This window comes from Pseudomonas arcuscaelestis (genome assembly GCF_016881005.1).
Lineage (GTDB): Bacteria > Pseudomonadota > Gammaproteobacteria > Pseudomonadales > Pseudomonadaceae > Aquipseudomonas > Aquipseudomonas arcuscaelestis.
In genome coordinates this window covers 57,672-173,014 of record NZ_JACOPV010000012.1, presented here as the reverse complement: position 1 = coordinate 173,014, position 115,343 = coordinate 57,672, and the positions used below count along the sequence as shown (strand labels likewise).

Sequence of the window (115,343 nt, the reverse complement as noted above, 5' to 3'; positions counted from 1 at the left end):
TGCCGCTGCTGTCCTACCTGGCCGCACGTACAACCACGATTCACCTGGGCGCAGGCACAATCATTGCGCCGTTCTGGCACCCCCTGCGAGTGGCCGGCGAATGCGCCCTGCTGGATGTGATCAGCAACGGGCGAATGGAAGTGGGCCTGGCCCGCGGCGCCTATCAGTTCGAGTTCGATCGCATGGCTGCCGGCATGCCGGCCTCCGAGGGTGGACAGGCACTGCGCGAGATGGTGCCAGTGGTGCGTGCCTTGTGGCAGGGTGACTATACCCACGACGGTGACATCTGGAAGTTCCCGACCTCAACCTGTGTACCCAAGCCGATCCAGAAACCCATGCCGCCGATGTGGATTGCCGCCCGCGACCCGGACTCGCACAACTTTGCGGTCAAAAACGGCTGCAATGTGATGGTCACACCGCTGATGAAGGGTGACGAAGAAGTACTGGATCTGAAAAACAAATTTCAAGCAGCACTGGCCAATAACCCCGATGTACCGCGTCCGCAGTTGATGGTGCTACGTCACACTCACGTCCACAGTGCAGACGACAGCGATGGCTGGAAAGTCGGCGCCCAGGCAATTTCCCGCTTCTACCGCACCTTCGATGCCTGGTTTGGCAACAAACAAGTGCCGGTCAACGGCTTCCTGGCGCCGAGCCCTGAAGATAAATTCAAGGAGCGCCCAGAATTCGAGCTGGAGAACATTCGCAAGAACACCATGATCGGCACACCCGAGGAAATCATTGCGCGCATTCGCTACTACCAGGAACTCGGCGTGGATGAGTTCAGTTTCTGGTGCGACAACAGCCTGCCGCATGCCGAGAAGAAAAAGTCTCTGGCGCTGTTCATCAACGAAGTAGTACCGGCTTTTCGCTGAAGCCCTACGTTCGTCGGCCCAGGTCAGGCTGGGCCGCTGCTGTGGTATACCCGAAAGAGCAGCCTAGCCTGCATCTTGAACGAGGAGCGTTTAATCACCACGAGCTAACGATACCCAGCAGCGAGGTCAGGACGATGAAAACCCTTCAATGCGTGCACCGCAATCACACCATTACCGCCAGTGTCGAAACCCACGACGGCATTCCTACGCCGTTCGCGGGCGGTTGCCTGATTACCGACCCTGAAGGCCACACCAGTCGGCGTCTACCGCTTCCGATAAAAATGGCCTATCTGGCAGACCTGGAAAATGCCCAACACGCCTCACTTGCCCATGGCAAGTGGTTGGTCGACCAGCAGTTGGACCGGCGTCAGCAGGTGTTCTGAGCACCATTTTCGGGAGCGCGATGTGTCACCCACCCATCAATGCCCCTGCAACACCAGCGGTTTGCCTGGCGATTGCGCAGCATCGCTGTCACTGTCAGGCAAGCCCAAGCCAAAATCCCCCTGCTCGTTCCAGTCTTCGCCAAACATCTCGACCGGATGCATGGTCCGGTCAGCGCCGTTGCCGCAGGCCAGGGCGCTGGCCGCGCAGTAACGATCACAGCCCCAGCAGATACGTTCGGGATGCTTAGGACTGACAGGAAAGGGCTTGGCCATGTGATTCCCCAGACAGGCTATGGGCGAGCTTCTACGTTATGACTCATCGGCGGTTTTGCCCTTGATATGGATCAAGTCTGATCAGCCATTTCGCGAAAAATTGATAATAATCATTATTATTCACGCGCAAGCTTCCTAGACTGGCTTCCTCTTTTATCAGTACCCAGGAAGTCGTCATGCGCACCCCTTTCTCGCTGTCACTCGCCTTGCTTCTGATCGCCCCCCTGGCCCAGGCCAAGGAATACCCAATCGGGGAACCACAGATGTGCCCTGGCCTGGAGGTCGGCGCGGTGTATCTGCAGCCTATCGAAATGGCCCCGGCGGGCATGATGCGCCCTACCGCCGAATCCGATGTGCACCTGGAAGCCGACATCCGTGCTACTGCCGATAACCGCCAAGGCTTTCAGGAAGGCAGTTTCGTGCCTTACCTGAACGTCTCCTTCAGTTTGAAAAAGCAAGGCAGCGACACCCCTATCAGCGGTGACTTCCATGCCATGGTCGCCAATGACGGCCCGCACTACGGCGATAACGTCAAATTGCAGGGGCCGGGCAAGTACGAACTGACCTTTACCGTATTACCACCCAGCGGCCATGCCTCGCTCGGTCGCCATACCGACAAGGAAACCGGGGTCGAGCCGTGGTTCGAGCGCTGTGAGCTGCACTACACCTTTGTTTACGCCGGCATAGGCAAGAAAGGTGGCTATTGAATGAACACCCTACCCTCAGACCACTCTGCACCCAGTAGGTTGGCCCGCGTCCACCGGCGTCTGGCCTGCTTGATTCTGGCCGGTGCGACCACTTCGCTGGCGGCGGCGCCGCTGCCTACCTATGAGCTGATATTGCGTGACGGCTACTTCACCCCTGCGGTGCTGGAGGTGCCGGCCGGACAGCGATTCAAGATTATCCTGAAAAACCAGGGTGAAGGTCCGGCCGAATTTGAAAGCACACCCCTGCGGGTAGAGAAAGTCCTGTCGCCCGGGGTGACAACTTTTGTCGTCATTCACCCATTGAGGCCCGGTCGCTACCCCTTCTTCGATGAATTCAATCCGCAACTGCCCGAGGGCGCAATCCAGGCGCAATAGCCTGGGTGCAGGGAGTCATCATGAATCAAGCACTGTTTATTGTCTGGCGCGAAAGCGTGGAGGCGCTGCTGGTGATCGGCATCCTCCAGGCCTGGGTCAGCCAGCAGGAACGCGGCCAGCGTCTGCTCAAGTTTCTCTGGGCCGGTGTCGCACTGGGCCTGTTGCTCTCGGGCATGCTGGCGCTGTTGATCCTGTTTGCCGGTGATGCCATGAGCGGCGCCGCCAGTGAGTGGTTCCAGGCCGGTCTGGCGCTGTTTGCCAGTGTGCTGATGGTACAAATGGTCGCCTGGATGCGCCGCAACGCACGCTCTCTCAACAACAATTTGCGACGCCATGCCGACCAGCAACTGGCCCGCCAGGGCGGTATCGGACTCTTGCTGCTCGCCATGTTGGCAGTGAGCCGCGAAGGCAGTGAGACGGTGGTGTTTCTCTACGGCGCCGCCGCCCGCCTGCAAGGCGCACAGTTGGGCCAGTTTGCCCTCGGCGGTATGGCCGGGCTGGTGCTGTCGGGGTTGACCGTCGTGCTGTTGCACAGCAGTCGCAGGATTATTTCCTGGCGGCGCTTCTTTGGCGTGAGCGAGGCTGTGTTGCTGTTGCTCGCTGCAGCCTTGCTGGTCAGCGCAGTCGAGCGTATCAGCGGTCAATTGCTGGCCATGGACTTACCTGAAATGGCTTACACCCTGGTTGGCGATGCGCTTTGGGACACCAGTAGGATTCTTAGCGATAGCCAGGGCTTTGGCGCATTCCTCGCAGGCTTTGCCGGCTACCGCGCAAGCCCGAGCGCCCTGACCTTGCTGGTAATGGCAGGTTATTGGTTGTCTGTGGGTTGCTGGCTGGTACAGCGCAGAACAGGCGCCAGCCCATGTCTAGCCTGAGGTTACGCAATCGCTGGTTGCAACAACTGGGTGACGGCATGCGCCGGCATGCCGGGGTGATTCGGGTCATGCAATGGGCGGTGGTGCTGTTTTACGCATTGTTGCTGGTACTGCCGGCGCTGCTGCCCTTGCCAGGCAGCCAGGCACGAATGCTCGACAACCTCACCCTGTTCGCCCAGTTCCTGTTCTGGGGCATCTGGTGGCCTTTCGTGCTGCTGTCGATTGTGCTCTTCGGACGCCTGTGGTGCGGTGTGCTGTGCCCGGAAGGCTCCTTGAGCGAATGGGCCAGCCAGTATGGCAAGGGCATGGGTGTGCCACGCTGGGTGCGCTGGGGCGGTTGGCCCGCCCTGGCCTTCTGCCTGACCACCGTATATGGCCAGCTCATCAGTGTTTACGATTACGCCCAGGCAGCCCTGTTGATACTCGGAGGATCGACCGTAGCCGCCGTTGTCGTCGGCTTGCTGTTTGCCCGCGGCAAGCGGGTGTGGTGCCGCTACTTGTGCCCGGTCAGTGGTGTCTTTGCCCTGCTCGCCCGCCTGGCGCCCGTACACTTTCACGTCGATGAACAACGCTGGAAAGAGAACACCGCCGCACGCCTGCCCCCGCCCAACTGTGCCCCGCTCCTGGATATTCGCCGGATGCAGGGCGCCAGCGACTGCCACGCCTGTGGCCGATGCAGCGGGCAACGCGGTGCGGTGCAACTGATTGCCCGCTCCAGCAACGAAGAAATTCTTCATTCCATCACACACACGCCGTCTCCCTGGGACAGCCGCTTGTTGCTGTTCGGCGTCATTGGCCTGGCCATGGGTGCATTCCAGTGGACCGTCAGCCCGTGGTTCATCGCTCTCAAGCAATACCTGGCACAGTGGCTGGTGGAGCACGATATTCTCTGGCCCCTGCACGACAACGCGCCTTGGTGGCTGCTGACCCATTACCCACAACTCAACGACAGCTTCAGTTGGCTCGATGGCTTCAGCATTCTTCTGTACCTGAGCGCCAGTGCGCTGATACTGGGCACGGGCCTATGGCTCTTGCTGCGCCTGGCGGCCCGACTTGTCGGCCAAGCTGAAATGTTTGGCCCCCTGAGCCTGGCACTCACGCCGCTCGGCGGCGCCGGGCTGTTTCTCGGCCTGTCGGCAACCACGGTAAAGCTGCTGCGCTATGAAGGCTTGTTGCTGGAGTGGGTGCAACCTGCCAGGGCCGCGCTGTTGATTGCGGCCATGCTCTGGAGTGCCTGGTTGGGAGGGAAGCTTCTGGCAGGCCAGAAAACCTCCCTGTTCCGACGTGGTGTAGCAGGCGCCTGTTTACTGGCAGCCATTAGCGTCGTCGGTTATGGCTGGTGGCTGCAATTCTGGGGTTGGCTCTAAGCCCTAGCCGCGCACCTCGAACTGTGCAAACAACTCGCCGAGGGTGTCCCATAACGCAGGCAATGCGGCTTGCATGGATACCTTCGGCAGGCTCATATCGAGCATCTGCGCGGTGCGTACCTGCTGAACAACGAAGTGTTCTACCCCGCGCTCTTTCAAGCGCTGGGCCAGGGTCAACAGCCGAGCCGGATCGATCAGATCCCAATGCACCGTCGTCCGGCATTCGTAATCCACGCCACTGTCCAGCAGCATATCCAGGCTGCGCCAGTTGGCCACACCACTGCCGCGCACGCGGGTTATCAATGCGCACTCTTCGGCCAAGGCCTTGACGTCGAAACCAACCCAATCGGCCCCCGACAGCGCCCGGGCAAAGGCCTGCGGCTTGATACCTGCACTGTGCAGGCCAACCCCAAAGCCCATTTGCCGCACCTGCGCCATTGCCTCCGGCAGGCTGTCCTGCAACGTTGCCTCGCCACCACTGAAGACCACCGCATCGAGCAGGCCCTGCCGGCGCTGCAAGAACGCCAATACCTGGTGCCAAGGGACTTCCTCGGCGCCACGCGGCCCAATCAGTTGAGGATTATGGCAGTAACGACAACGCCAGGCGCAACCCTGGCAGAACAAGACGCAGGACAACTTGCCCGGATAATCGAGGGTGGTCAGGGGCACCATGCCCCCGACCCGTAACGCTCGGGTCATTGACGCCCGGCCGATGCCGAGCACTCGGTAAAGTGCTGGCGTTCGCGATGCTCGGACTGTTTACCTGGATTGAAGGCCGACACCGGGCGGTGATAGCCCATCACGCGGGTCCAGACTTCGCAGCGTTGACGTTGTGCCACAGGTAGGGTTTGCAGTGCAGTCATGATGAAGCTCCTTGCGTTGAATTGATCGGATCAGTGAACAGTGCCGTCCTGCTGCGCGAGCAACAGTGCCTCGTCACACTTGGGGCAAAATTCGTGTTCGCCATCAAGGTAGCCATGCACCGGGCAGATGGAGAACGTCGGGGTAATGGTCAGGTATGGCAAGCGGAAGCGTCCCAGTGCATTGCGAACCAATTGCTTGCAGGCCTGGGCTGATGAAATACGTTCGGCCATGTACAAGTGCAGCACCGTGCCGCCGGTGTACTTGCACTGCAGCTCGTCCTGCAATTCAAGCGCCTCGAACGGATCGTCGGTATAGCCCACCGGCAGTTGCGAGGAGTTGGTGTAGTACGGCGCCTGTGGGCTGCCGGCCTGGAGAATGCCGGGAAAACGCTTGAAGTCTTCCTTGGCGAAGCGATAAGTCGTGCCTTCAGCCGGGGTCGCTTCAAGGTTGTAGAGGTGGCCACTCTCCTCCTGGAACCGCACGAGCGTGGCGCGCACGTGGTCCAGCAGATTGAGGGCAAAACGCCGACCTTGCTCGGTATGCAGGCCCATCTGGTCATCGCTGTAGTTGCGCAGCATTTCGTGCAGGCCGTTAACGCCGATGGTAGAGAAGTGGTTGCGCAACGTGCCCAGGTAACGCTTGGTATAGGGGTATAGACCTGCGTCCATGTGGTGCTGGATCACCTTGCGCTTGACCTCCAGGCTTTCCATGGCCAATTCCATCAAGGTATCGAGACGCTCCAGCAGCCCGCTGATATCCCCCTTGAACAAGTAACCCAGGCGCGCGCAATTTATCGTCACCACCCCCAACGAACCGGTCTGCTCCGCCGACCCGAACAACCCCCCACCGCGCTTGAGCAACTCGCGCACATCCAGTTGCAGGCGGCAGCACATCGAACGCACCTGGTTTGGCAGCATGTCGGAATTGAGGAAGTTCTGGAAATATGGCAAACCGTAGCGCGCAGTCATCTCGAACAAGCGCTCGGCGTTCTCGCTGTCCCAGGGAAAATCATGGGTAATGTTGTAGGTCGGAATAGGAAAGGTGAACACCCGGCCCTTGGCATCACCGGCCTGCATCACTTCGATATAGGCGCGGTTGAGCAGGTCCATTTCGGCTTGTAGCTCACCGTAGGCGAACGGCATTTCCTCACCGCCAATCACCGGAATCTGCTCGCGCAAATCTTCCGGGCAAACCCAGTCGAACGTCAGGTTGGTAAACGGTGTTTGCGTGCCCCAACGCGATGGCACGTTGAGGTTGTAGATGAACTCCTGAATGGCCTGGCGGATCTCTTCGTAGCCGAGTCGATCCTTGCGCACGTAGGGTGCCAGGTAAGTATCGAAGGAACTGAACGCCTGCGCCCCGGCCCACTCGTTCTGCAAGGTACCGAGAAAATTGACCATCTGTCCCAGGGCGCTGCTCAAGTGCTTGGGCGGACCAGCCTCGACGCGCCCGGGCACACCATTGAGGCCTTCGTGCAACAGCGTACGCAGCGACCAGCCCGCGCAATAACCGGCGAGCATATCCAGGTCGTGCACATGCAAGTCAGCTTCACGGTGTGCGCGGCCGATGGCTTCGCTGTAGACCTCATCGAGCCAGTAATTGGCCGTGACCTTGCCGGACACATTAAGTACCAGCCCGCCAAGGGAATAGCCCTGATTGGCATTGGCCTGCACCCGCCAGTCCTCGCGGTTGAGGTACTCGTTCATCGATGTTGCGACTTCGACCAGCGTCTTGCGATCACGACGCAAACGCCCGTGCTGTTCGCGATAAACGATGTACGCGCGCAACGACAGAAAATAACCGGCGTCCATCAACACCCGCTCGACCCGATCCTGTACTTGCTCGACATGCAACTGCGCAAAATTTTCAAGATGCGCCAGCACCGCCGCCAACAACCCATCAACCTCAACCTCAGCGTACTCACCGGTAGCCTTCCCGGCAGCAATCAGAGCCTGACGAATCTTATCGGCATCAAAAGCAACCAAACTGCCGTCGCGCTTATACAGCTGGTTATTCCCCACCCTGATCAGCGTGCTGTGCATCTACCCTCCAAACACTACATATAGATGTTTATAAACCAAGAAACACAATATGCAGTGGAGGTTACGTGCAAACGCACCGCGCAAAATTGACCGACGTCAAGACCAGGGGAAAGCAAAAAACCATTCCCCACGCACACAAAAAAAAAGAGCACAGTCAGTTGTGCTCTTGATCTCAATCTGCAGCGAGGGGACCCGAAGCGCAGCGCAGGGCCCCTGGTGGGGGCAGGTCCTTCACCCCGGCCAAGCGCACGCCCTCACCCGCCACTCATATTCATGAACCGCAAAATCTGCACCTCCCCATCAGGATTGAAATCATGCCGTAACGGCTTCCCACGCAACGCCTGCTGCACCGCACTCACAATCGGCTGATCATCCAACGGATAGCGCCGCAACAGCCCACGCAGATCCAACGAATCCTCCTGACCCAGGCACAACAACAACCGCCCTTCCACCGTCATCCGCACCCGATTGCAACTGGCGCAGAAATTATGACTGTTAGGCGAAATAAACCCGATACGCGTATCCGAATGCTCAACCAACCGTACATAACGCGCCGGCCCGCCACTGTTCTCGGCACTGTCGAGCAAGGCATAACGACTGGCAACCAGCCCGCGAACCTCCTCACTGGAGCAGAACGACTCACCCCGTGAACGACCCACCTCGCCCAAAGGCATCTCTTCGATAAAGGTAATATCGATACCCTGATCAATGGCGAACTGCACCAACGGCAGCACCTCATCGAAATTGCGTCCCTTCATCACCACGCAATTGAGCTTGACCCGTTCGAACCCGGCGCGACTGGCAGTCTCGATACCGCGCAGCACCTGATCAAGATCACCGTTTCGGGTAATCGCCCGAAACCGCTCGGCATCCAGACTGTCGAGACTGATGTTCATGCGTTTGACCCCGGCCTCGACCAGCGACCGCGACAAACGCTGCAACTGTGAACCATTGCTGGTCATCACCAACTCACGCAAACCCGGCAAAGCGGCAATGTGACGGCACAGATCAACGATGCCCGGACGAATCAACGGCTCCCCTCCGGTCAGGCGAATCTTGCGAACCCCCTGGCCGACAAACAGCGTTGCCAGACGCTGCAACTCCTCCAGGGTCAACACCTGCTGACGCGGCAAGAAAGTCATGTTCTTGGCCATGCAGTACACACAGCGAAAATCACAACGATCGGTCACCGACATCCGCAGATAATCGATCTGCCGCCCGAATCCATCCTGCATCACAGTGCTCATCACATTCCCCTTGTCGAACCGGTTACTGCACCAGCGGCGAATCGGCACCCTGCAACTGAATACCGCGGATATCCGCAGCACCAATCAGCGTTTGCAGGTATTGCACCACTGCTTTTTGCCAGACACCTTGCTGCAACTGAGTACGGATGGCTGTTGCTACCGCCTCATAGGGCAACTGCTGTCCTTCGATACGCTGGTCGACGCTGAGCACGTGCCAGCCATAGCGACTTTCCAACGGTTTGTCAGCCAGCCCCTGGGCCAGGGTGAACAACTGACGTTCCAGCTCAGGCACGGTCTGGCCCTTGCTGATCTGCCCCAACTCACCACCCTGAGCCTTGGACGGGCAGGCAGAGTATTTGAGTGCAAGTTCACCAAACTGCTCGGGAAACTGCGCCAGGCGTTGCTGAAGGATTTCAGCCTGAGTCAGTGCCTCGCTGCGTCCCTCGGCATCGTCCGGCGCACACTCGAGCAGAATGTGCCGCACCGCCAGCAACGGTGCGCTGTGGAAGCGCCCGCGGTTGCTTTCGTAGTAACGCTGACAGGTCGCCTCGTCACACTCGGGCACCTGCACCTCACGCTCCAACAGCAAACGCGTGGCCGCTTCTTCTTCGTTATCGCCAGGGCCAACCTGCAAGGTCAAGCCCAGCTCGGCGATCCGCTGTTGCAACAGCTCGCGGATCACCAGTGCGCGGGCGGCCATGAACACCGCTTCCTCGCGATCGGCTGCCGGGTGATACTGCAGTTCCTGGGCCATGGCCTGGGCACTGACCGGCACTTCATTGACGCTGATGATCGGCCATTCCTGCTCGCTGCTGGCGATCAGTTGGGCCGCAGACTCGGCCTCAACGACCACCGGCTCCACGCTCGGCACATGTTCCTGCACCGATGAAGAGGCGCAACCACCGCCACCACCACTACCGCCGCCACATCCACATCCGCTTGACATGACTGTCTCCTCAGATTTTCTGCCGAACGATTTGATAGCGCCGTCCCAGGTACCAGATCGGTGCGCTGACGATGTGCACCAGACGGGTGAAGGGGAACAGCACGAACAGGGTCAGGCCCAGGAACACATGCAGCTTGTACACCAGGCTGACCGGGGCAATGGCTGCCGCCGCTTCCACTGGACGCAACAGCACGGTGTTCTGTGCCCAATCAGCCAGCATCACCATGACCGAGCCGTCCATGTGGCCGGTAGAGGCAACAATGGTCAGCAGGCCAAGTACCAGCTGCGCCAGCAACACCACCAGGATCAGAATGTCCGAGGTGTTGGAGGTGGCGCGAACCCGTGGGTTGGTCAGGCGCCGGTGAATCAGCATGATCAGGCCGATCAGGCACAGCAGGCCGAAAAAGCCACCGGAGACCATTGCCAGCAGTTGCTTGTTCTCAGTGCTGATCACATGGTGATAAACCGAAGCCGGGGTCAACAGACCAACAAAGTGCCCCGCCAGTACAAACAGCACACCGACATGGAAAAGGTTGCTGGCCGCACGCATGCCACCGCTCGACAGCATCTGGCTCGAGCTGGCTTTCCAGGTGTACTGGGACAGGTCGAAACGCGCCCAACTGCCCAGCAGGCAGATAGCCAGTGCTACATAGGGATAGACCCCGAACGCCAACAGATTCCATTTAGACATTGTTCACCTCCCCGGCCGGCGCGCTGGCCTGCCCTTGTTGCTGAAAATCGACCCAATGCAGCGGTACCGCACTTTCTTCCCGCGCCTTGCCAGGGGCGCTTGGCAGCGAGCTGCAGCGCTCCTGCTGCTCGGCCTTGAGGAAGTCCACTGCCTCTTCTTCCCAGATTTTGTCCAGGGCTTCGAGCGAGTCATCACGTTGCTCGGCCGCTACTTGTTCGCGCAGATCAGCCACCGCTTGATGCGGCTCGGAACCGGCGATTTGCAGCAGCGCACGGAAGCAACTGGCATATCCGCTCTCGCGCTCTTCCAGGCGTGCAGCGAGCAGCGCCAGCAGATGGGCGATATCTGCGAGGCCCTCGCGGGCCTCCAGATCGTCGCGGGTCGAGAGGTACTCCAGGTACAGCGGAATGTAGTCCGGCAGCTCCTTGACGCCGATGGCAAAGCCGGCGTCTTCATACTGGGCGAGCATGTCGACCATGGCCTGGCCACGGTCGCGCGATTCGCCATGCACGTGCTCGAACAACAGCAGCGACAGTGAGCGACCACGACCGAACAGTGCGCCGTAGTGCTCCTGGCCATCCATCAGGTCGTTGTTACAGATCAGTTCGAGCAGCTCGAACAGCGCGCCGCGCTGGTTCGGGCTGATTTCCCGCGACTGATGTATGGCCAGTTCCAGCTCATCGCGTCCGGCCACCAGACTTTCGGTTGGATAATCGAGCAGCAACGAAATCACTTTAAGAATGCGCATACTCAGTCCTCCCACAACTGCACGGTTTTGAGGATGTCGCGGCGGTTGGCTTTCTTGGCACCGAACATGTTGGTGTCGGAGCTACCACTGCAACCACTGCCGAAGCTGAAGCCACAACCGGAACGCTCGGCAAACGCATCGCTCATTGCTTCTTCACGGTGAGCGCTAGGTACTACATAGCGGTCTTCGTAGTTGGCGATGGCCAGGTAGCGGTACATCTCCTCGACCTGGTTCACGCTCAAACCAACGTCTTTGAGCACTTGCAGGTCCTGCACACCTTCAACCTGCTCGGAACGCTTGTAGGCACGCATGGCCAGCAAACGCTTGAGGGCACGTTTCACCGGCTTCTCGTCACCGGCGGTGAGTAGGTTGGCCAGGTAGCGCAGTGGAATACGCAGGCTGTCGACATCCGGGATAATCCCGTTCATGCCCACGGTGCCAGCGGCGGCGGCGTTCTGGATTGGCGACAGTGGCGGTACGTACCACACCATCGGCAGGGTGCGGTACTCAGGGTGCAGTGGCAGGGCCAGCTTCCAGTCAACCGCCATTTTGTACACTGGCGAGCGCTGCGCAGCGTCGATCACCGACTGCGGCACGCCATCCTTCAGGGCCTGGCGAATGACTGCCGGGTCGTTGGGGTCGAGGAAAATCTCCAGCTGTTTCTCGTACAGGTCATGCTCGTTGGCTGTGCTGGCCACTTCGCTGATGCGGTCGGCGTCGTACAGCAGCACACCCAGGTAGCGAATACGGCCAACGCAGGTTTCGGCGCAAACAGTCGGCATCCCGGCTTCGATCCGTGGGTAGCAGAAAATGCACTTCTCGGATTTGCCGCTCTTCCAGTTGAAGTAGATTTTCTTGTACGGGCAGCCGCTGATGCACATCCGCCAGCCGCGGCATTTTTCCTGGTCAATCAGGACAATGCCATCTTCCTCACGCTTGTAGATCGCACCGCTCGGGCACGAAGCTGCGCACGCTGGGTTCAGGCAGTGCTCGCACAGACGCGGCAGGTACATCATGAAGGTGTTTTCGTACTCTCCGTAGATGTCTGCCTGGATCTTGTCGAAGTTCTTGTCCTTGCGGCGCTTGGCAAACTCGGTGCCGAGGATTTCTTCCCAGTTCGGGCCCCATTCGATTTTTTCCATGCGCTTGCCAGACACCACCGAGCGCGGCCGCGCAGTAGGTTGGTGATCGCCCAGCGGTGCGGTGTGCAGGTGCTGGTAGTCGAAGTCGAACGGCTCGTAGTAGTCGTCAAGACCAGGCAGGTCCGGGTTGGCGAAAATGTTCGCCAGCACGCGGAACTTGCCACCGATGCGCGGGGTGATCGAGCCATTGCTGTTGCGTACCCAGCCGCCCTTCCATTTGTCCTGGTTTTCCCACTCTTTCGGGTAGCCGATACCAGGCTTGGTCTCAACGTTGTTGAACCAGGCGTATTCCATGCCTTCACGGCTGGTCCAGACGTTTTTGCAGGTAATTGAACAGGTGTGGCAGCCGATGCATTTGTCCAGGTTCAGGACCATGCCAACTTGTGAACGAATCTTCATGACAGCACTCCTTATTCAATATCGGTTGGCAGAGGACGTGGCAGCTCATCGCCGCGCGAACCGTCGAGCCAATCGACCTTGGCCATTTTGCGCACCACGACGAATTCATCGCGGTTGCAACCGACCGTGCCGTAGTAGTTGAACCCATAGGCCTGCTGGGCATAGCCGCCGATCATATGAGTGGGCTTGAGCACCACACGGGTAACCGAGTTGTGGTGGCCGCCGCGGGTCTTGGTGGTTTCCGAACCAGGCACGTTCACGATCCGTTCCTGGGCGTGGTACATCATCACCATGCCCTCCTTGACGCGCTGACTGACCACCGCACGGGCGGTCAAGGCGCCGTTGACGTTGAAGCATTCGACCCAGTCGTTGTCTTCGATACCGGCGCGTTTGGCGTCGATCTCGGACAGCCAGATAATCGGGCCGCCGCGGCTCAGGGTAAGCATCAGCAAGTTGTCGGTGTACGTACTATGGATGCCCCACTTCTGGTGCGGAGTGATCCAGTTCAGGACGATCTCGGTTTCACCGTTGCTACGTTTGCCTTTCACACCGGCGATGGTGCGGGTGTTGACCGGCGGACGGTAGCTCATCAACTGCTCGCCGAAAGCCTGCATCCACGGGTGATCCTGATAGAACTGCTGGCGACCGGTAATGGTGCGCCATGGGATATTCTCGTGAACGTTGGTGTAGCCGGCGTTGTAGCTGACATGTTCGTCTTCAAGACCCGACCAGGTTGGGCTGGAGATGATCTTGCGTGGCTGCGCCTGAATGTCGCGGAAGCGGATGGCCTCGTGAGCCTTTGGCAATGCCAGGTGGCTGTGGTCGATACCGGTGAACTCGGACAATGCTGCCCAGGCCTTGACCGCGACATGACCGTTGGTTTCCGGCGCCAACGAAAGGATGACTTCAGCAGCATCGATCGCTGTATCGATTTTCGGCCGACCCTGGCTGATACCTTCTTCTTTCTCGCGGTAGTTCAGTTCGCCGAGGAAATCGACTTCTTCCTGGGTTTCCCAGTTGATGCCTTTACCACCGTTGCCAAGCTTGTCCAGCAGTGGGCCGAGGGAGGTGAACTGCTTGTAGATGTTCGGGTAGTTGCGCTCGACCACTTGCAGGTTCGGCGCGTTCTTGCCCGGCTCAGGTGCAACACCGGCGGTTTTCCAGTCAGTGCCACCGAACGGCTGGGCCAGCTCGCCAACACTGTCGTGCATCAGCGGTACGCTGACCACGTCCTGTTCGATGCCCAGATGCCCTTCGGCCATACGCGAGAAGGCTTTGGCGATACCTTTGTAGATCTCCCAGTCCGAACGTGATTCCCAGGCCGGATCAATGGCAGCCGACAGCGGGTGAATGAAGGGGTGCATGTCCGAGGTGTTCATGTCGTCCTTCTCGTACCAGGTAGCGGTCGGCAGAACGATGTCGGAATACACGCAAGTGGAGGACATGCGGAAGTCCAGGGTAGTCACCAGGTCGAGCTTGCCGATGGCACCATCGTCGACCCATTCAGCTTCCATCGGCTTGCAGTCGCCGACCTGGCCGATGTCTTCGTTCATCACACCGTTGCGAGTACCCAGCAGGTACTTGAGCATGTACTCGTGGCCCTTGCCGGACGAACCGAGCAGGTTGGAACGCCAGACGAACATGTTGCGCGGGAAGTTGACCGGGTTGTCCGGCTGTTCGCAGGCAAAGCGCACGCTACCGTCCTGCCAGCCCTTGACTACATAGTCCTTGGGCGTCATGCCGGCGGCGGCCGCGTCGCGAGCGATTTTCAGCGGGTTGGTATTGAACTGTGGCGAGCTAGGCAGCCAGCCGGCACGTTCGGCGCGGATGTTGTAGTCCAGCGCATGCTCTGGGAACTGGCTCTTGTCAGCCAGGGGCGAGAGCACGTCGTGCATGTTCATTTTTTCATGGCGCCACTGCGAGCTGTGGGCATAGAAGAAGCTGGTGCCGTTCATCTGCCGAGGCGGACGGCTCCAGTCCAGGCCAAAGGCCAATGGCAGCCAACCGCATTGTGGGCGCAGTTTTTCCTGGCCTACATAGTGAGCCCAGCCACCACCGGTCTGACCGACGCAACCGCAGAGCATGAGCATGTTGATCAGCCCGCGGTAGTTCATGTCCATGTGGTACCAGTGGTTCATCGCCGCACCGACGATGATCATCGAGCGTCCACGGGTCTTGTCGGCGTTGTCGGCAAATTCGCGCGCAATCTGGATAGCCTTCTCACGGCTCACGCCAGTGATCTGCTCTTGCCAGGCGGGAGTGCCCGGTACATTGGCGTCGTCGTAGTCACGCGCAACGTTGGCGCCACCCAGGCCACGGTCGATTGCCAGGTTAGCCGCCGACAGGTCGAACACGGTGGCTACCTTGACCTGGCTGCCATCGGCCAGGGTCAGGCTGCGCACCGGTACACGGCGGTACTGCACGGCATCACCGGCCACATGCTGGAAGTGCTCGTGGGATTCACCGGCGAAATACGGGAAGGCTACTTCGGCGACGTCGCCACCGATCAGGCTCAGGGTCAGGTCGATTTCGCGACCGGCGCCGCCTTCACGGGCGAGGATGTTCCACTTGCCCTGCTCGCCCCAGCGATAGCCGATCGAGCCTTGCGGTGAAACCAACTCACCGTCAGCATTCTGCGCGATGGTTTTCCACTCTGGATTGTTTTCCTGACCCAGATTGTCAGCCAGGTCCGAGGCGCGCAGGAAGCGGTCAGGCTGGTAGCCCGCGCCCGGTGCGGTGCCAAGCATCGGCTTGAGCAGCACCAGTACTGGCAAGTCGGTGTAGCGCTTGGCGTACTCGGTGAAGTAGGCGCTTGGCTTGTCGAGGTGGAACTCTTTGAAAATGACGTGGTTGAACGCTTGGGCCAGGGCCGCATCGGTACCCTGTTTCGGGTTCAGCCACAGGTCGGTGAGCTTGGCCACCTCCGAGTAGTCGGGAGTGATTGCCACAGTCTTGGTGCCCTTGTAGCGAACTTCGGTGAAGAAGTGCGCATCCGGGGTACGGGTCTGCGGAACGTTGGAGCCCCAGGCGATGATGTAGTTGGAGTTGTACCAGTCGGCCGATTCCGGCACGTCGGTCTGCTCGCCCCAGACCATCGGCGATGCTGGAGGCAGGTCGCAGTACCAGTCATAGAAACTCAGGCAGGTGCCACCGATCAGCGACAGGTAGCGGGCGCCGGCAGCGTAGCTGACCATCGACATCGCCGGGATCGGCGAGAAGCCCACTACCCGGTCAGGACCGTACTGCTTGACGGTGTAGACGTTGGCCGCAGCGATGATCTCGGTGACTTCGTCCCAGCTGGAGCGGATAAAACCACCCATGCCGCGTTTGCTCTTGTACGAATCAGCCTTGGCCTTGTTCTCGACGATGCTCGCCCAGGCCTCGACCGGTGCCATGCTCTGACGCGCTTCGCGCCACAGCTTGAGCAGAGGCTTGCGGATTTTCGGGTATTTCAGACGGTTGGCACTGTAGATGTACCAGCTGTAGCTGGCACCCCGTGGGCAGCCGCGTGGTTCGTGGTTGGGCAGATCGTTACGGGTGCGCGGGTAGTCGGTCTGCTGGGTTTCCCAGGTGATCAGGCCGTTTTTCACGTAGATCTTCCACGAGCAGGAGCCGGTGCAGTTCACCCCATGGGTGGAACGCACGATCTTGTCGTACTGCCAACGCGAACGGTAGACGTTCTCCCAGTCGCGCGACTCTTTGCGAGTTTCCCCGTGACCTTCGGAGAACTCGCCTTGCTTGCGGTTGAAGAACCGCAGTTGATCGAGCAGATGGCTCATGATGCTTTCCTCTCAGGCTTGCTGTGGGGTCTATGCCCCACCCACGCAAAGGTTGAATTCAGATCGTGTCAGCAGGGGGTTGCGGCGCCTTTACGGGCGTACCACCACCAGGTCACGACAATGCAACTCAGGTAAAAACCGACGAACATGTAGAACGCCATCGCCGGACTACCGGTCATGGCCATCGACGAGCCGAAGGTCTTGGGAATGAAGAAGGCACCGAAGGCGCCAATCGCCGAGCTGAAACCGAGCACCGCAGCCGATTCCTTGCCCGCATCTTTCAATGCCTGTTCGTGCGCCTTGGCACCTTTGCCGGCAGCGGCTTTTTCATGCTGGGTGCGGAAAATCACCGGGATCATGCGGAAGGTCGAACCGTTGCCAATGCCGGTGGTGAAGAACAGCAGCATGAACATGCCCAGGAAGCCGTAGAAATTGCCGGCAACTCCTGGTTGCGGGACGAAGTGCAGCACGCCGAAGACCATCACGATCATCAGCACGAAGTTCCACAGCGTTACCCGTGCGCCGCCAAGCTTGTCCGCCAACCAGCCGCCCAGCGGACGCACCAGGGCGCCAACCAGCGGGCCAAGGAACGCGAAAGCCAAGGCGTTGACTTCCGGGAACGAGGTTTTGATCAGCATCGGGAATGCAGCGGAGAAGCCAATGAACGAGCCAAAGGTGGCCAGGTACAACCAGCACATCAGCCAGTTGTGCTTGCGCTTGAAAATCACCGCCTGCTCGCTGAACGAGGCTTTGGCGCTGGACAGGTCATTCATGCAGAACCAGGCCAGCAGCGTCACCGCGACAATGAACGGCACCCACAGGAAGCCTGCGTTCTGCAGCCACAACTGAGTACCATCGGCGAGCACCTGCGGTTGGCCGCCGAGCACACCGAACACGCCGAAGGTAATCACCATAGGCACGGCGAACTGCATGACCGAAACACCCAGGTTCCCCAGGCCGGCGTTCAAACCCAGGGCAGTGCCCTGCTGCGACTTTGGATAGAAGAAGCTGATGTTGGACATGCTCGAGGCGAAGTTGCCGCCACCGAACCCGCACAGCAAGGCGATGATCACGAACACGTGGTAAGGGGTGCTTGGGTCCTGTACGGCAAAGCCCATCCACAGGGTTGGCACCAGCAACGAAGCGGTACTGATTGCAGTCCAGCGACGGCCACCGAAAATCGGCACCATGAACGAGTAGAACACCCGCAAGGTTGCGCCAGACAAGCCCGGCAAGGCTGCCAACCAGAACAACTGGTCAGTGGTGAAGGTAAAGCCGATAGCGTTGAGGCGCACGATCACCGTGCTCCAGACCATCCACACGGCAAAGGCCAACAGCAGCGCGGGAATGGAAATCCACAGGTTGCGGGTTGCAGTCTTTTTGCCGCTACGCCCCCAGAATGCGGGGTCCTCAGGACGCCAGTCATGTATGACCGGGCCTGAGTCAGGCTTCTTAAGAACCGACATGGTCTTCTCCTTGGGCAATGCTTGAAAACGAATTCGAAGTCGTCTGCGGCTGTTTACCGAGCAGCGGGCGTTTGCGGATTTCGCTGAAGTACATCCAGATCAGCGACACCCAGACCACGCCGTACAGCAGCATGAAAGCCGAGGAGCGCACGCCGGTCAGATCGACCAGGGCGCCAAACATGATGGGCAGAACAAAGCCACCCAGGCCGCCAGCGAGACCGACGATGCCCGAGACCGCACCCATGTTCTGTGGGTAGTCATTGGCGATGTACTTGAATACCGAGGCTTTGCCGAAGGCGAAGGCAATGCCGATGATGAACAGCAGTACGGTGAACAGCACAGGATTCAGGCCGATATGAAAATCCAGCGGGCCGTTGAGGGTCTGCACTTGCAACTGAGTCTGTGGGTAGGAAAGCAGGAACAAGCAGATCCAACTGACCCACAGCACCCACCAGGTCACGCTCTGAGCGCCCCAGCGATCCGACATCCAGCCGCCGACCGCACGCAGCACGCCACCTGGCAGTGAAAAGCAGGCAGCCAGCAGTGCTGCGCTTTGCAGGGTGAAGCCGTATTCCTCGACGTAGTACTTGGTCATCCACAGTGCCAGCGCTACATAGCCGCCGAAGACAATCGAGTAGTACTGGCAGTAGCGCCACACCGCAGGGTCTTTCAGCGACTTGAGTTGCTCAGCGAGGGTCGCGCCGTTGGCACTGCGGTGTGCTTTGTTGTCAGAAGTAAGGAACCAGAACAACAGCGCGGTAATGAACAGGATGGCGCTGAAGACTTTCGGTACCAGCTGCCAGCTACCCGCTGCAATCAACGCGGGAGCGAGAAACTTGGTCAGCGCCGAACCGGCGTTACCAGCACCGAACACGCCCATGGCGAAGCCCTGGTTTTCCTTTTCAAACCATTTGGCGACGTAAGCAATACCCACCGAGAAGGAGCCACCGGCAAGGCCAACAAACAGCCCCAGTGCCAGGAACTGCCAGTAGGCTGTAGCGTGGCTGATCAAGTACAGCGGCAATACACAGGACAACATCAGCAGGAAGAACACAATGCGACCACCAAAACGGTCGGTCAGTATCCCCAGTGGCAAGCGCACCAATGAACCTGTCAGTACGGGAGTAGCGGCCAGCAAACCAAACTGGGTCTCATTGAGCTGAAGCAGTTCCTTGATCGGCACGCCCAGCACGGCAAACATCATCCAGACCATGAAGCAGACGGTGAAGGCCAGCGTGCTCATGCCTAAAACCAGGCCTTGTCTTACACGCGGTGGGTTCATGTTGGGTCTCCCGATTAAAAGCAATGGCGGCAGACTAGAGAGGCGAACCCGGTAAAAACTTGATACGGATCAACGAACCCAAAAGCGAATCAGGTCTATGCTTTACCCATCTACCTCCAACGAGGTAGACAGTAAAAACCTCAAAACCCGTTGTTTATCAGTGTTTTGGCGTTTTTCACCGATGGATTCGGGCTGGTTCGAAGGATAGAAACTCTTTAGAGGTAGAACGCCAGGGACGGGCTGCAGAAACATCGGCAGTCATAACAACGGAGCCCTGCATGCGTGTTTTCCATCATTTTTTCGTCGGCCTGCGGACATGATCCGCTGGCTGCGTAGCTCGTTGCCCGCCCGAGCCGGTCTCGCCGTTATCCTGATCGCCGTGCTGGCGCTGGCGAGTTCCTTGAGCGCTGGTCTGATCGCCTGGTTCAGCCAGGGTGATGCGGCGGCGATCAACACCGCAGGCTCGGTGCGCATGGAAACATACCGCCTGAGCTGGAAACTGGCCTCCGGCGCCAACGCCGATGAAATCGCCCACGTCAGCCAAAGCCTGCAACAGCGCCTCAATAGCCAGACCTTGAAGGCCGTACTGGAAGACGGCAGCAACAAGGCCGTCGACGCCAGCTACCAACAACTGCTGGCGTACTGGCGCGACACCTTGAATCCGGCGCTGGAACGCGGCGATGCCATGGCATTCCAGGCCAACGCCCTACCCTTCATCGAACAACTCAACCATTTCGTCAACTTGCTGCAGCGCCAGAGCGAACATAAACAGACCTGGCAACAGATGATCCAGGGCGCGGCCCTGTTCATCACCATGATCGTCCTGCTCATTGGCCTGTACGAACTGCAGAGCAGCGTTATCAGCCCGCTGCAGGAATTGGTGGATGCGACCCAGCGCTTTCGCCGTGGCGAGTTCCAGGCTCGGGTCAATCACCAATCCGAAGATGAGTTGGGTCAACTGGCCACCAGCTTCAACGCCATGGCCGAAACCATCGAGCAGTCCCATCGCACGCTGGAATCCCAGGTCCAGCAAAAAACCTTGAACCTGCAACAAGCCAACGCCGCGCTGGAGTTGCTGTACCAGAGCAGCGCTAGCCTGGCCACGCGCCTGGCCAACGCCGAAGGTCTGGATGAACTGATCCGGCGCTTCCAGCAGCGCCTGCCCGGCCTGCGCCTGTCGCTTTGCCTGCAGGGCCAATTACAAGCGCCGGCCCAGCAATTACTCGCCCTGCATGGCGCCGACAGCCGCAGAATCTGCGCCAGCACCGACTGCGCAACGTGCCAGCGCCATGTGCAACTCAAACCGCATGTCTACAGCATCAGCAACCAGGGCAGCACCCTGGGTGAGCTCAAGGCACACTTTATCGATGGCCACGCTCCGCAGGCCTGGGAGACTCAACTTATCCAGGCCTTGGCCAACCTGATCGGCACCTCGCTGTCACTCAAACGCCAGCGCGAGCAAGACCACCGCCTGCTGTTGCTCGAAGAGCGCGCCATTATTGCCCGCGAGCTGCATGACTCGCTGGCCCAGGCCCTTTCGTACATGAAACTGCAGGTCAGCCGCATGCAAACCCTGATGCGCCGTGGCGAATCGGTAGAGACCCTGGAGAGCGTGACTGCCGAGCTGCGCGAAGGCCTGAACAATGCCTACCGCCAGTTGCGCGAGCTGCTGACCACCTTCCGCCTGCAGATCCAGGACGCAGGCTTGGTCCAGGGCCTCAAGGACACCACCCAGGAATTCAGCCGTCGCGGCGATTTCCAGGTTCACCTGAAAGTCGACAACCTGGCCTTCGAGCTGTCAGCCAGCGAGCAGATCCACATCCTGCAGATCACCCGTGAGGCGCTGTCCAATTGCCTGCGCCACGCCCACGCCCAGAACGCCTGGCTGGAGTTGCGTCAGGAGGGAGAAATCGTACGCCTGTCCATCGAAGACGACGGCCGCGGCTTCGTCGGCAGTCGTGATCCGCGTGAGCACCATGGCCTGCACATCATGGATGAACGCGCTCGCAGCCTGCACGGCCACCTGCAAATACTCTCCAGGGACCCGCAAGGTACCCTCGTCCAGATGGAGTTCCGACCGGAATTTCTCGGGCAACCCTTACAAGGAAACATCTCATGAACATGCCCGTGCGCTGCCGTATTCTCCTGGTCGATGACCACCCCATGATGCGTCGCGGCATCCGCCAGATGCTCGAACTTGAAGACGACTTCGACATCGTTGGCGAAGCCAATCATGGTGAAGAAGCGCTGGCCATGATCGAGCCGCTGCAACCGGATCTGGTCCTGCTGGACAACAACATGCCGCAGATGAACGGCATCGAGACCCTGCGCCACCTGCGCGCCCAGGCCTATACCGGCAAGGTCCTGCTGTTCACCGTCTCCGATGCCGAAGACGACATCCGTGACGCCCTGCGCCTGGACGCCGACGGCTACTTGCTCAAGGACATGGAGCCGGAACTGCTGATCCAGTACATCCGTGATGCCATGAACGGGTCCCTGGTGATCAGCCCGGGACTTACCCAAGTCATGGCCCAGGCGCTGCGTTCACCGCCACGCCAACCGGAGGTAGAACTCACCGAGCGCGAGCGCCAGGTGCTCAAGACCATCGCCAGCGGCTACAGCAACAAAGTCATTGGCCACAAACTGGGGATCACCGAAGGCACGGTCAAAGTTCATGTGAAGAATCTGCTGCACAAGCTGGGCCTGCGCTCGCGGGTCGAGGCCGCAGTATGGGCCATGGAGCACCTGCGCCAGGGCTGACTGCCCCTTTGGAGGTAGGCCGGCGGAGGCATAGGCCGCAAGTCCCCGCAGGTCTACCATACCGGCAGGAGGTACTCCATGCTGACCAACCCTTCCCTTGTACTGTTTTTGCGCCGCCACCACCTATTCAGCAACCTGCCCGAACGCGTTTTCGAACAGGTCTGTGGTTTGGCCTTGCAGCGTCGCCTGAGTTGCCACGACACCCTCATGCACCAGGGTGACCCGGCCAAACGTTTCTTTCTTCTGGTCAGTGGCCAGATCAAGCTGTATCGCATCACCGCCCAGGGCCAGGAGAATCTCGTCGAGATCATCCAGCCCGGGCAATCCTTTGCCGAAGCCCTGCTGTTCAGCCAGACCCGCTATTACCCGGTCAGCGCCACTGCGCTCAAGGACAGCGTGGTGGTCAGCATCGAAGGCAGCCACTACCGCAATGCCCTGGAAGATCAGCCACAAGTGTGCCTGGCAATCCTGGCCAGTATGAGCATCCACCTGCATCAACGGCTCAAGGACATCGACACCTTGACCCTGGCCAGCGCCAGCCAACGGGTTATCAACTTCTTGCTGCAGGAACAGGACCCGGAGGATGGCCGCGTGCTGCTGCAGGTGTCTAAACGCCTGGTTGCCTCGAAACTGGGCATCCAGCCGGAAACCTTTTCACGCATCCTCCATCGCCTGGTGGAGAACGGCCTGATTGCCATGGAGCGTCGCGACATCCGCATCTTGGCAAACGATGCGCTGGCCGACTATCAGGTCTGATCGGCCTACCACTGGAGAGCCTTCATGTCTCGCACTACCCTGCCCCTGGTGTACTCCTGCTCCGGCTGTTCCAACGTTGCGCAACTGGCCAATGACGTGGCACTGCGCCTGGACCGCGAGGGTCTGGCACAGATGTCCTGCATTGTCGGGGTGGGTGGGCAGGTGCCGGCGCTGGTCAATCTGGCCCGTTCAGGACGGCCGATTCTGGCGCTCGATGGTTGCCCACTGGAGTGCGTCGCCAGTTGCCTGCACCTGCACGGCCTGCAGGCGGACCAGCATCTGATCCTCAGCCAAATGGGCCTGCGCAAGCGTTACGGGGAGGATTGCAGCCCGGCGCAGGCCGATGAGGTGTTCGCCGAGATCCGCCAGTTGCTGGCGGATCACATGGTCTGAGCGCGAGCGGCTTAGCCTGTGGCCAAGCCCTTGCCCGCCCGCTCCAGATTGCGCCACAGCCAAACTGGCAACACGTCAGGGTCGAGGCTGTCGATCAGGTTTTTCAGGGTTAGCCCCAGCTCGGTGTCCCCTTCAATCACCAAACGCCGCCTGAAGAACAGCGTATCAGGATCTTCCTGACGGCTGGCCAGCAGCAGAAATTCACGCCAGTTGCCGCGAATGGTCACATCGGCCTTGGCTTGCGCGGCTATCTGCAAACCATAAATGGTGCGGGTCACGTACCAGCTCAAATCCAGATCGGGAATACGCAGGCACAACCAGCGCCCACGCAGCAAATCGAAATCTCCGTTCTTCAGTGGCTCGGCCAGGCAACGATTAAGCGCCTGCTGCAATGCTACGCGCTGCAGCACAAATGGCACCCGACGGATCAGTGGAAGCACCCGGTCGGCGCCACGCAGTAGCCATTCCTTTCGATTCAACACAGGCCCACCTCCTCTACTCGCAGCATTCCTGCCTGTCCATGCCAGTAACCATTGCAGCCCTCTACGTGCAGCGGCGGCATTTCACCCTGGCGCACACGATCGAAGGCTTCGACCACCTCGACCATACCCTCGGCGCGCGGGCTCAAACGCAACATGTCCGCGCCGCTGGCCGTGAGCCCGGCGTAGTCGGCCAACAGGTTAGTGACCTCGGCCGACATGGTCTGGATGCCGTTGAGGGTGAACAGTGGCTGACCCTCCTGGCTACTCAGGGCCAGGCCATCGGGATAGTTCAGGCAGCAGAACTGGCAGTCGTCCTTGGGCCGATTCTCGGCACGCGCAGTGAAGCAGCGCGCCGAATACGCCAGCGGCAAGTGCCCATAGGCAAAGACTTCGACCTCCGGCAAATCGCGTCCCAGCCCCTTGAGCTGATCGAGTATCGAGCGAATCAGTGCTGCCGAACATTCCACTGGCGGCACCCAACGAATCAGGCCGCAGGACTGCATCTGCGCCAGGGCATGACCGTTATACAGGTTGAGCGCCGGGCCGCCGACGAAGGACAATTTGCGCTCGGCCAGAAACTGCACCGCGCCCATGTCGTTGGCTTCCACCAGCAACTGGCCGTTGTCGCACAAGCGCCGCAGGCTGGAGAGTTCCGAGGCGGCCTCGACCAGGGTCAGGCTCGACAGGACAATCTGCGCCTGACTGACGCTTTGCAGTTCACGCGCCAGGCCCAACCAATGATCCAGGCCCATGGCCCGGCGTTTTGAACAGACGGTTTCACCCAGGTAGATGACATCCAGCGGTAAGCCGGCCATCTCGGAATAGAAACGTCCCAATTGCTCTTTGTCCCAGTAGTACAGGACAGGTCCCAGGCTGAGTTTCATGTCCAGTCCCTCATTGCCATGATCGATGGTAGGCACCCAGGGTGGTCTGGCTGCCTTCGGACAGACCAGCCAGCACTTTGCGCCACTGATCTTTGACTGCGAAGCGCTCGGGCGCCTGGCGATGAGAATCAAGCGCCGCACGCCACACCTGAGTGACCTGTTCGACGTAGGCGGGGCTGCGCTGGCGGCCCTCGATCTTGACCGCCTCTACCCCCATGGCCACCAACTCCGGCAGCAGATCAAGGGTATCCAGACTGGTGGGCTCTTCAAGGGCATGGAAGCGCTTGCCCCCCACCAGGAAACGGCCCTTGCACAAGGTCGGATAACCGGCAGGTTCCTGCGGGCTGTAACGATCGATGAGCACTTCGCTCAGGCGGGCGCTCAAACCATCGCTGTCCTCACTCCAGCGCACGGCCTTGGCCGGCGAGCACACCCCGCACAGGTTCGGTGACTCACCGGTGATATACGACGATAAGTGGCAACGGCCTTCGGCCATGATGCACAAACTGCCAAACGCAAAAACTTCAATGGGTACTGTGCTGTTGGCGGCGACCTGACGCACCTGCGCCAGCGACAGTACGCGCGGCAACACCGCCCGGCGGATGTTGTAGTGCTGGGCATAGAACGCCAGGGCACTGGCGTTGGTGGCCGAGCCCTGTACCGACAGGTGCAGGTTCAGGTTGGGATGGCGCTGGCTGGCATAGCCCAGAACGCCGGGGTCGGCGGCAATCAGCGCATCAACGCCATAGTCGGCGGCGCGATCCACTGCCCGTTGCCATCGTTCCCAGCCTTGGGGTTGCGGGTAGGTATTGACCGCGACATAGAGTTTGCGTTGGTGTTGGCGGATATGGGCGACGGCGGCGTCAAACTGCTTGTCGTCCATGTTCAGTCCGGCAAAGTGCCGGGCGTTGGTGTCATCGCGAAAGCCGACGTAGACAGCATCGGCGCCTTGGCGCACCGCCGCTTTGAGCGCAGGCAGATTCCCTGCCGGGCAGACCAGTTGCATGGGTACTCCTCATCAAAGAACTTGTCTCGACCCCGCCTCCGATGCGTAACGCGAGCAGGCCCGGTGCAATCGAAAATGCGCCGCCAGTCTAGCCAGACCGACGGCGCAGGCCTTGACGGCAATCAAGGCTCATTACTGCATGAGTTCAGCGAAAGACAGGAAGGTCACACTGTCGTGCTCGTGGACCAATTGCTCGCACTCCACCACCGCCAGGCCATCGGCCCAACAGGCTGCCGCGAGCATCGCCGAGCTTTGCTGCGGGTGCAGTTGGATACTCGGCTGGCCATTTTCCTGCAGCGTCAAACGGGCGCGCAGGTACTGCCGGCGCTTATTGCGCTGCAACCAGTCGAAGCCTGCCGGCATGGCCATCGGCCGCGGCGATACATCACGTACACCCTGGGCTCTGAGCAAAAACGGACGAACAACTATCAGGGCGGTGATCAATGCCGCGGCAGGGTTGCCAGGCATACCGATCCAGGGCTTGCCCGCCACTTGCCCAAAGGCCAGCGGCTTGCCCGGTTGAATCGCCAGGCGCCAGAGATCCAGCCTGCCCAAGGTCTCGATGGCGTGTTTGAGGTGGTCTTCCTCGCCAACCGAGACACCGCCGGAGCTGAGCATCAGATCGCACTCAGAGGCGGCCAGGCTCAAGGCGTGACAGCTGGCGGAAAGATCATCGGCCATTACCCCATAGTCATGGACCTCGACACCCCAGCCTTGCAAGAGCGCCGACAGGCAATAGCGATTGCTGTTGTAGATTTGCCCCGGCGCCAGGGGTTGACCGGGTTCACGCAGCTCATCGCCGCTACTGAGCAGGCACACACGCAAGGGACGATAGACGTCCACCCAACGCACCCCGGCAGCAGCCAGCAGGCCCAACTCCTGGGCACGCAGGCGTTTACCGGCCTGGAGCAGCAGGTAGCCCTTGCGCATTTCCTCGCCCGCCTTGCGCACGTGATCGCCGAGGCTTGCCGCCGGCAGCCAGACCTGATCGTCTTCGACCCGACAAAGCTCCTGCGGCACGACGGTGTCGGCGCCCGGTGGCAACGGCGCCCCGGTAAAAATGCGCACGGCCTGCCCCTCCAGCAGCGGCGTAGTAGCCGCCTGCCCCGCGGCGATGCGCCCGGCCAGCTTCAGGCAACCACCCGCAGCAGGAAGATCAACTGCGCGAAAGGCGAAGCCATCCATCGCGCTGTTGTCCCAACCTGGAAGGTCGAGCGGTGAGTGGATATCCACTGCCAGTACCCGGCCCAAAGCTTTCTCCAACAACACGCTTTGCGCTGCCGGAGGGGGCGGCACCTGTTCGAGCAAGTGAGCGATTGCCTGATCGACCGGCATCAACTTGCCGCTGTCACATACTTTATGGCTCATGGGCGGCCCCCACAGGCCTCGATTACCTGGTCAGCCTGGACCTTCAGATGCGGGGCGAAATTGCACGGCCCGGTGCGGCTGTCGAGTTGTCCAAGCAGGATCTGGTTCCAGGCGGTGCGACAGGCTCCAGGCGAACCTGGAACACAGCACACCAGCACACCGTTGCTCATTCCGGCCAGCGCCCGCGACTGCAGGCTGGACATGCCGATTTCCGCCAGCGAAACCTGACGGAACAACTCACCAAAGCCTTCCACGTGTTTATCGAGCAGTGGCTCGACCGCTTGCGGCGTGTTGTCGCGTGCGGTAAATCCGGTGCCGCCGGTGGTCAGCACAACCTGCACCTTGGGGTCGGCAATCCAGCGCGAAATCGTGGCCCGAATCTGGTAGATATCGTCCTTGACCAAGTCGCGATCAACCAACTGATGCCCGGCTGTCTGCAACAAATCGCACAGCGTCTGGCCCGAGGTGTCGTTGTCAAAGCTGCGTGTATCGCTGATGGTCAGTACCGCAATGTTCAGCGGCTGAAAGGTGTGTTGCGCCAGATGGGCCATGTGCGGACCCTCCCTTAGTGTGAATGCGCCAAAGCCTGAACCGAAACCGCCAGCGAACCTATTCCTCCAAGGAGGTACCTCTAGCGGAAGTGGCGTTCAAGGGGCCAGGCGGCTGCGCTGCCACACCCCGCCCTGCAGGCGGTAGTCCAGGCGGTCATGCAGACGATCGGCGCGGCCCTGCCAGAACTCCATGCGTTCAGGCCGCAGGCAGTAGCCGCCCCAGTGCTGCGGACGCTGCAGCGGTTGGTCGACGAAGCGGCGAATGGTTTGCGCCAGCAATTCCTCCAGCGCCGCCCGGTTGGTGAGTACCTGGCTTTGTGGCGACGCCCAGGCGCCGAGGCGACTGGCAACAGGGCGGGAGTCGAAATACTCATCGCTGAGCTGGGTTGAAAGCCGTTCGACCTGCCCCTCAATGCGCACCTGGCGCTCAAGGCCCGGCCAGAAGAAGGTCATGGCCGCCCAAGGGTTGGCATCCAGTTCCTGGCCCTTGGCGCTCTGGTAATTGCCGAAGAAGGTAAAGCCCTCCGCGCTCAAGCCCTTGAGCAACAGCACGCGGCCATGAGGCCGGCCCTGACTGTCGACAGTCGCCAGGTGCATACTGTTGGCCTCCACCGGAGCGCACTCGGTTTCCCGTGCCTGTATCAGCCATTGCTCGAACATCTGTAAAGGATCGTGCGCCGCGGCGTCTTCCTGCAGGCCTCCAAGGGTGTAGTTGCGACGCATCTGTGCCAGGGACAGGGGCAAGGGCATGACGGTGATCTCCGGTGGATGGAGTGCGCAGTCTGTTGGCTTGCCCCGCTTCCCACCTTGACCGCCATCAACGTCGCACGCTTACTTCAAGCGCAGCCGCTTGGCCAGTTTATGCAGGTTGCTCGGATCGACGTGGAGTAACCGTGCGGCGCTGGCCCAATTGTTCTCGCTCAGTTCCAGCGCCTGAATGATGGTACGGCGCTGGCAGGCATCGACCGCCTCGCTCAGCGATGGTGGCGGCATACCCGGCACATGGCCTTGCTCTGGCAGCTCGGTATCGGCTGCAGCGGGCACGCTGGTGTCGAGATCGAGCACTTCTGGCTCCAGGGTAATGATCAGGCTGCGGCTGCCACCGCGACTGAGCTGCTTGAGGGCGGCTCGGCTGATAACGTGCTCAAGCTCGCGTACGTTACCTGGCCAATGGTAGGCCAAGAGCGCCCGCTCGGCGGCCGGCGACAGGCGCAAGCCGCGCAGGCCCAGGCGGGTACGATTGAGTTCGAGAAACTGGCCGGCAAGTATCAAGACATCGTTGTCACGCTCGCGCAACGGCGGAATCGGCACCGGGTAAACCGACAGGCGATGGTAGAGATCGGCGCGGAACAGGCCATCGCGAATACTGTCCGGCAGATGCCGATTGGTGGCGGCAATGATGCGCACATTCACATGCAGCGGTTTATCGGCGCCCAGACGCTGAATCTCACCGTTCTGCAACGTGCGCAGCAGCTTGGCTTGCACACTTAGCGGCAACTCGCCGACTTCATCGAGAAACAGCGTGCCGCCATTGGCCGCATCGAAGCGCCCGGCGCGGTCACTGTTGGCACCTGAAAACGCGCCTTTAACGTGACCGAACAGCTCGCTTTCAGCCAGCGACTCTGGCAAAGCGGCGCAATTGACCTGCACCAGCGGCTTATGGCTACGCCGGGAAATACGGTGCAGGCGCCGGGCGAATAGCTCCTTGCCCACACCGGTTTCACCCAGCAGCAATACCGGCAACTCCGAGTCAGCCAGCACGTCCAGCTCATTGAGCAACTGATGCATGACTTGGCTCTGACCAAGAATCTCGCCCTCCTGCACGGGCATGCGCAGGTCGGCAGGCTCGCTTCGTGACAGGCGCAGGCTGCGGTTTTCCTGTTCCAGCCGGGTAACCCTCAATGCCGCCTCGATCTGCAGCGTGCAGCATTTGAGCTCAATGCGCGAAGCATCATCGAAGGTCCCGGCCTGAAGCGCATCCAGGGTAATCGCGCCCCAGATCTGCCCCTCCACATACAGGCTTACACCCATGCAGTCATGTACCGCCAGGGGCTCATGAAGCGCCGTGTCGAGCAACCCGTCGTAAGGGTCGGGCAAGCGGCTGTCCGGCTCGAACCAGGTTGGCTCACGCGAGGCCATGATCGCGGCCAGGCGCGGATGCTGGGCAATGACAAAGCGCCGCCCAAGCGCCTCGTGCGCCAGACCGACGGTGGCCACGGGGCGCAAGCTGTCGTCATCGAGGCGCAACAGGCCCACTGCGCCGCATTTGAAGTACTCGCGCAGTGTCTGTACCAGCCGTTGCAGGCGCACAGCATTGGGCAACTCGACAACCAGATCGGCGGTTAAGCTTTCACGTTGCATGGTGTTAATGACCTCATGTGGTTGTATATACCCTGGCTCACTAGGGTGATTTTCACCACTGAAAAAAATAAACGCCATGATTTCAATCAGTTAAAAATGGCACAGGCAATGCAATCAGCAAGGTGACCTTTGCAATCCCTACCAAGGAACCCTGATGAGCCAGATACTTCTCGAAAAAAGCCTCGGTCAACTGGCCTGCGACATCCCCGGCGCGACTCGAATTTTTCACAGCTTCAACCTGGATTTTTGTTGCGGCGGGCAGAAAACCCTGCGCGAAGCGGCCTTGGGCAAACAACTGGACCCGACGCTGATCGCCGAAGCCCTGAGTAAGTTGCAAGACAGCGGTGCCAGCGCACAAGACTGGCGCCAATTGCCGGAAGCCGAGTTGATCGCGCACATTCTCTCGCGCTACCACGACCGTCACCGTCAACAATTGCCGGAGCTGATCCGCCTGGCACGCCGTGTAGAGCAGGTACATGGCGCACGCAGCTCCTGCCCCAACGGCTTGGCCAACCATCTTCAGGACATGCAGCAGGAACTAGAAGGCCACATGCTCAAGGAAGAACAAATTCTCTTCCCCCTGCTGCAACAAGGCGTAGGTGAGCGCGCCGCACCACCCATCAGAGTGTTGCGCCTGGAGCACGACCAGCACGGTGAAGCCCTGGACATCCTGTTGACGCTGACCAACAACATCAACCCACCTGCAGACGCCTGCAACACCTGGCGCGCCTTGTACCGTGGCCTGCTGGAGTTTCGCGATGACCTGATGCAGCACATTCACCTGGAAAACAATGTGCTGTTCATCAAAGCGCTCGATTCAGTGCACTGATTCAAGCCACTGTTCAACAGTGCGGGGAGGCGCTCAGGCGCAGCGGCTGAAGCGATAAGTCGTTACCCCGCACAACAACAAACCGATCAGCGCAAGCGATCCACCGACCAGGCCAATATTGGCCAAGCTCATGTGCACGCTGACCAGGCTACCGATCAAGGCTCCGGCGCCAATCCCGATATTGTAAATGCCGGAAAACATCGCCATGGCCACGTCGGTAGCATCCGACGCCAGCAGCAACACCTTGGACTGCAACGCCAAGCTGAAGCACATGATCGACACGCCCCAGAACATGCTCAAGGTGCCGAGCAGGCCGAAGTCCCCCGACAGGGGCAGCAACAGCAGCAAGCAGGTCGCCAGAATGCCAATAGCGGCCAGCAGGAAGCCGCTGGGGAAGCGTTCACTGTAACGGCTGAACAGCACCGACCCGAACACGCCTGCGCCACCAAACAGCAATAAAAGCAACGTAGTGCATTCGCCACTAACCTGCGCCACGTTCAAGGCGAACGGCTCGATATAGCTGTAAGCGGTGAATTGCGCGGCAATCACCAGGGCCACCAACACATACACGGTCACCAGTGCCGGGCGCTTGAACAGAACCGGCACACTGCGCAGAGAGCCCGAGTTCTGGCTCGGCAACAGCGGCAGCGACTTGACCAGGCAAATCAAGGTCGCCAACGCGACCCCGGCAATCACCAGGAAAGTGATGCGCCAGCCCAAGGCCTCGCCGACTACCCGACCCAGCGGAATGCCCATCACCATCGCCAGCGTCGTGCCGGTTGCCAGCAAGCCCAGTGCCTTGGCCTGTTGCCCCGGTGGCGCGACCCGTACCGCAAGGGATGCGGTAATAGCCCAGAACACGGCATGCGCCAACGCAATGCCAATACGACTGAGCAACAGAATGGCGAAGCTCTGCGCCAACCACGACAGCAAATGGCTGACGATAAACAGTACAAAGACAATGATCAGCAGCTTGCGCCGTTCGATATTGCGCGTCAGCAACATCATCGGCAGTGACGCCAGCGCTACCACCCAGGCGTAGATCGTCAGCATCAAGCCGACCTGGGCGGTGGACATCTGAAAACTTGCACCAATGTCGCTGAGCAGCGCCACCGGCACAAACTCGGTGGTATTGAAAATAAACGCCGCCAGGGCCAGGGCTATCACACTGAGCCAGCTGCCGGCTCGCGCATCCACGGGTGTATTCATCGTTGGGGGTGTTACTCCAGATCGATTGCAGATGCCGAACGCGAAATTGCGCCCAGCCTGAAGCACCCAGGCCCATCGGGCATGAGTGGAAGCGTGTGCGCTGAGGAATTGGTTATAAGTATGCGGAGTATCGCTTGCTGGCAAGGATAGTACGCCAGGACCCGGCCTGTCACAACCGCGCTGCTGGTCTGAACGACCAGGGCAGTTTCCATGGCCGCTGCTACACTGAACGCCGTGATAGGAGGAATGAATCATGTCCGAAAAAGACATCACCACTCTGTTGACCTTGATCGATCATCGGCAAGCCACATTGGCCTCGGCCTGCAAGGAAATTGCCGACTGGATAGACCGCCAAGGTGACGTACCGGTCGCCGGCAGAATCCGCGCCAGCCTCAAGGCAGTGGAAGCTGACGAAGCACTGGTCAAAAAAACCCTGACCTCGCTGAGGGTCGACCGACCCCTTCCGCGTTTTCGCTGAACTGACGCCGTTACCGAGGCAGGCCCCATAGCTGTGCTGCCACGTGTTTTCATCATCACGAGGGCTTCTCATGCGTACTCTTCTGCTCGTTGCACTGCTGTTGTCCAGCCCGCTGGCGCTGGCCAAGACCGAGTGTTCCAAAGCTGACAAGGTCCAGTGGCAAGACCCGGACAACTTCCAGCAAGAGCTGAAAAAGCAGGGCTACGAGATCAAGAAGTTCAAGATCACCGATGGCAACTGTTACGAGATCTACGGCTGGAACAAAGACAAGCGCAAAGTCGAAATCTACTTCGATCCGGTCACTGGCAAAAAGGTGAAAGAAGAGATCGACTGAAGTGCACGACGAAACCCTGCGCCTATGGGACCCGCTGGTCAGATTCTGCCACTGGTCGCTGGTGCTGGCTTTCGTGGGCGGCTACTTCTTCACCGAAGAGGGTGACGGCTGGCACCGATGGCTGGGCTATTACGCGGTGGCCATCGTGCTGATGCGCACGATCTGGGGGTTTATCGGCACACCGGCCGCGCGCTGGCGGGACTTCTGGCCGACCCCGGCACGACTCAAATGGCACATGCATGCGCTGCTCAGCGGCGAAGACTACCATCGCCTGGGCCATTCACCGCTCGGTGCCCTGGTCATGGTGTTGATGCTGGCATTGATGCTGGGCTTGGGCGTTAGCGGCTTTCTGATGGAAGAAGTGGACTACTTCTGGGGCGAAGAACTGCCGCGCGATATCCACGAGTACATGGCCAACACCTTATTGGCGCTGGTGGGTGTGCATATCGCCGCTGCCGTGTTCGAAAGCCTGCGCATGAAGGAAAACCTGCCGCTGTCGATGATCACCGGCAGACGCCGCAAGTTGTAACCCTGCTTGCAAGTGAATGACGACCCATACAGCCAGGTGCAGCACCCGACTACGCAATACCTATACTCAGCCTACTGAAGGGACGATCCAGGGTGTCTGGGCGGGCGATGTACGAAGCGCCAGATCAACATCAAAAGCTGCACACCAGCGCCTCGCTGTTGCCGTTGCGGTGTTTCTACCTACACAAATCGTGCAGACGCCACAAATCGTCCCTTCAGCAGGCCGAATGGAGCCCTTGTGGAGTGGGGCGACGGCCCTTCGGCGCGGTCCCCGCGGGAGCAAGGGTGGAATGAGGGAACCCGGAGCGCAGCGTAGGGCCGGATGCAGGGACAAGGGGGTTTTGCCCACTTTTGCCCCGACAAAAGTGGGTCGCCGTAAAGGCGAAACCAGCCAGTAGCGCCACTGCATCAAATGGATATGCCCATCAACACACGAGCCACATTCCGGTACTCACTCGCGGTCGGCCAACTGTGTAGTGGGTGACCCATACAGCCAGGTGCTGATCCCTTGGCGTGGGCGGTTTCAAGTCACCTTTGCGCCATTACGGCGCATTCCTTTTGTCTTGGCAAAAGGAATCAAAACCGTCTGTCCCTGTATCCGGCCCTGCGCTGCGCTCCGGGTCCCTTCGCTCCGGCATTGCTCCCGTCGGGACCGCACCGAAGGGCCGTCCTGGCCCTACGGTGCTCGCAGGCCATCCATGGCCTGCACCCGACTACGCAATACCTACACTCTGCCTACTGAAGGGACGATCCAGGGTGTCTGAACTGGCGATGTACGAAAAACTAGATCAACATCAAAAGCGCCACACCAGCGCCTCGCTGTTGCCGTTGCCGTTGCCGTTGCCGTTGCCGTTGCCGTTGCTGTGCTTCTCCCTACACAAATCGTGCAGACGCCACAAATCGTCCCTTCAGCAGGCCGAATGGAACCCTTGCGTAGTGGGGCGACGGCCATGGATAGCCGGCGATAATGTGTCAACTATGTCTCCGTACACGTGTCCACCATGTGTCCAGTCCATACACCCCGACAAAAGTGGGTCGCCGTAAAGGCGAAACCAGCCAGTAGTGCCACCCCATCAAACGGATATGCCCATCGGAAACTTGAGCCACATTCCGGTACGTAGTCGCTGGCACAAAAAAGCCAGGCTACCGTCCTTGACAGCAGCCTGGCTTTCATAAGCCCCGTCGGCAGGCAATCAATGCATGTGGTCGTGACCGCCATGCATAGCTTCGGCGTTCAACGCACGAACCGGCGCCTGAATTTGGAGTGTCTGCTTCTGGCCCTTGGCATCTTCGACCACAAGCGTCAGCGGCACCTGCTCGCCTTCCTTGATCTGCTGCTTAAGCTTGATAAGCATGACGTGATAACCGTTCGGGTCCAGGCTCACAGCCTTGCCCGCCGGTAGATGGACGCTGTGCACCTGTTTCATGCCCATGACGTCGTTGTGCATGGTCATTTCGTGCACCTGAACAATTTCGGCCACTGGCGACTGCACATCCACCAGTTTGCTGTCGGTGCTGGCGGTCAACACCATGAAAGCACCGGTCGATTGCTGGTGCGCCACGGTTGCGCGAACCCAGGCGTCGGTGACGCTGGTTTCGGCCATGGCCGGCATTGCCAGGCCAATCAGGGCCAGGGCGGCCAAGGTGCGTTTGAAAGGTTGGGCTGGATAACGCATCAACATACCTCCATTACCGTGAGCAAATCTTCCGTACACTCTTTGGCGGTCAGTGAATGAGACAGTCCCAGGCGCAGTTGGCCACGGGAATCGAAGACGTAGCTGGTAGAGGTGTGCGAGATGGTGTAGGTGTCGCCACTGGGCACCTTCTCGTAGAACACACCGAATTCCTTGGCGGCGGCGGCAGTCTCTTCGAGCGTACCGGTCAGTGCCACGAAGGAAGGATCGAAAGCCTTGACGTAGGCATCGAGCACCTCTGGCGTGTCGCGCTCAGGGTCAAGGCTGATGAACACCACCTGCAGGAAACCGCCATCGCGGCCCATCATCTTCTTGATTTGCGCAGCACGCGCCAGCGTGGTGGGACACACGGCCGGACACTGGGTAAAGCCGAAGAACACCATTGGCATGGAGCCCCAGAAGCTCGACAACGTGCGCGGGTTACCTTGGGTGTCCTTGAGTTTGAACGAGCGACCAAGGATCTTGTTGCTCATGTCCTTGCCATATTTGAAGTCGAGCGCACCACCGGAGCGGGGGTCGCAACCTGCCAGAACACCAAGGCTCAGCAGGCTGATCCCGGCCATGACCTGGCGCCGGGTCAGTAAATCAGTCATGTAACCATCCTTTTGGGAGGGTGTTGTGCCTCATGGTCGAGGCCTGTCGAGATAGCGCGACATTTTGTCATGTTGGCCAGTCGGGGTTCCAGCCTCTATTGCCCCGTACGTCTGTATCCCTTTATTTTCGGGGTGCGGCCGGTTGTCGCAGAAGGTGGCAGGATCTGATTCCCTGACAGGCAGCCCCGATCTCCTTTAACATGCCGACCGTCAGGCGCAGCTCCTTCTGTGCCCAACCGATTAAGCCCATGCCATGCCTTTCGAACTTAGCGTAGATCTGACCACCCTCGCCATTCTCGCCGCCGTTGCCTTCGTTGCCGGATTCATCGATGCCATCGCCGGTGGCGGCGGTCTGCTGACCACCCCTGCCCTGCTCACCGCTGGTATGCCGCCGCATCTGGTGCTGGGCACCAACAAATTGAGCTCGACTTTCGGCTCGGCCACCGCCGGATTCACCTATTACCGCCGCAAGCTGTTTCACCCGGCGCAGTGGCGCCATGCATTGGCCGGCACCTTCGTCGGTGCATTGATCGGCGCTGTCGTTGCGCATTACCTTCCAGCCGAGTGGCTGAACAAGATGCTGCCGGTCATCGTGTTTCTCTGCGGGGTGTACCTGCTGTTCGGCGGCACGCCAAAAGCGCCGCTGGACGCCGATGTACCCGTGAAGAAGAAATGGCAGCTGCCCCAGGGGCTGACCCTGGGCTTCTATGATGGCGTTGCAGGTCCTGGCACCGGGGCGTTCTGGACCGTCAGCACGCTGCTGCTCTACCCCATCGACCTGGTGAAAGCCAGTGGCGTGGCGCGCAGCATGAACTTCGTCAGTAACGCTGCGGCCTTGTCGGTGTTCATCTTTTCCGGTCAGGTCGACTGGCTGGTGGGCTTGTCGATGGGCTCGGCGCTGATGGTCGGGGCTTTCTTCGGCGCGCGTACCGCCATCAGCGGCGGCAGCAAGTTCATTCGCCCGGTATTCATTACCGTGGTACTGGCCCTGACCGTGCGCCTAGCGTGGCAACACTGGTTCGGGCAGGCCTAAGCGGCGCGCCACATACAGATCGATCAGGTAACGGGCAATCGAGCGCCCCGCTGGCAACGGCGGTAGCGCATCGACCCGGAACCACTGCGCATCTTCAATCTCGTCCGCCTGCATGACGATCTCGCCGCCAGCATATTCGGCATGAAAGCCGAGCATCATCGAGTGCGGGAACGGCCAGCATTGGCTGCCCACGTACTCAATGTTCTGCACCTCGATGGCCACTTCTTCGCGCACCTCGCGCACCAGGCAGTCCTCGGCCGACTCGCCGGGTTCGGCAAAACCTGCCAGGGTGCTGTAGACCCCGGTGACAAATCGTGGTGAACGGGCCAGGAGAATTTCGTCGCCAAGGGTGATGAGCACGATCATGCTCGGCGAGATACGCGGATAGCTGCGCAGGTCGCAAGGCTGGCAATACATTGCCCGCTCCAGATGAACCTGGGTCATGGCTTGACCACAGCTGCCGCAAAAGCGATGTTCACGGGCCCAGGTGCCGATCTGCGCGGCATAACCGAGGATTTTATAGGTGTCGAAGTCACCCTCGAGCATGAACTGGCGCAGCCCGCGCCAACTGCAGCCGGCGACCGTCTGGGCGCTGTTGAGTTCGAGCAGGTAAACCGGTTGGCCATCGAAATGGCCGATACCGTGCTCGAACGCTACATCGAGTTCTTGACGCTTGAGCCAGTCGCGCGCAAACAGCGCACCGTTGTCATCAACCAGGAAACCCTCGCGACAGCGAGCGACTGCCCAGCCGCCTGCGAGGTTCGTATCCAGTACTGCGGTGGTCCAACGCACAGCCATGTTCCGGTTCCTTGCGCGGGCCCGCCGCTGCAATCAGTCGGCGAACTCGGGTTTCTGTTTGCTCATATGGGCAGCCATGGCTACCCGCAGATCGGCGGATTGCAACATGGCAGCGTTCCAGGTGGCAATGTACTCCAGGCCATCGTCGATGCGGTGGTCGCGCATATAGCTGAGCATTTCCTTGGTGCCGGCCACGGCAATCGGTGATTTTCCCGCAATTTCAGCGGCAATGGCAAAGACTCCTTCAAGCAGCGTCGCATGATCATCGTAGACGCGATTGACCAGGCCGATACGCATGGCTTCGTCGGCCTCGACCGTGCGGCCGGTATAGGCCAGCTCACGCATGATGCCATCGCCAATGATGCGCGGCAGACGCTGCAAGGTGCCGACGTCGGCAGCCATACCCATATCGATTTCCTTGATCGAGAACTGCGCGTCCTGGCTGCAGTAACGCATATCGCAGGCCGAAACCAGATCGATGGCGCCACCAATGCAGTAACCCTGGATCGCTGCCAACACGGGCTTGCGGCAGTTGTCCACGGCGTTGAACGAGGCCTGCATGCGCAGGATCGTGCGGCGCAGCAATCGGGCATTGCGCCCCACGTCCTTGCCCAGCTCATTGGCCACCGACGCCAGCATCATCAGGTCGATGCCAGAAGAGAAGTGCTTGCCTGCCCCGCTGATCACCACCGCACGCACCGCGTCGGTTTCATCGATCCACTTGAAAACTTCGACGATCTCACTCCAGAACGCCGCGTTCATGGCGTTGTACTTTTCCGGGCGGTTGATCTGCACGTGGGCGATGCTGTTCCTTAGCTCGACCTTGAATGCCTGAAATTCGGTCAGTTCTACTTCGAGTGCCTGGTAGTCGCTCACAATTGCATTCCTTGAGAGGGGCTGGATCAATTTGCCGACTATATCAAGGCTGGCAACGGGACCGAGGCAGCGCTTGTGCCAAAACCGGGACTTTTACCTTGATCTGGCGGCCTGTATCCGGCACTTTGCGCTCCTGTAGAATTATTAGGATACATTTTCATGTCCCGCTCTCTGGCCGGCGCCCTGGCCCACAACTTCCTTGGGCAGTCGCCCCGCTGGTACAAAGCCACCTTGTGCCTGTTCCTGATCCTTAACCCGCTGCTGCTATTTACCCTGGGGCCAGTCGTCACCGGCTGGGCGCTGGTGATCGAGTTCATCTTCACCCTGGGTATGGCGCTCAAGTGCTATCCACTGATGCCCGGCGGTTTGCTGGTGATAGAAGCGTTGATACTGGGCATGAGTACGCCCGAGGCGCTCTACAACGAGTTACTGCACAACTTTCCGGTGATCCTGCTGTTGATGTTCATGGTCGCCGGTATCTACTTCATGAAGGATCTGCTGCTGTTTCTGTTCTCGCGGATTCTGCTTGGGGTGCGCTCCAAAGCAGTCCTGGCCTTACTGTTCTGCTTTCTCTCGGCCTTCCTGTCGGCCTTCCTCGATGCGCTGACCGTTACCGCAGTGATCATCAGCGCAGCTGTCGGCTTCTACTCGGTCTATCACCGGGTGGCCTCGGGGTTCAATCCGCGGGAAGAGTCGAACCTGGACAGCGACCATGACATCGCCCAAATACAACGCGACGACCTCCAGCAGTTTCGCGCCTTCCTGCGCAGCCTGCTGATGCATGGTGCAGTTGGCACCGCCCTGGGTGGGGTTTGCACGCTGGTGGGCGAGCCGCAGAACCTGCTGATCGGCCATGAAATGGGCTGGCACTTTGCGGACTTCTTCCTCAAGGTCGCGCCGGTGTCGCTGCCGGTGCTGGTCGCGGGCCTGGTGACCTGCGTATTGCTGGAAAAGCTGCGTTGGTTCGGCTACGGCACCCTGCTGCCCGATAGCGTGCGCCAGGTGTTAGCCCGCTACGCGGCCGAAGACGACGCCCAGCGCACCACACAACAACGCGCAGCCCTGTGGGTGCAAGGCCTGGCTGCGCTGATCCTGATTGTCGGCCTGGGTTTGCACATCGCTGAAGTGGGCTTGATTGGCTTGTTGGTGATCGTCTTGATCACGGCGTTCACCGGCATCACCGATGAACATCGACTGGGCCGTGCCTTCCAGGACGCCATGCCGTTTACCGCGTTGCTGGTGGTGTTCTTTGCCGTGGTTGCGGTGATTCATGATCAGCAGTTGTTTACACCGCTGATCCAGTGGGTGCTGGCGCTACCGACCGAACAGCAACCGGGCATGCTGTTCATTGCCAATGGCCTGCTGTCGGCAATCAGCGACAACGTGTTCGTCGCGACCATTTACATCACCGAAGTCAAACAGGCGTTTCTTGACGGTCACATGACCCGCGAGCACTTCGAAACCCTGGCGGTGGCCATTAACACCGGCACCAACCTGCCAAGCGTCGCCACGCCCAATGGCCAGGCCGCCTTCCTGTTCCTCTTGACCTCAGCGATTGCTCCCCTGATTCGCCTGTCGTACGGGCGGATGGTGTGGATGGCACTGCCGTACACCGTGGTCATGGGTGGCCTGGGTTGGTGGGCAGTCACTTACTGGCTGTAACAGCCCCACCGCAACGCTCAGGCCGATGGGAGCGAGATTCAACCGATCGGATGCCATACCCGTCGATCCCGACTCAGCAGTTCGTCAGCTGCAGCCGGGCCATCCTCGCCAGCCGCATAGGGCTGCACCTCGCCACCCTGCTTCCAGGCATCGAGAAACGGCTGCACCGCACGCCAGCCGTTCTCGATGTTGTCGGCACGTTGAAACAGGGTTTGATCCCCGGTCAGGCAGTCGTAGATCAAGGTTTCATAGCCTGTGGAAGGCTGCATCTTGAAGAAGTCCTTGTAGGCAAACCCCAGCTCGATGTTCTCCATCGCCAGTGCCGGCCCCGGACGCTTGGCCTGCAAGTCGAACCACATGCCTTCGTTGGGCTGGATCTGTATACGCAGATAATTGGGCTGCAGGCGCTCGACCTCGGTGTCGCGAAACTGAGCGTAAGGCGCCGGCTTGAAGCAAATGGCGATTTCCGTATCGCGCACGCTCATGCGCTTGCCTGTACGCAGGTAGAACGGCACGCCGACCCAGCGCCAGTTGTCGATCATCACCTTCAAGGCCACGAAGGTTTCTGTCTCACTCTGCGCATCGACCCGCGGCTCTTCGCGGTAACCGGGAACCTTTTTGCGCCCTTGCTTGCCTGCGGTGTATTGGCCACGCACTGAGTTCTTCAGTGCCATGGTCTTCGACCAGGGCCGGATAGCCCCTATCACCTTGGCTTTTTCGCTGCGCACTGCATCTGCACCGAAAGCCGCTGGTGGTTCCATGGCAACCATGGCCAGGAGTTGAAACAGATGGTTGGGGACCATGTCGCGCAAGGCCCCGGTGCTGTCGTAAAAGCCGCCACGGCTTTCCACACCAACGGTTTCGGCAGCGGTAATCTGTACGTGATCGATGTAATGATTGTTCCAGAAGGCTTCGAAAATACCGTTGGAGAAGCGGCTGACAAGGATGTTCTGCACTGTCTCCTTACCCAGGTAATGGTCAATGCGGTAGATCTGCTTTTCACTCATGACCTTGAGCAAACACGCATTGAGCGCCTCAGCGCTGGCCAGGTCCGAGCCGAAAGGTTTTTCCACCACCACCCGGCGAAAGCCCTCGCTTTCATCAAGCAGCCCAGCGGCGCCAAGACGCTGCACCACCTCGCTGAAAAAGCGTGGGGACGTCGCGAGGTAAAACACCGCATTGGCACTGGGGTTGTTTTCGATACGGCGGGCGATGGCCTGATAGGTCGCCTCGTCGAGAAAGTCGCCTGTCTGGTAGCCAATACGCTTGGCCAGACGGCTCCAGAGCTTTTCATCCAGGCAGGGGGCATCCGGGCTGGCCTTGTCGCGTTCCAGCATGAAGGCTTGCAGGCGCTGGGCGAATTCCGTGTCGCTGGCAGCATTGTGATCAACCCCGACGATTCGCAGGTTTTTATCCAGCAAGCCATCGCGACTGAGGTTGTAGAGCGCCGGCATGAGCAAACGCTTTACCAGGTCGCCATTGGCGCCAAACAGGAACAAGGTGCACGGCGGTGCCGCGTCGATAGGTGTATTGCTCATTCGACTTTTTTCTCGACGTGACCACCGAATCCGAAACGCATCGCCGACAGCATGCGGTCGGCGTAGGTGCCTTGTTGCTGGCGCGAGCGAAAGCGTGCAAACAGGGCACTGGACAACACCGGCACAGGCACCGCCTGCTCGACGGCCGCATCAATGGTCCAGCGTCCCTCGCCACTGTCGGCGACAGCGCCGCTGTAGCCACCCAACTGCGGATCGGCCACCAGCGCATCGGCGGTCAGGTCCAGCAACCATGAGGTCACCACGCTGCCGCGTCGCCATACTTCAGCGATTTCGGCCACATCCAGGTCAAAGCGCTGTTCGACCGGCAAGGCCTCGCTGGCTTTACTCTTGAGAATATCGAAACCCTCGGCATAGGCCTGCATCAGACCGTACTCAATGCCGTTATGGATCATCTTCACATAATGCCCGGCGCCTGCCGGACCTGCATGGATATAACCCTGTTCAGCACGCCCGGCCGGACCGCTGCGACCCCGCGTGCGGGGTATGCTGCCAACGCCGGGGGCCAGTGTGGCGAACAGCGGATCAAGGCGTTCGAGCACCGCTTTCTCACCACCGATCATCATGCAATAGCCCCGCTCCAGCCCCCAGACCCCGCCCGAGGTGCCAACATCGACATAATGCAGCTGACGCTTGGCCAGCTCCGTGGCGCGGCGGATGTCATCCTTGTAGAACGTGTTGCCACCATCGATGATCACATCGTCGGCATCGAGGATGTCCGCCAGTTGGCTGATGGTCTGCTCGGTCGCCTCGCCAGCGGGGAGCATCACCCACACCGCGCGGGGTTTTTCCAGCTTCGCGACCAGTGCGCCCAGGTCATGCGCGCCGTTCGCGCCTTCGCCCACCAAGGTCTTGACCGCGCTGTGATCGCGGTCATGCACCACCATACGGTGGCCCTCACGCATCAAGCGCCGTGCAATGTTACCGCCCATGCGGCCCAGCCCCACGATTCCCAGTTGCATGTGCCGATGCTCCATATTGATGAAAACGAACGTTCAAGCCTTGAAGATTAGTCCAGCCTTGGGCTGCTGGGTTCAGCGACGAACGGCAAGACAGCGCCGAACAAAAAAGTTCCCATGACAGCAAAAAGAATTCAGAATCCCGCCCCGTCGAGCGGCTACGCTTGTAACAGTAATCAGCCATTCGCGAGGTGTGTAATGGGAACCCTTCTACCGAAAATGCCGCCGCAAACCCTCTATGTGACCGTTCACAGAGATGAATTGCGCCGTTTGCGCGAAGAACGCGACCAGTTGCTGCAGCAAGTTGCGCAACTGAATCAGAAATTACAGCAAACCCAGGCAGATCACCCCGCTACACATGCTTGAGCCGCTTGTGATCGGCCTGTTCCATAGCCTTTGACAGGCCCAATTGCAGGAACAACTGTGCTGCGTGGGAGTTGGTATTGCCGGCTCCCACTAACGACAATGGCCCCCACCAAACATTAAGTAACACTCCCCTCCCATCCCGAAATTGCAACACAAAAGGCTTACGCCTGCGCGTCAGACGCACAAAGGCTAGCAAAGTGACCAGCGGGTCACATTATCCGCGTTATCTCTCCTACACTCAGTATTCGGCCACGAGATTGTCCGGAAAAGTCGATTAAAAAAAGTAGAACTTTCCGATTTGGCCGTAGGTCAGCAATAGAAGTAGGCCATCGTTTCTGGAAAACCAGACGCAGCCCAGCCACCCCTGATAGTCACCACGTTGTCGGCATGACTGCCACTACGCGTTGCGCTTGTGCGCACGATTTCGGGCGAAGGACCGCATTCAGCAATACCACACACAGAGAGAGCGTTAGCAAACACAACAACGGGTGACCACACCCGCACATAGGGACGGAAAGAAGTATGATCAGTGCCGCTGTCGAACCTCATGTAGAACATTTCACTCCGGATAACCGTGCGTCGCTGACCACGGACTTCAACACGACAGCCAAGGCACCTGGCGGCGACTCCCGGCACAACCCGAACAAGCGCAAAGTTTTGTTCGTCACTTCGGAAATCGCTGATCTGGTCAAGACCGGCGGCCTGGGTGACGTGTCTGCCGCCCTGCCGCGGGCGATGCGACATCTTCATGATGTGCGTGTACTCATCCCCGGCTACCCCCAGGTGCTGGAGAGCGACAACCCCATTCACCTGGTCGGCGAACTGGGCGGCCATGCAGCCTTGCCGCCCTGCAAGATCGGGCGCATGGATTTGACCGACGGCCTGGTCATCTATGTGCTGATCTGCCCTGAGCTATATCAGCGCGAAGGCACCCCCTATGGAGCCAACAACGGCCGCGACTGGCCGGACAACCACATCCGTTTTGCCCGCCTGGGCCTGGCCGCCGCCGAGATTGCCGCAGGTGAGGGGATGGTCCACTGGAAGCCCGATCTGGTTCACGCTCATGACTGGCCAGCGGGCCTGGCGCCCGCCTACATGCATTGGCGCGGCTTGCAGACACCGACGTTGTTCACCATCCACAACCTGGCCTACCAAGGTGTGGTCAGCCGCGCCTGCTGCCCGGAATTGGCAATCCCCGACCATGCCCTGCAACAAGAAGGCATGGAGTTCTATGGCAAACTGTCGTTCCTCAAGGCGGGTCTTGCCTATTCCAGCCACATCACCACTGTAAGCGCCACCTATGCGCGGGAAATCACCACGCCGGACTTCGGCTGCGGCCTCGATGGCTTTCTTGGCAGCAAGGCCCAGCAAGGCCTGCTCAGTGGCATCCCCAACGGCATCGATGAAAGCTGGGATTCGGCCAGCGACCCGCATCTGGATCACCCCTTCAGCCTCAACGACTGGGACGGCAAGGCCGTCAATAGCCAACAGGTACGCGACCTTTTCGAGCTCAAGCCTTCCAGCGGCCCGTTGTTCGCCGTGGTTTCCCGGCTGGTGTACCAGAAGGGCCTGGACCTGACTCTGGGCGTCGCCGACTACATTGTCAGCCAGGGCGGCCAGATCGCGATCATCGGGCGCGGTGAGCCGGAAGAAGAACAAGCCATGCGCGAACTGGCCCTGCGCTATCCCGGTCAGGTCGGTGTGCGCATCGGCTTCAACGAAACCGATGCCCGGCGCATGTTTGCCGGCAGTGACTTCTTGTTGATGCCATCACGTTACGAACCCTGCGGCCTGAGCCAGATGTATGCGCAGCGCTTCGGATCGCTTCCGGTGGCACGCAATACCGGCGGCCTGGCGGACACCATTCAAAACGGTGTTACCGGTTTTCTGTTCGATGAGTCCACGGTTGAAAGCTATCGCGAGGCCATCAGCCGGGCCTTCTATGTCTATGGCAAAAAAGATTTGCTTGGCGCTATGCGCTGCCTGGCCATGACCCAGCCATTCAACTGGTGCCAGGCGGTGGAACCCTATGCGCGGCTGTATGAGGAGTTGGTGGAGCGGGCTTTAGTAGCTGGACGCTAAGTGCGAGGTGGCACTCATGCCCTTAAGGTCAGATCAGTTTGCGACCCACGGGGCCGTAATGCTTGATAACGAAACAGTACGCTTTGCGTTGTGGGCACCCGATGCCCACAGCGTCGAGGTGTGCCTGGACACCGGTCAGCGCTTGCCCTTGCAGCGCGGAACTGAAGGATGGTTCCGCGCGCGCTGGCCTGCGGTGCCCGGCACCCTGTACCAATTTTGCATCAATGGTGATCAACAGGTTGCCGACCCCGCCTCGCGCTTCCAGCCCGAGGGCGTGCATGGCCCAAGCCAAGTGATCGACCCCGCGGCGTATGGCTGGAAACATAAACATTGGCAGGGCCGCCCGTGGCATGAGGCGGTGATTTACGAAATACACGTCGGCCTGGCAGGAGGCTACAGCGGCGTAATCGAACAGCTGCCGCGCCTGGCAGCATTGGGGGTGACGGCCATCGAACTGATGCCGATCGCCCAATTCCCCGGTGAGCGCAACTGGGGCTATGACGGGGTTCTGCCCTTTGCCCCGCAGCACACCTACGGTACGCCTGAACAACTGTGCCAATTGATCGATCAGGCCCATGCTCATGGCCTAATGGTATTGCTGGACGTGGTTTACAACCACTTCGGCCCAGACGGCAACTACCTCAATCACTATGCAAGCGAGTTCTTTCGCCAGGACCGCCACACGCCCTGGGGAGCTGCCATTGATTTTCGTCGCCGCCAGGTGCGCGACTTCTACATTGAAAATGCCTTGATGTGGCTGCACGACTACCGCTTCGATGGCTTGCGCCTGGATGCCGTCCACGCCATCGATGATCCGGATTTCCTACGGGTATTCAGCCAGCGTGTGCGCCATACCATCCCTGCCGACAGACACGTGTGGCTGGTCCTGGAGAATGAACACAACCAGGCGAGCCTGCTGGAGAAGGACTTCGACGGGCAGTGGAACGACGACGGCCACAACGCCTTGCATGTACTGCTGACCGGCGAAGATGAGGGCTACTATGCCGACTATTGCCAGGCTACCTTGCCCAAGCTGGCCAGATGCCTGGGCCAGGGTTTCGTCTTTCAGGGTGAACCGGATCGCAACGGGCGCCTGCGCGGCGAACCCAGTGCTCACCTACCCCCTCGGGCCTTCGTGCTGTTCTTGCAGAACCACGACCAGGTAGGCAATCGCGCCAAAGGCGAGCGCCTCACCCAGCTCTGTTCGCCCCAGGCATTGCGCGCCGCCACAACCTTGCTGTTGCTGTCACCCATGGTACCGCTGCTGTTCATGGGCGAAGAATGGCAGAGCGAACAACCCTTCTTGTTCTTTACCGATCACCATGACGAGTTGGCCGATGCCGTACGGGAAGGCCGACGTGCAGAGTTCGCTGGTTTCCAAGCCTTTACCCACCCTGAACAACGGGCGACCATCCCCGATCCCAACGCCTTGGATACGTTTGCGGCCTCTGTGCTTAGTATTCCCGATGAAGTCCAATCCGGCGGGCAAGCGTTCTACCAACAGCTGTTGCACTTGCGCCACCAGCACCTCACCCCGCACCTGCCTGGCTGTCGCGCCCTCGGTGCCGAGGTCATCGCCGAGAAAGCACTCACGGCCTCATGGCAGTTGGCTGATAAACGCATATTGCGCATCGACATGAATCTGGGCAGCACCGCCGTCCCGTACACAGTGCCCGCCGCGCGCACCCATCTTTTCTGCAGTGCAGCCGATGCGCTGGTCGGCGATGAATTGCCGCCCTACAGCACCTTGGTGAGCCTGCTACCCCCTCAAACCTCGGAGCCTGCCCATGAGTGATGCACATCTGCAGCAACTGGCGCTGTTGGCCGGTATTTCTGTGGAGTGGATTGACGCCAACGGCCGCCAGCAACGCGTCAGCGACAGCGCCTTGCGCCGGGTACTGGCCGGATTGGGCCATCCAGCGAAAGATGACGTGCAGATAGCCACCAGCCTGCAAGCGCTCAAGACTGCCCACGATAGCCGGCACTTGCCACCATTGTTTACCGTAGATGTGCAGCAGGAACTCGACCTGTCGGCCTTTTTCCCCGTGGGCAGTCCCTGCCGGATCCATCTGGAGGACGGCAGCGAGCAACAACTGCAACTGAATGATCGTAGTGCGCTGCCAGCCGGGTTGCCAATTGGCTATCACCAGGTGCACATCAGCGAACAACACTTTTGCCTGGCGGTGGCTCCCACCCGCGCCTTCGGCCTTGACGATGCCCTGGACACTCCCACGCCGCGCTGCTGGGGCATCAGTGCCCAGCTCTACAGCCTGCGCCGCGAAGGTGACGGTGGGTTCGGCGATTGCCTGGCGCTCGAAGCGCTGGCGCGCAGTGCCGCCGAGCGTGGTGCTGACGCATTGGCGATCAGCCCGATGCATGCCATGTTCGCCAGTGACAGCCATCGCTACAGCCCCTACTCGCCTTCAAGTCGCTTGTTTCTGAACAGCTTGTACGCAAGCCCCTCGGCGATTCTGGGCGAGCGAGTGGTGCGTCTTGCCGTGGAAACCCTGGGCCTGGAAGACAAGCTGCAAGCGCTCGAACAACTGAACCTGATCGACTGGCCCGAAGCGACTGCCAGCCGCTACCAGGTGCTGCGTTGCCTGTACGAAGACTTCATCGATGGTGACCATCCGCTGCGCGTCGACTTCGACAGCTACCGAACGCAGGCCGGCGATGCCTTGGAGCAACACTGCCGGTTCGAGGCGCTGCAGCTCGAAGCCAAGGCACGCGGGCTTGACCCCGACTGGCGTCAATGGCCTGAAGCCTGGCATGACCCACACAGCCCGGAGGTGGCGGCGTTCGCCGCGCAACATCCAGAGCAGATCCAGTTTCACGCCTTCTGCCAATGGTTGATCGAGCGCTGCCTGCAACGCGCCCAGGATGCCGCCCGCAGCAACGGCATGGCCATCGGCCTGATCGCTGACCTGGCGGTGGGTGCCGATGGTGCCGGCAGTCAAGCCTGGAGCCGTCAGGATGAGCTATTGGCCGGACTCAACGTCGGCGCCCCGCCAGACATTCTCAATCGCTTGGGGCAAAACTGGGGGATCTGCGCGTTCTCACCCGAAGGCCTGCGGCGCAATGGCTACCGCGCGTTCATTGAAATGCTGCGGGCCAACTTTGCCCATGCCGGCGGCTTGCGCATCGACCATGTCATGGGTCTGCAGCGCCTATGGCTGATTCCCCTGGGCGCCCACGCCAGCGAAGGGGCCTACCTGAATTATCCGCTCGACGATCTGCTACGCCTGCTGTGCCTGGAGTCCGTGCGCCACCAGGCCATTGTCCTCGGCGAAGACCTGGGCACGGTGCCTGAAGGCCTGCGTGAGAAGCTCGCTGAGCGGGCAATTCTCGGGATGCGTGTGTTGCAGTTCGAGCAAGAGCCACCCGGCCACTTCACGCCCATTCTGGACTGGCCGGACAACGCCCTGGCGACCACCAGCACCCACGATCTGCCACCCTTGGCCGGCTGGTTGCAAGCCCGTGACATTGACTGGAGCCAACGCCTTTCGCTGATCGATGCCGACACCGAACGCCAATGGCGGATCACCCGCGAACACGAGCGCCAGGGCTTGCAGAAAATCCTTGAGAACAACTACGCCGTGCAGGCAGACGACGAGGCCAGGATCGACGCCTGCATCCGCTTCCTGGGGCATACCCGGGCGCCGCTGGTGCTGCTGCCTCTGGAAGACCTGCTGGGTATCGACGAGCAGCCCAATCTGCCAGGCACCATCGACACACACCCCAACTGGCGGCGGCGCCTTGCCCAGCCGGCCAGCGACCTACTGGACGATACCGACGCCGCTCGCCGCCTGGAGCTACTGGCCCAGGCCCGCGAGCAAGCCTGGGAGCGCGACCTTTGAAAGCTTTGAATGCCACCTTGCGCCTGCAGTTTCATGCCGGTTTCACCCTCGACGATGCGCTGCCACTGGTGCCCTACTTCGCCCGTCTGGGGATCAGCCATTTGTATGCCTCACCGTTGCTCAGCGCCCGCCCCGGTTCAATGCATGGCTATGACGTAATCGACCCTGCCCACGTCAACCCGGAGCTGGGAGGCGAAGCCGCGCTGGTCAGGCTGGTTTCAGCGTTGCGCCAGCATGGCATGGGACTGATCCTCGACATTGTCTCCAACCACATGGCCGTGGGCTGCGAGAACCCCTGGTGGCAGGACCTGCTGACCTGGGGGCGACGCAGCCGCTATGGCGGCTTTTTCGACGTGCAGTGGCACTCCTCCGACCCCTTGCTGCAAGGCCAGTTGCTACTACCCTTTTTAGCCAACGATTACGGTACAACCCTGCATGACGCAGAGATCCCTCTGCGCTACCAGGCACATGACGGCAGCTTTTATATCAGCCACCACGAACACCGTTTTCCCATCAGCCCGACCGATTACGGACAAATCCTGTGCCTGAGTGAAAACACTGCGTTGCAAGGCCTGGGCATGCGTTTCGCTGCCTTGCACAGTGCAACCCAGGCCGCCGACAAGGCCGTGCTGTTGCGCCAGGAGCTGGTAGCGATTGCCGACCCGGTGCACATCGAGCAGTTACTCACGGCATTCGATGGCCGCACCGCCGCGGGTGCCGAACGCCTGCACGGTCTGCTCGAACATCAGGCCTATCGACTGGCCAGCTGGCGTACCGCCGCCGATGACATCAATTGGCGGCGCTTCTTCGATGTCAATGAACTGGCCGGCCTGCGGGTGGAGCGCAACGAAGTGTTCGAAGCCACCCATCAGAAAATCTTCGACCTGATCCGCGCAGGTCTGGTCGACGGCCTGCGTATCGACCATATCGATGGCCTGGCCGATCCGCGCAGCTACTGCCGCAAACTGCGGCGCCGGGTTGATGCATTGCTGGCCGAACGACCGCTGAGTGCAGCCTTGGAACACCTGCCGATCTACGTCGAGAAGATTCTCGGCGCCGGCGAACAGTTGCACCGTGACTGGGGGGTGGATGGCACCACCGGTTATGAGTTCATGAACCAGATCAGCCTGCTGCAACATGACCCCGCAGGTGAAGCGATCCTCAGTGAAGCCTGGAGCACCCTCAGCGAACGTCCAGCGTTCAGTGAAGAAGTGCGCCTGGCCCGCCAGCAAGTGCTCAACGCCGGCCTTGCCGGTGATTTTGAGTCTGTCGCCCAGGCGCTGTTGCAAGTGGCCCGCGACGACCTGATGAGCCGCGACCTGACCCTGGGTGCCATTCGGCGGGTGCTTCAGGCGCTGGTCGAGCACTACCCGGTGTATCGCACTTACCTGCATGCCGGTGGCCGTTGGCAACAGGATGCGCCGTTCTTTGACCACGCTGTGGCTGGGGCCCGGCAAAGCCTGGGCGAAGGCGACTGGCCGGTGCTCGACTACCTGCAATACTGGCTCGGCGGACAGCCCTGGCGCAGCCTGCCGCCAGGGCGGAGGCGCAAACACTTGCGCCACGCCTGCATTCGTTTTCAGCAATTGACTGCGCCGACCGCCGCCAAAGCGGTTGAAGACACCGCGTTCTATCGTTCGGCCCTGCTGCTTTCGCGCAATGATGTCGGCTTTGACGCCGAGCGTTTCAGCGCCCCAGCGCATGCCTTTCACCAGGCCTGTGAACAGCGTTTACAGCAGTTCCCGCACAACCTGTTGTGTACGGCCACCCATGATCACAAGCGCGGTGAAGACCAGCGCGCACGCCTGGCGGTGTTAAGCGAGCGCAGCAGATGGTTTGTAAGTCGTGTGGAGCACTGGCGCGAACTCGCTGCACCGCTGCGCAGCAACCTTGCCGACGGCATCGCCCCGGAGCCTGGTGATGAGTGGATGCTTTACCAAACCCTGCTTGGCAGTTGGCCGTTAGAGCTGGACGAAGGCGACGCTCTGGCAGTGCAAGCCTACGTGGAGCGCTTGCAGCAATGGCAACGCAAAGCCTTGCGCGAAGCCAAGCTGCGCAGCAGCTGGAACGCACCGAACGAGGACTATGAAAAAGCGTGCCTGAGCTTCATCCAGAATCTGCTACTGGCCCCGGAAAACCAGCAACTGCGCCACTCACTGGCCCAGGCCACGCAGTCGATAGCCTGCGCCGGGGCGGTCAACAGCCTGGGGCAATGCCTGCTGCGCATGACCGTTCCCGGAGTGCCCGACTTGTACCAGGGCAATGAGTTCTGGGACTTCAGCCTGGTCGATCCCGATAACCGTCGCCCGGTGGATTACCACGCGCGCCGCCAGGCCCTGGATGAAAGCACCAGCATGGCGCAGTTACTCCAGCAATGGCGCGGCGGCCAGGTCAAGCAAGCGCTGATCAACCAGGTGCTGGAGCGACGCCAACAGTACCAGGCGCTGTTTGCCCAAGGCCGCTACCTGCCGCTGCAAGTACAAGGTAGACACGCCGAGCAGGTATTGGCGTTCGCCCGAGTAAGCGATGAAGCCCAAGCGATAGTCGTGGTGCCGCGCCTGGCCTGTGGCTTGCTTGGTGATACCCCGATCCCGTTGATCCCGGCACAGAACTGGGACGACACCCGGCTGATTTTGCCGTTTGCCCTGTCACCTGCCAATTGCTCGGGACTTTTTGCCAGCAGTGCAGTCACAGCCTCAAGGGAGCTGTTACTCAGCGTTGTACTCAAGGAGTTCCCGGTCAACCTGTTGATTAATCATACCTAAACCTCAGGAGCGTCGAGATGAGTATTGATGACAAACGTATTAGCGAGTTTGCCTACCAGATCTGGGAGTCGGAAGGTAAACCCGAAGGCCAGGAGTCGCGACATTGGGAGATGGCACGCAAGCTCGCCGAGGCTGAGTCTCTGGCGCCCAAGGCCACGCCGCGAAAAGCCAAGGCCAAGCCTGCGCCTGCCTCTACAGCTGAGGTAGCGGCGCCGAGCAAGAAGCCCGCGCCGGCAGCGAAAAAACCCCGGCCGCCGAAAAAACCAACCGTTGCATGATCCGTAGTGAGGGGCAGTCCCGTTCTTCAAGGAGCGGGCTTGCCCCGCAATGAACCGAATCAGTCAAGGAGACTTATGAAAACACCCACGCAAGCTGTCGACCCCTCGCGCATTCGCGAAGGCCTGCCATTTCCGCTTGGCGCAAGCTGGGACGGCTTGGGGGTCAACTTCGCCCTGTTCTCTGCCCACGCCACCAAGGTCGAACTGTGCCTGTTCGACGCCAGCGGCGAGGTTGAACTTGAACGTATCGAGCTGCCGGAATACACCGACGAGATCTTTCACGGCTACCTGCCCGATGCCCATCCCGGGCAGATCTACGGCTACCGTGTGCACGGCCCGTACGAGCCGCAGAACGGCCATCGTTTCAACCCCAACAAATTATTGATCGACCCATACGCCAAGCAGCTGGTGGGCAGTCTGAAATGGTCCGAGGCGTTGTTCGGCTACACCATTGGTCACCCTGATGGCGACCTCAGCTTCGATGAGCGCGACAGTGCCCCATTCGTACCCAAGTGCAAAGTCATCGATCCGGCCTACACCTGGGGTCGCGATCAGCGTGTAGGCGTGCCTTGGGACCGCACCATCATCTATGAAGCCCATGTGCGCGGCATCAGCATGCGTCACCCGGCAGTGCCCGAGGACAATCGCGGCACCTTTGCAGGCCTGATGTGCGACGAGTTGCTCAACCATATAAAGCAACTGGGCGTCACCTCCATCGAGCTGCTGCCGATCCATGCCTTCGTCAGCGACCAGCACTTGCTGCACAAGGGCCTGGACAACTACTGGGGCTACAACAGCATCGCCTTCTTCGCCCCGCATCCACGCTACCTGGCCAACGGCAAGATCGCCGAGTTCAAGGAAATGGTCGCGCACTTGCACGACGCCGGTCTGGAGGTGATTCTCGACGTGGTCTACAACCACACTGCAGAAGGCAATGAACTGGGCCCGACCCTGTCCATGCGCGGCATCGACAACGCCTCGTATTATCGGCTGATGCCCGACGACAAGCGTTTCTACATCAACGATTCCGGCACCGGCAACACCCTGGACTTGAGTCACCCTTGCGTACTACAACTGGTGACCGATTCGCTGCGCTACTGGGCAGGCGAGATGCATGTGGACGGCTTTCGCTTCGACCTGGCCACCATCCTCGGCCGCTACCACGACGGTTTCAATGAACGTCACAGCTTTCTCGTTGCCTGCCGCCAGGACCCGCTGCTGCGGCAGGTCAAGCTGATTGCCGAGCCTTGGGATTGCGGCCCGGGTGGCTATCAGGTGGGCAACTTTGCCCCAGGCTGGACGGAGTGGAACGATCGCTTTCGCGACACCGTGCGGGCTTTCTGGAAAGGCGATGAAGGTCAGTTGGCCGACTTTGCCGCACGCATGACCGCCTCCGGCGAGCTGTTCAACCGCCGTGGTCGTCGCGCCTACGCCTCGGTGAACTTCATCACCGCCCACGACGGCTTCACCCTGCGCGATTTGGTCTCATACAACGACAAGCACAATGAGGACAACGACGAAGACAACCAGGATGGCAGCAACAACAACCTGTCCTGGAACCACGGCGCCGAAGGTGCCACCGATGACCCGGAAATCAATGCACTGCGCCTGCGCCAGATGCGCAACTTTTTCGCCACCCTGCTGCTGGCCCAAGGCACGCCCATGATCGTTGCAGGAGACGAATTCAGTCGCACTCAACATGGCAACAACAATGCCTATTGCCAGGACAGCGAGATCGGCTGGATCAATTGGGAGCTCGATGACGAAGGCACTGCGTTGCTCAAGTTCGTCAAACGCCTGACCAAGCTGCGCCTAAACTATCCGGTGCTGCGCCGCTCGCGCTTTCTGGTGGGTGACTACAATGAGGCCATCGGGGTCAAGGATGTGACGTGGCTCGCGCCTGACGCCAGCGAGATGAGTGTCGAGCAATGGGAGGACAGCCAGGGACGCTGCCTGGGCATGCTGATGGATGGCCGCGCACAAGTGAGCGGCATACAACGACCCGGTGAGGATGCCACCTTGTTGCTGATCGTCAACGCCCATCACGACAATGTCACCTTCACGTTGCCGCAGGTGCCTGAAGGCGAGCACTGGAACTGCCTGATCGATACCGATCGACCGCAATTGCGCAAGGGCGAACGCCATGAGTTTGAAAGCAACCTGGAGGTGACGGGACGCTCGTTGATACTGCTGGAACTGCAACGTGAGGATGAAACGTGAGGCGGGGAACTGACACCTTGGGTATCAGTCCTAAGCAGTAGGTTTGAAGATCAGGAGCAACCGTGAATCCCGAACCGGACCCCACACTGATTACCGCTATCCAACAGGCGCCTGCCGTGCGGCGCCTGAAGGTGTTGACCGTCAACACCCACAAAGGCTTCACCGCCTTCAATCGCCGCTTCATCCTGCCGGAACTGCGCGAGGCAGTGCGCAGCACCGAAGCCGACATCGTCTTCCTCCAGGAAGTGCTCGGCAGTCACGACCGCCATGCCGCGCGCCACCCCGGCTGGCCGCAAACGTCCCAGTACGAGTTTCTTGCCGACAGCATGTGGACCGATTTCGCCTATGGCCGCAACGCCGTCTATCCCGACGGCCATCACGGCAATGCGTTGTTGTCCAAGTACCCGATCATCGAGCACCGCAATCTGGATGTCTCGATTACCGGCCCGGAACGACGCGGGCTGCTGCACTGCGTACTCGATGTACCCGGCCAGCATCAAGTGCATGCCGTGTGCGTGCACCTGTCGCTACTGGAAAGCCACAGGCAAAAGCAGCTGCAGTTGCTACGCCGGTTGCTCGATTCGCTACCCGCCGACGCCCCGGTGATCATCGCTGGCGATTTCAATGACTGGAAGCTGCAAGGCAACCGCACGCTGGGTATGCACCGTGGCCTGCATGAAGCGTTCGAGCGCCATCATGGCTTGCTGGCACGCACCTACCCCGCTCGCTTGCCGCTGTTGCGCCTGGACCGAATCTACCTGCGCAATGCCAACAGTCACGCGCCACGCATCCTCGGCAACAAGCCGTGGAGCCACCTGTCCGATCATCTGCCGCTGGCTGTAGAAGTGCAGCTTTAGCAATGATTCGGCATTAGACGCGGGTACCCAAAGATCCATCACGTCTATCTAATGTAAATAATTGTTTAATTTCAGCGCACTACCCTGCTTAACTTCTTGACAACATGCGCTTCACGCTTTCTTGACGCCCGCCGTCTCCTCTCCTTAGCTTCAGGTAATGCAGCATTGCAGAATTCCATTGCGAGCCTCTAACTCGCGCCTTTCGGCGCGCGGCTGAGACACGTTTTGCTGGTTTGGGTCGCCCTCTGGTTTTGCCTTACAGCTCGTGACATCAGGCCAGAACCCTGGCTGTTACAACAGAGGAGATCCGCCATGAAAAACACGCTGAATCGCGCACGCTGCGAGTACATTTTCTACGCGATTTCCACGTCGCTGCTGATCGCGAGCCCGTTGGAAGCTTTTGCGTACGAACTCCAGAATGACGATCCCTTCAATTCACTGGTACAGGTGCAGGCACAGTCCCTACCCGTACTGTCATTAACCCCCGTGAGTGTCAGCGGCGTAGGCCTGGCGACCTTGAGCGCGTTCTCCGAGCGCATGGCCGAACGCAACACACCAGCCGCCCCCGAACTCATGACCAGTCAGTGGGCGCAGTTTTTTCCGGTGCCACTGAGAACCAGTGCCCCTGCTGCCACCCGACTGGATGCTGCAAACCAAAGTCTGCAGATCAGCCCGGACTTGTTCGTTCGCGAAACCAGCGCCGGCAACGTCCATCGCATCGGCTTCTTCGTCGGGCACAGTAGCCTGCAAAGCGGCTTCGACGGCATGCGCAAACCACAGGTCGGTGACAAGAAGTCCAACGTCAATCTGGAAGGTGAAAGCCTGGGTATGTACTGGAGCATGACCCACGATCAGGGCTGGCATGTGGACGCAGTGGCCATGGGCACTCGTTTCGACGTCAACGGCCGCAGCGAAAACGGCCAACGCCTGGATGGCGACGGTCATGCCCTAACCTTGTCGGTTGAAGGTGGCTACCCCATCAGCCTTGGTGAAAACTGGACAATCGAACCCCAGGCGCAATTGATCAACCAACAATACTTCCCCGGCAGCCAGACCCAGACCGACACTCAACAAGCCTTCGATCAACAACCCAACTGGACCGGTCGGGTCGGCGCCAAGTTGTCCGCACGTTATAACCTGCGGGGCATGCCCATCGAGCCCTTCCTGCGTACAAACGTCTGGTACGACTTTACCAATGCCGACTCCGTGTCGCTGGACAAAGTCGACAAGATCAGCAGCGGGCGCAACTCCGCCACGGTTGAAGTGGGCTTGGGGCTGGTGGCCAGGGTAACGCCTAAAGTGGCGTTGTTCGTCAGTGCCGACTACAGCACCGATGTGGATGACAACGACCTCAATGGCTTGATTGGCAACCTTGGGGTCAGGGTCAGATGGTAAGGGCGCACGCGCCGATCGAGTGAACTGGATCGTTCAAGGCGGTGATACTGCGAGATATTTGCGCCATACGCCGCCGGAACCCATCCGACGATTGCCCAATTCTTTGGACGCGGCCGCTGTGCGCTCGAACGCCCGCAAGGCCCGCAAGGCCCGCGCCTACCAATGTGTGGTTTGCCGGGGTGACATGCAACGTCGCTTGAATCATCTTCCCAACTCCGTTAACCTGCTCGGGTCGCTGCCAATTCAGCGACCGGGCTTGGCGGCTCGACACGAAGGCGCAAAGCGCCCCATATCTCCATCACTGGCGCTTTTTTTGTGCTCGTGATGATGCTTTATGGCGGGCTGCGCATGGACTTCTTCGGAAGTGCCGGGTCCCTTCGTACCGGTCCGCCAACCTTGCGTAGTCCGTCACCCTTCCCTGCTTGGCGGCAGTTGGTGGCGGATCCTTTATACGAAGGAGCACCACAATGACAAAACCAGTTCCAGATCCACCGCTCACCACCACGACCAGCACCACCTTTGGTTCTTGTAATGGCAGTCACGACCCGCTGTTTTCGGTACGTGCCGATATCACCTTCGAAGATGCCCTGGTGCACACTTCAGTCCTGCTCAAAAGCGCCTACCAAACCACTGAACTCGCCTGCGACAGGGTCGATGAAGAGGTACGCCGTCTACTCTGGTCTACTGAACGATTAATAGAAATGGCCCTGGCATTGGTCGAAGCATTGTTGGATGAGGTAGAGGCCCGCTCGATGGCGGCCGCGCAGTTGCGCCGCACGATGCAAGCGGGCCAGCCCACGACGGATTGATCAACACCAACTGCTCTGCACAGGCCTCTTGACCGGGCCAGGTGAAATGCGCTTCCCAGCGGCGCTCTGGCGCCGCGGGGATTGCAATGGCGTCACCTAAGCCGCGTCGTGTAGCTGTCCAAGACGCTGAAGTGCTTTTTTGGCATCGTCGAGTATTTCATCAAAGATGGCCTCGACAGGCTTTACGGCGTCGGCAAAAACAACCGATGGGCCGAAGTCGAGCATGCCCAAGGCACTGTCGCCAGTCTGATACGCCTGGGTGCTCAGCGAGCCCATCACATGAGCCCGGTACTGCTCGAAGTCGCTTGCACCGGCAGCATCCAGGGCCGCAACTGCCTTGGCACTTTCGTTGTTGTAAACCCGGTGATGATCTCGCAACCCGGTCTTCACGATCACGCTTTCGGTGCCGTCGCTGCGCACCAGCAAATCCTTGTACTTACGGTGTATCCACAACTCCTCGGCGACCAGCATGCGCGAGCCCATCAATACGGCATCCGCGCCCATGGTCAGTGTTGCTGCCAATTGTCGCCCCGTGCCGATGCCGCCACCAATAACCACTGGAACACTGACTTCGTTAGGCACCTGCGCCGCCTGAACCATACTGCTGATACCATAGACGCCCGGATGGCCACCACAGTCGTTACCCACAACAATCACCGCATCTACCCCAAGCCGTGCGGCCGAACGGGCATAACGCACCGCCGCCACCTTGTGCAGCACTTTGATACCCGCATCACGCAGAATCGGAAGGATACCCTCCGGACTTGTACCCGACGTCTCCACGCATAACACGCCCTCCTCGGCGACGATCGCCAACTGCTCATGCAAACGTTCAAGACCTTGCGCTTGCCGAGACAGGTACAGGTTGACGCCAAACCCCTTGCCCGAAGTCAGCTGCTTGCAGCGGCGCAGTTGCTCACGAAATTCATCTGGATCAGGGAAGCCCGCAGCCACTATAAAACCCATGCCCCCTGCATTGACCACCGCCGCAACATAATCGGCATCCGATACGCCTGGGCCCATGCCCCCGCAAAGAATGGGGTGAGCAATGCCGAGCATTTCGGTAATTGGGGTTTTGAACAGCGGGCTGCGCATAGGGGGACCTCCGACTCGATGAAAAGGTATGGGAAGCAGGCTCGAAAGGTTTATAGCTGAACAGTCGTTCAATAGCAATTCCGCGCGCAGCGCGTCCTGAGCCACGCGCAAGGGCGGCGTTTCAGTTGCGTGGCGCAACAGATATGACAGACTTCGGGGTATTGACGCAGAGCTGAGTGGAAAAAATGAATCGCCGCAAGAAAATCAAGCAACTGCTAACGGCTAACGCCAAAAAAGCCAGCGCCAAACTGGCACCAAAGAGCAAACCTAAATACATCAGCAAAGCTGACCGATTGAAACTGGAGGCCGAATCCAGCCAGGAACCAACGGTTGCGCCTGAAAGCTGATCGAGTGTTGCAAGCGCTAGTGCCAGCTGCGTTACTAGGCGTCGAGCTCGGCGAGAATTTCGGCTCTTGTGGTCACCTGACGGAAGTGGTGTTCCCACAGTTTGATCCCCAACTGCCCCGAACGATCCAGGGAGGAGCCTACCGTCAGGTCGGTCACCAGCGTCGGCGTAAGCCCCGCATCGAAGAGCGCGAAACCTGCGGCAAGTACGCAGGTTTCAGTCTGGATACCACACACCAGCACACGCTCGACGCCTAGCTGTTTGATGTACTCGATCGTTTCCGCGGTTTGCCCGTAGCCATGCTTTACAAACACTCGATCAGCCTCGACCAGGCTTTCGTCCTCGGCGGCAGGATGCCAACCGAGTTGCTGTTGGAACGGGGTGATCAGCTCGTCATGCAGTTCGACCGACGCAATGGTAAGAATTCTCTCTGACAGCGCCCGCACACCATCGACCAGCCACTCGGGTGGACTGAAGGTGGACTGCACATCAACGATAAGTAAAACCTGCCGCATGAACGTCTCTTAAGCGATAGCAAAGGGCTGGGAGTATATCGCTTCGTCAGCTCAAGGCAGAAATCGCGCCGCGTCCACCGTCAATCATCGGCATAAAGACTGACCGCCCGGCGCAGCGTATCCCTGACATGCGCGCGAATAACCACTGGCGCCAGCACCTCGATCTCGTCCGCATTACTTAACAGGAACAACCGCAGGCCTTGGGTATCGTGCAAGGTGCAATTGAGCTCCCACTTGCCGTCGACAGATGGAACCATGACCTGATTTTCGGCCAACGGATTTTCAACGAGTCGATTGTGCAAGTTGGCGCCCAAGCGCAGCGTTAGTTGCACAGGGTCATCGCCATGGATGGTCATGAGGTGCTTTTGTGCTTCAACCGAATTGACGTCATAGTCGTCAGGTTCGCAGATGTGCCGACTGCTTTCGGTCACCGCTACAACTCGGTGCAGCATCAGCGCACACATTGTGTTCGGGCCGTTGCTGCTGTACTTGCCGCGTTTTGCCCCAGGTTCGGGCTCGCAGCCTTGCGGCCACTCCTCTTCCAGTACATACGCGGACAGGTAGATGTTGGAATCCTGATAAGACAAGGCCAACGGCTTCAGGTGATAAACACACTCAACGCCGCCTGCATCCCTGGGCAGGTAGGTGACCTTCAGCGGCTCGTCGTATAGCAGCGCATCTTGAATCCTTGCGACATGTCCGGGGTTGGAGCGCCCGGGTTGCAACACGGTAAAACGTGTGCCGGTGGTGATGCGCTTGGCCCATTCCAGCTTGCGGATGGGCACCTTGCTCATGACCCGGTCCACGTAGCCACGCAGTTTTTTCAGCATTGCCGGCGGCGCCTGCAGACCGAAACGGGCGGCGTGGTCGATGATGGCGGTGACGGTCATCGCTTCGCTGGGCAGCAGCGTCAGGTCCAGACTTGTGCCTTCGCCTACCCAGAAATTGGCCCTGAGGTCGGCGTCCATCTGCACCTGGCGGACCTCGCCGATACGCTCCAGTGCTTCAAGATCGCGCTGCGTGTTCTTGGGGTTGTGGCTCTCCAACTTCAGCTCGGTGCACAGGCGTTCATGTAGAATCGGGGTCGATTGTGGCGCCTTGTAGCCAAGCAAAATCTTGCGCAGACAATCGCGACGATCAAACAAATCCACTTTATTTTCCACGGTCGTCCCATTGCGGACATGATCTGTCCCTATCTGATGTTTTGATGCTCTGGCTGGCGGGCAATCTCGCCAACCGTAATGCCAGCCCACAGGAGTATTGATGAATCGCCAAACCTATTTTGCCCTTCCCCACCTCACCCAGTTCACCGACTGGCTCGCGGCCGAGCTTGACTCGCAGTCGCGCTTCAAGCACGAGTATGTTGATCGGCGCAGCGCCACGCAATGGTCGTGCAACAGCTTGTTCGACGCCTTCAGCAAGTACCGCTGGAATCATCCGGGCAATGCCCGCCTGGGGTTCAATCCCGGCAGCTGCTCTGCCAGCAACGGCCTGGCCCTGGCGGCATTGCGCAAGGACCTGCAACGCATCAATGACGATGACGCACGGGCGCTTGAGGCGACTCTGGATGTTATGCGCTGGGGTGGCGTGAGTGCGGGCAATGCCAAATGGCTTACCGTGAACAAGGCGGGTTTGGCAAACGCCATCAAGGTGGTGCAGGTAGCAATGGACGCTGGCGATGAACGTGCGCCAACGCTTCGCGCCAAGCAGCTGCGTTTCAATTCGGGAATGACCAAAGTCTACTCGCTGCTGTGCAAGAACTTTGTCATTTACGACAGCCGCGTCGCCGCAGCGCTGGGGTGGGTGGTGGTGAAGTACTGCCGGGCGCACAATCTGCCAAGCGTACCGCAGGCATTGAGCTTTCCCTGGGCTGGGGCGAAGGAGGCAGCCAATGCAAGTGCCCCGAAACGTCGCAACCCGGGCATTGGCAACCTCCAGTTCAAGGGCCTGCGCTCGGGATCTCACCACGCCCTGTGGAATCTTCGCGCCAACTGGCTGTTGACTGCAGTACTGGCCCACCCCGCTGCACACGACAGTCCGTTCCACTCGGTGGCGGCCCCGTACGCCCCCTTGCGCGCACTCGAAGCCGCACTGTTCATGATTGGCTATGACCTGGGCGATCACCGCGCCGCTGTCGCCGCCTGATCAATGCGCCAACTGCCTTCGTCATCTCCACGAGGGCCATCGCTGAACAATAGAAATAATTCGTCGAGGTGAGCAATGAATGACTTCAATCCACTGCAAGCGTTGATCGTGGATCTCGCTGCCGATGGTATACGGGCCATTGACCTCAAGCGCGCCGTTACCGGCAAGTTTCCAGCACTGGGAGAAGCCCAGTACCAGTCGACGCTACTGGGCCTTCAAGAGCTGGAGTGTCTGGTCGGGGAAGAAGTACAAGGTGACTGGTTCTTCAAAACCCTGGATAAAACCAGTCCAGATTACCAACCACTGGAATACAGCCCTGAGTTTGCCGAAAAGATCATCGCGGCATCCTGCGGGGAATTTGTCGAGATCGATGTCGACGCGTTTCTCGCCCAGCTAAGTGACATGATTGCCAAGGCCAAAAGCGCTAACTCAAAACCTGCCGACTGAATTGCATAGGGAGCAAACCAATCATGCTCAAACCACGTCGAGCCATTAAGCCAACAACTCGGCAATCCACCGCGCCTGGCGGGTGACGTCTTCGACCTTCTGCTCGGGAACAGCCTGCCGTGCCCGGGCAAAGTTGCTCAAAATTCGTTGCTTCTGGCGCAGCATGCGCTGCCACTTCTGCACAAATGCGGGGCTGCGCACCTGCATTTGCATCGGGCCGAAATACAGCTCCCGTGCGGTGTAGGCCACAGGACCAGCACGCTCGGCAACAATGATTTCGTAGTCAAAGCGATTTTCCCGCAGCACTTCCTCACAGAGAATCCGATAGCCATTGTCCATCAACCATTGGCGCAACGGTCCTTCGCCGCCATTGGGTTGCAGGATCAGTCGCTCCTCGCCGCTCAGGCGTGACTTGCCGGCTTCAAGGATGTCGCGAATCGTCTCGCCGCCCATGCCGCAGATGCTGATTGCAGTGATTGCGTCCTGCGCCTCGATTGCACCCAGGCCGTTGGCCAGACGTACCGTAACCCGTTGCTCCAGGGCACTCTCGCGCACCGTGCATTGGGCCGAGTGAAACGGCGTCAAGGCCACCTCCCCCGCTACCGCTGCTGCGATGGCGCCACGGCGCATCAGTGCCACAGGCAGGTAGGCATGATCCGAGCCGATATCGGCCAGGCGAGCCCCCACGGGTACATGCGCCGCCACACGCTCCAGGCGCGCAGACAATGTCTGTTCGTTCAACTGCAACCTCTCGTCACCACAATCGCCCGGCAGCTTTGCCCGGATCGGGGCGCGATTCTGTCGAGCGACGCCGCGCAATTCAAGTTTTTGCGACCAAATCCACGCTTCAAACCTTGCTGCTATGCTCCTTTCACCGTTCATTGACGCCAATCAGAACGCAAAATGGCGGTGCCCTGATAATGACTTTCCCGGATTTTTAGGTAGGCCTCCATGACCTCCCAGCTCTTCCCGATTCACGGCCTCGTGAGCTTCACGCTGGCCATCCTTCTGCTGTTCCTGGGCAAAACCCTGGTCCAGCGCAGTACCCTCCTGCGTCAGTATTGCATTCCCGAATCGGTCGTCGGCGGCTTTGTCTGCGCGGCGGTGACCAGCATTCTGTACTTCGGCCTCAATGTTCAGGTCGAGTTCGACCTGCAGGTTCGCGACACCTTGCTGCTGTATTTCTTCGCCGGCATCGGTTTGAAATCGGACATGCGCCAACTCATCAAGGGCGGGCGCCCGCTGCTCATCCTGCTGTTTCTCGCCAGCGCGTTCATCGTGCTGCAGAACACCCTGGGCATGGGCATGGCCGAAGCGTTCGGACTCGATCCAAAGGCCGGTTTGATGGTCGGCTCCATCTCCCTCACCGGCGGCGTGGGCACAACCCTGGCCTGGGCGCCACTGTTCGTTGAAAAACTGGGGATCAGTAACGCTAATGAACTGGGCATCGCCAGTAACACCGTAGGGCTTATCGCCGCGTGCGTGATCGGCGGGCCAATCGCCAACCAATTGATACGCCGCCATCAACTGCAACCTTCCAGAGATGCTGCGCTGGAGGTCGGCATTCTTGAGCACCAAGCTAACAATTCAGTGAATTACTACGACGTGCTCTGGGCATGGATGTGGCTCAACCTGACATTGATGCTCGGCTATGGGCTCAACCTGCTGCTGGTCGATGCCGGCATCACCCTGCCGAAGTTCGTCAGTTGCCTGTTCGCGGGCATCATCATCCACCATGTGGTGCTCGCGGTGCTGGGTGAACAGCGACTGAAAAGCTGGAGCGGCGCCAGCCTCGGCCTGGCGTTGATTTCCGACATCTGCCTGGGCATGTTCCTGACCATGGCCTTGATGGGCCTGCAACTGTGGCAGCTCAGCGGTGCCCTGATGTTCATTATGTGCACCTTGACCTTGCAGGTACTGCTGACGGTTCTCTACACCTACTTCGTGGTGTTCCGTTGCATGGGCCGCGACTACGAGGCGAGCGTCATTGCCTCAGGCTTCGGTGGCATTACCCTCGGCTCCACGGCAACGGCCATCGTCAACATGACAACCGTTACGCAAAAGTACGGTGCAGCGCATCAGGCCTTTCTGATCGTGCCGCTGGTGTGTGGCTTTTTCATCGACCTGGTCAACGCCGTAATCATTGGTATTTTCAGCGGGATATAGGCAGACGGCGGGCGTGCCCGCCCGCCCTCGCGGTACCGATCAACGTGAATGCCTACCCGCACCTGTACACCAGTCAATCGGTGACTTCTCGTTTCTTCTGACGCGCCGCCAGTGCACTGCGAAGCAAAAAGCAGTGCACCAGACGACAAGCCCTCAGCCGGCATGCACGCGTAGCTTTGTCTCGTAGGGCAGACATTCGTCATGACCCTCACCTGCATAACAACAAGATTTCTGGTGACCTATGAGTACAGTAGATCCGATCACCCTGGCAGTCGTACGGGGCGCGCTTGAAACAGCTCAGCGCGAAATGACCCTGACGCTGGAAAAAACCGGCCGTTCGAGCGTCTTCAACCTGGCTCACGACTATTCCAACGCGCTCTTCGACCATCTTCCGGAAATGATCCTGCAAGGCCAGGACATACCTATACACCTGGGCTCGCTGATTCCTGCAATGAAATGCGTCGCCGGCTTCTTCGGTGATGACATCCAGGAAGGCGACGTGATCTATCACAACGACCCGGCCTACAAAGGCAGCCATATTCTCGACTGCTGCATGTACAAACCCGTGTTCTACAACGGCGAACTGGTGTTCTGGACGGTCTGCAAAGGCCATCTGACCGACATTGGCGGCCCGGTGCCCGCCGGCTACAACCCGGACGCCAAGGAAATCTACGCCGAAGGCCTGCGTATCCCGCCAGTAAAACTCTGGTCCCGCGGCGAGCGCCGTGAAGATGTGATCAATCTACTGCTAACCAACATGCGTGCCCGGGCATACCAGGAAGGCGACCTCAACGCGCAATACGGCGCCTGCAATGTCGGTGAGCGGCACTTGCTGGAGCTGCTGGAGCGTTATGGCGTGGAACAGGTTCGTGCGTGCATCACCGAACTCAAGGACATGGCCGACCGCCACATGCGTGCGTTGCTGCGTGATGTACCCGACGGTTTCTACACCGGCACCGCTGTACTCGAAGACTCGGGCCACGGGCTGGGCGAGTTGTCGATTACCGCCCGGGTGGAGATTCGCGGTGACGAAGCCCACGTATTGATCGAAAGCCCGCCACAAGTGCCCTACTTCATCAATTCCTACGCCGGCAACTCGGTGTCAGGGGTGTACCTAGGGCTAATGATGTTTGCCCAGGTGCCGCCGCCTTACAACGAAGGGCTGTACCGTTGCGTCACGGTTGACCTCGGCCCGCCCGGCACCCTATGCAACGCGCAAGAACCGGCCCCCCACGTCAACAGCACCACCACGCCCATGGAAACCCTGGCCGATGCCGTGCGCCAGGCCCTGGAACAGGCAGCCCCGGATCGCGTCACCGCCTCCTGGGGACACGCCAGCGGGATCAACATCGCCGGCCGCGACCCACGTAATGGCAACGACGAGTATGTGACCATGGTTCTGGCCTCGATCATCTCCGGTGCGGGAGCCAACAAGGCCATGGATGGCTGGCCGGCCTGCGGCCCGCTGTGCTGTTTCGGCGCACTGATGTCCGGCGACATCGAGTTATTGGAGTACTCCTATCCGGTGATCCTGCATCGCTACAGCCTGATGACCGACAGCGGTGGTGCCGGCGAATTCCGCGGAGGCTCGGGTACCCGCATCGAAATCGAACCCCTCAACCATGCCATGACCGTGGTCGGTTTCGGTGAAGGTCGGCAACTGCCCACCGCCGGGGCTGCTGGCGCGACCAACGTTCTTCTCCAACCCAAGCTTGGCCGGCTGATCCATCGCAAGGCCGATGGCCAGGAAGATCACTTCACTTACAACGCGCTGCTGACTGCGCAGCCGGGCGAACGGGTGATCAACATCAATCCCGGTGGCGGCGGCTATGGGCATCCGTTCAGACGCCCGATTGCCAGTGTGTTGCACGATGTCCTCAACGGGCTGGTTTCGCCCGAAGGCGCACACCTGGAGTACGGCGTGGTGATCGACAAAAACGGCCAGCTCGACGAAACAGCCACCCACGCTACCCGCGCCGCGCATTAATTAATGCCCAGCCCTTTGAGTAATCTAGAGACTCACATCATGACCAAGCAGCAATATCGTCTGGGCATCGACGCCGGCGGCACCTTCACCGACTTCATCCTCGCGGATCGTCAGGGCAACGTGCAGCTGTTCAAGGCACCGTCCACCCCGCATGACGGCACCCTCGCCATCCGTAATGGCCTGGCACAGATCGCCGATGCCATCGGCCGCACCCCGGCGCAGATCATTGCCGACTGCGACCTGTGCATCAACGGCACCACCGTGGCCCTCAACGCGCTGATCGAAAAGACCGGGGTCAAGGTCGGTCTGTTGTGCACCGAAGGCCATGAGGACAGCCTGGAAATCCGCCTAGGCCACAAAGAAGACGGGCATCGCTACGATGCCAGCTACCCACCGGCCTACATGCTAGTGCCGCGCCATCTGCGGCGCCCGATCGGCGGCCGGATCATCAGCGATGGCCGCGAGCATAGCCCGCTGGATGAAAACGGCATTCGTGAGGCGATCGAGTACTTCCGTGAGCAGGACGTCAAGGCGGTGGCAATTTCCTTCGTCTGGTCGGTGCGCAACCCGAGCCACGAACAGCGCGCTGCCGAGATGGTGCGGGCAGCGTTGCCCGGGGTGTTCGTGTGTACCGGCAATGAAGTATTCCCGCAAATTCGCGAATACACCCGCACATCGACCACGGTGGTCAATGCCTACCTGAGCCCTGTGATGGGCCGCTATATCGAACGTATCGATGCGCTGTTCGAAGAACTCGGCGCGCAGCAACCTACCCGCTACTTCCAGTCCAATGGTGGCCTGGCGCCTGGCGCGGTGATGCGCGAACGTGCGGTAAACGCGATCAACTCGGGGCCGGCGTCCGCACCACAAGCCGGGCTGTGCGTTGCCCAGCCGTTCGGCATCGACAACGTGATCACCGTGGACATGGGTGGCACCTCATTCGATATCACCTTGAGCAAATCCGGACGCACGAACTTCAGCAAGGACACAGACTTCCTGCGCTATCGCATCGGCGTACCGATGATTCAAGTGGAAACCCTCGGGGCTGGCGGTGGTTCCATTGCCTATCTGGACGATTTCGGCATGCTGCAGGTCGGTCCGCGCAGCGCCGGCGCCAACCCAGGCCCGGTGTGCTATGGCAAAGGCGGCGTCGAGCCGACCGTTACCGATGCCAACCTGGCCCTCGGCTACCTGGCCGACGGTGCACTGCTGGGCGGCAGCATTCGCCTCAATCGCAAGGCGGCGATCGAAGCCATTCGCAGCAAAATTGCAGACCCGTTGAACATCAGCGTCGAGCGGGCGGCTATCGGCATCATCACCTTGGTCAACCTGAACATGGTCAGTGGTATCCGTCGGGTGTCTGTCGAGCGCGGTTATGACCCTCGCGATTTCGCCCTGATTGGGGCGGGCGGCGCCGCCGGCATGCACGTCATGCGCCTGGCCGAAGAGATCGGCAGCAAGGTAGTGCTGATACCCAAAGTGGCTTCCGGGCTATGCGCCTTCGGCCAGATTCTCTCGGACATCCGTTACGACCAGTTGACCACGCTGCCGATGCGCCTGGACGACACACAGGTCAACCTGCCGTTGCTCAACCAGACCTTGCAGCAACTGCGTGAGCGCGGCATGAACAATTTGCGTGAGGATGGCTTCAGGGCAGGCAACAACGTCGAGTGCCGCTACAACCTGGAAATCCGCTACTTGGGTCAGGTGCACGAATGCAGCGTGGAACTGGCCTGCGATCAACTGGACCAACAAGGTCTAGTCGCCTTGCGCGAGGCATTCCACCAGCGGCACAAAGCGCTGTTTTCCTACAGCGAACCTGAAAGCCCGGCAGAACTGGTTAACCTCGAATGTTCGGTGATCGCTCGGCTGCAACGCCCACCGATGCCGGAACTACCTGTGCCGTCCGAGTGTACGCCGGCCAGCCCGGTCGGTCGCCGGCCCATGCTGTTCGACACCCAGGACAACTGGCAGGACACCCCCGTGTACAACGGTGCGTGGCTGCAGGCTGGGCAAACCCTTCGGGGCCCGTGCGTGATCGAGGAAGCGACCACCAATATTGTCGTGCCACCGGGCTGGAAAGCTACTCTGGCGCCGTCAGCCACCTACTTCCTGACGCATGACGATTGACCGCCGGTAGACATTAGCAAATGATGGTAAAAAGCGGCGCCAACGGTTTACCGTTCGGCGCCGTCCGCACATCTCAAAAAAATAACAAACATAAGGTGCGCCATGGCAATCAAGTTTTCCACCCGCTCTTGGACCGAGCATGAGTGCCAGCCTCGCTGGGCCGAAGCAGTCGGCAGCGCCTATTTTCCACTGTCGCTGGAGTTCGCGCCGAGCAGCCGTTTCAGCGGCAGCCTGCAGATTTGGGAAACCAACAGCACACCCCTGACATTGTCGCGCCTGCGCTCGAGCCAGCTCGGCTACTCGCGCAGCAAAACCCAGGTCAGCGAAGACCGCGAAGCCTGTTACTTGGTCACTGTACCTCGTCGCAGCGAAGTACATTTCGAACAAGGCGGTCGCGAACTGCACTGCCAACCCGGCGGGTTCATCTTCGAGCGTGGCGATGCGCCCTACCGCTTTCACTACGCCTGTGACAACGATCTATGGGTATTCAAGCTGCCCGAGCGCGCCCTGCATGGGCAATTACGTGGCGCTGAACGTTATACCCGCTTCTGTTTCGATGCCAGGCGCGGCATCGGGCGGATTTTCGTCGACCAGCTAGCGATGTGTGCAGCTCGCTTCGACGAATGCAACAGCAGCGCACGCCACATGCTACTGGAACAGGCGCTTTCGACCCTGCTGCTGACCCTGCGCGATGATGAGCGGGTGCTTAACTGTGAAAGTTCGAGCCTGGCGGCCTTGCATCTGCAGCGAATTGAGCAATACGTCGAACAACAGTTGGGCAATCCTGACCTCGCCCCGCAAATGATCGCAGACGCCTGCGGCCTTTCCGTGCGTTATGTGCACAAACTGTTCACCAGTACGGCCTACAGCCTGGGCGAGTGGATACGCATAAGGCGGCTGGAGGCCGTCGATCGCGTGCTGCGCGACCCCACTTGTCACCTGTCGATCGGGGAACTGGCCATGCGCTGGGGGTTTAGCGACCAGGCACAATTCGCTCGCAGCTTCCGACAACACTTCGGCTGCACCGCCAAGGAAGTACGCCCTCAAACCGCGTCGCACGTCAGCAGCTAATTGATATGGCGCCTATAGGCTCGAGGTAATTCGACCGACTTATGAAAGCGGGATGTGATAACCATAAATGCGAATGGCGTCAGCTTTCGCAGAACCTGATCCGATTACCGAATGGGTCGTACACCTCCAACAGCTTGCCCCAGCCCTGCTGCACGATGTCTGGACGTCCGTAGCCATAGCGCTTGGTAAGCAACTCGTCACGAAGCAACTCGATGTTTTGCATCGGTACAAAGATTGTCGTTCCAGGGCTGGCATCGCCATGGTGCTCGGACAGGTGCAGCTGCAAACCGTCGCGGTTGAGCCCAAGGTACAGCGGCAGATCCGCTTCGAATCGATGCTCGAATTCAACGCTGAAACCGAGGAAATCGAGGTAGAACTCGCGGGCCTTGGTTTCGTCGAACATCCGCAGTATCGGGATGGCCTTGTCAAAGGTAATGGCAGGTTGCGGCGTCTCGGCTGGCAACAGCGCCGCAGCGGTGTTCCAGTCCTTATAGCCCAGTTGCTGAGCGACCAGCTCAAGCGCATTGGCGTGAGACACTTCCTGATCGCTCGCTTGCAAAGCGCTTCGCAGAAGCTTGGCCATGCGCTTGGCTTTCTCGATTGACAGCATAAATCCTCCTGGCGTCGAAGCAGGTTGGTGCTCGCATTGCCAAACCTCGACGTTCAAGAGCGACTTGAGAGAGTTTGGAGCAGAGATGCTTTCACCTTTCCAACGAGGAGCGAGCGGCAGGCAGCATCGGCCTGCCGCGATAGTACACAGTCGCCGTTATGGGCGAAAGCGCCGCCAGCCACCCTCTTCTGCGTACAAGGCCTACGAAAATAGTGCCACAACTCGTATAGTCCCCACTTGCTGGAAGCCGGTCCGCAGTTGCTTTGAGAACCTTGCACGTTGTCCAAGGGCAAGCGGATGTCGTCAATCAACAGGAGTTGGCAAGGATGGATTTTTCGCATCAGCGGGTTTTAGAGGGTGCAATGTTTGAAGCGGTTCGCGCCCGCTCGCCCCTCTTGGGAAAACAGATCATCAATACAGGTTCGTTCAGTGTGCTGTTCGAGGGCGACACCTCGGCATCGGTGCATCGTTTGTCTTCCGACAATGCCACCCATGACTTTGCCGCAAAGGCCCGCCAGCTTGGCCTGGCTGGGGTTGTCGGACTGCTGGCAGACTACGGCGCCGTGGCTCTGTACGATGAGAGTGACTACGGCGCCGAGTACCTGTGGCTGGCTCATCTCGAACGTCTGGAGAGCCTGCGGGACTACCCTGCCCAACGCGCCGCAGTTGCGCACCTGCTGGTGCATCTGACCGATTGTGACGACGGCGACCTGTTGGGTACACAGGCAGACAAATGCAACTTGTTGGCAAAGCTGAACGACGCCCCTGTCGAGCCGTGCACGCAGCAGGCAGTCGAAGCCATGAAGCGCCTGCTGCCTGAATACATCCGCAACACCGACGTTGCCATCGACCTTGAAACCAGCAATTTCATGGTCCGTGCATCCACGGGTGACGTGGTGCTGAGCGACCCACTCAGCGGGCTTGCTGATGTCTCTCAAGCCCATCATCAACGCTTGCTGAAAGAAGTTATCGTGATCGCCGATACGCTGGGTTGAACCTGTCGCAAAAGCGCAGGACAGCAACGCTCGCCCTCGATACCCCGGCCCCTCTCTAAACGGGGGGGGACGGTCGCGCCATACAGGGCAAACAATCGACGCCTGGAATTATTGTCATCCGCCAGGTGAAGCAAGGCGCTGGCCCGCGTGCACTGGATCGATACGCACCGCTTCACCTATCGACAAACCAATCGAAGGAAAGAGAGATGCTGCGAACATCCAAAACGATTGCACTGGCGATACCGCTCGGGCTCACCCTGTCATTGAGTCTCATCGCCCCAACAGCGCTGGGAAACACCGAGCCAAACACTGCACTCACCCAAACCCTGCCTGCCGGTGTGAACGCCAATAGTCGGATCACCGAGCAGTACGCACGCCTGGTAGCGCGCGACGCATGGTTTTGGGCGTGGCCGATGGTGAATATGTATAACCGCCGCCTGGCCTTTTCCAAGGCCCCGCAGCATGGCCTTATCGGCGGGGCCCTGGCCATCGCCCCGCACAACCGCTTGACCATGCTGAGCGATTACATAAAGCCAGAACAGCGCTCTATCGCCTGTCCCAACCAGGATGTCATCTATGGGGCGGGTTATCTTGCGCTGGACGTCAGCCCGGTGGTAATCCAGGTGCCCGACTTCGGCGAGCGCTTCTGGGTGTATCAAGTTTCCGACCTGCGTACCGACAGTATCGCCAGCCTGGGTGCAATGCATGGCACCAAGCCGGGCTTCTACTTGATGGTCGGCCCCGACTGGCAAGGCACGGTGCCAAAAGGCATTACCCAAGTGATCCATACTCAAACCAATGCCGTGTTCATTGGCCCGCGGGTATTTCTGGATGACACTGCGCAGGACCGCCAGGCGGCGCAAGAGGTCATCCAGGGCATCAATATCTACCCGCTTGCCGAATTCGACGGCAGCGTCAAACGTCATGACTGGCGCACGCTGCCGATCTTCCCCAAGCGTGATGACCGCGCAGGCGAAACACGCTGGGTGCGCCCTGATGTGTTTTTCGATCAGCTCCCAAAGGTTCTGCAATTGACACCTGCCCAGGCCGGGGAAACCGCGCGCTACCAACAAGTGTTGAGCGTGATTGCGGCTGCGCAGAAAGACCCCGCCCTGAAACAGGCAATGATCGATGAGGCTGAGAAAGCCGACCGGGAGCTGGTCGACCCGCTGCTGCAGTTCCGCAACTGGGGCGTCAACCTGCCGCACCACTGGAGCACCATCACCAACGGTGCGCGTTTTGGCACCGACTACTTCACCCGCACTGCAGTGGCGCGGTCCAATATTCTGGTCAATGCACCGGATGAGACCAAATATTTTTATCAGGACCTGGATGCTGCCGGCATGCGCCTCAATGGCGCCAATGCCTACACCGTCACCTTTGCCAAGGGTCAGGTTCCGCCGGTGAAAGGCTTCTGGTCCCTCACCGCCTATGACGCGGCGCATTTCTTTGTGCCCAATCCGCTGAACCGGTACTCGCTCGGCACCAAGAACAAAGACTTGAAGATCAATGCCGATGGCTCGCTGACGTTCTACGTCCAGGCCGAGTCCCCGGGTGCAGACAAAGAAAGCAACTGGCTACCGACGCCCAAGAGTGCCGACTTCTCGCTGTTTCTGCGCGCCTACTGGCCGCGGGAAGCTATCACCGAGGGTCGCTGGACGCCGCCGGCCGTCGATAGAAGCACGATAGCTGCCACTAACTAAAAGACTGCACTCACGGGTGCGCCCCCACACGGGGGCGTACATTTCACGTTTGCGCACAAACGCCTAGTCACGCGAAAACGTTATAACGCTGTAGGCAAACTCGTGCGGTTGCCGCGCAACGCCTGTATCAGGGTTCTTCATCCTGACCCGATCATCGTCGTGTACAACCAGAACATGGCTGTTATCGAGCACCTCAATCCCTTCAGGCTTGTTGGTGAATTGGAGCGGGGAGCCATCCTTGAGCCTCACCGCTTGTGGCCTACCCGGCTTATCGCCCTCCAGCGGCAGAACCCACAGAAACCCACCCAGCGTATTGCCGCGTTCAAAGCTCGTTGCAGCATAGAATCGGTTCTGGTTGTAGCGATCGAACTCAATCGCGGAAATCCCTAACTCGGGATGAGAGCCTGCAGGTAAATCAAGAGCCTGCATCAGCTGGTCGGGAGGGAGATTCCACACAACTTCAAAAGTCTCTCCCAACACGAAGCCGCTGTCGGTGATGGCGAACGGTACAGAAAGCAGCAGGAATGAGAAACCGGCTGTTTTTCTGCTGGCGCCATGCTTACGGATTCCCACCAGCAGACGATTGCCGGGGGCGGTCGTCAACGCTTCGATCTGGTAATAAGGAGTACCGATGGCGTGGCTGATGTGTTCTCGCAAACTGCGTGAGCTTGTGACATTGCCACGCGTAGAAGGAGAAATGACCTGCGCCTTTTCTGGTGCCTCGACGGGCCAGTAAAGCAGCGTACTGCGCGCATCGGCTGCAGCATGCAGCGCGCTGCCCTCCTTGTTGAACGCAGTGCTGGCGATGACGAACCTGCCATCCAATGTCGTGGTCAGCGCCTCATACTTGGTTGCTTTGCGCAGCACGTCTACTGCCAGGTAGCTGGGAGTACCAATGATCCGGTTGTTCTTGAGCGCCATAGTGAATACAGCTGAATCAGCTGGATTGGGCATAGGCTTGTCATTGGCGAGCAGCAAGGTTTCACCGATACGAGCGACGCCCGAGACTTCACAATTGACCTTATGACCTGCCGCGTAACAGGGCGCGAAATGGTGCTGTACAGATTCTACGGTCGCAGCACCAGGCGCGGCATAGGCGCTGACGTGGTAAAGCATCAGTCCGCTAAGTGTGAACGACCTGATCGGCCTGCTCATGGCTGTCCTCCGTGAATGCGCCATTGCGGTATTGGTTCCAAGGTACGCAGAAACGAGCAATGATGTAACTGGCATTTCTGGCAGGTAATGTTCGCCGTCGGCGCTGAGCACCGTCGTCGCACATTTTTGGACGCTCGCTTCTCCCGAGCGGGCATAAGGGCCTCATCGCCGGCAAGCCCGCGGCTAGACCCTCAATCACACCACAGCATCAACGGCTCCAGCTGTTCTCGCTAATCTGCAAAGCATCGGCGATGGTCTGCACTTTGTCATCCGGCAGGTCTTTTGGCAGTGGGTCAGCGCCAGTGCTGACGAACAACTGAGCATAGGCGTTGCGCATTTCGGCGTAGGACAGGTCACGCTTGAGTTGGGTCTGCAGGTTGTTCAGCTCGCCCTGGATCAACTCCAGTTCACCAATGTTGTTCGTCTTGTAGCGATTGCGCAGTTGCTCGGCGATCTGTCCATCCAGCGTGGCCATCTCTTCGCTAGTCTTGAACTGGCGGGTGGCTTCCTGGAGGTTGGCCCGCGCTACGTACAACTGTGCCATCACCGCGATGGACATGGCCTGACGACGCGCCTGGGCGACACTTTCCCCCGCCTCGGCGACCTTGATCGCAGTCGGCCCGGCCAATACGTTGAACAGATTCCAGGTGACTTTGACGCCATAGTCGGCCCAGCTTTGATTGGTCAGGAAAGAGTTGCTGTCGTAATGACCGCCAGCTGAGAACTCCAGGCCCGGTAGCATACGCAGCATGGCCTTGCGGGTTTCGGCGGCGCTGATACGCGCCTGGTAGTCCTGCTCGCGCAACTCCGGCCGGTTGGACAAGGCCTGCTGCTCCAGCTCGGCGAAGTCACCATGAAACTCGGGCACCATGTAGTTATCGTCCAGTGCCAGGGTGTAAGGCTTGTCCATTGGCTGGTTGATCAGCGCGGCCAGTTCGGTCTTGGCCAGGGTCAAGGCACGCCGCTGCTCTTCCAGTTGCCGGGTGGCCTCGATCAAGGCGCGCTGATAGCTCAGCGCCTGTACCGGATCACCGATGCGCTGGGCGCTCATCAGTTGGCTGTTGATGCGCGCCTGGCTGATACGTCCCATCAGCGTGTCAATCTGATTCAGCAGGCGCTCTGCCGCCACCGCGCGCCAGTAAGCCGATCGCACGTCCTGAGTAATGGTGTGGATGACCTTGCGCTTGCGTTCCTGAAGGATGTAGCGCTGGTCGGACTGCTGCTTGGCACCCAGATAGCTGACACCGAAGTCCAGCACATTCCAAACCATGGTCAGGTCGGCGACTTCGCGGTCGCGATCCTGGGAGGTCGAAGGCTCAAGAGACTGGGTACCGGTAAGAATACTTTGGCTACTGGAAGCGCCGACGTTGTTGCGGCCGGCATAACCGGCGCTGAGTGCCATGCGCGGCAACATGTCGAACTGCGCCAGGTCGAGCTGACGCTGGCCCAGGGCCTCTTCCATTACCTTCAGGCGCGCCTCAAGGTTGTATTTCACCGCACGCGCCATGGCCTGATGTAAGGTCAGGGGGCCTTCCAGAGGCTCCTGATTCTTGTAGATGCTGGCCATATCGCTACGGGCACGGTCTTCGCTGGCACTGCGATCAATTGGCTCGCTGGTGACGGCGCAACCGCCGATGGCCAGCGCCAACAGACTGGCGGCAAAGAGTTTGTGCTTGTTATTCATGCGTGGGCCGCCCCCTGGTACGGCTCGTTTCTCAAATGTTGTGCTGTTTTTTATGCCCGCTGTCCGATCTCTGCCGGTTTGGCCAAGGCGTTGGCCAACTCGCGCACCTGGTGCTGGTCGGCTTCGTTGATTTGTTGCAGTTGCTGGCCGAAGGTCGGCACGCCAAACACGCCGCGCAGCCCCTGGTTGAGGTCACTCTGCTTCCACTGGTTGGCGCCGAACACGTTCATCTCGCTGATGCCCGGTACCTCGCGATTGAAGAGGGTGGCGAAGGTGCTGGCGCCGAAAACCCCGCCACTACCGCCGCCGAAGCCGAGAAAGCCCTTACCGTCGCCATTGCTCAGCCCGCTGTCGCTGCTGCCGAAGACCTGGGCGATGAAGCTAGGTGCACTGTCGGCCTGGCCGAGGAAGATGGTCCCCAGCGGTTTCAGATCGCCGCCTATGGTGCGGACTTCAAACAGCGAGCCCACGGCCAGCGGCGAGATGCTTGCGTCGATGACAATACCCGGCACCTGCGGCTGCAGCCCCGACACCTGCACAGTGCTCTGGGTTTGCGGTGGGTTGGTGCGATATTCAAGGTCGCCGACATCCTGGGTTTGCACGGTCTGACCGGCGCTGACCTGGGACTGCACCAGCACGTTGCCAGCGTCATCCTGGATACCGCTGTTCGCCGCGTTGAGGCTCAGGGACAAAGCGCCCTGCCCGCGCAAGTCACCGACCACGATACGGTAGGTCCTTGCGTCGATTCGTTGTACCGACTGCACCACCCCGCTGGCGCTGGAAGTGCCCAGCACGTTGAAGTCGCGGGTATCGACGCCACTGACCGCCTCATCGAAGGTCAGCGTGAAACTCAGACTGCGATCGGTCGGCAGCACCGGACCGTCCACGACGATGCTGCTCGGCTGCGGCGCGCGGGCGTCGATCAGAATGCCGCTGGTGTCGCCAACATTGTTCAAGCCGGTATTGGCGTCGTTGCCCTGGGCGTCGCGCAGAGTGCCGCCGTTGGTGTCAATACGCGAAGCGACCGCAAAGGAGTTATTACCGGCCATGCCGATGGTAACGCTGAGACGGAAGGTCAGTGCCATGGTGCCGGAGCCGGACAGGTAGTCAGCGTAAGCCACCCGGCCATCGTCCAAGGTAATGGCCAGACGCGGGTTGCCGTTGCCGCTGTCCACCAGCACCGCCTCGTTGGTATTAACCTTGAAGTCCAGGGTCTGCCCGGCGGTATAGGCGCCGCTGGCAGGAGTCGTCACGCTGGTCACCAATGGCGCGACGCGGTCGATGGTGTAGGTGCTGCCATTCAGACCGCCGCTGATCGAGTTGCCGGCTACATCGACGATACCCGTGTTGCTGGTATTCAGGTCCAGGCGCACGTTACCGGCGCCGGCCAGGTTGTCCACCAGCACTTGGTAGGTGCGCCCATCGATACGGGTGACAGAGGCGATGCGTCCGCTGACGGTGCCGGTCAGAGCAAGCGTGAAGTCGGCGCTGTCGACGCCGCTCACCGACTCGTCGAAGGTCACGGTGTAACGCAGGCTATCGGCGTTGGTCGGGGTGACATTGACACGTGCGATATCGCTTACCTGTGGCGCAACGGTGTCCACCACTATCCCGCTGGCCATGCCCGGAGTATTGAGCTGCAGGTTCATGTCGTTGCCAGCGTCGTCGCGCACCGTCGAGCCATTAAGGTCGATGCTGCCCGGCAGGCCGATGCCGTTGCTGGCGGTGTTGCCGGCCTGGATGGTGTATTGGAACACCAGCCCCGAAGTACCGTTGCCGGAAACATAGTTGGCGTAGCGAGTCACGCCACCGATGTTCAGAGCCAGGCGCGGCGTGCCACTGCTGGTATCGACATGGACGCTCTCGCTGGCATTGACGGTGAAGGTCAAGACGTCGCCGGCGTTGTAGCCACCGTTCGCCGGCAGGGTAACCTGCTCGACTAGTGGTACCACTGCATCCACCTTGATACCCGAGGTAGCGCCCGGATTGTTCAGCGCCAGGTTGGCGTCATTGCCGATCGCATCGCGCAGGGTCGCGCCGTTGAGCTGGAGGGCGCCTCCAAGCTGGATGCCGTTACTGTCCAATTGGCCGGTCACAACGCTCAGGCGCAACACCAAGGCGTTGCTGCCAGCCCCCGACAGGTAAGTGGCATAGGCTTTCTGACCATTGTCCAAGGTCACTTCGAGGCGTGGCGACCCGTTGCTGGTGTCCAGTTGCACGCTTTCGTCGAAATGCACGGTGAAGTCAAGATTTTGCCCCGCCACATAGGTGCCAGCGTTGGGCACATCGACACGGGTCACGCCCGGCGCGACGCGGTCGATGTTGTAGCTGGCGCCACTCATGCCGCCACTTAAGGTGTTGCCCGCGGCGTCGACGATGCCAGTAGCGCTGGCATTAAGGTTCAGTTGCAGGGTGCCGGTGCCAGCCAGGCTGTTGACCAGCACGGTGTAGGTTCGACCATCGACGCGCACGACACTGGCGATACTGCCGCTTGCTGAGCCGGCGAGGGCCAGGGAGAAGTCGGAGACATCAACACCGCTAACGTCCTCGCTGAAGGTCACGGTGAAGCTGACCGAGCCGCTGTTAGTCGGGCTGCTGCCGACACGCACGATATTGCTGGCACTCGGCGCGCTGGTGTCGACCAGCACGCCCGGCAGGTTGCCGCTGCCCAGGGTCGGGTCAATATCGTTGCCCGCCGGGTCGGTAAGCTGCTCGCCGCGCAGGTCAAGACTGTTCACAACTACGCCATTGCCGTCGTTGTCGCCACGCTGCACTACGTACTGGAACACCAGTGCGGCGCTGCCGTTGCCGGAAACGTAGGTGGCGTAACGCGTCACCCCGCCCACATCCAGGACCAGGTGCGGCGCCAGGGCGCCGGTCTGCACGACTTCGCTGGCGTTGACGGTGAAGGTCAGCACATCGCCAACCTTGTAGTTGCCGTCAACTGGCGCCCCCACACTGAGGACGCTCGGCGCGATAGCATCGACATTGACCCCGGCGGTGCTGGCAACACCGTTCAGGGCAGTGACGGTGGCATTGCCGGCGAGGTCGATGATGGAAGCGCCGTTGAGGTCGATGGCACCGCCCAGGGTAACGCCGTTGCTGTCCAGTTGGCCGCTGGTAACCGTCATACGAAATACCAGAGCCCTGCCACCGCTGCCGGAAACGTATTCGGCATACACGGTGCCGCCGGTGTCCAGCGTCACGGCAATGCGCGGTACGCCGCCGCTGGTATCGACCGTCAACGCTTCACTAAAATTGACGATGAAGTCGAGGTTCTGCCCGGCAACATAAGTGCCATTGGCTGGCGCGCTGACGCTGCCCACAACCGCTGCCACGCCGTCGACGACGATGTTGCTGCGCCCGCCGAGCGAATCAGCGCCGCCCACGGTCGGTAGCGTCAGAATGGCCAGGTCGCTGGTGTTGTTGCTGATCGCCGCACCGTTCATCTGCAGCGCCGAGGTGCTCTGGAAGTCCAGGTCGGCGCTGAGATCACCGGCTTGCACGGTGTACTTGAAGGTCAGAGTGTTACTGCCGCTGCCGCTGACGTACACGGCGTTGCGATCGATCAGGCCGGTTTCCAGCAGCAAGGTCGGGGAGCCACTGGTGAGATCGACGTTGACTATCTGGTCCCAGGTGATGCTGATCAGTACTTCATCGCCGACCTTGACGATACGGTCCAGGCCCTGCGCCGAGACGCTGGTGACCTTCGGGTTCACCGGGATGACGTTAATCGAAATGGTGTCGACATCGGACTTGGCACCACCGGTACCGGAGTTGCCGTTGTCGTTGGTCTCGATGGTCACGCTGGCAGCGCCGAGGTGGTTGTTCGACGGCCTGAAGGTGAGGGTCTGCAACGCCGCATTGATGCTGGTGCGGTTGCCCTCGAAGGTCATGGTGACGTTGTTCAGGCCGGTACCGGTCACCATGGTGATGCCGGTGAGGCTGCCAAGGCTGAGCACGCCGTTGGTGGCGGTCAGGGTCACCGTCATCAGGCCGTTGCCGGCATCCACATCAGTAATGGAGATGGCGTTGCCATTGGCGGTATTGAAACCGAGGGCGATATTCTGCGAGGCAGTCTGGCTGCCCGGCACGTTGTTGGCGGGCGCGTCGTTCACCGCCGTGACATTCAGGGTCACGGTCTTAGTGTCGATCTGCTCGCCGCCCGCGCCGATGGAGCCCTTGTCGTTGATCGTCACCGTCAGGGTCACGCTGGCGATGGTGTCTTGGGCAGTCCTGAAGGTCAGGCCGTTAGCCGCGATGAAGAAGTTGATATCGGCCAGGCTGCCGGACAGGGTCAGCTCGCCGGTGCCGGAACCGCCAACGATGACACCCATGCCACTGGTGGCGCTCAGGGTCCCGCTCGGTACCGAGAAGGTCGCCTGCACGGTACTGATGCCGGCATCAATGTCGGTGAAGCTGATGCCAGTGATCACGCTAGACACGTCTTCGGTCACGGTGATCGACGGCGGAACGGTGGCCACCGGCGCGTCGTTCACCGCCGTGACCTGCAGGGTCATGGTGGTGGTGGCGTCGGAAACGCTGTTGGTGTTGACGTTGAGGGTCAGGGTGACGTTGGCAGTAGCATTGGCCGCCGGGATGAAATGCAGGCGGTTATCGCTGAGAAAGGTGTTGATATTGGCCAGGGTGCCGGTCAGGGTGAGCGCCGTCGAGGTGCCGCCCACGGTCACGCCCCCGGAACCGGCGGCACTGAGGCTGCCACTGGTCACGGAGAAGGTGACTACGCCGAGGCTTGAATCGATATCGCTGAAGCTGACTAGGTTGATCGGCGTCATCATGTCTTCGCTGACCTGGAGACTGACCGGTGCGTTGATGGTCGGCGAATCGTTGACCGCTGTGATGGTGATGTCACGGGTGACTGCGATCGAGGACAGACCGCCACCATCGGTGAGCTGGAACTGCACGGTGCGGGTCGTGGTGTTCGGGGTTTCCGAGGCGTTGCCGTAGGTCACCGCGCGCATCGCGGCCTGGAACTGCGCCAAGGTCGCCTGGTTGCCGGCGGAGGTCAGGGTCAGGATGCCGGTGCCGGCAGTCCAGTTGCCGACGATATTGCCCATGGAGACGCCATCGTTGACGAAGGCCAGGCTGTCCTGGGCGCTGTAGTAGGTCAGCAGGCGCACCGTGGCGCTGGCCGGGTTCGGGCCGTCCGGGTCGGACACGGTCAGCGCAGAATCCACCACGATGCGGCTGGAGGCTACGTTATTACCTTCGGTCCACGAAGCCGCAGAACCGGTAACGGTCAGCACCGGGCGATCGTTGATCCCCGTTACCATCACGCTGGCTGTATCGGTTTGGGTGGAGTAGGTCGAAGTCCCACCCGAGGTGGTGGTGTTGAGCTTGGCGCCCTGCAGGCCGGCGGTGCTGTTGGTCTGGTCCCAGGCCTTGTAGGTGATGGTTGCGGTTTCACCGTGGATGCCGTCCGGCACGAAGCGCACGAGGTTCTGCGCGGTGAGGACCAGCGCAGAACTGGTGGAGACGGTACCGACGTCGCTCCAGGTGCTGCCGCTGTCGAGGCTGTACTGCCACTTACCGTAGGTGGAGGTCGCTCCGGTGATCGCCATACCCGTGGAAGCACCGGTGTCGATGTCGGTGACTCCGCCCAGCAGCGAGAGGACGGAATTGCCGCTGTTGCTGGTAGCGATGTCGGTGAGCGCGGTGAGGGTTGGCGCTACACTGGTCATCACCGGGGCGTCATTGAGCGAGCTGACTACCAGGGAGGCCTGGGCGGTGCCGGTGGAGAACGCGGTGGTGCTGCCGTTGCTGGTGGTATCGGCCGTGCTGCGCATTCCGGCGCTCGAAGCGGTACCGGAGGTGCGGTCCCAGGCCCGAAACGTGATGGCGACGTTTTCGCCGTTGGCGCCGTCAGGCACATAGCGGACCAGGCTCGTGCTGCTCAACAGCAGCGCACTGCTGTTCGACACCACACCGAAGTCGGTCCAGGTGCTGCCGTCGATGGAGTACTGCCACAGGCTACGCCCGGCGCTCGCAGTGACGGCAATTCCGGCGAGGGAACCCGAATCCACGTCGCCGTAGTTCACACTGGCGAGGATCGAGGCCACTGTATAGGCCTGGCTGGTGGTGTCCTCGTCGATCCCGCCCATTGTGAATGGACCGCCGCTGAGGGTTGGCGCGTCGTTGACCGAGACCAGGGTCACCGTACTGGTAATGCCCATGTAGGCAATATCGACGCCGCCGTTGGCAATGCCACCGGTGTCGGACACGAATCCCAGGGTCACCACCCGCGACGAGCCCGTTGGCCCTTCGCTGGCGTTACGGTAGGTCATGTTGTTGACCATGGCCTGCACCGTCGAGGTCGACAGCCCGCTATGGGACAGGGTCACGGTGGCGGTACCGGCAGCCAGCGATACGGTCACCGACGCGCCGTTGTTCAGGGTCACCACGTTGGTGCCGTTGACCAGGTTGAACGTCGATCCGTCGATGCTCAGACGCTCCATCGAGCCATCGGCCAGGTTGCTGACGGTGAAGACCAGCTGCTTGACCAATTGCCCGGTCTCGACGGTGTTGAGCGTGGCGCCGGCGAACAACACTACCGCGCTGCCGTTCTCGGTGAAGGTCGGATTGGCGCCGATCGCGTTGACCACCGGTGCATCGTTGACGGACACGACGGCGACGCTCACCACCGACACCACGCTGTTGCCGCCAGCACCGTCGTCCATGCTGATCGAGACGCTACGGGTGGTGGTGCTCGGCTGGAGGGTGTTGGAATTGCGGTACGCCAAATTGTGCAACAAGGCCGCCGTGGTTGTCGCGGTGGCCTCACTGGTCAGCGTAATCACCAGCGCGGAGCCATTGCTGCCGCCGGCAAAGGTACCGATCACCAGGCCGTTGTACTTGATCGAGGTGCCGTCGATCTGGATCTCGTTGGCCCCATTGCCCTGGTTGCGGATAAACAGCACGTCTTCGCCAGCGGTACCCCCGCCGCTGACCTGCACCGTCAGCTTGCCGCCGTTGAAGTTGGCCGAGTCGGCGTCGCTGACCGTTGCGTTGCTGTTTGGGTCCAGCAGGGTAAAGGCACCATCCTCGAAGTAGCTGACGCTATCGCCGTTGAGGTTGGCGATTACCGGCGGCGTCACGGTGGCGATGCTGAAGTTCAGTGCGGTGTTGTTCAGGATGCCCTTGTAGACCTGGCCATTGGTGTTGGCGAAGGTCTTGCCGTCGATGCGCACAGCATAGACGACGCCAGCGACCATGTCGGCCGGCGGGTCGATGGTCCAGGTGGTGCCGGAGCCGGTGACGCTGCTGCTGCCCACGGCGATGGTCTGGACGACCGCGTTATCGCTGGTGCGCACGATATAGATGTTGCCGGTACCCTTGCCCACCGCCTGGTCGAAGGTCAGGACAATGTTGGCACCTGGGGTGACGGTCAGGCTGTCGTCGGCCGGGGTCGAACTCACCAGTTTGGGCAGGCTGCCGCTCTGGTAGAAGATACTGGTGCTGTTGACCGTGTCCGAGGTTGACATCAGGTCAAGGTCGCCATCGCCGTCGAAATCGCCGACACGGAACTGTTGCGAGGCCATATCGGGCAGGACCACGTTGGCAAACGGGGAATTGCTGTAGTCCACGTCGACGAAAGTGCCGTTGTCGTTGCGCACGTAGCGCAAGGCCGAGCCGTTGCCGTTGGTCTGGTAGAGAATGTCGGCATCGCCGTCGCCGTCGAAGTCGGCAACGATCGCCCGGTCCACGGCGGTCGTCGGCAGGCCCGCCGTGGACGTCATGTCGACGAAGGTCCCGTGGTCGTTACGGAAATAATTTATCTTCGCCCCGGCAGCAACGTAGATCAGGTCGGTGTAGCCGTCGCCATTGACATCCGCAGCCTTGTAGTTGAAGGCGTTGAAGTCGGGCATGGTGATACCGCCGAACAGCCAGGAGGGGTCTGCACTCGTCACCGTGGTGAAGCTTGGCGTGGCGCTGCCGTTGTTCCGCGCCAATGCCCAGGATGTGGCGCTGCCGCCGGTCTGGTAGAGAATGTCGAGGGCACCGTCGCCGTTGAAGTCGCCGACCAGGGTGCGGACGCCGAAGGACGGGCCCGCCACGTCCTGGCTGGTGAAACTGGCGCCGGTATTGAGGTAGAGCTTCATCGTCGGGCCGCTCACGGGCGCAGCAAGCAGATCGATGCGACCGTCGCCGTTGAAGTCGCCGGCATGGAAGTTGGCACCACCGGTGGACGCGTCGCCTAGGGCCAGTCCGACGAAGATCGAGTTGGCCTGACTGAAGGTGGTGAAAGAGCCATCGCTGTTGCTCTGGGCGAAGCTCCAGGCCCCACCAGCGCCGGAGGCCTGGAAGAGAATGTCGGCACGGCCGTCGCCGTTGAAGTCGCCGACCACGTATTTCATCAGGTTGCCAGAGGTGCCCAGCACCGGAGCGCTGGAGACGGTACCGCCCGTATAGGTAGAGGCCATCAGGCTGTCGTAGCTGCGGATGTTCAGGGCAGTGGTGTCAATGGCACCGCTACGGCGCTCCAGCGTCCAGTTACCACCCAGCGCCGCAGCGCCGGTGTCGTCCACCGAGGCGGCGACATCGGCACCCGTGACCGAAGCCAGTTGATCGATAAATGCCTGACCTTTCTTGCCCTCGCCCACGTCACAGCCATACAACATCAGGTCGCCATCGGCCTTCAGCGAAGCACCGATGCTCTCCAGCGCCGCACGATGCTCGGCGAGGTTGTTGCTGGCCAGCCAGACGTTCCCCAACTGCACCGTACCGTCGGCACCGTGGGAAAGCAGATGGATGGCATCAAGGTTGTCGCGGCCCTTGAGGTAGTCAGCCATTTGCTGCAGGCCGTCCTTGGACGGATCAAGAAGTACCACTTCGGCGTTGGCAGGCAGACCTTCGAGCAGCTTCCCGGGATTATTCACCTGGCCGTCAATGAACACCACGTCGTGGCGCTGGCTGCCCTGCTGCTGGCTCGCAGTCGCACCCGTCGCCGCTGGGACTTTGCTGCTGTGGCTATCGGAGGTGCTGTCCTTGGCCGCATCAGCAGTGGTCTGCGCCACGGCATCCTGGGCGACCACACCCACGGACGCATCGAACATGATTCGCGGCTCCAGAGCCATCAGCAACGGAGCCTGGCCGGGGTCAGCTGGCGGCTGGCCGGACTTGCGCGAGAACCGTTCGATGAACTTCATGATGCTCCTCCAGGTGGTCACCGCACTGCCTGCTCCGGCAAGGCGATCAAAAAAAAGGCGATGCCTAGGGGCATCGCCTATTGTTGCTGTTGGCTGCGACTTGGGAAGGTGCCCTGCGTCGACAACAGATGGGTGTAGGTCGGCAAGCGGGTATGCATCTGGGTAGGCGTTGCGAGGCGCAGTGCGACCGCCCACGCTTCATAGGAATGAACCATATATTCACTATGCTGAGGATTGAACTGCTGACTGAGAGATACTGCGACCTGCTCGATGGGCCGGCCGCTGCGGGGGACGTTATGCACAGGTGATCCGGCATACAGGCGCTCGATAAACGTCATATCGGCTGAACGCAAGGCACGGTGGGTCGCAGCTTCCTTCGCTATCAATTCGAACATCCTTGTAGGGTTAACTTCGTGAGCTAACTTTTTATTGTGATGGAGGTCAGGCTAACGTACATGGCGAATTGATGGCAGATTAACTCAATTGTCCTACGATCACACGACTAAAATCCACTTTCCCTGACGCCGATTGCAGCCACCCGCCGCCAAGCTGCAGACATCAGTGATTCGCCCTTCCCGTCGAGCACCACAAGCCCGCGCAGCGGGTGTGAAACCTCCTTCGGCGCACCCTTTTCGAGCACGAATTGCGCGCCATATTGCGCTTGCAAAGGTTGCGCCCTCTTCTCTTCGTCACGGCGAATCGCAATAGGGCCATGATGCTCGGAAATCAGTGCCTCCTGATCGATATACGCCACGCCATTGGCATCCACCCCATCGAGGGTGACCGGCAGAGAGTCGCGTAACACATCGTCGGCGACGAAATGCCCAGTCGTACCCGGCGCCACGCGCCACAGATCGGCTTCAGCCAGGTAACCGCGCAAGCGCAGGCCCGCGGCGGCCACCTGAGCGAGCGGCAGCTCGGTACTGATCCAGCGTCCGGGGCTCAGGTTATCGACCAGATCACGCACCGTTCCGGCATGGGGCGCTCGCAACACCAGGCGCTCACGCTGGGCTGCCAGACCACGGTACTCGGCCACCGCCTCCGCCAGGCGCTGCTCAAGGATGCCGCTGTCGGCGGCGGTTTCGCTGCGTGCGGACTGTCGCCGCAACTGCAGTTGCAGGATTTCGATCTCGCGGCGGACGATGCTCATCCGCGCTTGCAGATCCGGCGATTCGAGCGTGACCAACACCTGGTTCTGCGCAACCTGGTCGCCGTCCTTGACCCGGACCTCGCGCACCTGCGCCGACGCCGGGGCATGCAGAGCACTTACCCGCGACGCCTCGAGCATCGCCGGCACTTCCACGCCGCTGCGCCACGGCACCACCAGCAGGGCCAGGATTAGCGCCAGGCCGGCACCGAGGAACAGTACCTTGCGCGACTGGGCCTTGTCTCGGTGCTGCCACCAGTGCTGCCATTCGCGCCAGATCGGTAGGCCGATAAACCACACCAATTCGACCATCATCAGGAAGATGCCGAGCACCTTGAAAAACAGGTGGTAGACCGCCAGGGCGATGCCGAAAAACAGTACCGCGCGCCAGATCCACGCAGCGTAGCTCCAGCACAACAGGCGGCGGCGCAGCTTAGGCGACCAATGCTCGGGCATAGGCTCGCCGTAACCGAAGAGCTTTTCCCGCAGGTGCCAGCGCCCAAGGGCGAAACCGCGGCCCTGCAAGTTGTCGACGCCCCACAGGTCACTGAGCAGGAAGTAACCGTCAAAGCGCATCAACGGGTTAACGTTGATCGCCAGGGTGGTGATCCAGGTAGCACTGGCCAGCATGAATGCCGCCGTGCGCCCTGCCCCGTCCGGCAACAACGACCAGGCCAACAGGGCAATACAGGCCAGCAGTAGCTCGGCGAGCACGCCGCCAGCGCCGATCAGTAAACGGGTACGACGATCCTGCACGCGCCAGGCGTCGCTGACATCGGTGTAGAGCATGGGCAACAGGACCATGAACGCCACGCCCATACTCGGCACCCTGCAGCCGGCGCGCTTGGCCATGTAGGCATGGCCGAATTCATGGCAGAGCTTGGCGAACCCCAGGGCAATGGCGAACGCCGCCATACCGCCGAGGCTGAGTAAATGCGGGAAGGTCGAAAGAAAGCGCTCCCAATCGCGCATCACCAGGAACAGCCCGAGCAGCAACACAGTGGGCAAGCCATAGCGCAGCAGGCTCTGTCCGTTACGTTCCAGCCATGGCCAGGTGCGATTGAGAAATGCATCCGGGCGCCACAGCGGAATCCGAAAGAACAGGTATTTGTGCAAGACCTGGGTCCAGATCCCCTGGCGCTGGGACGCTGCCTTGGTCGCGTAACTGGCGCGTTGTTCGGCATCCATGGCGCTGACCAGGTCATGACCGCGCAGGAAGCGCATTAACTCATCCAGCGCTTGCCCGGTCAGTGGCATGCCCGGCTCGGCATTAGCGGCATTGAGCACCTGTTGCCGATCGCCCAGGGCCCAGTGACGCAACAGGCGCATGGCCGGCGCGCCGAGCTTGAAATAGCGACCGCGCAGCGGGTCGGCAAGGGTCCATTGCGGCGAGCCGTCGAGGCCCGGCGCACCCGTCGAGAGCTGCAGGTCGGGACGCAGCGCCGGCAGCATCAAAGCCCCACCGCCTGGCGCAGGGCCGCCAGGGGCCGGCGCAGCAGATACAGGGCCAACGGCGCACGGTCACCGAAGACCTTGGCCGTGCCGCGCAGGCCGATACGCGGCGGCGCGTTTTCGAAACTGGCGTCAAGGCGATAGGCAAGCTGGCCGGCCGGGGTGTTCTGTGCCTGATAGGCCGCCCGTTCGAGCACCGCGTTATGCCGGCTCAGCGGATCGCTATCGAGAAACAACGCCACTTCGGCGCCCTTTTCCAGACCAATGGCGTCGGCCACCGGCAGTTCGATGCGCAGTTCGGCCTGAGTCGGGTCGGCAATTTCCATCAGGCGCTCGCCGGTACGCATGGGCTTGCCGATAAAACGCTGGGCATCGGCGAACACCGCGATGCCGTCGCGTTCGGCACGCACTTGGGTACGCGCCAGTAAATCGCGGGCGTAATCACGCTCGGCACGCTTCTGCTCGACCCGAGCGGCCAGCAGATCGAGGCGCGCACTGGAATCAGCATCGGAAAACGCCCGCTGGGTATTGGCCTTGAACTCCGCCTCGGCGACGCCCAGGGTGCGTTCGGCGACATCGGCCTGGGCCTTGAGGGTGGTGGCGTCAAAGCGCACCAGCACCTCGCCTGCTTTAACTGGCTGGTTGGGCTTGACCAGGAACTCGGCGACCACCCCATCCAGTGGCGCAGCGACCACCTGCCCGTTGCGCGGCGCAACTTCGGCCGGGGCCAACACCGACTGGCGCACCGGTACCAGCAGTATCAGCAGCAAGGCCGCGGCCAGGGCCCAGCGGGTCTTCGCCGGCCAGCGCAGGCGCCAAGGCTTGCCCGGTTGCAGGGCGCGCCAGGCATGGCTATAGCAGTCGCCAAGCTGCGCCAGTAAAACCTGCTCGGCGTCATTCCACGGATTGTCGCGGGCCAGCCAAAGGCCACCGAACACCTCGCCCTGACGGTCTTTAAGCGGTAGCCAGAAGGCATGGGGAGCAGACAGCGCCTGCCAATCGTCACGGCTGGCTTGATCCAGATCGTCGGGTGGCACCGCTCCTGGCAGAGCAAAACGCTCACTGGCAGCCAGGCGCTTGGCGACGCGCTCAACGAACACCACGAACGGCGCGTTCGGCTCCACCGTGCTGACGCCGGTGAGCGCGCGAACTTTGCCAGTGATCAGCAGCGCGCCATGTCGATAGCCAAATAGCGCCTGGCTATCGTTGACCATACTAAAAGCCAGCTCTTCCACCGATGGCGCACCACGGGCCTGACGCTCCAACTTCAGGTAATGGGCCAGCAGTTGCTCGAGAGCACCAGGCACCGGCGCGTTCATTTATTCTCCGCAAAGCGCGCGGTACCACTCATACCGGATATCAGGCCTGGGGTATTGGCGGGAACATTGGCGATCAGCAGCAGGGTTTGACTGCCTTCGTCGATACGCGCACCAAGACGCTTGATCACCGCATCGATCGACTTGCCGGTCTCGTCGGGCACGAAGCTGAAGGTCTGCTCCGGCTTAAGCGTGCCGATCCAGTGCGACGGCACCAGCAGATGAATCTCCAGGGTGCGGTTGTCGACGATTTCCAGCAGCGGTGCACCGCTAGCTACGCTTTCGTAGGGTTGGACACGGCGCTGCACCACCTGGCCATCATACGGCGCCTTGACCTGACAGCGCTGCACCTGCACCTGGTATACCTGGGCTTCGGCCTGGGCTTGGGCCTGATGCGCTTCTGCCAGGGACACCTCGAAACGCCCGACGGAATTGAGCGCCGCCAGTTGCCGTTTGTTGCCCAGCTCTTCGCGGGCTGCGCGCACGGCTGCAGCAGACGCATTGGCCTGGGCCTGGTAGGCGCTGCAATCGAAGCGCACCAGCACATCGCCCTTTTTGAACGATTGGCCTTCAGCATAGGGGATTTCCACGACCCGGCCGGGCAGTTCGCTGGCCAGCACCGCCTGGGAGCGGGCGCGCAGCACACCGCGCACTTCGCTGCCGCCGCGCAAGGTGACGCCATCGAGCAATGGATCACTCTCGGCCGCAGCCTGAACAACACTCGTCATCAAGGCCAACGCCGCCCACCACACTGCCTGCTTCATCTAGCTACATCCCTGTACGGATCTGGATTGCTTGAGTTGATATCGGCTGCTGTTCACAGAACGTGAATGCCGACGATCAGTGGCGGCGATAACGTTTCCGGCCGCAAGGACCAGGTAGCAATCGACTAAAAAAAGTGGCCGTATGCTATCAACGTCGCCTGCGCAATGATAGCTACCCTTGCGGCACTAACTGCAAAGAAAGATGCAGACCGATTGAATCGAAGAAGGCGGTGGCGGGCAGGCGTTGACCTGGGAAAGCTGATGGCGCGGATAACGTCGGCTTGCGACGGTGCGCGGGAACGAAAAAAGGGCCCGAAGGCCCTTTCTCGACGACTTACAGATTTCCATGGAATTCTGTAGATCTATATTTGGAGCGGGAAACGAGACTCGAACTCGCGACCCCGACCTTGGCAAGGTCGTGCTCTACCAACTGAGCTATTCCCGCATTTGGTGACGGCCATTCTATAGATTCATGGAACGCCGTCAAGCCCTTGATTCAAAAAAGCTTTATTTTTGTTCCGAGCCTTCGCGCAGGTGCGGCCAGGCGGCGCGCAGGTAGTGCACCATCGACCACAAGGTCAGGCCTGCGGAAATCATCAGCAAGACGTAACCCAAAATCACCCAGAAGGTCATCACTGGCGGATTGGCCAGCAGGATCACCAGCGCGAGCATTTGCGCGGCGGTTTTCCACTTGCCCAGGTTCGACACCGCGACATGCGCCCGTGCGCCCAACTCGGCCATCCATTCGCGCAGGGCCGATACCACGATCTCACGACCGATGATTACCGCCGCTGGCAATGTCAGCCAGAAGTTTGCATGGACCTGCACCAACAGCACCAAGGCCACGGCGACCATCAACTTGTCGGCCACGGGGTCAAGGAAGGCTCCGAAGGGAGTGCTCTGCTGCAGTCGGCGGGCCAGGTAGCCGTCAAGCCAGTCGGTGGCCGCTGCAACAGCAAAGACACTGCTTGCTGCGATATAGCTCCAGTGGTACGGAACATAAAACAGCAAAATAAAGATCGGAATGAGCAGGACGCGAAGAACTGTAAGTAGATTTGGGATATTCATCGGCACAACTGGCTGCAAAGTGAGGGGGCATTCTACTCGCTATGCAGGGTCGCATAAATCGACTCGGCAAGCTTTTTACTGATTCCCGGTGCTTTGGCGATTTCTTCGATGCTGGCACGGGTCAATTCCTGCAGGCCACCGAAGTGTTTAAGCAGGTCACGACGGCGTTTTGGCCCTACCCCAGCTACATCTTCAAGGCTGGAGGTACGTCGGGCCTTGCCGCGTCGGGCACGGTGACCGGTAATGGCGAAGCGGTGCGCTTCGTCACGAATCTGCTGGATCAAGTGCAACGCTGGCGAGTCACCCTTGAGGGTGAACTCGTGGGCCGCATCGTTGAGGTACAAGGTTTCAAAGCCCGCCTTGCGGGTTACGCCCTTGGCCACGCCAAGCAGAATCAGGTCTGGCACCGCCAGTTCCTGCAGCACATCGCGGGCCATGTTCAGCTGGCCTTTGCCGCCGTCGACCAACAGCACATCTGGCAACTTGCCCTCGCCGCCCTTGATACGCCCGAAGCGGCGAGTCAGGGCCTGGTGCATGGCCGCATAGTCGTCGCCCGGAGTGACGCCTTCGATATTGAAGCGTCGGTAGTCCGATTTCAGCGGCCCCTCCGGCCCGAACACCACGCAGGACGCTACGGTAGCCTCGCCACTGGAGTGACTGATGTCGTAGCACTCAAGGCGTTGAGGCACCTCATCGAGGGCCAGCACCTGGGCCAAGGCTTCAAAGCGTGAGGCCATGTGTTGACGGTTGGCCAGGCGCGCGCTCAGGGCCTGTTCGGCGTTGGTTACCGCCAGCTGCTGCCAGCGCGCACGGGTGCCACGCACCCGATGACTGATGGTCAGTTCGCGCCCGCGCAAGGTTTCGATGGCCGCGGTGAACGCCGCGAAATCGTCATGCACCACGTTTACAATGAGCTCGCCCGGCAGGTCGCGCTCGGCGTTGCCTATATAGTACTGCGAGAGAAACGCGGCCATCACCTCGGCCACATCCTCTTCGATCCCGACCTGTGGAAAGAAATTCTTGCTACCCAATACACGCCCACCGCGCACACTGATCAAGTGCACACAGGCGCCGCCAGGGTTGGTAAACGCCGCGACGACATCCACATCGCCACTGCCGCCTTCCATACTCTGCTGATCCTGGACCCTGCGCAGCAATCCGATCTGATCGCGCAGTTGGGCGGCCTTTTCAAACTCCAAGGCCATCGCCGCCTGTTCCATCTCTGCGTTGAGCTCGTTGGTCAACTGATGACTGCGCCCCTCGAGGAACATCACCGAGTGGCGCACATCGACGGCATATTCCTCAGGCTCGACGAGGCCGACACAAGGGGCCTTGCAGCGCTTGATCTGGTACTGCAGGCATGGGCGGGTGCGGTTGCTGTAATAGCTGTCTTCGCACTGGCGAACGAAAAAGGTCTTTTGCAACAAGCTCAGGCTTTCGCGAATTGCTCCGGCACTTGGATAGGGGCCGAAGTACTTGCCCTTTTGCTTCTTGGCTCCGCGGTGAATCCCCAGGCGTGGAAACGGACCGTCGGAGAGAAACACATAGGGATACGACTTGTCGTCGCGCAGCAGAATGTTATACGGCGGCCGCCACTGCTTGATCAGTGTCTGCTCAAGCAGCAGTGCTTCGGTCTCGTTGGCGGTAATGGTGGTTTCGACCTGGGCGATGCGCGCCACCAACGCAGCCGTCTTCGGCGCCAGGCCAGTTTTGCGAAAATAACTGGCCAGACGCTTCTTGAGGTTTTTTGCCTTGCCGACATACAGCAGCCGGGCTTCACCGTCGAACATCCGGTAAACGCCTGGGCGACCGCTGCAGGTCGCCAGAAATGCACTTGCATCAAACACAGGGGTCATGAGTTCAGAGATTGGCGTCAACCATGCCATGGCGGACCGCCAACAGCGTCAGCTCGACGTCGCTGGTGACCGAGAGTTTTTCGAAAATTCGATACCGGTAAGTATTCACCGTTTTCGGGGACAAGCACAGCTTATCGGAGATGATCTGTACTTTCTGGCAACCGACGATCATCAGGGCGATCTGGATTTCTCGCTCTGACAGCGTATCGAATGGCGAGCCTTGCGGCTGGAATGGTTTCAGTGCCAATTGCTGGGCGATTTGCGGGCTGATATAGCGCTGACCTGCAAAGACCAGGCGAATGGCCTGGACCATTTCGTCCAACCCTGCCCCTTTGGTCAGGTAACCGGCAGCGCCTGCCTGCAGCAGCCGAGTCGGAAACGGGTCTTCTTCGCAGACAGTCACCGCCACCACTTTTACATCGGGGTGGCTGCGCAGCAATTTGCGCGTCGCCTCAAGACCTCCGATGCCGGGCATTTTCACGTCCATGAGGACGACGTCAGGCTTGAGCTCACGTGCCACCTTCAAGGATGCCTCGCCAGAGTCAGCCTCGCCCACTACCTGCAAACCATCGATATCGGCCAGCATACGGGTGATGCCTGTACGTACCAGATCGTGATCATCGACCACCAGGACCCTAATCAAGCAGACACCTCACACTGCGGCGGCAATTGAATGTCGCCACCTTAGCAAAAACCAAGTGCCAGAGCTAACGGAACACGTCATCAAATCGACACCAGTTTGTCCGTTGCCGCCACCCGAGAAGAGACTACCGGGTCCGCCCTGGAAACCAGCGCACATGTGCGAGGCAGAGCGCTGGCGAGGCTACCGAGCAAATGCTGGACGGCGGCCTGGTCGGCCGTGGGCAGTGAGCGAAAAGCACCCAGCAAGCTGGCCTCTTGCGAGTTGAGGGCGCCGTGGGCTACCGGCGTACGCGTACCGCTCAGCACATACAGGGCATCGACGCCCCGCGCAGCCACGGCGGCCATGTAGTCGGCCTTGGGGGTACGCTCGCCACTCTCATATTTGCCTTGGGCATTGGGTTCAACACCGCCAATGTCACCGAAAACGCGCTGGGTGAGGCCCAGACGCTCCCTTTCTTCCCGTAGACGGGCTCCGATTCCGTTCATTGCTGTTCTAAGTCCTTGGTCCATCGTCCATGCCTGCTATCCACGCATTCCTGCCAGACAGGCCACTCAAGCGCCACTATGCACGGGAGAACAAGCGCTACACAAGCCGAGCAACATACAACGCACCCGTAAGTAGCGGCTCTACAATGGCCCTCAACATTGAAATGCTTCGATTTAAATACCAGCGGGTGAACTTTTCGCACATAAGCGATGGCATTTCGCCCGCATTGATACTTACCCCACTACCATTTATCCCAGGCAACTAAGCAGAGAATATTCACACCTGTAAAGCACGCGAAAGGACCGTCAAAAGGGCCGCCACAAAACCGTCAAAATCCGACCAAAACCCCGAAAACGGAATTTATTGACGCCATTTAATTGCCTTTTGATCGGAAGACGTTTTTTGACGCACAACTAATTGACAACTTTAACTCATTGATTTTAAAGAGTTTTTAACTAGCAACAAATTAATATTAGTTTCATTTCAACATCAATCAATAGAGTGCTTGCCTAACTAAAAAAACTCCCCTTAGGATATAAACAAGAGAACGAACAACACGGCCGTCGCCTGTCCAGCGCGCGATACGATATCGCGCGCTCGCCGCATCGATTTCACCGATAAACTGAGTAACCGGGACAGCCAGGCTGTGCTCGCAAGAGGGAACTATGAATATCAGTATTTTTGGATTGGGTTATGTAGGTGCTGTCTGTGCAGGGTGTCTGTCCTCCCGGGGACATCAGGTGATGGGGGTCGACATTTCCCAGGACAAGATCGACATGATCAACCAGGGCAAGTCCCCGATCGTCGAGCCTGGACTCGAGCAGCTTCTGCTCGATGGCGTCAACCGCGGTCTTCTGCGTGGCACCACCGACGTTCAGGCTGCGGTACTGGCTACGGAAATGTCGCTACTGTGCGTCGGCACTCCAAGCAAGAAAAATGGCGACCTGGATCTGGTCTACATGGAGGCGGTGTGCCGCGAAATCGGCATGGCCCTACGCGACAAAGCCAGCCGTCACACCGTTGTAGTGCGCAGCACCGTACTACCCGGCACCGCCAAGAACGTGGTCATTCCCCTGCTTGAAGCGGCCTCGGGCAAACGTGCCGGGATTGACTTCGGGGTTGCCGTGAACCCTGAGTTCCTGCGTGAAAGCACCGCTATCCAGGACTACGACTTCCCGGCAATGACCGTGATCGGTGAACTGGACCAACAGTCCGGTGACCTTCTCGAGTCGTTGTACAAGGGCCTTGATGCACCGGTGATTCGCAAGTCGATCGAAGTCGCCGAAATGATCAAGTACACCTGTAACGTCTGGCATGCGACCAAGGTCAGCTTTGCCAACGAGATCGGCAACATCGCCAAGGCCTCCGGCGTCGATGGCCGTGAAGTCATGGACGTGGTCTGCCAGGACTACAAACTCAACTTGTCGCGCTACTACCTTCGTCCAGGTTTTGCCTTTGGCGGTTCTTGCCTGCCCAAGGATGTACGCGCCCTCACCTACCGCGCCGGACAACTGGACGTCGAGCACCCGTTGCTGGCCTCGATCATGGACAGCAACCGCAACCAGGTACGCAACGCTTTCGACCTGATTGCCCGCCAGGACAAACGCCGCATCGGTCTTCTCGGCTTGAGCTTCAAGTCCGGCACTGACGACTTGCGTGAAAGCCCGTTGGTGGAACTGGCGGAAATGCTCATCGGCAAAGGCTACGAGCTGACCATTTACGACGCCAACGTCGAGTACGCCCGCGTCTTCGGTGCCAACCGCGAGTACATCGAATCGAAGATCCCTCATGTTTCGTCGCTGCTGTGCAACGACCTGAGCAGAGTGATCAATGGCGCCGACGTCATCGTGCTCGGCAACAATGACGATAGCTTCGCCCAGGCGCTGGATGTTGCAGGTGACAAACAGGTCATCGACCTGGTCGGCTTCATGCCCCATGGCAGCAATGACAACCAACAGGGTATCTGCTGGTAACGCCCAAGCTACGTAGAGAGCACCGGGCAAGCAATCCAGGTTTGCGCCTGACCGAACTGAACACCTGCCGTTTTCTGCCTGCCGCCCCGCGGCCGGGCCTGGTAAGTGCGCATTTCAGTCAGGCTCAAGTGCCTGTAGAACGGAGCAACGGTTAGATGGAACGACAGCAACAACTGCCTTCAGGCGCACGCCGGGGAGCCGCAAGCTTTTGCGCTTGGGCCTGCCTGTTCGGCCTGATCGCCCTGGCCTCGGAAATGATCGCTCCGGCGTATCTGGACCCAAGCCACCACAGCTTCATCTTTATCATCGGCACCTTGGGTATGTGGCGATATGGCAATGCCATCGTGCACTACCTGCGTGGCATGTATTTCCTGCACTGGAAGTTTCCACGCATCCGCAAGGCTGTCGAGCGAATGGGTGATGCCGCGCTGCCGGCGCATATGTTCATGGTGGTGACCAGTTTTCGCATTCCCACCCATACCACCTTCAAGGTCTACCAGTCGGTTTTCCAGGAAATACAACGGCTCAATGTGCCCTGCACAGTGATCGCCTCGATTGTCGAAAAAGGCGACGAGCAGTTCATCAAGGAAATCATGCGCAACGAGGTCAAGGGTCGCGACGATATCAAGCTGGTTATCGTGCGCGCCCGTGGCACCGGCAAGCGTGATGGCCTGGCCCACGCGTTTCGTGCCTTGTCGCGGCAAATGCCACTGGAAGACTCGGTTGTCGGCGTGGTCGATGGCGACACCATGATGCTGCCCGGTTGTGTAGAGCGCGCGGTGAAACTGTTCGCCTACCTGCCCAAGGTCGGCGGCCTGACAACCAACGAGTTCTGCGAAGTCGAAGGCAGCAACCTGATGCGCCAGTGGCACTCGATGCGTTTCGTCCAGCGCCATATCAATATGTGCTCCATGGCCCTGTCGCACCGCGTACTGACCCTGACCGGACGCTTGTCGTTCTTTCGCGCCAGCGTCATGACCGAACCTGCCTTCATCCGCGACGTCGAAGCCGATTTTCTCGAACACTGGCGCCTGGGTCGCTTCCAGTTTCTCACCGGTGACGACAAGTCATCGTGGCTGAGCCTGATGCGCGCCGGCTGGGACACCTTCTACGTGCCCGACAGCAACACCCTGACCGTCGAGCATCCACCAGACAACAGCTTCTGGCGAGCCACGCGACTGTTGATGTTCCGCTGGTACGGCAACTCGTTGCGACAGAACTTCCGCGCCACCGCCCTGCTCGGCCGTGCGCGCCTGGGCCTGTTCACCCTGTATGTACTGCTCGATCAACGAGTATCGATGTGGACCTGCCTGATGGGCCTTACCGCCTCGGTAGTGGCTGGCGTCGTGTTCGGCATCCAGTATCTGCTGGTGTATCTGTTCTGGGTGTTGTTGTCGCGCAGCATTGTCACCGTGCTGTTCCTGTTTGCCGGCCACCCGGTCAGCCCGATGTACCCCTTTGTTCTTTATTACAACCAGATCGTCGGCTCGGTGATGAAGATCTATGCGCTGTTCCACATGGACCAGCAGCGCTGGACCCGTCAGAAAACCACATTAAGCAACGGCAGCGTCGACTTCGATGCAGCCCTGAACCGCTGGTCTTCGAAAGCGATGTTGTTCTCCTCCATCGCGATTTTCTTCGGGGTTATCTCGGTTCTTCTCGAACTCACGCAACGTTAAGGAAAGGCGCCTGCCATGAGTAGCTCAAGTACACCTACAGTTCCCGCTAAAGCTGCAGCCAATGTCGTTCACGAAGCTATCGACGAACGCCAGCACGTGCGCACCCGGATCAATGCTCACATCACCCTGACAGCAGCCGGACAGCCCACCATTGAAACCAACGTCCAGGACATCTCCCTGGGCGGCATCGGCCTGCGTCATGACAAGCCGCTGACCATCGGCAGCCTGTACAACGCCTCGATTCGCCTGCGCCTGAATCAGTTGAACCTGAGCCTGGACAGCAAAGTGCGCATCGTCTCCCAGCGCGGTGAGGAAGTAGGCGCACAATTCGTCGACCTGGATGCGCAAAAGCGCGACATCCTGCGCTACATCATCAGTGCCTACCTGTCGGGCGAAATTGCCGACATCAATGGTCTGTTCAACGTGATGCAGCGGGAAAACTACATCAAGGAACGCAAGCAACAGCAGGCCAGTGCACGCAACGGCGGCGATCGCCTCAAGGCCGTGGCCGGCACCCTGCTCTACGCCGCTGCCGGCCTCGCTGCGGCGGGCTTCGTGGCCTACAAGAGCTACATGCTGTTTTTCCGCATTCCCGCCGTACAGGCGCAGGTTTCAGCCAACGCACAAATCATCAGCATGCCCGACAACGGCTACGTGAAGTTTCTCCTCAAGCCCGGTCAGGCGGATGTGAAGGCCGGCCAGCCCCTGGCCAATATCTCTACCCAGTTGGCTACCAGCTTCACCAGCCCGGCGGACATGAAAGCGGTGGCGGATCTGTCGCCGGGGGATCTGCAGACCCTGCTTGGACGCGCAACTATCGAGACGGTGATCAACAGCCCATGCGATTGCGAAGTCTACTTCCCCACCAAGCCCCTCGATGGCTACGGCTACAAGCAGGCACCGCTGATGCACCTGCTACCGCGCAATGAAGGCCTGTTCGTCACCGCCAACGTGCCCTTCGACAAGCTTGCCGATATCTCCCGAGTGAAGTCGGTGGATATGAAGGTGTTCGGTCTGGATGAAAATTTCACCGGCAAGGTAGTGGATTCCCGTGTCGACGAGGTTAACAAAAACCTGGCGCTGACCATCGCCCCGGACTCCCCGTTGCCGCGCGAGGCTTATCAGAAGCCGGTGGCTGTTGATCTGTTCCTGAGCCTGCCGTTCACGGCATCGCGCTGAGCAAAAAGGAAGAATTGGCGATGAACGCGATGATGCCCTCCCGCCTGTTGCTGGCCAGCCTGTGCGTGGCGTGCGCCGGCGCCGTTTCGGCCGGACAGAGTCTGGATCAGATCCGCTACGCGCTGTACAAGGACCCGAGTGCCAATGTCAGCGGCGACCTGCGCCTGCTGTCCGAGCGGGGCGACCTGGCGTCCAAGCTGCTGCTGGGCGATGTCCTGGCCAGCACCAATGGTGCCAACCGCATGGAAATCATCGACCTGTACAAGGCTGCGTTCGCCGACGGCCACGGTCAGATTCCGGCGCTGACTTCCCTGGCGCGCCTGCTCGACCGCACGCCCAGTCTGCAACAGGAACAACGCGACTGGATGGCCCAGGCCCTGACGCGCTACCCGGCGACCCTGGACCCGCGCAACGCCAGTACCACCCTTGAGGTGTTCCTGGTCTACCCGCAATTGGTATCCACCGGCGATGCCGAGCAATTGCTGGCGCTGTACCAACAGTCGTGCCTGCTCAACTGCCGCCCGGAGCTTTTCCGTGCCGTGCTGGCTGAACGTCAAGGCGATCGTCAGGGCGCAGAGCATTGGTACCAACAGGCGGCGCGTGTGGACGTGCGTGCAATCGATCGATATTACCGCTTCCTGGGTGACGATCAGGACCGCGCGTTCCCGGTATTTGCCCGTAGCCTGGAGCCCCAGCGCTCAACCCTTGCAGTTGAGATCGTGCAGCGCATCGGTTCACTGCTCGAAAGCATCAGCAGCGTGCAGCGCGCCGATTTTGAAGCAGACCGCTACGCACGGCAAAGCGCTGCCATGGGCCCTGCCGGTACGCAGCCCGATGCCGCGCAACTGGCGGTGGAAAAGGCCCAACGCGATGTTCTCGATGCGGCCCTGGCCGAGGCCCACCGCTGGCGTGACAACGCCGCCGACCGCGGCTTTGTCCCGGCCATGGTGTCCAGGGCGAACTTTATGATTTCCACGCCCACCGAGCACAACGCCGAGGAAACCCAGGCCCTGATCGACCAGGTGCAGGCCCGCGAACCAACCCGCGCCAAGGCCCTGCAGGCGTCGTTCTACATGGTCAACAACTGGCTGACACTCGACCCGCAGAAGGCCCGGGCGCTGATCGATGAACTGATCGCCAGCAATTACCCTGACGCTCAGCTGCTGTTGGCCGAGTACTACAGCAAAGGTGTGGAAGACCAACCGGATCAGGAAAAGGCCCTGCAAATTTTCCAGGCCCAGGCCGACGCCGGTTCTACCACTGCCTGGTACCGCATGGCCACCCTGCATGCTTATGGCCGCGCCATCTGCCACGACCCGGTCAAAGCCTACGCCTACGCCCAGGTGGCGTTGGAACTCGGTGAAAACGGGGCGCGCAGCTTGATCAAGCGCCTGGAAAAAACTCTCAAAAAGGATGACATCGACCGCGCCCTGGCGGCGCGCGCCGATCTGTTGAAGGAGACAACCCTGTGAAAGCGCATCACTCCCTGTTTGGTGCCCTGCTGGCCCTGACCCCGCTACACCCGGCCATGGCCGCAGAAGAAATCACCGGCCCTGAAGCTGATAGCACCGAACCTGTGCGAGTGATGCCCAGCGATGGCAGCACGCCTGTCATCACCTCGGAGTTTTTCAACAAACTTACGGTACAGACCGGCTACGGCCCGGAAGACTCGCAGGTCGACCGCGACCGCGAGATGTTCTACAGCCTGCGCTACGAGCCTTCGTTCGCCTGGTATTCGCCGGAAAAACGCTGGGCCAAGTGGATGGTCTACGGCCGCATGTGGCTGAACTACGACTCCAGCCAATCGGGCAACCTGCAGAACGAATCTACCAACAACAATAATGTTCGAGAGCAACCGCAAGGCTGGTATGCCGAGCTGCGCGAGCTGTATGTGAAGCGCAACCTGATCGGCGACGATCCGCGCTACTCGATGTCATTCGGTCGTCAGCGTTTCTTCGACGACTACGGCCTGTGGTGGGACGACAGCCTTGAGTCTGTGCGCTTCAACTATAAGGACACCTTTTCCGACGCCTTCCTGGCCGTGGGCCAGAAATTTCATAACTACAACACCGACGTCAACAGCCTTCCGGCCAGCGAAGAACGCACGCTCTACGTAATGGGCGAGTACGCCTACCGCTGGAGCGAGAACAACCGTGCCGGCGTGCGCATGATGTACGAGAACGACCGCAGCGACCATGATGTCGACGACCGCTACGACTTCAAGGGCATGCGCTACGGGCTGTTCTTCAAGGGCGACAATCTGCCGTCACCGGTCATCAGCGACTATCACGTGGAGTTGGCCGCGCTCGATGGCAAGATGGACAACACCAATGGCACTGGTGTGACCACCACCGGCCACAGCAGCAAGGGTTGGGTCGCCCTGGGCGAGGTCGGCAAGCGCTTTGAAACACTGCCTTGGACACCGCGTGTGGCCCTGCGCGGCGGCCTCACCGATAAGCCGAGCGACGACAACGACGGTTTCCGCCTCAACACTATCCAGTCCGACCGTATCACGCGCCAAGGCTCGTACAGCACGCGTCTGACCAGCTCCTTCGTCAGCATTGATCTGCAGAACCTGAGTTACTACGGCATCGCCCTGGAAACCCAGCCCACACCTCGCAGCGCCCTGGACCTGCGTCTTACCCAGCTGAACATGCGCGACGATGATGGCGTGGTGCCGATCCGCATGGCCAGCGACAGTCGTAGCAAGCGCCAGCGACAACTTGACAATGGCCAGTACGGCAAGGGCGACAACGTCGGGCAAATGCTCGACCTCAACTACTACTGGAAGATGTTTCCGGTGGCACTCGACGGCAAGCACCTGGATGTCAACGCGTTGGTCAGCGCCAGTTACCTCAATGCCGGTAGCGCATTGAAAACCGGCGACGACTACCAGTTGAGCCTCGGCGTCGTAGTCAGCTACTAAGGACGGACCCTTCGATGATCTTCGCCTCCAACGTCTTCCTATTCCTGTACCTGCCCTTGTTCCTGGCGGTGTACTTCCTGTCGCGACCGCAGTGGCGCTCAACCGTCATTGTCGCTGCCAGCTACATTTTTTATGCCTGGTGGCGGCCGGACTTTTTGCTGCTGTTCGTCGCCATCACTTACTGGAACTACTGGTTCGGCCTGCGCATCAAGGCGCGCCTGGACGCAGGTGACAAACGCTGGGCATTGCGCCTGCTGTGGATCGGTATCGTCGGCAACCTGTCGACCCTCGGTTACTTCAAGTACGCCAATTTCGGCGCTGAAGTACTTGCCGCCCTGCTTGCGCCGCTGGGTATCAACACCTGGACGCTGGAAACGATCTTCCTGCCGCTGGGCATTTCCTTCTATGTGTTCCACGCCCTGAGCTACATCGTCGACATCTACCGCAAAGATGCCACACCAACGAACAACTTCATCGACTTCGCCGCCTTCGTGGCGCTGTTTCCGCACCTGGTCGCGGGCCCGATCCTGCGTTACAGCCAACTGGCTCCGCAACTGCGTCAACGCACTCACTCCCTGGAGCTGTTTTCCCTGGGGGTTTGTCGCTTCATGCTCGGCTTTATCATGAAGGTACTGATCGCCGACCAACTGGCGCCGATCAACGTGCTGTTCATCAGCGAAGGTACCTTGCAGCTCAGTGACGCCTGGTTCGGCCTGATGGTCTCGACCCTGCAGCTGTACTTCGACTTCGCTGGCTACAGTCATATGGCCTTGGGCCTGGCATTGATGATGGGTTTCCGCTTCCCGGAAAACTTCAACCAGCCGTACGTGTCACAGAGCATCACCGAGTTCTGGGCACGCTGGCACATGACCCTGGCGCATTTTCTGCGCGATTACGTGTACATGCCGCTGGTGCGCAAGCGCGTTGCCGGAGCATTGCCCGCGCTGGTCTACACCATGTTGCTGTCGGGGCTGTGGCACGGTGCGAGTTTTGCCTTTATCTGCTGGGGTCTGTTCTTTGGCCTGGGCATGGTCATCGAACGCAAGTACAACCTGGCAACCAAGATCACCACGCCTTATCACCTGGGACGCAACCTGCGCACCTTCGCGCTGATCATTCTGAGTATGCCGCTGTTTTTCACCAACGACCTGCGCCACAGCCTGGACATCTACCAGGCACTGTTTGGTCTCAATGGCCTGGGGTCGCTGGACCTCTATGTATTTGGTGCTTCGAAAATGGCCATGTCGTTTGCCGTCGTCGCGCTGTGCTGGCTGGTGCTGGCCGGTAGCAACAACGTGCGCTACTACGCCGGCAACAAAGAGCACTACTTCATGCGTCATGTCGGTGGCCTCAAGGCCGTGCTGTTGTGGGCCGGCTTCGCCCTGGCCCTGAGCAGCCTGGCGGCGAACTCCTTTTCACCCTTCCTGTATTTTCAGTTTTAGGAGACCGCCATGTACCCGGTCATGAATTCGGCGAGCAAGGTCAACGGCATTCTTTTTGCCGTGGCGCTGGCAGGGATGTTCATCTACTCCCTACCACCGGTGTTCAGTTTCGCCAAGAACCAGAGCGATGCCTGGAACCTGTTTGTCGATGGCAAATTGCTGCGCAAGTTCGAACAGGTCTATGACAAACGCTTCTTCCTGCGCGAACCGTCGGTAGAGCTGTGGGCCAACGCCCAATATCGCCTGTTTGGCGAGGGCACCAAAGGTGTGGTGCTGGGCAAGGACGGCTGGTTGTTCACCAACCAGGAGTACCGTGTGCCGAACAACCTGCAAGCTAACCTCGACGGTCAACTGGCGCAGATCGCCGAGGTCGAAGAAAAGCTCAAGGCACACAACAAGCGCCTGATCGTGCTTCCCCTGCCGATGAAGGTAGACATCTACTCAAGCCATGCCGAACGCGCTGTCGACCCACGCGCCATCAGTCTGTACGACCGCTTCGTTGCGGGCCTGCAGGCAAACAAGATCGACGTCACGCCAGTGCGTTCGGCATTCTTGAGCAACCTCGGTGGCCCGGAGCTGTTTCTCAAGTCCGATACCCATTGGAGCCCGGAAGGCGCACGCCTGACCGCTTATGAGCTGGCCCGTCAGCGCCCAGAGTTGTTGGGCGATGAACGCTACGTGTCGCACAAGGTTGCGCAGAAAGCGGTCAAGGGCGACCTGATGAACTATGTGCAGTTCAATCATGCACAACTGGCCCCGCAGTTTGGTCCCAATCAGATTGCCCTGTACGAAACCCTCAAGGCCGAGCAGGACAGTGACGCCCTGTTCGCCGACGAACAACAGAGCCTGCTGCTGGTCGGCACCAGCTACAGCAAGATCGACGACTGGAACTTCACCGGTTTTCTCAAGGAAGCCCTCAACCGCGACCTGCTCAGTGTCGCGGTAGAAGCTCGCGGGCCGTTCGAGGCCATGAACCAGTTCCTGGCCAGCGACGACCTGAACAACCCACAGATCGACACAGTGGTCTGGGAGTTCCCCCTGCGTACCCTGCTTGCCCACCGCCTTGGCTCGTTGAGCCGACCCGGCCAGACCCAACATTTCTGAGACTTTCAAGGAGATCATCATGAATCGTTCGCTCAAGCAATTGCTCACCGCTACTACCCTTGTACTGATCAGCAGCCAGGGCATCGCCGCAGAAGGCAATGCTGATCTGTACGACGCCGTAGCACCCGCCGATTCGGCCTTCGTGCGCGTACTCAACTTGTCTGACAGCAACATCGACGTGACCCTCAGTGGCAAACTCACCCCTCAGCGCGTTGCCGCCGGGCAACTCAGTGGGTACCGCTTCACGCCCGCCGGCAGCCACAAGATCGCCGTAGGGAACAAGGCTATCGAACCGCAACTCAAGGCCAACGCCGCCAGCACCGTGGTCTATGACGGCAGCAAGTTGACCCTGATCGCCGACAAGTACGTCAACGAGCCGAAAAAAGCGCAGATCGCGTTCTATAACCTGACCCCGACCAAAGTGGCGCTCAAGACCGTCGACGGCAAAAGCGTAGTGGTCGACACCCTGGGCCAGGACCAAACCGGCAGCCGCATGGTCAACGAAATCAAGATCGGTTTTGCTGCCTATGACGATCAGCAGAAAGTTGCCCAGTTCGACGAGCTGTTCCTGAAAAAAGGCCGCTCCTATAGCTACGTACTGCTGCCTCAAGGTACTGGCTATCGGAGCATGAGCCTGGCCAACAGCATCGACGCGAGCGAGTGAGTGGCGCCATGAAAAGCCTATTCGCCCTTGGCCTCGCCGCCGCAGGCGCCCTGTTCAGCGTGCAGGGTGTCGCCGCCGACAGCAACCAGGCCACCTGCAAAGGCCTGGAGTGCCTGGTTTGCCCCGGCTTGAGCAACCCCCAGCACTACGCCGAAGGCCGCATGAAGTTGATGCGTGAAATCGTTCCGGGCAAGGACCGCTGGCTGTTTCGTTCAGCCGTGGACCTGACCAACAATTTCGGCATCCCGGCGCCTATGCGCCCGGAGTTCGCCCGCCTGATGGACACCTTCCATCGTCAGGGCATCCAGGTGGCCATGGCCATCCAGCCAACGCGCGGGCTGATGCACCGCGACAAGCTGTATGCCGACAAACTGCACGGCTTCGACTTCAATCGCGCCAGTGGCAACCTGGGCAGCTACCTGCAACAGCTACGCAGTGGCGGCGCCGTGGTCGCACCGATGATGCAACTGGTGCAAAACCCACCTGAAGGTGAGTTTTTCTTTCGCCGCGATCACCACTGGACACCGGCTGGCGCCGAGGCCACCGCACGTCTTCTGGCCGAAGAAGTCCGGCGCCAGCCGTTCTATGCCGCGCTGGACAAGAAACACTATCGCACCGAGCCTGGGGTGATGCTGCCCAAGGACGGTACCTTGAACCTGGCGCTGAGCTACATCTGTGGCAACAACTACGGCTTTCAGTACGTGCGCGGCTTCCAGACGATCCCCGAAGACCAGGGCGCCGATGCCTTGTTCGACGATGCTCCAGACCCGCAAGTAATTCTCGTCGGTGACAGTAACGCCGCCGCTCGGGAAGACGAAAGCAAGCAGTTCAACTTCGACGGCTACCTCAAGCAATACCTGGACGTCGACATCCTCAACTACGCCCTGCCCGGCGTTGGCCAGGATGGCTCGTTGCTTGAATACCTGTTGTCGGAAAACTACAAGCCCAAGGCACCGCCCAAGCTGATTATCTGGGAGTTGCCGGCCAACTATCAGTTGGAGTCGGACCTGATGTACCGCCAGCTGATTCCGGCGATCAAGGGCGGCTGCCCGGTGTCCAGCGAAGTTATGGCCAACCGCCTGCAGCGTCCTGCGCTGAAGGTCAACGACCGTATCGAGCTGCTCAGCAACGCAGGCGAAGCACGCAAGACCGTGAATGGCGGCTTCCTGGATATCCGCATCAGCGACAAGAACGTCAAGGATTTCTACGTGATTGTCTATTACGACAATGGTGCTCGCGACAAGGTCTGGTTCCGCCGTGAAGCGGTGGTTACCGGCGGCCAGTACTACTTGGAGTTGAGCCGCGCCAAGGAATTTGCCGGTGCCAACCTGCTCTCGGTGTTCATGGAGCCAACCAAACCCGGCACTGCCGCCACCCAGGTGGAAACCCGACTATGCCTGTGAAGACCTGGAGCGTACTGGCCCTTAGCCTGTGCGCCAGCCTGCAATTGAGTCAAAGCCTGGCAGCCAGTTCGATCTGGCCGCCTCGGGCAACCACGCAGTCAGCGATGATCGCCGACTACCGTACCCTGCAGTGCAGCAAGGAGCCTCCGGCGCCGTACACCGGCAGCCTGCAGATGAAGAGCAAGTACGACCAGCGTGATGCGACCAAGTCGACGTTGCGCAGCAGCCCGGATGCCGACAGCGAAAAAATCGGCAAGCAGGTCAAGCAGTTCATTGGTGGGCTTATCTATGCCAGCAAGCGCTTCCAGCGGGCGAAAACGCCACAGGAAGCCAATATGGCCCTGGCCTGCCAGGACCAATGGCTGCAGCACTGGGCACAAGCCGGCGCCCTGCTCAACCCGGACGCCAGCAGCACCGGCATGGCGGCGCGCAAGTGGGCGGTGGCGGCAATGGCTTCGACCTTACTGATGACCCAGGCCGCCAGCGACGGCAAATTGCAACTGTCGGCGCAACAGCGCGAATGGTTCGCCCAGTTGGGCGAGCGCATCATTGCTGAATACCAGCCACGCCGCGCCTCCAGCTTCGCCTGGTTCAACAACCATGATTACTGGGCTGCCTGGGCCGTGGCGGCAACCGGCATGTTGATTCAGCGCGACGATTTCATCCAGTGGGCTGACGGCAACCTGCGCCGTGGCTTGCAGCAAGCCGTCAAAGCCAGTGATGGCAGTTATGCCTATCTGCCACTGGAAGTCGCTCGCGGCAAGCTGGCCGCCACTTACAGTCAGTACGCACTGGTACCCCTGGTATTGCTCGCCGAATCGGCGCGGGTCAATCACTTGCCTTGGAGCACCGAGGATCAACAGACCCTGGATCTGCTGGCCAACTTTGCCGCGCGCAGCATCCTCGATCCCGACGCGCTGCCTGAACTCAAGGGCAAGTCACAGACCTCGGTGGCCCCTTATAAACTGGCCTGGCTTATCCCCTTTCTGGCGCGAACGCCGGATCATCGCCTGGCGCGCCAGCTGTACGAAAACGAAGACGGCGACGTCGACAACTACAGCCAGATTGGCGGCCCGCTCAAGCCGCTCTACCCCAAATTGCCGTAACCCAAGGACGAATCGCCATGGCCATGCGCCCTCTATCCCTTTGCTGTCTTGCCGTCCTGCTCTGCGCAGGCACGGCGCAGGCCGCAAGCCAAAGCCTGCCGCTGCAGCAAGCGCTGAGTGTCGTCAGCGAGAATGAGCATCAAACACAGTTGCAGCAGGTGCAGCGACAGGTAACCCAAGCGGTGCACCTGCAGGTTACCGAGCGCCCGCGCCCGGTCGGCCGTGCCAGTGTCAGCCTGCAACCGATGTTCTCCTCGCAGGCCGGTAGCTGGCCGTTCGAGCCGTTCGTCAACAATGGGCTGTTTCGGGCCATGGCCGGTTATCAGGCACACCACCCACAAGCGGTGCTCGTTCGCGGCGGCAGCATTACCCTGGCGCAACTGCATGATGACCTGAACAACCCGCGCATCATCAAACGCTACAAGGACGGTTACCTGCTCAGCTACCCGCTGATGATTGCGGGCGATGGCGGCCTGGTGCTCGAAGGCACCAGCCTGTATTTGTACAGCTTCTCCGGTACCGCGCTGATCAACCAAGGCTGGCTGGGCCTGAACCAGTCACGCCTGGCCAGCGTTGCCGGGGACAAACCCAGCAGCACCGACCGCGCCTGGCGCCCGTTCGTCGTGGCCTGGGCAGGCAGCCATACCCAGGTGATCGGTTCGACGCTGGAGCGCCTTGGCTACAACGCCAACTTATCCAGAGGCCTGACTACCGCCTTGAGCAGCCAACAGTCGGCGAACACCGCGCCAGCCACGGTGATCGTGCGTAACAGCCAGTTCAAAGAACTGTCCAGCGCTGTCGAGCTGCAACACAGTCAGGCGCAGATCGACGACAGCCGCTTCGAACAGTCCCAGCAGTACGCCATCGACGTGCGCGACAGCCGAGTCAGCGTGGTCAACAACCAACTGCGCGGTATCGACAACAACAGCGGCATTCGGGTGCGCGGACAATCGGTGGCTCGCATCGAGCGCAACCTGATCCTTGGCGCGAACAAGGCCGCCATTGAAATCAGTGACCAGCGTGGCGCGCTATCGCTCAGCGCCAACCTGATCGGTGACAGCCGCGGCAACGGCCTGCAACTGCGCAGCCTGGCGCCTACCCCACAGGCCCCGCTGTTGATCGAAGACAACCTGGTCGGCAACAGCCAGGGCAGCGCCGTGGATGCCAGCGACGTGAGCGGCGCAATCATCGTCAATAACCGCATCGGCAATACCCCTGAATATGCCATCAGCGTGCGCAACGCTGCGCCGCTAGCGGGTCCGCTGACGCTCAGCGGCAATGTCCTGGGTACAGCAGGCAAGGCGGTGGTACGTATCGAGGGTGTGCAGCAGGTGGTGCTCGGCCATAATCGCTTCGAAGGAAAACCGCTGTTGCAAAACCTGTTGATCGGCGACCTGCTGAGCGTTCAGGGGCCCTTGCTTGATGCCACCCAGCGCCAGGGCTGTATTGTCCGTGTCAATCGGGTGGCACAGGCGGCGGCACCAGGTGCGTTGTCGTGTGTACAGAGCGCTAGACGATAACCCGCTGCATACGCAAAAAGCATTCATCCTCACCCACCGCTTCAAAGCCCCGGCGCCGGTACAAGGCCTGCGCCGGGTTGCTCTTGAACACGGTCAGGCGTAACTGCCCCAAGCGCCGGTCTGCAGCCCAGCCGGCCAACTGCTCAAGCACCTCTGCCCCAATACCGCGCCCGCGGGCCTGCTCGAGCAGATGCAATTCGCGGATGTACAGCGCGTGGCGGTCTTGGCTGAGGCTGCAAAAGCCCAGAACTTCGTCGTTTTCCATGATTAACCATTGCTCACGCCAGCCCCAGGCCTGATCGAACGCGTCTTCGATCCAGAGCAGATCGAATTCCCGGTAATAACGCAGCATGGCCCGGCGGGTAAGATCGCGGGCAAAAGCGCAGTGCTGGTCGGTAGCGGGAATAAGCTGCAATGGGATGGGTCCGGGTCGAGAATGTTGGCGGCGATTGGCGAGGGTCAGGGCTTGATTTCGCCGGCATAACAAACCGGCGAACTGCCAGGCCCCTGTCGGTCCAGCTCATCCTCCAGCCATTGCGCCAGCACCTGTGCGTTGTTGTGCTCGGTGTCCTTGCCAGCATACAGCAGGGTCAGGTCAGCCTTCGCCGCCATACCCAACAATGACCACCAATGCTCCGGCCGAGCCGTCAGCTCCTGACGATAACGCTGAGTGAACCCGGCAAAGTCCACTTCGCCCTTATGAAAGGCCTGGCGCAATGTCGTCGAGGGCGCAACCTCCGGCAGCCACAGCGCCTGCAACTGATCCTTGCGCTTGTTGCGCGGCCACAACCGGTCTACCAGCACGCGCTGGCCGTCTTCAGGCCCGATAGGGTCATAAACTCGCTTGCAGCGGATCATCGACACCTCGTCACTTTTTGTCTCAGCCTAGAGCTTTCATTGATCGTAGTCAGCTTGATTTCAGAAAGTTTTTTTATGCTTGCCGGAGGTAAACCAACACGGAGTCACTATGACTACCCCAACGCTGGCCAGCCGTACATCGCCAGCCGCGCCCGATGCAAAGCCGCGCCTGAGCCACAAGCCCAGCCGCGGCACCCTGACTCTGTTCATCGGGCTACTGCTGGCGGGGTTGCTCTACACCGCTTGGAGCCTGGTGCAAGATATCGATGCTAGCGGTACAGTGGTCACTACCTGGACACCCTTCCTGCTCCTTGGGGTGGCGCTGCTGATCGCCCTGGGTTTTGAGTTCGTCAACGGCTTTCACGATACTGCCAATGCCGTCGCCACGGTGATCTATACCCATTCTCTACCCGCCTCGGTTGCAGTGGTGTGGTCGGGGTTTTTCAACTTTCTCGGCGTACTGTTATCCAGCGGTGCCGTCGCCTTCGGCATTATCGCCCTGTTACCGGTCGAGTTAATGCTCAAGGTGGGCTCCTCGGCAGGCTTCGCCATGGTCTTCGCCCTGCTGCTGTCGGCGATTATCTGGAACCTGGGCACCTGGTGGCTGGGCCTGCCCGCCTCCTCCTCCCACACCCTGATCGGCTCGATCATCGGTGTCGGCGTCGCCAATGCATTGATGCACGGCCGTGACGGCACCAGCGGTGTGGATTGGACCCAGGCGAGCAAAGTGGGCTACTCATTGCTGTTATCCCCCCTGGTGGGTTTTGTCTGCGCCGCCTTGTTGTTGCTGGCATTGCGCCAACTGGTCAAGCGCCGCGACCTGTACCAGGCACCGGTCGGCAATACGCCCCCGCCTTGGTGGATTCGCGGCTTGCTGATCCTGACCTGCACCGGGGTGTCGTTTGCCCACGGCTCCAATGACGGCCAGAAAGGCATGGGCCTGATCATGCTGATTCTGGTCGGTACACTGCCCATGGCCTACGCCCTGAACCGGACCATGCCTGCCGAACAGTCCTTGCAGTTTGCCACGGTGGCCGAGGCCACCCAACATGCGTTGCAGCGTGAGGCCCCACAATTGTTGAGTGCCGACCCTAGAAAGGTGCTGACCGAATTTATTCGCCAACCGGCAGCCAATCCGCAGCTGGTGCCTGCCCTGGCCGCCCTGAGCGGCGCCATTGGTGATGAAGTCGCCGGCTACGGCTCATTGAGCCGGGTGCCCGCCGAAGCCATGGTCAACGTGCGCAACGACATGTACCTGACCAGCGAAACCATTCGCCTGATCGACAAACACCAACTGGTGACATTCAGCGCCGACACCCAGGGCAAAGTGCAGCTATTCAAGCATCAGCTAGACGACGCCACGCGCTACATACCGCTGTGGGTCAAGATTGCCGTGGCCATCGCCCTTGGGCTTGGGACCATGGTTGGCTGGCGCCGCATTGTGGTCACGGTGGGCGAGAAGATCGGCAACACGCACCTGACCTACGCCCAGGGCGCTTCTGCAGAGTTGGTGGCAATGTGCACCATTGGCGCGGCCGACATGTACGGCCTGCCAGTGTCGACGACCCATGTGTTGTCTTCGGGGGTGGCCGGCACCATGGTTGCCAATGGCTCAGGCCTGCAAATGAAGACCATTTTCAATCTGCTGATGGCCTGGGTACTGACGTTGCCAGCCTCGATTGTGCTGGCGGGTGGATTGTACTGGTTACTGCGGCACGTTTTCTGAGTCTTCAAGGGGCCTATCCCTCAAGGATAGGCCCCTGCGATGAAGCGCAACCCACCAAGTAAGCCGATCGCTACACGTTCTAGCGAAGCCCTAGCGCCGCCTGAACAATGGCCGCGGCTCGATAACCGAGCGACCGTACAACACGCTCATCCCCGCCAGGCCCTTGAGTGCGTCCTCTGCGCACTTGTCTTCACGTACCGCGAAGCTGTCGAAGCCGCACTGGCGCATATGGCTCAGTTGGTCGCGTAGCACATCGCCAATAGCCCGCAGCTCGCCACTCCAGCCAAGGCGTGTGCGCAGCAGGTACGCCTGGCTGTAGCCACGGCCATCACGAAAGCTGGGGAAATCGACGGCGATGAGTGGCAACTGCGTCAACCAGGGACGCAGCGCCTCGGTTTCATCATCCGGCCCCAACCACAGCCCATCCTGTTTATTGGTCTGCAACGCCTGGCGTGCCAGCCAGGCATCGAGCGGCAGAATCAGCCTGCCTTCAGGCAAAGTCATGTCACCGCCGCGCAGCAACTGCCAGTCATCATTGGGCAGAAGCTGCGGCTCGCCATTGCGCAAGGCAATTACATTACGCATATCAATTCCTCTGCACGCTTGGCGTAGACCCGCTCCTTGAACGGTTCCAGGCCCACTCGACGCACGGTATCGACAAAGGGTTCGTCCAGCTCGCGATAGGCGCAGTACGTAGCAATGATCTGCTCGATGACCCGGGGAATTTCTTCGGCGCTGAACGAGGGACCTATTACCTTGCCTAAAGTGCTGTTCTTGCCCTGGGCGCCACCCAGCGTGACCTGGTACCACTCGCTGCCGTTTTTATCGACACCCAGAATGCCAATGTTGCCAATATGGTGATGGCCGCAGGCATTGATGCAGCCGGAGATATTCAAGCTCAACTCTCCCAGGTCATGCAGGTAGTCCAAGTCTTCGAAGCAGCGCTGAATCGACTGCGCGATGGGGATCGACTTGGCGTTGGCCAAGGCGCAGAAGTCACCGCCGGGGCAGGCAATGATGTCGGTGAGCATGCCGATGTTGGCAGTGCCCAGTTCACGCTCACAGGCCAGCCGCCAGAGTGCGTGCAGGTCTTGCTTGCGCACGTCTGGCAGAATCAGGTTCTGTTCGTGAGCGATGCGGATTTCACCGAAGCCGAACTGTTCGGACCAATCGGCCACCGCCTCCATCTGCGCTGCCGTCAAGTCTCCCGGCGGCGACACTGCGCCGGGCTTGGTCGACAGCACCACACTGGCGTAACCCGGCACTTTGTGCGGTTTGACGCAGCAGGAAACCCAGCGCGCGAAGGCGCTGTCCTGGGCCAGGTGAGTCTGGTACTTGAGGTCGTTATCGGCCACGCTGGCGTAGGCCGGTGGCTCGAAGGCCGCCGCTACCCGCTGGTACTCATCTTCGGTGAGCTGCGCCGGGCCTTCCTTGATGTGTTGCCACTCCTCCTCCACTTCCTTGGCAAACGCCTCGATGCCGAGGGCCTTGACCAGAATCTTGATCCGCGCCTTGTACTTGTTGTCACGGCGGCCGTGCCGGTTGTACACACGCAGAATCGCCTCGACATAGGACAACAGATGCTGCCAAGGTAGCCCTTCGCGAATCTGCAGGCTAAGAATCGGTGTGCGCCCCAGGCCGCCTCCAACCCTAACGCGCAAGCTCATCTGACCTCGGCCATCGCGGTACAGGTACAGGCCGATGTCATGCATCATGATGGCTGCACGGTCTTCATGGGCCGAACAGATGGCGATTTTGAACTTGCGCGGCAAGAACAGGAATTCGGGATTGATGGTCGACCACTGGCGCAGGATTTCGGCCAACGGCCGAGGGTCGAGCAATTCATCGGCTGCGACACCTGCGAACGCCTCGGTGGTGATATTGCGCACGCAGTTGCCGGAGGTCTGAATGGCATGCATTTCGACTTCAGCCAGGCGCTGGAGTATGTCAGGTACCTGAGCCAGCTCAATCCAGTTGAACTGAATGTTCTGGCGGGTGGTGAAATGGCCGTAGCCGCGATCATAGTCGCGGGCAATCTGCGCCAGGGTGCGCAGTTGGCGGGCGCCGAGGGTGCCATAGGGAATGGCTACGCGCAGCATGTAGGCATGCTTTTGCATGTACAGGCCATTTTGCAGGCGCAGTGGCAGGAACTCTTCTTCACTCAGTTCGCCGCTCATGAAACGCTGCACCTGGTCGCGAAACTGCGCCACGCGCTCGAACACCAGCGCACGGTCATACTCGTCATATTGATACATGGTTCGGACCTCATCACGGAGGCCGTCACTATGCGCGCTGGGGTGTACTGAGTTACAGATTCAGGTTTTGGGGAATTATACGGAGCAGATCGATGTTCAGAACTGCACATCGAGGATCACGTTATCCAGGTAAGTGCCTGCAGGTGGCGTGGTCTGGTCGGGATAGATTTTCGCGTTGTAGTTGAAAATCTGACTGCCCGTACCGGTGCCAGCCCCCGGGTTGATGTCGGCGTCGCTGCTGGCCCGGCGCGCTGTGGTAAGCGAGCCCCAGCGCTGAGTGCCGGCGCTCTTGAAAATGTCGTAGGCCAAATAGTTACTGGCAGCAGATTTCATCCGTCGTCGCCCATCTGCCGCGTTCTGCCCTTCCCCCAGGCCCACGGTATAACTACTGCCCTTGGTGCAGGACAAATTGACGCTCTGGTTGACCGCGGAAAAGCCGCTGATTACTGGCGCACTGCCGAAGCTCACGGGAGGGGTGGTGATCTGGCAATCGTTACTGACTGTCAGCTTGACCGTCAGGCTGGTTGACTGTGTGAACGTCTGCCGGCCAAGGCACACACCGAGCGCGCCGATGCCATAGCAATAGTTTATGTTCCACTCCACCGTGAGGGTTTCCTGATAGAGGCCTGCGGCGACATTGCTGCCGATCTGGGTTTTCAGATAGATCGGCACGCTTTTGGGCACCGTACCGTTGAGCAAGCCAAGGGCATCGATAATGCCATTGCGCGCAAAATCATAGGCCTGGCCACGGGTGATGGCGTAGTTGGTGGTGTTATTGGCATACAAGGTGTACCTGATGACATCACCCGTTGGCCCCACCAGACCAGTGGTGCCTGCAGTCGGGGTGAACTTGGCATAGAAATGGTCGTTGGTCGCTAACAGACTCAACAACGAGCCGGTGCACTGCAAGCCTGCATTAATGGTCGATGCCGATTGGATCGCGCTACGCACCAACGTCGAGTTGACCGTGCCAAAGTCCGCAGGGCTGGTGGCTACCACCGAACACAAGGCGTGCGCCTGGGCACTGGCCAGCAAGGCCAGCGTCGCCAATAGATACCTCACCGACACACCAGCGGCCCAATCAACGGCACCTGGGCCTGATCATTGTCGAGCATGAAGTGGACGCGGCAGCTGCCGCCCGCACTGCGCTCGACCACCAGGCTGTTGTGTTCGGCAAGCCCCTCCAGGTACACCAACCCATCCCAACCGACGACCGTACGCGCACCGCTCTGCTCGTGCAGCACCTGGCTGCCCAAAGGCAGATCCAACTGCGCGCTATCGACCAGATGAATACTGGCCGCTACGACATGCTGCATGGGAAATTCGAGCAAGTAACCTGCTCCACGGCGAACCGCGACACGTTGCTCGACCTGGGCCACCTGCACGGTGCTGGGCAGCTCCATCGGGTCGATTTCATACTTGCCCCGGTAATAGCCGCTGCTCCAGGGCACGAGCAAATGTCCCTGGCTGTCGGTGCGCCCCACCAGCTGGTTCTCGTAGCGTACCGGTACATCGGCAAAGCCATCGGTGCTGACCACAACGAACGCGTCGTCGATGCGATTGGCGGCAAACACACCCGAGTCCATCCACACCAGCGAACCGCTGGCATCGGCCCAGCGCGTGGTGTCAGCAGCATTGCCGTAAGCCCCCACCTGCAACTGAACAGACTGCAAGCGCCAGGTCAGGTCAGCCTGGCGATAGGCCTCTTGGTCGCCGCCGGCATAGCCAAGGTTGAACCCTACGCCCCCCTCACCCGGCACTGCACGACTGTAGTTGACCCGCTGCAGACTCTCGCCGTTGTCGTTACGCTCAGCGCTCAGGCTCAAGGTGCCGTTGAGGTCGAACGGAATCACCCATTGCGCCTGTACTGCCCATTGGCTCTCGCCGATCTCACGGTTCGCCGACAGGTACAGGCTGCTGTTGCCCCACAGCGGTTTACTCCAGCTCAGGTTGAGCAGGCGGGTGCGGCTGTTGTCTCCTGCACGCACATCGAAATAGCCTGCGCCCAGGCTGCCATAGCGATTGAGGTTCAGGCTCAGGGTGACTTGCTCGCTACGCTGGCTCAGGCGCGTGTAAGGGCTGTCGAGCAATGACAGGTCGGCGTAATCGCCACGGCGCTGCAAGCGTTGATAGTTGAAGCCCAGACGCGGGCTGTTGTACTGATAGCCCAGGCTTATTTGCTGGCCGCCGCGACTGTCGAAACGGCTCTGGCTGACGGCGGCGTTGACCACGCCCCAATTGCCGACCTGTAGGTTGCCGCCTACGCCACCCAAGGCCAGGGACTCGGCCGCCTCGGCATGGCTTTCCAACGTGAAGCGATCGGTCAGGCCATAACGCAAGCTGGCGGCGCTCACGCCTGG

Annotated in this window: 92 protein-coding genes, 1 tRNA gene and 3 pseudogenes (2 of these 96 cut by a window edge); 47 read left to right on the top strand and 49 right to left on the bottom strand. The window is 60.1% G+C overall.

The window, feature by feature from the left end:
• Both H8F21_RS19485 and H8F21_RS19480 read left to right on the top strand, forming a co-directional pair.
• Window positions 1-875 carry the 3' portion of an LLM class flavin-dependent oxidoreductase gene (locus H8F21_RS19485; protein WP_203478426.1) on the top strand. The gene continues 169 nt to the left of window position 1, outside the view, so 875 of the gene's 1,044 nt are visible here — the last part of the coding sequence; the start codon falls outside the window, past its left edge; the stop codon is at window positions 873-875.
• Between the two features lie 134 nt (window positions 876-1,009).
• Window positions 1,010-1,258, top strand: coding sequence for a hypothetical protein (locus tag H8F21_RS19480; RefSeq protein ID WP_203478427.1), 249 nt, complete (start codon window positions 1,010-1,012; stop codon window positions 1,256-1,258).
• Between the two features lie 36 nt (window positions 1,259-1,294).
• Here the strand turns inward: H8F21_RS19480 and H8F21_RS19475 are convergent, their stop codons facing one another.
• A complete protein-coding gene (locus H8F21_RS19475; RefSeq protein WP_203478428.1) occupies window positions 1,295-1,531 on the bottom strand; it encodes a DUF3079 domain-containing protein in 237 nt (78 codons plus the stop codon).
• Window positions 1,532-1,707: 176 nt separating this feature from the next.
• Between H8F21_RS19475 and H8F21_RS19470 the strand changes: the two genes are divergently transcribed.
• From H8F21_RS19470 to H8F21_RS19455, 4 genes are read left to right on the top strand one after another with little or no spacing between them, the layout of a single operon-like run.
• On the top strand, window positions 1,708-2,238 hold the full coding sequence (locus tag H8F21_RS19470; protein ID WP_203478429.1) for an iron transporter: 531 nt from the start codon (window positions 1,708-1,710) through the stop codon (window positions 2,236-2,238).
• A complete protein-coding gene (locus H8F21_RS19465; RefSeq protein ID WP_203478431.1) occupies window positions 2,239-2,613 on the top strand; it encodes a cupredoxin domain-containing protein in 375 nt (124 codons plus the stop codon).
• A 20-nt stretch (window positions 2,614-2,633) separates the two neighbouring features.
• Window positions 2,634-3,488 (top strand): FTR1 family iron permease, encoded by an 855-nt coding sequence (locus tag H8F21_RS19460; protein ID WP_203585161.1) that lies wholly within the window; start codon window positions 2,634-2,636, stop codon window positions 3,486-3,488.
• The gene (locus H8F21_RS19455; RefSeq protein WP_203478435.1) at window positions 3,476-4,855 is read left to right on the top strand and encodes a 4Fe-4S binding protein; all 1,380 of its coding nucleotides are present in this window, start codon (window positions 3,476-3,478) and stop codon (window positions 4,853-4,855) included. Before H8F21_RS19460 ends, H8F21_RS19455 begins: the two co-directional genes overlap by 13 nt.
• 3 nt (window positions 4,856-4,858) lie before the next feature.
• On the opposite strand, the gene H8F21_RS19450 is transcribed toward H8F21_RS19455, so the two are convergent.
• The 10 genes and pseudogenes from H8F21_RS19450 to H8F21_RS19400 form a co-directional block, all read right to left on the bottom strand.
• Window positions 4,859-5,554: an anaerobic ribonucleoside-triphosphate reductase activating protein gene (locus H8F21_RS19450; protein WP_236043114.1), complete on the bottom strand. Its 696-nt coding sequence runs from the start codon at window positions 5,552-5,554 to the stop codon at window positions 4,859-4,861.
• Window positions 5,551-7,761: pseudogene (locus H8F21_RS19440) on the bottom strand (ribonucleoside triphosphate reductase). Before H8F21_RS19440 ends, H8F21_RS19450 begins: the two are co-directional and overlap by 4 nt.
• A 254-nt stretch (window positions 7,762-8,015) precedes the next feature.
• A complete protein-coding gene (moaA, locus tag H8F21_RS19435) occupies window positions 8,016-9,008 on the bottom strand; it encodes a GTP 3',8-cyclase MoaA (RefSeq protein WP_203478439.1) in 993 nt (330 codons plus the stop codon).
• A 22-nt stretch (window positions 9,009-9,030) separates the two neighbouring features.
• A complete protein-coding gene (locus H8F21_RS19430; protein WP_203478441.1) occupies window positions 9,031-9,954 on the bottom strand; it encodes a peptidylprolyl isomerase in 924 nt (307 codons plus the stop codon).
• A 10-nt stretch (window positions 9,955-9,964) separates the two neighbouring features.
• Window positions 9,965-10,645: a respiratory nitrate reductase subunit gamma gene (gene narI, locus H8F21_RS19425; RefSeq protein WP_203478443.1), complete on the bottom strand. Its 681-nt coding sequence runs from the start codon at window positions 10,643-10,645 to the stop codon at window positions 9,965-9,967.
• On the bottom strand, window positions 10,638-11,393 hold the full coding sequence (narJ, locus tag H8F21_RS19420; RefSeq protein ID WP_136475688.1) for a nitrate reductase molybdenum cofactor assembly chaperone: 756 nt from the start codon (window positions 11,391-11,393) through the stop codon (window positions 10,638-10,640). The genes narI and narJ overlap by 8 nt, the downstream gene beginning before the upstream one ends.
• A gap of 2 nt (window positions 11,394-11,395) precedes the next feature.
• Window positions 11,396-12,934 carry a nitrate reductase subunit beta gene (gene narH / locus H8F21_RS19415; RefSeq protein ID WP_203478445.1) on the bottom strand — a complete coding sequence of 513 codons (1,539 nt, stop codon included), beginning with the start codon at window positions 12,932-12,934 and terminating at the stop codon, window positions 11,396-11,398.
• An 11-nt stretch (window positions 12,935-12,945) separates the two neighbouring features.
• Complete coding sequence (locus H8F21_RS19410) at window positions 12,946-16,713, bottom strand: nitrate reductase subunit alpha (protein WP_203478447.1); 3,768 nt, start codon at window positions 16,711-16,713, stop codon at window positions 12,946-12,948.
• Window positions 16,714-16,781: 68 nt separating this feature from the next.
• Window positions 16,782-18,179, bottom strand: coding sequence for a NarK family nitrate/nitrite MFS transporter (locus H8F21_RS19405; RefSeq protein WP_203478449.1), 1,398 nt, complete (start codon window positions 18,177-18,179; stop codon window positions 16,782-16,784).
• Complete coding sequence (locus H8F21_RS19400) at window positions 18,166-19,461, bottom strand: MFS transporter (RefSeq protein ID WP_203478451.1); 1,296 nt, start codon at window positions 19,459-19,461, stop codon at window positions 18,166-18,168. The genes H8F21_RS19405 and H8F21_RS19400 overlap by 14 nt, the downstream gene beginning before the upstream one ends.
• A gap of 316 nt (window positions 19,462-19,777) precedes the next feature.
• Here H8F21_RS19400 and H8F21_RS19395 point away from each other — a divergent pair, with 316 nt between their 5' ends.
• The 4 genes from H8F21_RS19395 (at window position 19,778) to H8F21_RS19380 (ending at window position 23,370) form a co-directional block, all read left to right on the top strand.
• Window positions 19,778-21,580 carry a HAMP domain-containing protein gene (locus H8F21_RS19395; protein ID WP_203478453.1) on the top strand — a complete coding sequence of 601 codons (1,803 nt, stop codon included), beginning with the start codon at window positions 19,778-19,780 and terminating at the stop codon, window positions 21,578-21,580.
• Entirely contained in the window at window positions 21,577-22,221 is a 645-nt protein-coding gene (gene narL, locus H8F21_RS19390) for a two-component system response regulator NarL (protein WP_136475682.1), read from the top strand. The genes H8F21_RS19395 and narL overlap by 4 nt, the downstream gene beginning before the upstream one ends.
• A gap of 78 nt (window positions 22,222-22,299) precedes the next feature.
• The gene (locus tag H8F21_RS19385; RefSeq protein WP_136475681.1) at window positions 22,300-22,977 is read left to right on the top strand and encodes a Crp/Fnr family transcriptional regulator; all 678 of its coding nucleotides are present in this window, start codon (window positions 22,300-22,302) and stop codon (window positions 22,975-22,977) included.
• 24 nt (window positions 22,978-23,001) lie between these two features.
• Window positions 23,002-23,370 carry a putative zinc-binding protein gene (locus H8F21_RS19380; RefSeq protein ID WP_203478454.1) on the top strand — a complete coding sequence of 123 codons (369 nt, stop codon included), beginning with the start codon at window positions 23,002-23,004 and terminating at the stop codon, window positions 23,368-23,370.
• 11 nt (window positions 23,371-23,381) lie between these two features.
• Here H8F21_RS19380 and ubiT read toward each other — a convergent pair whose 3' ends face one another.
• The 7 genes from ubiT to norR all read right to left on the bottom strand — a co-directional run bounded on the left by ubiT (window position 23,382) and on the right by norR (window position 30,022).
• On the bottom strand, window positions 23,382-23,852 hold the full coding sequence (gene ubiT / locus H8F21_RS19375) for a ubiquinone anaerobic biosynthesis accessory factor UbiT (RefSeq protein ID WP_203478457.1): 471 nt from the start codon (window positions 23,850-23,852) through the stop codon (window positions 23,382-23,384).
• Complete coding sequence (locus tag H8F21_RS19370; RefSeq protein ID WP_203478459.1) at window positions 23,846-24,736, bottom strand: U32 family peptidase; 891 nt, start codon at window positions 24,734-24,736, stop codon at window positions 23,846-23,848. Before H8F21_RS19370 ends, ubiT begins: the two co-directional genes overlap by 7 nt.
• A 10-nt stretch (window positions 24,737-24,746) precedes the next feature.
• Window positions 24,747-25,742 carry a ubiquinone anaerobic biosynthesis protein UbiU gene (ubiU, locus tag H8F21_RS19365; protein WP_203478461.1) on the bottom strand — a complete coding sequence of 332 codons (996 nt, stop codon included), beginning with the start codon at window positions 25,740-25,742 and terminating at the stop codon, window positions 24,747-24,749.
• Window positions 25,743-25,874: 132 nt separating this feature from the next.
• Window positions 25,875-27,110, bottom strand: coding sequence for a molybdopterin molybdotransferase MoeA (locus H8F21_RS19360; RefSeq protein ID WP_203478463.1), 1,236 nt, complete (start codon window positions 27,108-27,110; stop codon window positions 25,875-25,877).
• Complete coding sequence (moaB, locus tag H8F21_RS19355; RefSeq protein WP_203540983.1) at window positions 27,107-27,661, bottom strand: molybdenum cofactor biosynthesis protein B; 555 nt, start codon at window positions 27,659-27,661, stop codon at window positions 27,107-27,109. Before moaB ends, H8F21_RS19360 begins: the two co-directional genes overlap by 4 nt.
• 96 nt (window positions 27,662-27,757) lie before the next feature.
• Window positions 27,758-28,405, bottom strand: coding sequence for a pyridoxamine 5'-phosphate oxidase (gene pdxH, locus H8F21_RS19350; RefSeq protein WP_203478632.1), 648 nt, complete (start codon window positions 28,403-28,405; stop codon window positions 27,758-27,760).
• Window positions 28,406-28,492: 87 nt separating this feature from the next.
• Window positions 28,493-30,022: a nitric oxide reductase transcriptional regulator NorR gene (gene norR / locus H8F21_RS19345; protein ID WP_203478466.1), complete on the bottom strand. Its 1,530-nt coding sequence runs from the start codon at window positions 30,020-30,022 to the stop codon at window positions 28,493-28,495.
• A 154-nt stretch (window positions 30,023-30,176) separates the two neighbouring features.
• On the opposite strand from norR, the gene ytfE reads away from it, so the two are divergent.
• Window positions 30,177-30,851, top strand: a complete 675-nt coding sequence (ytfE, locus tag H8F21_RS19340) for an iron-sulfur cluster repair protein YtfE (protein ID WP_203478468.1) — start codon at window positions 30,177-30,179, stop codon at window positions 30,849-30,851.
• A 33-nt stretch (window positions 30,852-30,884) separates the two neighbouring features.
• On the opposite strand, the gene H8F21_RS19335 is transcribed toward ytfE, so the two are convergent.
• Complete coding sequence (locus H8F21_RS19335) at window positions 30,885-32,060, bottom strand: sugar transporter (protein WP_203478470.1); 1,176 nt, start codon at window positions 32,058-32,060, stop codon at window positions 30,885-30,887.
• Window positions 32,061-32,313: 253 nt separating this feature from the next.
• On the opposite strand from H8F21_RS19335, the gene H8F21_RS19330 reads away from it, so the two are divergent.
• The 3 genes from H8F21_RS19330 to H8F21_RS19320 all read left to right on the top strand — a co-directional run bounded on the left by H8F21_RS19330 (window position 32,314) and on the right by H8F21_RS19320 (window position 33,401).
• The gene (locus H8F21_RS19330) at window positions 32,314-32,538 is read left to right on the top strand and encodes a hypothetical protein (RefSeq protein WP_203478472.1); all 225 of its coding nucleotides are present in this window, start codon (window positions 32,314-32,316) and stop codon (window positions 32,536-32,538) included.
• 70 nt (window positions 32,539-32,608) lie between these two features.
• A complete protein-coding gene (locus H8F21_RS19325; protein WP_203478475.1) occupies window positions 32,609-32,872 on the top strand; it encodes a PepSY domain-containing protein in 264 nt (87 codons plus the stop codon).
• A gap of 1 nt (window position 32,873) precedes the next feature.
• The gene (locus tag H8F21_RS19320; protein ID WP_203478477.1) at window positions 32,874-33,401 is read left to right on the top strand and encodes a cytochrome b/b6 domain-containing protein; all 528 of its coding nucleotides are present in this window, start codon (window positions 32,874-32,876) and stop codon (window positions 33,399-33,401) included.
• A 1,192-nt stretch (window positions 33,402-34,593) separates the two neighbouring features.
• Here H8F21_RS19320 and H8F21_RS19315 read toward each other — a convergent pair.
• The gene (locus H8F21_RS19315; RefSeq protein ID WP_408004400.1) at window positions 34,594-35,076 is read right to left on the bottom strand and encodes a copper chaperone PCu(A)C; all 483 of its coding nucleotides are present in this window, start codon (window positions 35,074-35,076) and stop codon (window positions 34,594-34,596) included.
• A complete protein-coding gene (locus H8F21_RS19310) occupies window positions 35,076-35,687 on the bottom strand; it encodes an SCO family protein (protein WP_203478480.1) in 612 nt (203 codons plus the stop codon). The genes H8F21_RS19315 and H8F21_RS19310 overlap by 1 nt, the downstream gene beginning before the upstream one ends.
• A 253-nt stretch (window positions 35,688-35,940) precedes the next feature.
• Between H8F21_RS19310 and H8F21_RS19305 the strand changes: the two genes are divergently transcribed.
• Window positions 35,941-36,720 carry a TSUP family transporter gene (locus H8F21_RS19305; RefSeq protein WP_136475667.1) on the top strand — a complete coding sequence of 260 codons (780 nt, stop codon included), beginning with the start codon at window positions 35,941-35,943 and terminating at the stop codon, window positions 36,718-36,720.
• Here the strand turns inward: H8F21_RS19305 and nudC are convergent.
• Both nudC and H8F21_RS19295 read right to left on the bottom strand, forming a co-directional pair.
• Window positions 36,688-37,518 (bottom strand): NAD(+) diphosphatase, encoded by an 831-nt coding sequence (nudC, locus tag H8F21_RS19300; protein WP_203585160.1) that lies wholly within the window; start codon window positions 37,516-37,518, stop codon window positions 36,688-36,690. The genes H8F21_RS19305 and nudC overlap by 33 nt on opposite strands.
• A 33-nt stretch (window positions 37,519-37,551) precedes the next feature.
• Window positions 37,552-38,364, bottom strand: coding sequence for a crotonase/enoyl-CoA hydratase family protein (locus H8F21_RS19295; protein ID WP_203478634.1), 813 nt, complete (start codon window positions 38,362-38,364; stop codon window positions 37,552-37,554).
• Between the two features lie 189 nt (window positions 38,365-38,553).
• Here H8F21_RS19295 and nhaB point away from each other — a divergent pair, with 189 nt between their 5' ends.
• Complete coding sequence (gene nhaB, locus H8F21_RS19290) at window positions 38,554-40,056, top strand: sodium/proton antiporter NhaB (protein WP_203478488.1); 1,503 nt, start codon at window positions 38,554-38,556, stop codon at window positions 40,054-40,056.
• A 38-nt stretch (window positions 40,057-40,094) separates the two neighbouring features.
• Here the strand turns inward: nhaB and zwf are convergent, their stop codons facing one another.
• Both zwf and gnd read right to left on the bottom strand, forming a co-directional pair.
• Complete coding sequence (gene zwf, locus H8F21_RS19285; RefSeq protein ID WP_203478489.1) at window positions 40,095-41,594, bottom strand: glucose-6-phosphate dehydrogenase; 1,500 nt, start codon at window positions 41,592-41,594, stop codon at window positions 40,095-40,097.
• Window positions 41,591-42,574, bottom strand: a complete 984-nt coding sequence (gnd, locus tag H8F21_RS19280; protein ID WP_203478490.1) for a phosphogluconate dehydrogenase (NAD(+)-dependent, decarboxylating) — start codon at window positions 42,572-42,574, stop codon at window positions 41,591-41,593. Before gnd ends, zwf begins: the two co-directional genes overlap by 4 nt.
• Before the next feature lie 195 nt (window positions 42,575-42,769).
• Between gnd and H8F21_RS19275 the strand changes: the two genes are divergently transcribed.
• From H8F21_RS19275 to H8F21_RS19230, 10 genes are all read left to right on the top strand, one after another.
• Window positions 42,770-42,937, top strand: a complete 168-nt coding sequence (locus tag H8F21_RS19275) for a DUF6026 family protein (RefSeq protein ID WP_203478491.1) — start codon at window positions 42,770-42,772, stop codon at window positions 42,935-42,937.
• A 522-nt stretch (window positions 42,938-43,459) separates the two neighbouring features.
• Window positions 43,460-45,019 carry a glycogen synthase GlgA gene (gene glgA, locus H8F21_RS19270; protein ID WP_203478492.1) on the top strand — a complete coding sequence of 520 codons (1,560 nt, stop codon included), beginning with the start codon at window positions 43,460-43,462 and terminating at the stop codon, window positions 45,017-45,019.
• A gap of 16 nt (window positions 45,020-45,035) precedes the next feature.
• A complete protein-coding gene (treZ, locus tag H8F21_RS19265; RefSeq protein ID WP_328824513.1) occupies window positions 45,036-46,814 on the top strand; it encodes a malto-oligosyltrehalose trehalohydrolase in 1,779 nt (592 codons plus the stop codon).
• Entirely contained in the window at window positions 46,807-48,876 is a 2,070-nt protein-coding gene (malQ, locus tag H8F21_RS19260) for a 4-alpha-glucanotransferase (RefSeq protein ID WP_203478494.1), read from the top strand. The genes treZ and malQ overlap by 8 nt, the downstream gene beginning before the upstream one ends.
• On the top strand, window positions 48,873-51,641 hold the full coding sequence (locus tag H8F21_RS19255; RefSeq protein ID WP_203478495.1) for a malto-oligosyltrehalose synthase: 2,769 nt from the start codon (window positions 48,873-48,875) through the stop codon (window positions 51,639-51,641). The genes malQ and H8F21_RS19255 overlap by 4 nt, the downstream gene beginning before the upstream one ends.
• Window positions 51,642-51,658: 17 nt before the next feature.
• A complete protein-coding gene (locus tag H8F21_RS19250; protein ID WP_136475658.1) occupies window positions 51,659-51,919 on the top strand; it encodes a DUF2934 domain-containing protein in 261 nt (86 codons plus the stop codon).
• Window positions 51,920-51,994: 75 nt separating this feature from the next.
• Window positions 51,995-54,139: a glycogen debranching protein GlgX gene (gene glgX, locus H8F21_RS19245; RefSeq protein WP_203478496.1), complete on the top strand. Its 2,145-nt coding sequence runs from the start codon at window positions 51,995-51,997 to the stop codon at window positions 54,137-54,139.
• Window positions 54,140-54,201: 62 nt separating this feature from the next.
• Window positions 54,202-54,996, top strand: coding sequence for an endonuclease/exonuclease/phosphatase family protein (locus H8F21_RS19240; RefSeq protein WP_203478498.1), 795 nt, complete (start codon window positions 54,202-54,204; stop codon window positions 54,994-54,996).
• 312 nt (window positions 54,997-55,308) lie between these two features.
• Window positions 55,309-56,391 carry an autotransporter outer membrane beta-barrel domain-containing protein gene (locus H8F21_RS19235; protein ID WP_203585159.1) on the top strand — a complete coding sequence of 361 codons (1,083 nt, stop codon included), beginning with the start codon at window positions 55,309-55,311 and terminating at the stop codon, window positions 56,389-56,391.
• Between the two features lie 467 nt (window positions 56,392-56,858).
• Window positions 56,859-57,200, top strand: a complete 342-nt coding sequence (locus H8F21_RS19230) for a DUF6124 family protein (RefSeq protein WP_203478502.1) — start codon at window positions 56,859-56,861, stop codon at window positions 57,198-57,200.
• Between the two features lie 96 nt (window positions 57,201-57,296).
• On the opposite strand, the gene H8F21_RS19225 is transcribed toward H8F21_RS19230, so the two are convergent.
• On the bottom strand, window positions 57,297-58,295 hold the full coding sequence (locus tag H8F21_RS19225; RefSeq protein WP_203478504.1) for an NAD(P)H-dependent flavin oxidoreductase: 999 nt from the start codon (window positions 58,293-58,295) through the stop codon (window positions 57,297-57,299).
• 185 nt (window positions 58,296-58,480) lie between these two features.
• Here H8F21_RS19225 and H8F21_RS19220 point away from each other — a divergent pair, with 185 nt between their 5' ends.
• The gene (locus H8F21_RS19220) at window positions 58,481-58,642 is read left to right on the top strand and encodes a DUF2986 domain-containing protein (RefSeq protein ID WP_203478506.1); all 162 of its coding nucleotides are present in this window, start codon (window positions 58,481-58,483) and stop codon (window positions 58,640-58,642) included.
• Window positions 58,643-58,676: 34 nt separating this feature from the next.
• Here the strand turns inward: H8F21_RS19220 and H8F21_RS19215 are convergent, their stop codons facing one another.
• Entirely contained in the window at window positions 58,677-59,156 is a 480-nt protein-coding gene (locus tag H8F21_RS19215; protein ID WP_203478508.1) for an isochorismatase family protein, read from the bottom strand.
• A gap of 80 nt (window positions 59,157-59,236) precedes the next feature.
• On the bottom strand, window positions 59,237-60,307 hold the full coding sequence (locus tag H8F21_RS19210) for a helix-turn-helix transcriptional regulator (protein WP_203478510.1): 1,071 nt from the start codon (window positions 60,305-60,307) through the stop codon (window positions 59,237-59,239).
• 112 nt (window positions 60,308-60,419) lie between these two features.
• Here H8F21_RS19210 and H8F21_RS19205 point away from each other — a divergent pair, with 112 nt between their 5' ends.
• The gene (locus H8F21_RS19205) at window positions 60,420-61,301 is read left to right on the top strand and encodes a hypothetical protein (RefSeq protein WP_203478512.1); all 882 of its coding nucleotides are present in this window, start codon (window positions 60,420-60,422) and stop codon (window positions 61,299-61,301) included.
• A 75-nt stretch (window positions 61,302-61,376) separates the two neighbouring features.
• Window positions 61,377-61,748, top strand: coding sequence for a hypothetical protein (locus H8F21_RS19200; protein WP_203478513.1), 372 nt, complete (start codon window positions 61,377-61,379; stop codon window positions 61,746-61,748).
• A gap of 45 nt (window positions 61,749-61,793) precedes the next feature.
• Here H8F21_RS19200 and H8F21_RS19195 read toward each other — a convergent pair whose 3' ends face one another.
• Window positions 61,794-62,489 carry a tRNA (adenine(22)-N(1))-methyltransferase gene (locus H8F21_RS19195; RefSeq protein ID WP_328824512.1) on the bottom strand — a complete coding sequence of 232 codons (696 nt, stop codon included), beginning with the start codon at window positions 62,487-62,489 and terminating at the stop codon, window positions 61,794-61,796.
• 210 nt (window positions 62,490-62,699) lie between these two features.
• On the opposite strand from H8F21_RS19195, the gene gltS reads away from it, so the two are divergent.
• The 4 genes from gltS to H8F21_RS19175 all read left to right on the top strand — a co-directional run bounded on the left by gltS (window position 62,700) and on the right by H8F21_RS19175 (window position 69,102).
• A complete protein-coding gene (gene gltS / locus H8F21_RS19190) occupies window positions 62,700-63,914 on the top strand; it encodes a sodium/glutamate symporter (protein ID WP_203478521.1) in 1,215 nt (404 codons plus the stop codon).
• A 241-nt stretch (window positions 63,915-64,155) separates the two neighbouring features.
• Window positions 64,156-65,901, top strand: coding sequence for a caprolactamase subunit beta (gene capB, locus H8F21_RS19185; protein ID WP_203478523.1), 1,746 nt, complete (start codon window positions 64,156-64,158; stop codon window positions 65,899-65,901).
• A 39-nt stretch (window positions 65,902-65,940) separates the two neighbouring features.
• The gene (capA, locus tag H8F21_RS19180) at window positions 65,941-68,031 is read left to right on the top strand and encodes a caprolactamase subunit alpha (protein WP_203478525.1); all 2,091 of its coding nucleotides are present in this window, start codon (window positions 65,941-65,943) and stop codon (window positions 68,029-68,031) included.
• A gap of 102 nt (window positions 68,032-68,133) precedes the next feature.
• A complete protein-coding gene (locus tag H8F21_RS19175) occupies window positions 68,134-69,102 on the top strand; it encodes an AraC-like ligand-binding domain-containing protein (RefSeq protein WP_203478526.1) in 969 nt (322 codons plus the stop codon).
• Between the two features lie 79 nt (window positions 69,103-69,181).
• Here the strand turns inward: H8F21_RS19175 and H8F21_RS19170 are convergent, their stop codons facing one another.
• Window positions 69,182-69,712, bottom strand: a complete 531-nt coding sequence (locus H8F21_RS19170; RefSeq protein WP_203478527.1) for a glyoxalase superfamily protein — start codon at window positions 69,710-69,712, stop codon at window positions 69,182-69,184.
• 326 nt (window positions 69,713-70,038) lie between these two features.
• Here H8F21_RS19170 and H8F21_RS19165 point away from each other — a divergent pair, with 326 nt between their 5' ends.
• Window positions 70,039-70,707: a hypothetical protein gene (locus H8F21_RS19165; RefSeq protein WP_203585158.1), complete on the top strand. Its 669-nt coding sequence runs from the start codon at window positions 70,039-70,041 to the stop codon at window positions 70,705-70,707.
• A gap of 206 nt (window positions 70,708-70,913) precedes the next feature.
• Complete coding sequence (locus H8F21_RS19160; RefSeq protein ID WP_203585157.1) at window positions 70,914-72,410, top strand: DUF1254 domain-containing protein; 1,497 nt, start codon at window positions 70,914-70,916, stop codon at window positions 72,408-72,410.
• A 63-nt stretch (window positions 72,411-72,473) separates the two neighbouring features.
• Here the strand turns inward: H8F21_RS19160 and H8F21_RS19155 are convergent, their stop codons facing one another.
• The 13 genes and pseudogenes from H8F21_RS19155 to H8F21_RS19100 form a co-directional block, all read right to left on the bottom strand.
• On the bottom strand, window positions 72,474-73,565 hold the full coding sequence (locus H8F21_RS19155) for a hypothetical protein (RefSeq protein WP_203478530.1): 1,092 nt from the start codon (window positions 73,563-73,565) through the stop codon (window positions 72,474-72,476).
• A gap of 208 nt (window positions 73,566-73,773) precedes the next feature.
• Window positions 73,774-75,249 (bottom strand): TolC family protein, encoded by a 1,476-nt coding sequence (locus tag H8F21_RS19150; RefSeq protein ID WP_203540959.1) that lies wholly within the window; start codon window positions 75,247-75,249, stop codon window positions 73,774-73,776.
• Between the two features lie 50 nt (window positions 75,250-75,299).
• Window positions 75,300-84,416 carry a DUF4347 domain-containing protein gene (locus H8F21_RS19145; protein ID WP_203585156.1) on the bottom strand — a complete coding sequence of 3,039 codons (9,117 nt, stop codon included), beginning with the start codon at window positions 84,414-84,416 and terminating at the stop codon, window positions 75,300-75,302.
• 77 nt (window positions 84,417-84,493) lie between these two features.
• Window positions 84,494-84,802, bottom strand: a complete 309-nt coding sequence (locus tag H8F21_RS19140) for a hypothetical protein (protein ID WP_203478540.1) — start codon at window positions 84,800-84,802, stop codon at window positions 84,494-84,496.
• 116 nt (window positions 84,803-84,918) lie between these two features.
• Window positions 84,919-87,018, bottom strand: a complete 2,100-nt coding sequence (locus H8F21_RS19135) for an efflux RND transporter periplasmic adaptor subunit (RefSeq protein ID WP_203478541.1) — start codon at window positions 87,016-87,018, stop codon at window positions 84,919-84,921.
• Window positions 87,015-88,019: pseudogene (locus tag H8F21_RS19130) on the bottom strand (efflux RND transporter periplasmic adaptor subunit); the annotation flags it as partial. The pseudogene H8F21_RS19130 and the gene H8F21_RS19135, both read right to left, overlap by 4 nt.
• Window positions 88,020-88,099: 80 nt before the next feature.
• A pseudogene (locus H8F21_RS30100) lies at window positions 88,100-88,334 on the bottom strand (HlyD family secretion protein); the annotation flags it as partial.
• Complete coding sequence (locus tag H8F21_RS19125; RefSeq protein ID WP_203478543.1) at window positions 88,331-89,095, bottom strand: efflux RND transporter periplasmic adaptor subunit; 765 nt, start codon at window positions 89,093-89,095, stop codon at window positions 88,331-88,333. The gene H8F21_RS19125 and the pseudogene H8F21_RS30100, both read right to left, overlap by 4 nt.
• A 369-nt stretch (window positions 89,096-89,464) precedes the next feature.
• Window positions 89,465-89,540 (bottom strand) — tRNA-Gly (locus tag H8F21_RS19120).
• 62 nt (window positions 89,541-89,602) lie between these two features.
• Window positions 89,603-90,163: a CDP-diacylglycerol--glycerol-3-phosphate 3-phosphatidyltransferase gene (pgsA, locus tag H8F21_RS19115; RefSeq protein ID WP_136475622.1), complete on the bottom strand. Its 561-nt coding sequence runs from the start codon at window positions 90,161-90,163 to the stop codon at window positions 89,603-89,605.
• Window positions 90,164-90,195: 32 nt separating this feature from the next.
• Window positions 90,196-92,019, bottom strand: a complete 1,824-nt coding sequence (gene uvrC / locus H8F21_RS19110) for an excinuclease ABC subunit UvrC (protein ID WP_203541680.1) — start codon at window positions 92,017-92,019, stop codon at window positions 90,196-90,198.
• A gap of 4 nt (window positions 92,020-92,023) precedes the next feature.
• Window positions 92,024-92,662, bottom strand: coding sequence for a response regulator transcription factor GacA (gacA, locus tag H8F21_RS19105; RefSeq protein WP_136475621.1), 639 nt, complete (start codon window positions 92,660-92,662; stop codon window positions 92,024-92,026).
• Window positions 92,663-92,742: 80 nt separating this feature from the next.
• Complete coding sequence (locus H8F21_RS19100) at window positions 92,743-93,147, bottom strand: helix-turn-helix domain-containing protein (RefSeq protein ID WP_203478544.1); 405 nt, start codon at window positions 93,145-93,147, stop codon at window positions 92,743-92,745.
• Between the two features lie 666 nt (window positions 93,148-93,813).
• Here H8F21_RS19100 and H8F21_RS19095 point away from each other — a divergent pair.
• The 11 genes from H8F21_RS19095 to H8F21_RS19045 all read left to right on the top strand — a co-directional run bounded on the left by H8F21_RS19095 (window position 93,814) and on the right by H8F21_RS19045 (window position 108,144).
• Window positions 93,814-95,121: a nucleotide sugar dehydrogenase gene (locus H8F21_RS19095; RefSeq protein ID WP_203478545.1), complete on the top strand. Its 1,308-nt coding sequence runs from the start codon at window positions 93,814-93,816 to the stop codon at window positions 95,119-95,121.
• A gap of 155 nt (window positions 95,122-95,276) precedes the next feature.
• Entirely contained in the window at window positions 95,277-96,800 is a 1,524-nt protein-coding gene (locus H8F21_RS19090; protein ID WP_203478548.1) for a glycosyltransferase, read from the top strand.
• 15 nt (window positions 96,801-96,815) lie between these two features.
• Window positions 96,816-97,979, top strand: a complete 1,164-nt coding sequence (locus tag H8F21_RS19085) for a PilZ domain-containing protein (protein ID WP_203478549.1) — start codon at window positions 96,816-96,818, stop codon at window positions 97,977-97,979.
• Window positions 97,980-97,999: 20 nt separating this feature from the next.
• Window positions 98,000-99,451: a sel1 repeat family protein gene (locus tag H8F21_RS19080; protein ID WP_203478550.1), complete on the top strand. Its 1,452-nt coding sequence runs from the start codon at window positions 98,000-98,002 to the stop codon at window positions 99,449-99,451.
• A complete protein-coding gene (locus H8F21_RS19075; RefSeq protein WP_203478551.1) occupies window positions 99,448-100,905 on the top strand; it encodes an ion channel protein AlgE in 1,458 nt (485 codons plus the stop codon). Before H8F21_RS19080 ends, H8F21_RS19075 begins: the two co-directional genes overlap by 4 nt.
• Window positions 100,906-100,919: 14 nt before the next feature.
• On the top strand, window positions 100,920-102,347 hold the full coding sequence (locus H8F21_RS19070; RefSeq protein WP_203478553.1) for an MBOAT family O-acyltransferase: 1,428 nt from the start codon (window positions 100,920-100,922) through the stop codon (window positions 102,345-102,347).
• Window positions 102,348-102,356: 9 nt separating this feature from the next.
• The gene (locus tag H8F21_RS19065) at window positions 102,357-103,451 is read left to right on the top strand and encodes an alginate O-acetyltransferase (protein ID WP_136475613.1); all 1,095 of its coding nucleotides are present in this window, start codon (window positions 102,357-102,359) and stop codon (window positions 103,449-103,451) included.
• 19 nt (window positions 103,452-103,470) lie between these two features.
• Entirely contained in the window at window positions 103,471-104,115 is a 645-nt protein-coding gene (locus tag H8F21_RS19060) for an alginate O-acetyltransferase AlgF (protein ID WP_203478560.1), read from the top strand.
• A gap of 8 nt (window positions 104,116-104,123) precedes the next feature.
• A complete protein-coding gene (locus H8F21_RS19055; RefSeq protein WP_203478561.1) occupies window positions 104,124-105,518 on the top strand; it encodes an alginate O-acetyltransferase AlgX-related protein in 1,395 nt (464 codons plus the stop codon).
• Window positions 105,509-106,624 carry a polysaccharide lyase gene (locus H8F21_RS19050; protein WP_203478562.1) on the top strand — a complete coding sequence of 372 codons (1,116 nt, stop codon included), beginning with the start codon at window positions 105,509-105,511 and terminating at the stop codon, window positions 106,622-106,624. The genes H8F21_RS19055 and H8F21_RS19050 overlap by 10 nt, the downstream gene beginning before the upstream one ends.
• A 17-nt stretch (window positions 106,625-106,641) precedes the next feature.
• Window positions 106,642-108,144, top strand: a complete 1,503-nt coding sequence (locus H8F21_RS19045; protein ID WP_236043112.1) for a right-handed parallel beta-helix repeat-containing protein — start codon at window positions 106,642-106,644, stop codon at window positions 108,142-108,144.
• Here H8F21_RS19045 and H8F21_RS19040 read toward each other — a convergent pair.
• Both H8F21_RS19040 and H8F21_RS19035 read right to left on the bottom strand, forming a co-directional pair.
• Window positions 108,134-108,565, bottom strand: a complete 432-nt coding sequence (locus tag H8F21_RS19040) for a GNAT family N-acetyltransferase (RefSeq protein ID WP_203478638.1) — start codon at window positions 108,563-108,565, stop codon at window positions 108,134-108,136. The genes H8F21_RS19045 and H8F21_RS19040 overlap by 11 nt on opposite strands.
• 38 nt (window positions 108,566-108,603) lie before the next feature.
• Window positions 108,604-109,002: a DUF488 domain-containing protein gene (locus H8F21_RS19035; RefSeq protein WP_203478563.1), complete on the bottom strand. Its 399-nt coding sequence runs from the start codon at window positions 109,000-109,002 to the stop codon at window positions 108,604-108,606.
• A 109-nt stretch (window positions 109,003-109,111) separates the two neighbouring features.
• Between H8F21_RS19035 and H8F21_RS19030 the strand changes: the two genes are divergently transcribed.
• Entirely contained in the window at window positions 109,112-110,728 is a 1,617-nt protein-coding gene (locus H8F21_RS19030; protein WP_203478564.1) for an inorganic phosphate transporter, read from the top strand.
• 90 nt (window positions 110,729-110,818) lie between these two features.
• Here the strand turns inward: H8F21_RS19030 and H8F21_RS19025 are convergent, their stop codons facing one another.
• The 4 genes from H8F21_RS19025 to H8F21_RS19010 all read right to left on the bottom strand — a co-directional run.
• Window positions 110,819-111,313, bottom strand: coding sequence for a DUF934 domain-containing protein (locus H8F21_RS19025; protein WP_203478565.1), 495 nt, complete (start codon window positions 111,311-111,313; stop codon window positions 110,819-110,821).
• A complete protein-coding gene (locus H8F21_RS19020) occupies window positions 111,301-112,983 on the bottom strand; it encodes a nitrite/sulfite reductase (RefSeq protein WP_203478566.1) in 1,683 nt (560 codons plus the stop codon). The genes H8F21_RS19025 and H8F21_RS19020 overlap by 13 nt, the downstream gene beginning before the upstream one ends.
• 96 nt (window positions 112,984-113,079) lie before the next feature.
• On the bottom strand, window positions 113,080-114,045 hold the full coding sequence (locus H8F21_RS19015; protein ID WP_203478568.1) for a Csu type fimbrial protein: 966 nt from the start codon (window positions 114,043-114,045) through the stop codon (window positions 113,080-113,082).
• On the bottom strand, window positions 114,042-115,343 hold the 3' portion of the coding sequence (locus H8F21_RS19010; RefSeq protein WP_328824517.1) for a fimbria/pilus outer membrane usher protein. 1,029 nt of this gene lie beyond the right edge of the window; only the last 1,302 of its 2,331 coding nucleotides appear in the window; its start codon lies off the right edge, out of view; it ends in the stop codon at window positions 114,042-114,044. Before H8F21_RS19010 ends, H8F21_RS19015 begins: the two co-directional genes overlap by 4 nt.

What these genes read in the sequence shown, in the direction of transcription:
- H8F21_RS19480 (WP_203478427.1), top strand. Translation starts at nt 1,010, where the DNA reads ATGAAAACCCTTCAATGCGTGCACCGCAATCACACCATTACCGCCAGT.
- H8F21_RS19475 (WP_203478428.1), bottom strand. Translation starts at nt 1,531, where the DNA reads ATGGCCAAGCCCTTTCCTGTCAGTCCTAAGCATCCCGAACGTATCTGC.
- H8F21_RS19470 (WP_203478429.1), top strand. Translation starts at nt 1,708, where the DNA reads ATGCGCACCCCTTTCTCGCTGTCACTCGCCTTGCTTCTGATCGCCCCC.
- H8F21_RS19465 (WP_203478431.1), top strand. Translation starts at nt 2,239, where the DNA reads ATGAACACCCTACCCTCAGACCACTCTGCACCCAGTAGGTTGGCCCGC.
- H8F21_RS19460 (WP_203585161.1), top strand. Translation starts at nt 2,634, where the DNA reads ATGAATCAAGCACTGTTTATTGTCTGGCGCGAAAGCGTGGAGGCGCTG.
- H8F21_RS19455 (WP_203478435.1), top strand. Translation starts at nt 3,476, where the DNA reads ATGTCTAGCCTGAGGTTACGCAATCGCTGGTTGCAACAACTGGGTGAC.
- H8F21_RS19450 (WP_236043114.1), bottom strand. Translation starts at nt 5,554, where the DNA reads ATGACCCGAGCGTTACGGGTCGGGGGCATGGTGCCCCTGACCACCCTC.
- moaA (WP_203478439.1), bottom strand. Translation starts at nt 9,008, where the DNA reads ATGAGCACTGTGATGCAGGATGGATTCGGGCGGCAGATCGATTATCTG.
- H8F21_RS19430 (WP_203478441.1), bottom strand. Translation starts at nt 9,954, where the DNA reads ATGTCAAGCGGATGTGGATGTGGCGGCGGTAGTGGTGGTGGCGGTGGT.
- narI (WP_203478443.1), bottom strand. Translation starts at nt 10,645, where the DNA reads ATGTCTAAATGGAATCTGTTGGCGTTCGGGGTCTATCCCTATGTAGCA.
- narJ (WP_136475688.1), bottom strand. Translation starts at nt 11,393, where the DNA reads ATGCGCATTCTTAAAGTGATTTCGTTGCTGCTCGATTATCCAACCGAA.
- narH (WP_203478445.1), bottom strand. Translation starts at nt 12,934, where the DNA reads ATGAAGATTCGTTCACAAGTTGGCATGGTCCTGAACCTGGACAAATGC.
- H8F21_RS19410 (WP_203478447.1), bottom strand. Translation starts at nt 16,713, where the DNA reads ATGAGCCATCTGCTCGATCAACTGCGGTTCTTCAACCGCAAGCAAGGC.
- H8F21_RS19405 (WP_203478449.1), bottom strand. Translation starts at nt 18,179, where the DNA reads ATGTCGGTTCTTAAGAAGCCTGACTCAGGCCCGGTCATACATGACTGG.
- H8F21_RS19400 (WP_203478451.1), bottom strand. Translation starts at nt 19,461, where the DNA reads ATGAACCCACCGCGTGTAAGACAAGGCCTGGTTTTAGGCATGAGCACG.
- H8F21_RS19395 (WP_203478453.1), top strand. Translation starts at nt 19,778, where the DNA reads ATGATCCGCTGGCTGCGTAGCTCGTTGCCCGCCCGAGCCGGTCTCGCC.
- narL (WP_136475682.1), top strand. Translation starts at nt 21,577, where the DNA reads ATGAACATGCCCGTGCGCTGCCGTATTCTCCTGGTCGATGACCACCCC.
- H8F21_RS19385 (WP_136475681.1), top strand. Translation starts at nt 22,300, where the DNA reads ATGCTGACCAACCCTTCCCTTGTACTGTTTTTGCGCCGCCACCACCTA.
- H8F21_RS19380 (WP_203478454.1), top strand. Translation starts at nt 23,002, where the DNA reads ATGTCTCGCACTACCCTGCCCCTGGTGTACTCCTGCTCCGGCTGTTCC.
- H8F21_RS19370 (WP_203478459.1), bottom strand. Translation starts at nt 24,736, where the DNA reads ATGAAACTCAGCCTGGGACCTGTCCTGTACTACTGGGACAAAGAGCAA.
- ubiU (WP_203478461.1), bottom strand. Translation starts at nt 25,742, where the DNA reads ATGCAACTGGTCTGCCCGGCAGGGAATCTGCCTGCGCTCAAAGCGGCG.
- H8F21_RS19360 (WP_203478463.1), bottom strand. Translation starts at nt 27,110, where the DNA reads ATGAGCCATAAAGTATGTGACAGCGGCAAGTTGATGCCGGTCGATCAG.
- moaB (WP_203540983.1), bottom strand. Translation starts at nt 27,661, where the DNA reads ATGGCCCATCTGGCGCAACACACCTTTCAGCCGCTGAACATTGCGGTA.
- norR (WP_203478466.1), bottom strand. Translation starts at nt 30,022, where the DNA reads ATGCAACGTGAAAGCTTAACCGCCGATCTGGTTGTCGAGTTGCCCAAT.
- ytfE (WP_203478468.1), top strand. Translation starts at nt 30,177, where the DNA reads ATGAGCCAGATACTTCTCGAAAAAAGCCTCGGTCAACTGGCCTGCGAC.
- H8F21_RS19335 (WP_203478470.1), bottom strand. Translation starts at nt 32,060, where the DNA reads ATGAATACACCCGTGGATGCGCGAGCCGGCAGCTGGCTCAGTGTGATA.
- H8F21_RS19330 (WP_203478472.1), top strand. Translation starts at nt 32,314, where the DNA reads ATGTCCGAAAAAGACATCACCACTCTGTTGACCTTGATCGATCATCGG.
- H8F21_RS19325 (WP_203478475.1), top strand. Translation starts at nt 32,609, where the DNA reads ATGCGTACTCTTCTGCTCGTTGCACTGCTGTTGTCCAGCCCGCTGGCG.
- H8F21_RS19315 (WP_408004400.1), bottom strand. Translation starts at nt 35,076, where the DNA reads ATGCGTTATCCAGCCCAACCTTTCAAACGCACCTTGGCCGCCCTGGCC.
- H8F21_RS19310 (WP_203478480.1), bottom strand. Translation starts at nt 35,687, where the DNA reads ATGACTGATTTACTGACCCGGCGCCAGGTCATGGCCGGGATCAGCCTG.
- H8F21_RS19305 (WP_136475667.1), top strand. Translation starts at nt 35,941, where the DNA reads ATGCCTTTCGAACTTAGCGTAGATCTGACCACCCTCGCCATTCTCGCC.
- nudC (WP_203585160.1), bottom strand. Translation starts at nt 37,518, where the DNA reads ATGGCTGTGCGTTGGACCACCGCAGTACTGGATACGAACCTCGCAGGC.
- nhaB (WP_203478488.1), top strand. Translation starts at nt 38,554, where the DNA reads ATGTCCCGCTCTCTGGCCGGCGCCCTGGCCCACAACTTCCTTGGGCAG.
- zwf (WP_203478489.1), bottom strand. Translation starts at nt 41,594, where the DNA reads ATGAGCAATACACCTATCGACGCGGCACCGCCGTGCACCTTGTTCCTG.
- gnd (WP_203478490.1), bottom strand. Translation starts at nt 42,574, where the DNA reads ATGCAACTGGGAATCGTGGGGCTGGGCCGCATGGGCGGTAACATTGCA.
- H8F21_RS19275 (WP_203478491.1), top strand. Translation starts at nt 42,770, where the DNA reads ATGGGAACCCTTCTACCGAAAATGCCGCCGCAAACCCTCTATGTGACC.
- glgA (WP_203478492.1), top strand. Translation starts at nt 43,460, where the DNA reads ATGATCAGTGCCGCTGTCGAACCTCATGTAGAACATTTCACTCCGGAT.
- treZ (WP_328824513.1), top strand. Translation starts at nt 45,036, where the DNA reads ATGCCCTTAAGGTCAGATCAGTTTGCGACCCACGGGGCCGTAATGCTT.
- malQ (WP_203478494.1), top strand. Translation starts at nt 46,807, where the DNA reads ATGAGTGATGCACATCTGCAGCAACTGGCGCTGTTGGCCGGTATTTCT.
- H8F21_RS19250 (WP_136475658.1), top strand. Translation starts at nt 51,659, where the DNA reads ATGAGTATTGATGACAAACGTATTAGCGAGTTTGCCTACCAGATCTGG.
- glgX (WP_203478496.1), top strand. Translation starts at nt 51,995, where the DNA reads ATGAAAACACCCACGCAAGCTGTCGACCCCTCGCGCATTCGCGAAGGC.
- H8F21_RS19235 (WP_203585159.1), top strand. Translation starts at nt 55,309, where the DNA reads ATGAAAAACACGCTGAATCGCGCACGCTGCGAGTACATTTTCTACGCG.
- H8F21_RS19230 (WP_203478502.1), top strand. Translation starts at nt 56,859, where the DNA reads ATGACAAAACCAGTTCCAGATCCACCGCTCACCACCACGACCAGCACC.
- H8F21_RS19225 (WP_203478504.1), bottom strand. Translation starts at nt 58,295, where the DNA reads ATGCGCAGCCCGCTGTTCAAAACCCCAATTACCGAAATGCTCGGCATT.
- H8F21_RS19220 (WP_203478506.1), top strand. Translation starts at nt 58,481, where the DNA reads ATGAATCGCCGCAAGAAAATCAAGCAACTGCTAACGGCTAACGCCAAA.
- H8F21_RS19215 (WP_203478508.1), bottom strand. Translation starts at nt 59,156, where the DNA reads ATGCGGCAGGTTTTACTTATCGTTGATGTGCAGTCCACCTTCAGTCCA.
- H8F21_RS19205 (WP_203478512.1), top strand. Translation starts at nt 60,420, where the DNA reads ATGAATCGCCAAACCTATTTTGCCCTTCCCCACCTCACCCAGTTCACC.
- H8F21_RS19200 (WP_203478513.1), top strand. Translation starts at nt 61,377, where the DNA reads ATGAATGACTTCAATCCACTGCAAGCGTTGATCGTGGATCTCGCTGCC.
- gltS (WP_203478521.1), top strand. Translation starts at nt 62,700, where the DNA reads ATGACCTCCCAGCTCTTCCCGATTCACGGCCTCGTGAGCTTCACGCTG.
- capB (WP_203478523.1), top strand. Translation starts at nt 64,156, where the DNA reads ATGAGTACAGTAGATCCGATCACCCTGGCAGTCGTACGGGGCGCGCTT.
- capA (WP_203478525.1), top strand. Translation starts at nt 65,941, where the DNA reads ATGACCAAGCAGCAATATCGTCTGGGCATCGACGCCGGCGGCACCTTC.
- H8F21_RS19175 (WP_203478526.1), top strand. Translation starts at nt 68,134, where the DNA reads ATGGCAATCAAGTTTTCCACCCGCTCTTGGACCGAGCATGAGTGCCAG.
- H8F21_RS19170 (WP_203478527.1), bottom strand. Translation starts at nt 69,712, where the DNA reads ATGCTGTCAATCGAGAAAGCCAAGCGCATGGCCAAGCTTCTGCGAAGC.
- H8F21_RS19165 (WP_203585158.1), top strand. Translation starts at nt 70,039, where the DNA reads ATGGATTTTTCGCATCAGCGGGTTTTAGAGGGTGCAATGTTTGAAGCG.
- H8F21_RS19160 (WP_203585157.1), top strand. Translation starts at nt 70,914, where the DNA reads ATGCTGCGAACATCCAAAACGATTGCACTGGCGATACCGCTCGGGCTC.
- H8F21_RS19155 (WP_203478530.1), bottom strand. Translation starts at nt 73,565, where the DNA reads ATGAGCAGGCCGATCAGGTCGTTCACACTTAGCGGACTGATGCTTTAC.
- H8F21_RS19150 (WP_203540959.1), bottom strand. Translation starts at nt 75,249, where the DNA reads ATGAATAACAAGCACAAACTCTTTGCCGCCAGTCTGTTGGCGCTGGCC.
- H8F21_RS19145 (WP_203585156.1), bottom strand. Translation starts at nt 84,416, where the DNA reads ATGAAGTTCATCGAACGGTTCTCGCGCAAGTCCGGCCAGCCGCCAGCT.
- H8F21_RS19125 (WP_203478543.1), bottom strand. Translation starts at nt 89,095, where the DNA reads ATGAAGCAGGCAGTGTGGTGGGCGGCGTTGGCCTTGATGACGAGTGTT.
- pgsA (WP_136475622.1), bottom strand. Translation starts at nt 90,163, where the DNA reads ATGAATATCCCAAATCTACTTACAGTTCTTCGCGTCCTGCTCATTCCG.
- uvrC (WP_203541680.1), bottom strand. Translation starts at nt 92,019, where the DNA reads ATGACCCCTGTGTTTGATGCAAGTGCATTTCTGGCGACCTGCAGCGGT.
- H8F21_RS19100 (WP_203478544.1), bottom strand. Translation starts at nt 93,147, where the DNA reads ATGAACGGAATCGGAGCCCGTCTACGGGAAGAAAGGGAGCGTCTGGGC.
- H8F21_RS19095 (WP_203478545.1), top strand. Translation starts at nt 93,814, where the DNA reads ATGAATATCAGTATTTTTGGATTGGGTTATGTAGGTGCTGTCTGTGCA.
- H8F21_RS19090 (WP_203478548.1), top strand. Translation starts at nt 95,277, where the DNA reads ATGGAACGACAGCAACAACTGCCTTCAGGCGCACGCCGGGGAGCCGCA.
- H8F21_RS19085 (WP_203478549.1), top strand. Translation starts at nt 96,816, where the DNA reads ATGAGTAGCTCAAGTACACCTACAGTTCCCGCTAAAGCTGCAGCCAAT.
- H8F21_RS19080 (WP_203478550.1), top strand. Translation starts at nt 98,000, where the DNA reads ATGAACGCGATGATGCCCTCCCGCCTGTTGCTGGCCAGCCTGTGCGTG.
- H8F21_RS19070 (WP_203478553.1), top strand. Translation starts at nt 100,920, where the DNA reads ATGATCTTCGCCTCCAACGTCTTCCTATTCCTGTACCTGCCCTTGTTC.
- H8F21_RS19065 (WP_136475613.1), top strand. Translation starts at nt 102,357, where the DNA reads ATGTACCCGGTCATGAATTCGGCGAGCAAGGTCAACGGCATTCTTTTT.
- H8F21_RS19060 (WP_203478560.1), top strand. Translation starts at nt 103,471, where the DNA reads ATGAATCGTTCGCTCAAGCAATTGCTCACCGCTACTACCCTTGTACTG.
- H8F21_RS19055 (WP_203478561.1), top strand. Translation starts at nt 104,124, where the DNA reads ATGAAAAGCCTATTCGCCCTTGGCCTCGCCGCCGCAGGCGCCCTGTTC.
- H8F21_RS19050 (WP_203478562.1), top strand. Translation starts at nt 105,509, where the DNA reads ATGCCTGTGAAGACCTGGAGCGTACTGGCCCTTAGCCTGTGCGCCAGC.
- H8F21_RS19045 (WP_236043112.1), top strand. Translation starts at nt 106,642, where the DNA reads ATGGCCATGCGCCCTCTATCCCTTTGCTGTCTTGCCGTCCTGCTCTGC.
- H8F21_RS19035 (WP_203478563.1), bottom strand. Translation starts at nt 109,002, where the DNA reads ATGATCCGCTGCAAGCGAGTTTATGACCCTATCGGGCCTGAAGACGGC.
- H8F21_RS19030 (WP_203478564.1), top strand. Translation starts at nt 109,112, where the DNA reads ATGACTACCCCAACGCTGGCCAGCCGTACATCGCCAGCCGCGCCCGAT.
- H8F21_RS19025 (WP_203478565.1), bottom strand. Translation starts at nt 111,313, where the DNA reads ATGCGTAATGTAATTGCCTTGCGCAATGGCGAGCCGCAGCTTCTGCCC.
- H8F21_RS19020 (WP_203478566.1), bottom strand. Translation starts at nt 112,983, where the DNA reads ATGTATCAATATGACGAGTATGACCGTGCGCTGGTGTTCGAGCGCGTG.